The 113,929-nt window shown below is 72.2% G+C and carries 101 protein-coding genes, 2 pseudogenes and 1 riboswitch (2 of these 104 cut by a window edge); of the genes and pseudogenes, 31 read left to right on the top strand and 72 right to left on the bottom strand.

Translation table 11 applies throughout. The features are described from left to right. The 6 genes from QK442_RS13160 to QK442_RS13135 all read left to right on the top strand — a co-directional run. Positions 1-704 carry the end of an SCO5717 family growth-regulating ATPase gene (locus QK442_RS13160; RefSeq protein ID WP_282694086.1) on the top strand. The gene continues 2,215 nt to the left of window position 1, outside the view, so the window shows 704 of its 2,919 coding nt (coding positions 2,216-2,919); its start codon lies off the left edge, out of view; its stop codon occupies positions 702-704. Between the two features lie 208 nt (positions 705-912). Then, entirely contained in the window at positions 913-2,751 is a 1,839-nt protein-coding gene (locus QK442_RS13155) for an ABC transporter substrate-binding protein (RefSeq protein ID WP_282694123.1), read from the top strand. Positions 2,752-2,753: 2 nt separating this feature from the next. Next, entirely contained in the window at positions 2,754-3,815 is a 1,062-nt protein-coding gene (locus QK442_RS13150) for an ABC transporter permease (RefSeq protein WP_282694085.1), read from the top strand. Further along, on the top strand, positions 3,812-4,696 hold the full coding sequence (locus QK442_RS13145) for an ABC transporter permease (protein WP_282694084.1): 885 nt from the start codon (positions 3,812-3,814) through the stop codon (positions 4,694-4,696). The genes QK442_RS13150 and QK442_RS13145 overlap by 4 nt, the downstream gene beginning before the upstream one ends. Continuing rightward, entirely contained in the window at positions 4,693-5,661 is a 969-nt protein-coding gene (locus QK442_RS13140) for an ABC transporter ATP-binding protein (protein ID WP_282694083.1), read from the top strand. The genes QK442_RS13145 and QK442_RS13140 overlap by 4 nt, the downstream gene beginning before the upstream one ends. Next, positions 5,658-6,641, top strand: a complete 984-nt coding sequence (locus QK442_RS13135) for an ABC transporter ATP-binding protein (RefSeq protein ID WP_282694082.1) — start codon at positions 5,658-5,660, stop codon at positions 6,639-6,641. The genes QK442_RS13140 and QK442_RS13135 overlap by 4 nt, the downstream gene beginning before the upstream one ends. 61 nt (positions 6,642-6,702) lie before the next feature. On the opposite strand, the gene QK442_RS13130 is transcribed toward QK442_RS13135, so the two are convergent. Together QK442_RS13130 and QK442_RS13125 are read right to left on the bottom strand one after the other, a co-directional pair. Further along, positions 6,703-7,629: a hypothetical protein gene (locus QK442_RS13130; protein ID WP_282694081.1), complete on the bottom strand. Its 927-nt coding sequence runs from the start codon at positions 7,627-7,629 to the stop codon at positions 6,703-6,705. 81 nt (positions 7,630-7,710) lie between these two features. Then, positions 7,711-8,976 (bottom strand): type III polyketide synthase, encoded by a 1,266-nt coding sequence (locus tag QK442_RS13125; RefSeq protein WP_282694122.1) that lies wholly within the window; start codon positions 8,974-8,976, stop codon positions 7,711-7,713. Positions 8,977-9,080: 104 nt separating this feature from the next. On the opposite strand from QK442_RS13125, the gene QK442_RS13120 reads away from it, so the two are divergent. After that, positions 9,081-10,349: a cytochrome P450 gene (locus tag QK442_RS13120; RefSeq protein WP_282694080.1), complete on the top strand. Its 1,269-nt coding sequence runs from the start codon at positions 9,081-9,083 to the stop codon at positions 10,347-10,349. Between the two features lie 15 nt (positions 10,350-10,364). On the opposite strand, the gene QK442_RS13115 is transcribed toward QK442_RS13120, so the two are convergent. The 9 genes from QK442_RS13115 to rimP form a co-directional block, all read right to left on the bottom strand. Further along, on the bottom strand, positions 10,365-11,324 hold the full coding sequence (locus tag QK442_RS13115; protein ID WP_282694079.1) for a bifunctional riboflavin kinase/FAD synthetase: 960 nt from the start codon (positions 11,322-11,324) through the stop codon (positions 10,365-10,367). 50 nt (positions 11,325-11,374) lie between these two features. Then, positions 11,375-14,818 (bottom strand): serine protease, encoded by a 3,444-nt coding sequence (locus QK442_RS13110; RefSeq protein WP_349239650.1) that lies wholly within the window; start codon positions 14,816-14,818, stop codon positions 11,375-11,377. A gap of 166 nt (positions 14,819-14,984) precedes the next feature. Continuing rightward, positions 14,985-15,911, bottom strand: coding sequence for a tRNA pseudouridine(55) synthase TruB (gene truB, locus QK442_RS13105; protein ID WP_282694078.1), 927 nt, complete (start codon positions 15,909-15,911; stop codon positions 14,985-14,987). Continuing rightward, entirely contained in the window at positions 15,908-16,348 is a 441-nt protein-coding gene (gene rbfA / locus QK442_RS13100) for a 30S ribosome-binding factor RbfA (protein WP_282694077.1), read from the bottom strand. The genes truB and rbfA overlap by 4 nt, the downstream gene beginning before the upstream one ends. Positions 16,349-16,377: 29 nt before the next feature. Beyond that, positions 16,378-16,671, bottom strand: coding sequence for a DUF503 domain-containing protein (locus QK442_RS13095; protein WP_031008504.1), 294 nt, complete (start codon positions 16,669-16,671; stop codon positions 16,378-16,380). A gap of 139 nt (positions 16,672-16,810) precedes the next feature. Continuing rightward, positions 16,811-19,909, bottom strand: coding sequence for a translation initiation factor IF-2 (gene infB / locus QK442_RS13090; RefSeq protein WP_282694076.1), 3,099 nt, complete (start codon positions 19,907-19,909; stop codon positions 16,811-16,813). Positions 19,910-20,058: 149 nt separating this feature from the next. Beyond that, complete coding sequence (locus QK442_RS13085; protein ID WP_282694075.1) at positions 20,059-20,349, bottom strand: YlxR family protein; 291 nt, start codon at positions 20,347-20,349, stop codon at positions 20,059-20,061. 95 nt (positions 20,350-20,444) lie between these two features. Beyond that, on the bottom strand, positions 20,445-21,440 hold the full coding sequence (gene nusA / locus QK442_RS13080; RefSeq protein ID WP_282694074.1) for a transcription termination factor NusA: 996 nt from the start codon (positions 21,438-21,440) through the stop codon (positions 20,445-20,447). Between the two features lie 2 nt (positions 21,441-21,442). Further along, a complete protein-coding gene (gene rimP / locus QK442_RS13075) occupies positions 21,443-21,940 on the bottom strand; it encodes a ribosome maturation factor RimP (protein WP_282694073.1) in 498 nt (165 codons plus the stop codon). A 181-nt stretch (positions 21,941-22,121) separates the two neighbouring features. Between rimP and QK442_RS13070 the strand changes: the two genes are divergently transcribed. The 4 genes from QK442_RS13070 to QK442_RS13055 are packed head-to-tail and all read left to right on the top strand — an operon-like array spanning position 22,122 to position 24,960. After that, positions 22,122-22,667, top strand: a complete 546-nt coding sequence (locus QK442_RS13070; protein WP_282694072.1) for a hypothetical protein — start codon at positions 22,122-22,124, stop codon at positions 22,665-22,667. Next, entirely contained in the window at positions 22,664-23,083 is a 420-nt protein-coding gene (locus tag QK442_RS13065) for a ferritin-like domain-containing protein (protein WP_282694071.1), read from the top strand. The genes QK442_RS13070 and QK442_RS13065 overlap by 4 nt, the downstream gene beginning before the upstream one ends. A 31-nt stretch (positions 23,084-23,114) precedes the next feature. Next, entirely contained in the window at positions 23,115-24,014 is a 900-nt protein-coding gene (locus tag QK442_RS13060) for an aminoglycoside phosphotransferase family protein (protein ID WP_282694070.1), read from the top strand. Positions 24,015-24,072: 58 nt separating this feature from the next. Then, on the top strand, positions 24,073-24,960 hold the full coding sequence (locus QK442_RS13055) for a slipin family protein (protein WP_282694069.1): 888 nt from the start codon (positions 24,073-24,075) through the stop codon (positions 24,958-24,960). An 8-nt stretch (positions 24,961-24,968) separates the two neighbouring features. Here the strand turns inward: QK442_RS13055 and QK442_RS13050 are convergent, their stop codons facing one another. The 12 genes from QK442_RS13050 to QK442_RS12995 all read right to left on the bottom strand — a co-directional run bounded on the left by QK442_RS13050 (position 24,969) and on the right by QK442_RS12995 (position 42,137). Beyond that, the gene (locus QK442_RS13050) at positions 24,969-26,636 is read right to left on the bottom strand and encodes an FG-GAP-like repeat-containing protein (RefSeq protein WP_282694068.1); all 1,668 of its coding nucleotides are present in this window, start codon (positions 26,634-26,636) and stop codon (positions 24,969-24,971) included. Positions 26,637-26,739: 103 nt separating this feature from the next. Beyond that, positions 26,740-28,443: a proline--tRNA ligase gene (locus QK442_RS13045; RefSeq protein ID WP_282694067.1), complete on the bottom strand. Its 1,704-nt coding sequence runs from the start codon at positions 28,441-28,443 to the stop codon at positions 26,740-26,742. A 71-nt stretch (positions 28,444-28,514) separates the two neighbouring features. After that, on the bottom strand, positions 28,515-29,060 hold the full coding sequence (locus tag QK442_RS13040; protein WP_282694066.1) for a GNAT family N-acetyltransferase: 546 nt from the start codon (positions 29,058-29,060) through the stop codon (positions 28,515-28,517). 41 nt (positions 29,061-29,101) lie between these two features. Beyond that, a complete protein-coding gene (locus tag QK442_RS13035; protein WP_282694065.1) occupies positions 29,102-29,947 on the bottom strand; it encodes a GNAT family N-acetyltransferase in 846 nt (281 codons plus the stop codon). A gap of 127 nt (positions 29,948-30,074) precedes the next feature. Next, positions 30,075-31,232 carry a flavodoxin-dependent (E)-4-hydroxy-3-methylbut-2-enyl-diphosphate synthase gene (ispG, locus tag QK442_RS13030; protein ID WP_282694064.1) on the bottom strand — a complete coding sequence of 386 codons (1,158 nt, stop codon included), beginning with the start codon at positions 31,230-31,232 and terminating at the stop codon, positions 30,075-30,077. Positions 31,233-31,336: 104 nt separating this feature from the next. Beyond that, positions 31,337-32,644: a site-2 protease family protein gene (locus QK442_RS13025; RefSeq protein ID WP_282694063.1), complete on the bottom strand. Its 1,308-nt coding sequence runs from the start codon at positions 32,642-32,644 to the stop codon at positions 31,337-31,339. Then, positions 32,641-33,891: a 1-deoxy-D-xylulose-5-phosphate reductoisomerase gene (gene dxr / locus QK442_RS13020; RefSeq protein ID WP_282694062.1), complete on the bottom strand. Its 1,251-nt coding sequence runs from the start codon at positions 33,889-33,891 to the stop codon at positions 32,641-32,643. Before dxr ends, QK442_RS13025 begins: the two co-directional genes overlap by 4 nt. A gap of 34 nt (positions 33,892-33,925) precedes the next feature. Further along, complete coding sequence (aroA, locus tag QK442_RS13015; protein ID WP_282694061.1) at positions 33,926-35,161, bottom strand: 3-phosphoshikimate 1-carboxyvinyltransferase; 1,236 nt, start codon at positions 35,159-35,161, stop codon at positions 33,926-33,928. 153 nt (positions 35,162-35,314) lie between these two features. After that, the gene (locus QK442_RS13010) at positions 35,315-36,760 is read right to left on the bottom strand and encodes an aldehyde dehydrogenase family protein (RefSeq protein ID WP_282694060.1); all 1,446 of its coding nucleotides are present in this window, start codon (positions 36,758-36,760) and stop codon (positions 35,315-35,317) included. 186 nt (positions 36,761-36,946) lie between these two features. Continuing rightward, positions 36,947-37,921, bottom strand: a complete 975-nt coding sequence (locus QK442_RS13005; protein ID WP_282694059.1) for an EamA family transporter — start codon at positions 37,919-37,921, stop codon at positions 36,947-36,949. 173 nt (positions 37,922-38,094) lie between these two features. Next, the gene (locus tag QK442_RS13000) at positions 38,095-39,654 is read right to left on the bottom strand and encodes a PucR family transcriptional regulator (RefSeq protein WP_282694058.1); all 1,560 of its coding nucleotides are present in this window, start codon (positions 39,652-39,654) and stop codon (positions 38,095-38,097) included. A gap of 113 nt (positions 39,655-39,767) precedes the next feature. Next, positions 39,768-42,137 (bottom strand): ATP/GTP-binding protein, encoded by a 2,370-nt coding sequence (locus QK442_RS12995; protein WP_282694057.1) that lies wholly within the window; start codon positions 42,135-42,137, stop codon positions 39,768-39,770. Positions 42,138-42,391: 254 nt separating this feature from the next. On the opposite strand from QK442_RS12995, the gene gabT reads away from it, so the two are divergent. Beyond that, a complete protein-coding gene (gabT, locus tag QK442_RS12990; RefSeq protein ID WP_282694056.1) occupies positions 42,392-43,726 on the top strand; it encodes a 4-aminobutyrate--2-oxoglutarate transaminase in 1,335 nt (444 codons plus the stop codon). A 136-nt stretch (positions 43,727-43,862) separates the two neighbouring features. Further along, positions 43,863-44,597, top strand: coding sequence for a phosphatase PAP2 family protein (locus QK442_RS12985; RefSeq protein ID WP_282694055.1), 735 nt, complete (start codon positions 43,863-43,865; stop codon positions 44,595-44,597). Here the strand turns inward: QK442_RS12985 and QK442_RS12980 are convergent. The 8 genes from QK442_RS12980 to QK442_RS12945 all read right to left on the bottom strand — a co-directional run bounded on the left by QK442_RS12980 (position 44,563) and on the right by QK442_RS12945 (position 54,378). After that, complete coding sequence (locus QK442_RS12980) at positions 44,563-46,365, bottom strand: glycoside hydrolase family 18 protein (RefSeq protein ID WP_282694054.1); 1,803 nt, start codon at positions 46,363-46,365, stop codon at positions 44,563-44,565. The two genes, QK442_RS12985 and QK442_RS12980, sit on opposite strands and share 35 nt — an antisense overlap. A 109-nt stretch (positions 46,366-46,474) precedes the next feature. Then, positions 46,475-46,957, bottom strand: coding sequence for a hypothetical protein (locus QK442_RS12975; RefSeq protein ID WP_282694053.1), 483 nt, complete (start codon positions 46,955-46,957; stop codon positions 46,475-46,477). Positions 46,958-47,088: 131 nt separating this feature from the next. Further along, a complete protein-coding gene (locus QK442_RS12970) occupies positions 47,089-48,507 on the bottom strand; it encodes an FAD-dependent oxidoreductase (protein ID WP_282694052.1) in 1,419 nt (472 codons plus the stop codon). Between the two features lie 37 nt (positions 48,508-48,544). After that, the gene (locus tag QK442_RS12965; RefSeq protein WP_282694051.1) at positions 48,545-49,339 is read right to left on the bottom strand and encodes an ABC transporter permease; all 795 of its coding nucleotides are present in this window, start codon (positions 49,337-49,339) and stop codon (positions 48,545-48,547) included. After that, complete coding sequence (locus QK442_RS12960) at positions 49,339-50,268, bottom strand: ABC transporter permease (RefSeq protein WP_282694050.1); 930 nt, start codon at positions 50,266-50,268, stop codon at positions 49,339-49,341. The genes QK442_RS12965 and QK442_RS12960 overlap by 1 nt, the downstream gene beginning before the upstream one ends. A gap of 91 nt (positions 50,269-50,359) precedes the next feature. Next, a complete protein-coding gene (locus QK442_RS12955; RefSeq protein ID WP_282694049.1) occupies positions 50,360-51,526 on the bottom strand; it encodes an ABC transporter ATP-binding protein in 1,167 nt (388 codons plus the stop codon). A gap of 39 nt (positions 51,527-51,565) precedes the next feature. After that, the gene (locus tag QK442_RS12950; RefSeq protein WP_282694048.1) at positions 51,566-52,813 is read right to left on the bottom strand and encodes a spermidine/putrescine ABC transporter substrate-binding protein; all 1,248 of its coding nucleotides are present in this window, start codon (positions 52,811-52,813) and stop codon (positions 51,566-51,568) included. A 50-nt stretch (positions 52,814-52,863) separates the two neighbouring features. Then, positions 52,864-54,378 (bottom strand): gamma-aminobutyraldehyde dehydrogenase, encoded by a 1,515-nt coding sequence (locus QK442_RS12945; RefSeq protein ID WP_282694047.1) that lies wholly within the window; start codon positions 54,376-54,378, stop codon positions 52,864-52,866. Between the two features lie 175 nt (positions 54,379-54,553). On the opposite strand from QK442_RS12945, the gene QK442_RS12940 reads away from it, so the two are divergent. Then, positions 54,554-55,138: an NADAR family protein gene (locus QK442_RS12940; protein WP_282694046.1), complete on the top strand. Its 585-nt coding sequence runs from the start codon at positions 54,554-54,556 to the stop codon at positions 55,136-55,138. Here the strand turns inward: QK442_RS12940 and QK442_RS12935 are convergent. After that, the gene (locus QK442_RS12935) at positions 55,106-55,783 is read right to left on the bottom strand and encodes a DUF4190 domain-containing protein (protein ID WP_282694045.1); all 678 of its coding nucleotides are present in this window, start codon (positions 55,781-55,783) and stop codon (positions 55,106-55,108) included. The genes QK442_RS12940 and QK442_RS12935 overlap by 33 nt on opposite strands. 75 nt (positions 55,784-55,858) lie before the next feature. Between QK442_RS12935 and QK442_RS12930 the strand changes: the two genes are divergently transcribed. From QK442_RS12930 to QK442_RS12910, 5 genes are all read left to right on the top strand, one after another. Continuing rightward, on the top strand, positions 55,859-56,890 hold the full coding sequence (locus QK442_RS12930) for an adenosine deaminase (protein WP_282694044.1): 1,032 nt from the start codon (positions 55,859-55,861) through the stop codon (positions 56,888-56,890). Between the two features lie 21 nt (positions 56,891-56,911). After that, a complete protein-coding gene (locus QK442_RS12925; RefSeq protein WP_282694043.1) occupies positions 56,912-57,628 on the top strand; it encodes a glycerophosphodiester phosphodiesterase in 717 nt (238 codons plus the stop codon). Positions 57,629-57,726: 98 nt separating this feature from the next. Further along, the gene (locus tag QK442_RS12920; RefSeq protein WP_349239651.1) at positions 57,727-58,776 is read left to right on the top strand and encodes a sensor histidine kinase; all 1,050 of its coding nucleotides are present in this window, start codon (positions 57,727-57,729) and stop codon (positions 58,774-58,776) included. After that, positions 58,773-59,486 carry a response regulator transcription factor gene (locus QK442_RS12915; RefSeq protein WP_282694041.1) on the top strand — a complete coding sequence of 238 codons (714 nt, stop codon included), beginning with the start codon at positions 58,773-58,775 and terminating at the stop codon, positions 59,484-59,486. Before QK442_RS12920 ends, QK442_RS12915 begins: the two co-directional genes overlap by 4 nt. A 94-nt stretch (positions 59,487-59,580) precedes the next feature. Beyond that, positions 59,581-60,756, top strand: a complete 1,176-nt coding sequence (locus QK442_RS12910) for a serine hydrolase domain-containing protein (protein ID WP_282694040.1) — start codon at positions 59,581-59,583, stop codon at positions 60,754-60,756. Here QK442_RS12910 and QK442_RS12905 read toward each other — a convergent pair. Together QK442_RS12905 and QK442_RS12900 are read right to left on the bottom strand one after the other, a co-directional pair. Next, positions 60,722-61,267, bottom strand: coding sequence for a hypothetical protein (locus QK442_RS12905; protein WP_282694039.1), 546 nt, complete (start codon positions 61,265-61,267; stop codon positions 60,722-60,724). The genes QK442_RS12910 and QK442_RS12905 overlap by 35 nt on opposite strands. Before the next feature lie 122 nt (positions 61,268-61,389). Further along, entirely contained in the window at positions 61,390-62,826 is a 1,437-nt protein-coding gene (locus QK442_RS12900) for a gamma-aminobutyraldehyde dehydrogenase (RefSeq protein WP_282694038.1), read from the bottom strand. 190 nt (positions 62,827-63,016) lie between these two features. Between QK442_RS12900 and QK442_RS12895 the strand changes: the two genes are divergently transcribed. The 4 genes from QK442_RS12895 to QK442_RS12880 all read left to right on the top strand — a co-directional run bounded on the left by QK442_RS12895 (position 63,017) and on the right by QK442_RS12880 (position 66,957). Further along, positions 63,017-63,523 (top strand): Lrp/AsnC family transcriptional regulator, encoded by a 507-nt coding sequence (locus QK442_RS12895; RefSeq protein WP_282694037.1) that lies wholly within the window; start codon positions 63,017-63,019, stop codon positions 63,521-63,523. Next, positions 63,508-64,896 carry an aspartate aminotransferase family protein gene (locus QK442_RS12890; RefSeq protein WP_282694036.1) on the top strand — a complete coding sequence of 463 codons (1,389 nt, stop codon included), beginning with the start codon at positions 63,508-63,510 and terminating at the stop codon, positions 64,894-64,896. Before QK442_RS12895 ends, QK442_RS12890 begins: the two co-directional genes overlap by 16 nt. A gap of 205 nt (positions 64,897-65,101) precedes the next feature. Then, positions 65,102-65,830, top strand: coding sequence for an ATP-binding cassette domain-containing protein (locus tag QK442_RS12885; RefSeq protein WP_282694035.1), 729 nt, complete (start codon positions 65,102-65,104; stop codon positions 65,828-65,830). Further along, positions 65,812-66,957, top strand: coding sequence for a hypothetical protein (locus QK442_RS12880; RefSeq protein WP_282694034.1), 1,146 nt, complete (start codon positions 65,812-65,814; stop codon positions 66,955-66,957). The genes QK442_RS12885 and QK442_RS12880 overlap by 19 nt, the downstream gene beginning before the upstream one ends. Before the next feature lie 26 nt (positions 66,958-66,983). Here QK442_RS12880 and QK442_RS12875 read toward each other — a convergent pair whose 3' ends face one another. The 9 genes from QK442_RS12875 to rpsB all read right to left on the bottom strand — a co-directional run bounded on the left by QK442_RS12875 (position 66,984) and on the right by rpsB (position 76,847). Next, positions 66,984-68,006: an ABC transporter ATP-binding protein gene (locus QK442_RS12875; RefSeq protein WP_282694033.1), complete on the bottom strand. Its 1,023-nt coding sequence runs from the start codon at positions 68,004-68,006 to the stop codon at positions 66,984-66,986. Then, a complete protein-coding gene (locus QK442_RS12870; RefSeq protein ID WP_282694032.1) occupies positions 68,006-69,619 on the bottom strand; it encodes an iron ABC transporter permease in 1,614 nt (537 codons plus the stop codon). Before QK442_RS12870 ends, QK442_RS12875 begins: the two co-directional genes overlap by 1 nt. 110 nt (positions 69,620-69,729) lie before the next feature. Beyond that, the gene (locus QK442_RS12865; RefSeq protein ID WP_282694031.1) at positions 69,730-70,836 is read right to left on the bottom strand and encodes a thiamine ABC transporter substrate-binding protein; all 1,107 of its coding nucleotides are present in this window, start codon (positions 70,834-70,836) and stop codon (positions 69,730-69,732) included. 80 nt (positions 70,837-70,916) lie between these two features. Next, positions 70,917-71,027, bottom strand: a riboswitch (TPP riboswitch). Positions 71,028-71,046: 19 nt separating this feature from the next. Next, positions 71,047-72,159, bottom strand: a complete 1,113-nt coding sequence (gene rlmN / locus QK442_RS12860; protein WP_282694030.1) for a 23S rRNA (adenine(2503)-C(2))-methyltransferase RlmN — start codon at positions 72,157-72,159, stop codon at positions 71,047-71,049. Positions 72,160-72,340: 181 nt separating this feature from the next. Then, a complete protein-coding gene (locus QK442_RS12855) occupies positions 72,341-73,450 on the bottom strand; it encodes a phosphatidate cytidylyltransferase (protein ID WP_282694029.1) in 1,110 nt (369 codons plus the stop codon). Next, on the bottom strand, positions 73,450-74,007 hold the full coding sequence (gene frr / locus QK442_RS12850) for a ribosome recycling factor (RefSeq protein WP_282694028.1): 558 nt from the start codon (positions 74,005-74,007) through the stop codon (positions 73,450-73,452). Before frr ends, QK442_RS12855 begins: the two co-directional genes overlap by 1 nt. Before the next feature lie 101 nt (positions 74,008-74,108). After that, positions 74,109-74,873, bottom strand: a complete 765-nt coding sequence (pyrH, locus tag QK442_RS12845; RefSeq protein WP_282694027.1) for a UMP kinase — start codon at positions 74,871-74,873, stop codon at positions 74,109-74,111. 165 nt (positions 74,874-75,038) lie between these two features. Beyond that, entirely contained in the window at positions 75,039-75,875 is an 837-nt protein-coding gene (tsf, locus tag QK442_RS12840) for a translation elongation factor Ts (protein WP_282694026.1), read from the bottom strand. Positions 75,876-75,986: 111 nt separating this feature from the next. Next, the gene (rpsB, locus tag QK442_RS12835) at positions 75,987-76,847 is read right to left on the bottom strand and encodes a 30S ribosomal protein S2 (protein WP_282694025.1); all 861 of its coding nucleotides are present in this window, start codon (positions 76,845-76,847) and stop codon (positions 75,987-75,989) included. Positions 76,848-77,104: 257 nt separating this feature from the next. Between rpsB and QK442_RS12830 the strand changes: the two genes are divergently transcribed. Further along, positions 77,105-77,551: a M23 family metallopeptidase gene (locus QK442_RS12830; RefSeq protein ID WP_282694024.1), complete on the top strand. Its 447-nt coding sequence runs from the start codon at positions 77,105-77,107 to the stop codon at positions 77,549-77,551. A gap of 64 nt (positions 77,552-77,615) precedes the next feature. Here the strand turns inward: QK442_RS12830 and QK442_RS12825 are convergent, their stop codons facing one another. From QK442_RS12825 to QK442_RS12810, 4 genes and pseudogenes are all read right to left on the bottom strand, one after another. After that, positions 77,616-78,182 (bottom strand): helix-turn-helix domain-containing protein, encoded by a 567-nt coding sequence (locus QK442_RS12825; protein WP_282694121.1) that lies wholly within the window; start codon positions 78,180-78,182, stop codon positions 77,616-77,618. Between the two features lie 53 nt (positions 78,183-78,235). Further along, positions 78,236-79,072, bottom strand: a complete 837-nt coding sequence (whiG, locus tag QK442_RS12820; RefSeq protein WP_282694023.1) for an RNA polymerase sigma factor WhiG — start codon at positions 79,070-79,072, stop codon at positions 78,236-78,238. A 239-nt stretch (positions 79,073-79,311) separates the two neighbouring features. Further along, positions 79,312-80,472 carry a DNA-processing protein DprA gene (gene dprA, locus QK442_RS12815; protein ID WP_282694022.1) on the bottom strand — a complete coding sequence of 387 codons (1,161 nt, stop codon included), beginning with the start codon at positions 80,470-80,472 and terminating at the stop codon, positions 79,312-79,314. Then, positions 80,469-81,116 (bottom strand): annotated as a pseudogene (locus QK442_RS12810) (ATP-binding protein); the annotation flags it as partial. The gene dprA and the pseudogene QK442_RS12810, both read right to left, overlap by 4 nt. Positions 81,117-81,193: 77 nt before the next feature. Here QK442_RS12810 and QK442_RS12805 point away from each other — a divergent pair. The 4 genes from QK442_RS12805 (at position 81,194) to QK442_RS12790 (ending at position 86,111) form a co-directional block, all read left to right on the top strand. Then, the gene (locus QK442_RS12805) at positions 81,194-82,849 is read left to right on the top strand and encodes a recombinase family protein (RefSeq protein WP_282694021.1); all 1,656 of its coding nucleotides are present in this window, start codon (positions 81,194-81,196) and stop codon (positions 82,847-82,849) included. Positions 82,850-83,094: 245 nt separating this feature from the next. Then, complete coding sequence (locus tag QK442_RS12800) at positions 83,095-84,054, top strand: AAA family ATPase (RefSeq protein WP_282694020.1); 960 nt, start codon at positions 83,095-83,097, stop codon at positions 84,052-84,054. Between the two features lie 773 nt (positions 84,055-84,827). Further along, a complete protein-coding gene (locus QK442_RS12795; protein ID WP_282694019.1) occupies positions 84,828-85,100 on the top strand; it encodes a hypothetical protein in 273 nt (90 codons plus the stop codon). Positions 85,101-85,277: 177 nt separating this feature from the next. Beyond that, positions 85,278-86,111, top strand: a complete 834-nt coding sequence (locus QK442_RS12790; RefSeq protein WP_282694018.1) for a recombinase family protein — start codon at positions 85,278-85,280, stop codon at positions 86,109-86,111. 371 nt (positions 86,112-86,482) lie between these two features. On the opposite strand, the gene QK442_RS12785 is transcribed toward QK442_RS12790, so the two are convergent. From QK442_RS12785 to QK442_RS12770, 4 genes are all read right to left on the bottom strand, one after another. After that, positions 86,483-87,028, bottom strand: a complete 546-nt coding sequence (locus QK442_RS12785; protein WP_282694017.1) for an HAD domain-containing protein — start codon at positions 87,026-87,028, stop codon at positions 86,483-86,485. 26 nt (positions 87,029-87,054) lie between these two features. After that, positions 87,055-87,648, bottom strand: a complete 594-nt coding sequence (locus tag QK442_RS12780) for a class I SAM-dependent methyltransferase (RefSeq protein ID WP_282694016.1) — start codon at positions 87,646-87,648, stop codon at positions 87,055-87,057. Between the two features lie 76 nt (positions 87,649-87,724). Beyond that, entirely contained in the window at positions 87,725-88,618 is an 894-nt protein-coding gene (locus QK442_RS12775; RefSeq protein WP_282694120.1) for a phosphotransferase, read from the bottom strand. 116 nt (positions 88,619-88,734) lie between these two features. Beyond that, on the bottom strand, positions 88,735-89,481 hold the full coding sequence (locus QK442_RS12770) for a hypothetical protein (RefSeq protein ID WP_282694015.1): 747 nt from the start codon (positions 89,479-89,481) through the stop codon (positions 88,735-88,737). A 192-nt stretch (positions 89,482-89,673) separates the two neighbouring features. Between QK442_RS12770 and QK442_RS12765 the strand changes: the two genes are divergently transcribed. After that, positions 89,674-91,017, top strand: a complete 1,344-nt coding sequence (locus tag QK442_RS12765; RefSeq protein ID WP_282694014.1) for a tetratricopeptide repeat protein — start codon at positions 89,674-89,676, stop codon at positions 91,015-91,017. A gap of 303 nt (positions 91,018-91,320) precedes the next feature. Here the strand turns inward: QK442_RS12765 and QK442_RS12760 are convergent. From QK442_RS12760 to QK442_RS12695, 14 genes and pseudogenes are all read right to left on the bottom strand, one after another. Then, positions 91,321-92,301 (bottom strand): annotated as a pseudogene (locus QK442_RS12760) (ATP-binding protein); the annotation flags it as partial. Beyond that, complete coding sequence (locus tag QK442_RS12755; protein ID WP_282694013.1) at positions 92,301-92,666, bottom strand: YraN family protein; 366 nt, start codon at positions 92,664-92,666, stop codon at positions 92,301-92,303. The pseudogene QK442_RS12760 and the gene QK442_RS12755, both read right to left, overlap by 1 nt. 159 nt (positions 92,667-92,825) lie before the next feature. Continuing rightward, positions 92,826-93,134: a DUF2469 domain-containing protein gene (locus QK442_RS12750; protein WP_005311352.1), complete on the bottom strand. Its 309-nt coding sequence runs from the start codon at positions 93,132-93,134 to the stop codon at positions 92,826-92,828. A gap of 55 nt (positions 93,135-93,189) precedes the next feature. Continuing rightward, positions 93,190-93,783 (bottom strand): NUDIX hydrolase, encoded by a 594-nt coding sequence (locus QK442_RS12745; protein WP_282694119.1) that lies wholly within the window; start codon positions 93,781-93,783, stop codon positions 93,190-93,192. 35 nt (positions 93,784-93,818) lie between these two features. Further along, complete coding sequence (lepB, locus tag QK442_RS12740; RefSeq protein ID WP_282694012.1) at positions 93,819-94,574, bottom strand: signal peptidase I; 756 nt, start codon at positions 94,572-94,574, stop codon at positions 93,819-93,821. Between the two features lie 53 nt (positions 94,575-94,627). Further along, positions 94,628-95,596 (bottom strand): signal peptidase I, encoded by a 969-nt coding sequence (gene lepB, locus QK442_RS12735; RefSeq protein WP_282694011.1) that lies wholly within the window; start codon positions 95,594-95,596, stop codon positions 94,628-94,630. After that, complete coding sequence (gene lepB, locus QK442_RS12730; RefSeq protein WP_282694010.1) at positions 95,532-96,542, bottom strand: signal peptidase I; 1,011 nt, start codon at positions 96,540-96,542, stop codon at positions 95,532-95,534. Before lepB (QK442_RS12730) ends, lepB (QK442_RS12735) begins: the two co-directional genes overlap by 65 nt. Next, on the bottom strand, positions 96,535-97,479 hold the full coding sequence (gene lepB, locus QK442_RS12725; protein WP_282694009.1) for a signal peptidase I: 945 nt from the start codon (positions 97,477-97,479) through the stop codon (positions 96,535-96,537). Before lepB (QK442_RS12725) ends, lepB (QK442_RS12730) begins: the two co-directional genes overlap by 8 nt. Before the next feature lie 69 nt (positions 97,480-97,548). Continuing rightward, positions 97,549-97,899: a 50S ribosomal protein L19 gene (rplS, locus tag QK442_RS12720; protein ID WP_030496989.1), complete on the bottom strand. Its 351-nt coding sequence runs from the start codon at positions 97,897-97,899 to the stop codon at positions 97,549-97,551. Between the two features lie 128 nt (positions 97,900-98,027). Next, on the bottom strand, positions 98,028-98,849 hold the full coding sequence (gene trmD, locus QK442_RS12715) for a tRNA (guanosine(37)-N1)-methyltransferase TrmD (RefSeq protein WP_282694008.1): 822 nt from the start codon (positions 98,847-98,849) through the stop codon (positions 98,028-98,030). Beyond that, positions 98,846-99,415: a ribosome maturation factor RimM gene (rimM, locus tag QK442_RS12710; RefSeq protein WP_282694007.1), complete on the bottom strand. Its 570-nt coding sequence runs from the start codon at positions 99,413-99,415 to the stop codon at positions 98,846-98,848. The genes trmD and rimM overlap by 4 nt, the downstream gene beginning before the upstream one ends. 77 nt (positions 99,416-99,492) lie before the next feature. Then, the gene (locus QK442_RS12705; protein ID WP_005311361.1) at positions 99,493-99,732 is read right to left on the bottom strand and encodes an RNA-binding protein; all 240 of its coding nucleotides are present in this window, start codon (positions 99,730-99,732) and stop codon (positions 99,493-99,495) included. A gap of 2 nt (positions 99,733-99,734) precedes the next feature. Further along, positions 99,735-100,172 (bottom strand): 30S ribosomal protein S16, encoded by a 438-nt coding sequence (rpsP, locus tag QK442_RS12700; RefSeq protein ID WP_282694006.1) that lies wholly within the window; start codon positions 100,170-100,172, stop codon positions 99,735-99,737. A 154-nt stretch (positions 100,173-100,326) separates the two neighbouring features. Further along, on the bottom strand, positions 100,327-100,920 hold the full coding sequence (locus QK442_RS12695) for a hypothetical protein (RefSeq protein ID WP_282694005.1): 594 nt from the start codon (positions 100,918-100,920) through the stop codon (positions 100,327-100,329). Positions 100,921-101,289: 369 nt separating this feature from the next. Here QK442_RS12695 and QK442_RS12690 point away from each other — a divergent pair, with 369 nt between their 5' ends. Beyond that, positions 101,290-102,015: a methyltransferase type 11 gene (locus QK442_RS12690; protein ID WP_282694004.1), complete on the top strand. Its 726-nt coding sequence runs from the start codon at positions 101,290-101,292 to the stop codon at positions 102,013-102,015. A gap of 31 nt (positions 102,016-102,046) precedes the next feature. On the opposite strand, the gene ftsH is transcribed toward QK442_RS12690, so the two are convergent. From ftsH to QK442_RS12660, 6 genes are all read right to left on the bottom strand, one after another. Continuing rightward, a complete protein-coding gene (ftsH, locus tag QK442_RS12685; RefSeq protein ID WP_282694003.1) occupies positions 102,047-104,005 on the bottom strand; it encodes an ATP-dependent zinc metalloprotease FtsH in 1,959 nt (652 codons plus the stop codon). A 174-nt stretch (positions 104,006-104,179) separates the two neighbouring features. Further along, the gene (gene ffh, locus QK442_RS12680; RefSeq protein ID WP_282694002.1) at positions 104,180-105,733 is read right to left on the bottom strand and encodes a signal recognition particle protein; all 1,554 of its coding nucleotides are present in this window, start codon (positions 105,731-105,733) and stop codon (positions 104,180-104,182) included. 118 nt (positions 105,734-105,851) lie between these two features. Beyond that, the gene (locus QK442_RS12675; protein ID WP_282694118.1) at positions 105,852-108,278 is read right to left on the bottom strand and encodes a [protein-PII] uridylyltransferase; all 2,427 of its coding nucleotides are present in this window, start codon (positions 108,276-108,278) and stop codon (positions 105,852-105,854) included. A gap of 141 nt (positions 108,279-108,419) precedes the next feature. Then, entirely contained in the window at positions 108,420-108,758 is a 339-nt protein-coding gene (locus QK442_RS12670) for a P-II family nitrogen regulator (RefSeq protein ID WP_015036464.1), read from the bottom strand. Next, positions 108,755-110,101 carry an ammonium transporter gene (locus tag QK442_RS12665; protein WP_282694001.1) on the bottom strand — a complete coding sequence of 449 codons (1,347 nt, stop codon included), beginning with the start codon at positions 110,099-110,101 and terminating at the stop codon, positions 108,755-108,757. The genes QK442_RS12670 and QK442_RS12665 overlap by 4 nt, the downstream gene beginning before the upstream one ends. Positions 110,102-110,458: 357 nt before the next feature. Continuing rightward, positions 110,459-111,934 (bottom strand): hypothetical protein, encoded by a 1,476-nt coding sequence (locus tag QK442_RS12660; RefSeq protein WP_282694000.1) that lies wholly within the window; start codon positions 111,932-111,934, stop codon positions 110,459-110,461. 437 nt (positions 111,935-112,371) lie between these two features. Here QK442_RS12660 and QK442_RS12655 point away from each other — a divergent pair, with 437 nt between their 5' ends. Further along, positions 112,372-113,025 carry a bifunctional DNA primase/polymerase gene (locus tag QK442_RS12655; protein WP_282693999.1) on the top strand — a complete coding sequence of 218 codons (654 nt, stop codon included), beginning with the start codon at positions 112,372-112,374 and terminating at the stop codon, positions 113,023-113,025. Between the two features lie 60 nt (positions 113,026-113,085). Here QK442_RS12655 and ftsY read toward each other — a convergent pair whose 3' ends face one another. Then, on the bottom strand, positions 113,086-113,929 hold the 3' portion of the coding sequence (ftsY, locus tag QK442_RS12650) for a signal recognition particle-docking protein FtsY (RefSeq protein ID WP_282693998.1). 380 nt of this gene lie beyond the right edge of the window; only the last 844 of its 1,224 coding nucleotides appear in the window; its start codon lies off the right edge, out of view; it ends in the stop codon at positions 113,086-113,088.

The following is a 113,929-nucleotide window of genomic DNA, read 5'->3' as shown; positions in this document are numbered from 1 at the left end:
ACGGGTACGCGGATCTGGTGCAGCGCTCGATCACGGTCATCTCGGGGGTCCGCGAGACCGGCAAGATGATCAAGGTCGAGGACATCGTGCAGCACTTCAGGACGCGCTGCCGCGGGGTGATCGTGGTGCCCTTCGACGAACACCTGGCGGCCGGTGCCGAGGTGGACCTCGACATGATGCGGCCCAAGACCCGGGAGGCGTACTTCGACCTCTCGGCGATGGTGGCCGAGGACTTCGCGCGGGCGCAGCAGGCGCAGGGCCTGTGGACCGGCGACGGCCAGGGCGGCATGCCGCCGCACATGGCCCCGCCGATGCCGGGCCAGTACGCCCCCGGCCAGCCCGCGCCCGGACAGCCCGTGCCAGGACAGCCGATGCCGGGACAGCCGTACGGCGCTCCGCCCGCGCCGGGCCAGCCGTACCCCGGCCAGCCGCCGGTGCCCGGCCAGTACGCCCCCGGTCAGCCGGCGCCCGGTCAGCCGTACCCGCCGCAGGCCCAGCCCCAGCCGTACCCCGGTCAGCCCGGACAGCCCGGTCAGCCGTACGGGCAGCAGCCCTACCCCCCGGCCGCGCCTTCCGACCAGCCGGGTCAGCCCGCGCAGCCGTACGGGGCTCCGCCCGCGCCGGGCCAGCCGTTCGGGCAGCCGCTGCCTCCGCAGACCCCGCCGCAGGCTCCCCCGCAGGCGCCGCCAGCCCCTCAGCAGTAGGGCGTCACAGGAGTAGACCAATGGGGCTCCGTACCGGTTCACCGGTACGGAGCCTTTTGGCATTCCCGCAGCACACACGGGGTTTGAGGGATCGTTGACGACGGCAGATCACCGCTGGTACATCTTCGCTCCACCCGACGTCAGCCCGTCCGCCCGAGATCCACGACTCCACGACAGCTCGACCGACGCGAGGTCACGTCCCATGGTCATGGTCACGAAGGTCCCGCCCCGCCCCCGCTTCCACACACGCGCCCGTCTCCTGCTCGCCACCGCCCTCACCGCCGCCTCGCTCGCGGCCCTCCCCGCCGCCCCGGCCGCCGCCGAGGACGAGAAGTCCGGCGGTACGACGCTCACGGTGGCCGTCTCGCAGAGCATCGACTCGCTGAGCCCGTTCCTGGCCCAGCGGCTCACCTCCACCAGCATCCACCGGCTGGCGTACGAGTACCTCACCAACTACGACCCGAAGGACGCGCGGACGGTCCCGGCCTTCGCGACCGAGTGGTCCTCCTCGCCGGACAAGCTGACGTGGACGTACAAGATCCGCGAGGACTCCACCTGGTCGGACGGGAAGCCGGCCACCGCCGAGGACGCGGCCTGGACCTTCACCAAGATGATGACCGACCCGGACGCGGCCACCGCCAACGGCAGCTTCACGGCCAACTTCGCCGAGGTCACCGCGCCCGACCCGCGCACTCTCGTCATCCGGCTGAAGAAGCCGCAGGCGACGATGACGGCCCTCGACGTGCCGATCGTGCCGAAGCACGTGTGGGAGAAGGTCGGCGACCTCTCGAAGTTCAACAACGACCAGCAGTTCCCGATCGTCGGCAACGGCCCGTTCGTCATCACCGACTTCAAGGTCGACCAGTACATCAGGCTGAAGCCGAACAAGACCTTCTGGCGGGGCGCCCCCAAGTTCGACGAGCTGGTCTTCAAGTACTACAAGGACGGCGACGCGGCCGTCGCCGCCCTCCAGAAGGGCGAGGTGTCCTTCGTACCCAATCTGACGCCCGCTCAGGCGACGGCGCTGAAGACGCAGAAGGACATCAAGGTCAACGACGCCCCCGGGCGCCGCTTCTACGCGCTCGCCACCAACCCGGGCGCCCGCTCCCGGGACGGGAAGACCTTCGGCAACGGGCATCCGGCCCTCCTCGACCCGGACGTGCGCAAGGCGCTCTTCCTCGCCGTCGACCGCGCCACCCTCGTCGACAAGGTCTTCCAGGGGCACGCCGTCGAGGGCGAGGGGTACATCCCGCCCCGCTTCGGCTCGTACTTCTGGAAGCCGGGGCCCGACCAGAAGCGGGCGTACGACCCGATCAACGCGGAGAAGCTGCTCTTCGCCGCCGGCTACAAGAAGAACGGCGAGGGCAAGCGGCTCGGGAAGGACGGCAAGCCGCTCTCCTTCCGCATCCTCTGCCACGCCACCGACCCCAACGACAAGGCGGTCGGCAAGTACCTCCAGGAGTGGTGGGGGAAGCTCGGCATCGGCCTGACCGTCGAGTGCCTGGACAGCGTCTCCGACCCGTGGGCCAAGGGCGACTACGACCTCGCCTTCGACGGCTGGTCGGTCAACCCCGACCCCGACTACGTGCTCTCCATCCACACCTGCGGCACCCTCCCGGCCACCCCGAAGGACACCGGCGCCACCGACAACTTCATCTGCGACGAGGAGTTCGACGCGCTCTACGCGCGGCAGGCGGTGGAGTACGACACCGCCAAGCGGGCGGATCTGGTCAAGCGGATGCAGTCCCGGTTGTACGAGACGGGGTACATGAACGTCATGGCCTATCCGAACGCCCTGGAGGCGTACCGCACCGACCACATCGCGTCGATCACCACCATGCCCGAGGCCGCCGGCAACCTGTGGGGGCAGGACGGCTACTGGAGCTGGTGGTCGGCCGTGCCCGCCGGGTCAGCGGCCGGTTCCGGGGGCGGCTCCGGCCCCTCGGCCGGGGTGGTGATCGGGGTCGGCGCCGCCGTGGTCGTCGTCGCCGGCGGGCTCGTCCTCTTCCGGATGCGGCGGCGTGCCACCGCCGACGACCGCGAGTAGCGATGACGACGGCAAGCACCCCCGCCGGCGTGGCGCGGGCCGAGGAGGCCCGCGCCACGGACGGCGCGCCCCGCACCGGCGTCGGCTCCGGCTACCTCCGCCACGCGGCGGGGAAACTGGGCGGCGCGCTCGTCTCCCTCTTCGCCGTCCTGGTCACCAGCTTCTTCCTCTTCCGGATCATCCCCGGCGACCCGGTGAAGGCGATGACCCACGGCGTGCCCACCTCGGCCGAGCAACTGGCCACCCTGCGGCGCCAGTTCGGCCTCGACCTGCCGCTGTGGCAGCAGTTCGCCGACTACTGCGCCAAGGCACTCACCGGTGACCTCGGCACCTCCTTCCAGTTCCGCGCCCCGGTCGGCGAGCTGATCGCGGCCAAGCTGCCGGCGACGCTGCTGCTCACCGGGGTCGCCGTGGTGCTCTACTCGGCCCTCGGGCTGTGGCTGGGCACCCGCTCGGCATGGCGGCACGGCGGGCTCGGCGACCGGGTGAACACAGGGATCGCGCTGACCCTGTGGTCTGTGCCGTCGTTCTGGCTCGGGCTGCTGCTGATCATCGTCTTCTCGGTGGGCATGGGCCCGATCCCCGGGCTCTTCCCGACCGGCGGCATGGAGTCGGGGACGGGCGAGACCGGCTTCGCGTACGTCCTCGACGTCGCCCACCACCTCGTCCTGCCGGTCCTGACGCTGGTCGCGGTCGGCTACGCGCAGACCCTGCTCGTGATGCGGTCCTCGCTCCTCGACGAGATGGGCGGCGACTACCTGACGACCGCGCGGGCGAAGGGGCTCAGGGACGACGAGGTGCGGCGCCGGCACGCGGTGCCCAACGCGCTGCTGCCGACCGTGACCATGGTCTTCATCAACCTGGGCCATGTGGCGGCCGGTTCGATCCTGGTGGAGACGGTCTTCTCCTGGCCGGGGCTCGGCGGCCTCTTCTACCAGGCGCTCAGCGTGCCCGATCTCCCGCTCGTCCAGGGCCTGTTCGTCGTCTTCGCCGGAGCGATGATCCTCATGAACCTCCTCGCCGACCTGCTCTATCCGCTGCTCGACCCCCGGGTGGGCCGATGACCTCTCTCGCATGGGAGCGCCGCAGGGGCTCGGCGGCGCGCTTCTGGAAGGCGTACCGGACCCACCGGGCGGGTCTCTACGGCCTCGCCGGACTGGCCCTGATCGCGCTGCTCGCGCTCCTCGCCCCGCTGCTCGTCGGCGCCGACGTGCAGTCGGTGACGAACGCGCCCGGTACGGCCCTGGAGGCGCCGAGCGCGGAATTCCCGCTCGGCACCGATCAGTTCGGGCGCCCGCTGCTCGGTCTGCTGGTCTGGGGCGCCCGGATCTCGCTGCTCGTGGGGCTGCTCGCGGCGGGCCTCTCCGTCGCCATCGGCACCCTCGTCGGCATCCTCGCCGGACATTACGGCGGCTGGCTCTCCACGGTCGTCATGCGGGTCACCGACTGGTTCCTGGTGATGCCGGCGCTTGTCCTGGCGATCGTGCTCGCGACGGTGATGTCCCGGTCGGTGTGGACGGTGGTGCTCGCCATCGGCGTCACCTCCTGGCCGACGACCGCCCGCCTCGTGCGGGCGCAGACGATCGCCGTCGAGTCCCGCCCGTACATCGAGCGGGCCACCGCGCTCGGCGGCGGCCACGGGCACGTCATGGCCCGGCACGTGCTGCCGAACGTGATGCCGCTGGTGCTCGCGCAGACCACGCTCGGCATCTCCACCGCGATCCTCACCGAGGCCACCCTCGCCTTCCTGGGGCTCGGCGACCCGGCCGTGGTGTCCTGGGGCGGGATGCTCCAGGACGCCCGCGAGGCGGGCGCGGTCTCCTCCGGGCACTGGTGGTACCTGGCCCCGCCGGGGATCGCGATCGCGCTGGTCGCGCTCGCCTTCACGCTCTGCGGGCGGGCCGTCGAATCCGTGCTCAACCCGAGGCTGGGGGTGGGGCGTTGAGCCTCCTGGAGATCAGGGACCTGCGGGTCGTGTACGGCTCCGGGGCCGGGGCGGTGCCCGCCGTGCGCGGGGTCGGCCTCACCCTGGAGGCCGGGCAGAAGCTGGGGGTGGCGGGCGAGTCCGGCTGCGGCAAGTCGACGCTGGCGCTCGCCCTGCTGCGGCTGCTGCCGCCGACCGCCCGCCTGGAAGGGGAGATCCTCCTCGACGGGGAGGACGTCCTCGCCATGAAGTGGGGGCGGCTGCGGGCGGTCCGCTGGGCGGGCGCCTCGATCGTCTTCCAGGGCGCGATGCACTCGCTGAACGCGGTGCGCCGGATCGGCGACCAGGTCGCCGAACCGCTCCTCGTCCACCGGCGGGCCACCCCGGCGGAGGCCAGGAAGCGGGCCGCCGCCCTCCTCGAACAGGTCGGCCTCCCGGCCTCCCGGGCCGCCGGCTACCCGCACGAGCTGTCCGGCGGGCAGCGGCAGCGCGTGATGATCGCGATGGCGCTCGCCTGCGAGCCGCGCCTGATCGTCGCCGACGAGCCGACCACCGCGCTCGACGTGATGATCCAGGCGCAGATCCTGCGGCTGATCGAGCGGCTGGTCGCCGAGGAGTCCATCGGCCTGATGATGATCAGCCACGACCTGGCGGTCCTCGCCGACACCTGCGACCGGCTCGCCGTCATGTACGCGGGCCGGATCGTCGAGGAGGGCCCGGCCGCCGAGGTCTACAAGTGGGCTGCTCACCCCTACGGACGAGCACTGTCCTCGGCGTTCCCCCGGATCGGGGACCCGGCCTCGCGGCGGGCGCCGCGCGGCCTGCCGGGCGACCCGCCGGACCCGGCGGCGCTGCCGGACGGCTGCGCCTTCCACCCGCGCTGTCCGGTGGCGGTGGCGGCGTGCGCCGAGGACGACCAGGAACTGCGGGCGGCGGGCGCGGGGCGCCGGGCCGCCTGCCTCCACGTGGGGACGGAACGCGGATGACCCTGCTCACTGCCGAAGGCGTGCACGTGACCTTCCCGGGACGGCGGGGCGCGCCGCCCGCCCGGGCGGTCGACGGGGTGGACCTGGAGATCGGGGCGGGCGAGATCGTGGCCCTGGTCGGCGAGTCCGGCTGCGGTAAGACGACCCTGGCGCGGACCCTCCTCGGCCTGGTCAGGCCGGCGGCCGGCACGGTCTCCTTCGCCGGGGAGCCGCTCGCGTACACCTCCCGGGCGCTGAGGGCCTACCGGCGGCGCGCCCAGCTCGTCCTCCAGGACCCGAGCGGCTCCCTCAACCCCCGGCACACCGTGTACGAGGCGGTCGCCGAGGGGCTGCGGATCCACGGCATCCACCGCGACGGGGACGCCGAGCGGGCGGCGGTCGCCGGGGCGCTCTCCCGGGCCGGCCTGCGGCCGCCCGAGCGGTTCTTCCTGCGCTATCCGCACGAGCTGTCCGGCGGGCAGCGGCAGCGGGTGGTGATCGCGGGGGCGCTCGTCCTGGAGCCCGAACTCATCGTCGCGGACGAGCCGGTGGCCTCCCTGGACGCGTCGGTACGCGGCGAGATCCTGGCGCTGCTGCTCCGGCTGCGCGACGAACTCGGGCTCTCCGCCCTGGTGGTGACGCACGATCTGGGCCTGGCCTGGAACATCGCGGACCGGGTGGCGGTGATGTACCTGGGCCGGGTGGTGGAGACGGGCCCGGTCGAGTCGGTGCTGACCGCGCCCCGGCATCCGTACACCCGGGCGCTGCTGTCGGTGCTCCCGGAGTCGGAGACGCCCCCGGTGGTGCTGAGCGGCGAGCCGCCGGACCCGGCCCGCATCCCGGCCGGCTGCCGCTTCCACGCCCGCTGCCACGTCCTGGCCTCCGGCGAGGCGGCCCCGGTCGCCGACCACTGCCGTACGCGGCCCCTGCCGGTGCTCCGGGCGGGCGGCGGGGAGCGCGGGGTGGCCTGCCACTGGGCGAACGCGGGGGCCTCCCCCTGAACCACCGCCCGGCGACCCTGGGGAGTGGCGGGTCGCCGGGCGGTGGTTCAGGGGGTGCGGATCAGGCGTCCGGCTGCTCCGCCTCCGGCGCCTCCGCGGCGGGCTGCTTCGGCTTGGACGGCGCGAGCGCGGACTGGTCGGGGGCCGACTGCTCCGGGGCGGGCGGCTTCTGCGCGGCCTCCGGCAGGATCTCGCAGGCGCTGATCGAGGTCCGCGTCGAGACCGACTTCACCGTGCAGGTGTCCTTGCCGACGCCCGCGTCGACCGAGCCCCAGTGCGGGCCGACGGTGAGGACCGCGCCGTCGGGGCCGCTGATCGTGTCGTCGCCGGGGCCCGCCTGGATGAGGCCGCCGGACTCGGGGCCGAGGGCGGCGGCCTCGATGGTGTCGTTCTCGCTGCCGCCGAGCACCCGGCCGGAGAAGTCGATGGTGCCGACCTTGATGATGTCGGCGCCGTCGTTGCCGGTGACGATCCCGCCGCCCCGGTTGTACGTGCCGGGCGCGCCGGTCACCGAGCCGGTGGTGATCTTGTCGTCGCCGTCGTCGCCGTGCACGACGGCCCCGTGCGCGGCGCCGTCGCCGGAGACCACGCCCACCTTGATGACGTCGTTGCCGCGGTTGCCGCGGACCATGCTGGAGGCGTTCTGCGGCACCAGGTGCTTGGTGCGGATGACGTCGTGGCCGTCGCCGCCCAGCACGGCCGAGTCGATGACGAGCCCGCGCACCTCGATCATGTCGTTGCCGTCGCCGCCCCAGACGGTGACGTTCTCCAGGTCGCTGTCGCAGAAGATGTGGTCGTCGCCGGAGGTGCCACTGACGAGGGCGCCCGGCGGGGCGGCGACGTCGTTGACCCAGCACTGGTGCATCGGCACCCGGGCGGCGGCCTGGGCGGGCGTCCCGGTGAACGAGGCGGCGGCCGTTCCGGCGAGCAGCGCGGCGAGCGCGGCGGGGCCGCGGAGGCGGCGTCGGGAGGGCGGTGTGACGGACATGCGACTCTCCTTGGCGGGTGTGGGGGGTGCCCGCCCGGGGCGAAGACGAAGCCGGGCGGGGGAGGCGGAGGGGGCGGGCCGTCAGGCCCGGCTGCCGGCGTGCCGGAAGCGCGGCGAGTAGCCGACGATCCGGCGGGCGCTCAGCTGCGGTTCGGCGGGACGGGCGGCGGTGGTCCAGCGGCCCAGGCACATCTCGGCGGTGATGCCGGGGCCGAAGCCGGCGAGGATGCCGCGGGCGCCCTCCGGCCGCCCGCCCTCGTCGAAGAGCCGCCGGACCGCGTCGAGGACGACGGCGCTGGCGATGTTCCCGTACTCCGTGAGGGTGGCCCGGCTGAACCGGAAGGCCTCCGGCGGTACTTCGAGGAAGAGGCTGAGGTCGTCGAGGATCCGCGGCCCGCCCGCGTGGATGATGTAGAAGTCGAGGTTCCCGGCGTCCCAGCCGTGCGCCCCCGCGATCTCGCGGAGCGCGGGGGCCAGCGGCTCCATCGTGGTGGGCACCCGCTTGTCGAGCAGGAAGTGGAAGCCGGTGGAGCGGACGCTGTAGGCGATCCAGTCCTCGGTGTCGGGCACCAGGTGGGAGTCGTTGCGCTCCAGGGAGATGCCGCTGCCGCCCCGGCCGCGGACCACGGCGGCGGCGACCGCGTCGCCGAAGAGGCCGTTGGAGAGCAGCGAGCCGACGCCGAGGTCGGTCGGCTGGTAGCAGAGCGAGCAGAACTCGCAGGCCACGATGAGGACGTTGGCGTCCGGGTAGGCGGTGCAGAAGTCCTGCGCCCGGTTGATCGCGGCCCCGCCTGCGGCGCAGCCGAGCTGGGCGATGGGCAGTTGCCGGGTGTGGCGGGGGAAGCCCATCGTGTTGATCATCCAGGCGGTGAGCGAGGGCATCATGAAGCCCGTGCACGACACGTAGACGATCATGTCGATGTCGGAGGGGCGCAGGCCCGCGTTGCCCAGGGCCTCCTCGACGACGGCGGGCACCCGGGCCTTGGCCTCGGCCTCGTACAGCTCGTTGCGTTCCTGGAAGCCCGGATGCGCCAGGGTCTTCTCGATGGGCTGCACGATGTGCCGTTTGGCGACACCGGTGTTGCCGATCAGCCTTAGCGCCAGGGGGAGTTGGGGGTGGTCGGCGTGGCGGGCACGGGCGAGGTCGAGGGTCTCCTCCATCGTGATCACGTGCTCCGGCACGGCCACCGCGGGTTTGCACAAGGTCACCACGGCACTCGCTCCTTCTTCTTCTCGGCCGGCCGCTTCTTCTCGGCCGGCCTTCTTCTCGGGCGGCCTTCCTCGGTCGGCGAACTGCGGCCCACACTCACCCCGTGGTCCCGAGCCCGCAACCGCGAGCGCGCCCAGACCGTCACGGAGGGTGAGCGCGGGGCGGTGTGGGGCTCGGCCGTACGAGGGGCTGTGCGGCGCTCGGCGTGTCGCGTCCGCCCGCCGCCGGGAAGAGCCACCGCATGACCTCCGAACCGCTGACGTCCGGGCCCCCCGCGTCCGGCTCCGCGTCCGGCCCCGAGCCGTCCGCGTCCGCCGCGCCCCCGGTCCGCACCTGGGCCGTCGACGACCTGCCCGCCCTCGACTTCGACCCGCTCCTGTCCGAGCTGCTCGCCAAGGAGCCGGTCTCCCGGGTCCGGCTGCCGTACGCCGCCGAGAACGAGGCGTGGCTGGTCACCCGTTACGCCGACGTACGGGCCGTCACCTCCGATCCCCGGTTCAGCCGAACGGCCCTCCTCGACCGGCAGGTCACCACGATGACCGGCCACATGGTGGCCTCCAAGGCGGCCCTGAACTACGCCGACCCGCCGTACCACACCCGGCTGCGCAAGGCGGTGACCAAGACCTTCACCGGCCGTGGCACCCAGCGGCTGCGGCCCCTCGCGCAGGCGGCCTGCGACCGGTTCCTCGACGCCATGGAGGAGGCCGGGAAGCCCGCCGACCTGATGCGGCACCTGCACGGTCCGCTGCCGATGTCGGTCGTCTGCGACCTGCTCGGCATCCCCGACGAGGACCGGGCCGAACTGGCCTCCTGGCCGGACCTGATCCTCTCCTCGGGCCCCGGCCCGGAGAACAGCCGCGCCGCGAAGGCCCAGATCCACGGCTATGTCACCCGGCTGCTCGACCAGCGCCGCCAAGAGCCCCGGGAGGACCTGGCCGGGGAGCTCGCCGAGTCGCTCGCGGAGGGCCGGATCAGCGCCGACGAGGCGGTCTCGCTCGCCATGGCGATCCTGATCAGCGGCGCCCACGCGGTCCGCAACAACAGCGCCAACATGGTGTACGTGCTGCTCACACGCCCCGACCTGATGGCCCGGCTGCGGGCGGAAGCCGAGCTGCTGCCGCAGGCCGTGGACGAGCTGCTGCGCTGGATCCCGCACCGCAACGGCGTCGGGCTCCCCCGGATCGCGACCGAGGACGTCGAGATCGGCGGGGTGACGATCCGGGCGGGCGAGGCGGTGTACGCCTCCTACCTGGCGGCCAACCGGGACCCGGAGGTCTTCCCCGACCCGCACGCCCTCGACTTCGACCGCACCGGCACCGGGCACGTCTCCTTCGGCCACGGCCCGCACCACTGCATGGGCGCGATGCTGACCCGGATGGAGTCCGAGGTGATGCTCTCCACGCTCCTCGCCCGCTACCCGGAGCTGCGGCTCGCGGGCCGGCCCGAGGACGTGCCCTTCCAGTCCAAGGGCCTGATCCGCGGCCCGAGGGAGCTGTACGTCACCTGGTGACGGTCACGGGGAGGGTCACTCCGCCGCGGCGTCGTACTCCGCCGTCAGGGCACGGCACTTGACGACGTCGTCGGCCATCGCCACCAGCAGGTCGTCGAGGGTGTCGAACTTGAGCATGCCGCGCACGTAGGCGAGGAAGTCGACGGTGACGTGGAGCCCGTACAGGTCGAGGCCCTCGCGGTCGATCGCGTACGCCTCCACCGTCCGCTCCGTGCCGTCGAACTGCGGGTTGGTGCCGACGGAGATCGCCGCCGGCATCCGCTCGCCGTTCGCCGTCAGCCAGCCGGCGTAGACGCCGTCGGCGGGGATCGCGGTGTGCGGCAGGGTCTCCACGTTGGCCGTGGGGAAGCCCAGTTCGCGGCCGCGCTGCGCGCCGCGCACGACGATGCCCTCCACCCGGTGCGGGCGTCCGAGGATCTCGGCGGCGCCGGTCACGTCGCCCTCGGCGACCAGCCGGCGGGTGAGCGTGGAGGAGAACGGCTGCCCGCCGCCGGCCGTGCCGCTCACGTACAGGTCGACCACCTCGACCTCGTAGTCGTAGGTGGCGCCCAGCTCGGCGAGGAAGGCCACGGTGCCCGCGGCGCGGTGCCCGAAGCGGAAGTTGGGGCCCTCGATGACGGCCTTGGCGTGCAGCTTGTCGACGAGCACCTTGACGATGAAGTCGGCCGGCGACAGCTGCGAGAACTCGGCGGTGAACGGCAGCACCAGGACCGCGTCCACGCCGAGACCGGCCATCAGTTCGGCGCGCCGGTGGTGCGGGGCGAGCAGCGGCGGGTGGCTGCCGGGGCGCACCACCTCGGAGGGGTGCGGGTCGAAGGTCACCACGACGGCGGGGACCCCCAGTTCGCGGGCGCGCTCGACGGCCCGCCCGATGATCAGCTGGTGTCCGCGGTGCACCCCGTCGTAGGAGCCGATGGTGACGACGCTGCGCCCCCAGTCCTGGGGAATGTCCTCCAAGCCACGCCAGCGCTGCACTGTGACCGCTCCTCGTCCGCCCGTTCGCCCTGTACACCCATTACGCAGGTCTAAGACTGCCATGCCCGTGCCCGTCGGTCCGCATCGGCATGGGCGGTGCCGGGTGTGCGCGGCGCGGGCACGGTCCGGGCGAGCAGCGCGGCGAAGGCCGGGTGGTCGGCGGCGAGCGCGGCGAGCAGCCGGTCGCGGTGGGCCGCGCCGCCCGGCTCGCGGGCGTGGAGGACGGCGGTACGGGCCAGCAGGGCGCGGGTCCGGCAGACCGGCCGGCGGACGGCCCCCTCGGCGGCGGCGGTCAGCAGCGCGTCCGCCATCGCGTGGCCCTCCGGCCCGGCCTCGTGGGTCTCGTGATCGAGGAGTACGTCGAGGAGTTCGGCCCGCAGATGGCGGGAGGCGCCGGTGCCGGGGGCGGCGAGGACGGGGGCGAGGGCGCACCGGACGGCGGCGGGCCGCCCCCGGATCAACCCGACGACCAGCGGGAAGAGCACGGCTCGGGCGGTCGGCCCCTCCTCGAACCGCAGGTCGGCGTAGGCGGCGGCGTGCCCGGCCCCCTCGGGGTGGCGGGTCACGTACTCCTGGACGAGGGCGGCGATCCGGCGGGTGAGGGCGGGCGTGTCGACGACGGCGAGGGCCCGCAGGACGCCGCCCGGGTCCCTGCCCTCCTCAAGCCGCTCCCGGAGGGCGCCGAGGACGGCGTCGGGATGGTCGGGCAGCGCCTCGACGAGCGCGTCGGCCGGCACCCGGGGGTCGGTGAGGGCTCGGGACAGGTACAGGGCCCGCACGTGCGGGTCGCGGACGAGGATCCCGAGGGCGGCCCCGTGCAGCCGGTGGTCGCCGGGGCGGGCGAGCAGCGCGGTCGCCGCGTACCGCAGCAGCCCGCGGTCCCGGCCGTCCGGGCGGCGGGCGGCGAGGAGGCTGCCGTACAGGGCGGCGGCCAGCCGCCGTGCGGGCCGCCCGTCGTCGTGCGCCCACCGGTCCACGGCCCGGCAGAGCGCCGCCGGCTCGTCGTCGACGAGCGCCCCGAGCAGCCCTTCGGCGAGCGGGTGCGCGGTGGCGGCCAGGGCCTCGCACAGGTCGTCGACGGCGGGTTGCCGGTGGGCGTGGAGCAGCTCCTGGGCGGTGGTGGCGACGGTGGCGTACGGCCGCGAGGGCAGCGCCCGTCCGTCCGTGAACCACCGGCAGAGCAGCGGCTGGGTCTCCCGGGGCCGGGCGACGAGCAGTTCCGTGACGATGTCGAGGAACCGCGCCGGACCCGGACCCGGACCCGGACCCGGATCCGGGCCGGGGCGGGGCGGGTCGGCGGTGACCAGGCGGCGCAGGAGGTCGAGGCGCTCGTCCTCGCCGAGGGCCAGTCTCCGCCACCACTCCGGACCGAAGGCGTCGAAGACCCCCGCCCGCGCGGCGCCCTCCCCCATCCGGTCGGCGAGCCGCCGCAGCACGGACAGGTACGGACGCGGGTCGCCGACCCCGGCGAGCGTCCGCGCCAGCAGCCCGCTCGCCCACCACACGGCGTCCTCGGGGTCCTCGTCCCCGACCCCCGCCAGGGCGTCGACGAGCCTGCTCAGCCGGGGCGCCAGGGCCGAGGGCCCGCCCTCCCGGTGTGCCAGCAGCAGGGCTTGGAGGACGGGCCCGACGCGATGCCGGGGCACGGGCAGCTGCGCGGGTGCCGGGACCTCGGCGGCGGGCTCCGGATCCGGATCCGGCGGGCGGGCGGCGTCCCGGGCCGAGAGCCGTTCCGGGTCGTCCCCGGCCCGGCGGTGGACGAGGGTGTCGAGGGCCGTGTCCAGGTCGAGGTGGGCGGCCTGGAGCCAGTCGGCGACCTCCTCGTGGGCGAAGCGGTAGCCGTCACCGGCCGGAACGAGCAGGCCCTCGGTGAGGACGGCCGGGGCCCAGCCCTCCCGCCAGGGGAACAGCTCCTCGAAGGAGGCGCGGTCGAGGAGCCCGTGGCCGGGGCCCAGGCAGCGCCGGGCGGCCTCGTGGACCTGGCCGGTGACGCGGGCGGCGAGCCGCCGGACGGCGGACCCGGCGGGCAGGGGGCGGGTGTCCGCGGCGATCCGGACGGCGATCCGCAGGCACATCAGGTCCAGGTGGGCGGTGAAGATCTCGGCGCGGTCGGGGCGTCCCGGCACCTCGCCGGGGAGCGCGGCCCGCACCTCGGCGAGCAGCCGCAGGGCGAGCGGGTGCCGGGCGTCCGCCTCGGCGAGGTCGTCGTCGCCGAGCCCGTACCCGCGGCGTACGGCTCCGGCCTCGGCGTCGGTGAGGTCGCCGAGCGGCAGGACGGCGGGGGCGGCGCTCCACAGGGCGGCGGCCTGCTCCCCGTACTCGGGGCGGCAGGCGAGCACGAGGCGGGCGCCGTGGGCGCGCAGCCAGCGTTCGGTGGCGCGGGTCCAGTCGGGGAGCCGGTGGGCGAGGAGCGGGGGCATCTCCTCGGGGCCGTCGAGGACGACGAGGAGCGGCCGCCCGGCCGCCCGTGCGAGACCGGCGGCGTGCTCGGGGGTGACGGTGTCGCCGGGGGCCCCGGAGGCGGCGGCGATCCGCGCGGCCTGCCGCAGGGCCCGTCCGAGGGCCTCGGCGACCGAGCCGTCGCCGTCCCGCAGGTCGGCGCCCCGCAGTCGGACGGTCGGCGCGGGCGCGGCTCCCCCGGCCCGCTCCTCGCAGACCGCGCCGAGCAGGGTGGTGCGTCCGCTGCCGGGCTCGCCGACCACGGCGAGCACGGGAACGGCGTCGGGGTCGGGGGCGGCGTCGTCCGGGGCGGCGAAGCGGATCAGGGCGCGGGTGGCGGCCGGGCGGGCGACGGGGGCGGGCCAGGGGGACGGGTCGCGGACGGGGAGGGCCGTGGGGGCGGTGAGTTCGAGGAGGGCGGCGAGGTTGAGGTCGGGGCCGTACGCGGGGACCGTGGCGGCGTTGCGGCGCAGGAGGGCGCCGAGGGGGCCGTCGGGGCGGACCGGGACGGCGTGTCCCGCTGCGCGCGGGTCGCCCTGGAGGGCGGTGCCGAGGACGCCGAGGACGGTGCCGGTGACGCTGTCGAGGACGGGCCCGCCGGCGGCCGGGCCGCCGAGCCGCAGCGCCTCGGCGCCCTCGGTGCCGATGGCGAGTTCGAGGGCGTCGGCGAGGGCGTGGTGGCCGCCGGCGGCGGTGTACGTGACGGCGGCGGGCCCGAGGACGCGGGCCTCGCGCCAGCCGTGCGCGGCGATCCTGACGTAGGTGCCGGGTTCGACGGCCGGGCGGGTCGCGAGCGGCAGGGGGTGCACGCCGAGGCCCTCGGTGCGGATCGTCGCGAGACCGTGGGCGGGGAAGGGCGTGACGGCGTCGGGCCCGGCGAGCCAGGTCCGCTCGCCGGGGGCGCGCAGCACGACGTGCGTGAGCCCGTCGACGGCCTCGTGGCTGGTGACGAGGGTGCCCTCGTGGTCGGCGAGGAATCCGGTGCCGCGCGGCCGGCCCGCCAGATCGCAGATCCGTACCAGCCCCACCGGCTCCGCCAGGTCCCCGCGTCCCATGGTGGGGAGGGTAGGGCGGCGGCGCTCCCCCGACGGCGCCCTCGGACGAACACGCCCCCTTCCGCTCCCCCGGTTCACTCCGAGCGCTTCCCCGATGGGGTGAAAAACGCCGGAAGGCGGGTGCGCAGGGCGCGCACCCGCCTTCCGATGTGCAGGGGAGCTCGGCTCAGCCGAAGACCGCCAGGCTCTTCGCCTTGCCCCGCTGGTCCTCCACCAGGGCGAGCAGCTTCCCGTCCGGCCCGAAGACCGCGACCGGCCCCGCGGGGTACTCCGGCATCTCCAGGCGCACCCCGTTGAGCAGCAGCCGCGCCCGCCGCGCGTCGACGTCCCAGCGCGGGAACGCCGCAGCCGCGGCCTCGGCGACCGGCATCACGGTCAGCTCCTCCTGGAGCTGGTCGAGGGTCCGGGCGCTGTCCAGCTTGTACGGGCCGACCCGGGTGCGCCGCAGCGCGGTGAGGTGGCCGCCGACGCCGAGTCCGGCGCCGAGGTCCCGGGCCAGCGCCCGGATGTACGTACCGGAGGAGCAGACCACGGAGACGACCAGGTCGATGACGGGCGTGCCTCCCCCAAGGCCTTCGGCCAGGGGGGACCCCCAGGCGGTCTCCTCGCGCACGTCGTACACCCGGAAGGAGGAGACGGTGACCGGCCGGGCCGGGATCTCGAACTCCTCGCCGCCGCGCACGCGCGCGTAGGACCGCTTTCCGTCGATCTTGATCGCGGAGACCTTCGACGGGACCTGCATGATGTCCCCGGTCAGTTCCGCGACCCCCGCGTCGATCTGCTCGCGGGTGACCTTCGACGCGTCGACCGACGCCGTGATCTCGCCCTCGGCGTCGTCGGTGATCGTGGTCTGGCCCAGGCGGATGGTGCCCAGGTACTCCTTCTCCGTCAGCGCGAGGTGACCGAGGAGCTTGGTGGCCCGCTCCACGCCGAGGACGAGGACGCCCGTGGCCATGGGGTCGAGCGTGCCGGCGTGGCCGACGCGGCGGGTCTTCGCGATCCCCCGCATCTTGGCCACGACGTCGTGCGAGGTGAAGCCCGACGGCTTGTCGACGACGACAAGCCCGTCGGGCGTCCGGTTCGTGTCACTCATTCGGCGGTGTCGTCCTCGCCCTGCTTCTTGTAGGGGTCGGCCTCGCCCGCGAAGGTGGCGCCGGAGGACGCCTGCCGCACCTGCGCGTCGGAGGCGCGCGCCTTGTCGAGGAGGTCCTCGATCGTCCGGGCGTTCTCCGGGAGGGCGTCGGCCACGAAGGACAGGGTCGGGGTGAACTTGGTCCCGGCCGCCCGGCCGACGGCCGAACGGAGGACGCCCTTGGCGCTCTCCAGGCCGGCCGCGGCGCTCGCCCGGTCCTCGTCGTCGCCGTAGACCGTGTAGAAGACCGTGGCCTCCCGCAGGTCGCCGGTGACGCGGGTGTCCGTGATGGTCACGTGCGTGCCCAGGCGCGGGTCCTTGATGCCGCGCTGCAGCTTCTCGGCGACCACCTCCCGGATGAGGTCCGCCAGCTTCTTCGCCCGCGCGTTGTCGGCCACTGGTCCGTCTCCTTCTTTGCCTTGCTCATTCAGTCTTCATCAGTGTGGAGCCTCCGGCGCACCGAGAGCAGCTCCACCTCGGGCCGCGCGGCCACCAGCCGCTCGCAGCGATCGAGGACGCCGTTCAGGTGTCCCAGGTCCCCCGACACCATCGCGACGCCGATCTCGGCCCGCCGGTGGAGGTTCTGGCCGCTCACCTCCGCCACGCTCACCGAGAACTTCCGCTGGAGCTCGGCGACGATCGGCTTCACGAGGGAGCGTTTCTCCTTGAGCGAGTGGACGTCGCCGAGGAGCAGGTCGAAGGACAGGGTCCCCACATACATGTGTGTCCGGATGTCCCGCCGGTTCGGGGTCAGTGGCCCCGCCAACCGCTGGACGGGGACACCGAAACCGTACACGGAACGGCCGGGGCCGATCGACGGAAATAATCCCCGCCGACCGGCCCCGGCACTTCACCGTGCGTTACGAGCGCGGCTTCTCGCGCATCTCGTACGTCGCGATGACGTCGTCGACCTTGATGTCGTTGAAGTTTCCGAGGTTGATACCACCCTCGAAGCCCTCGCGGATCTCGGTGACGTCGTCCTTGAAGCGACGCAGACCCTCGATGTTGAGGTTCTCCGCGACGACCTTGCCGTCGCGGATGAGGCGCGCCTTGGTGTTGCGCTTGACCTCGCCGGAGCGGATGAGGACACCCGCGATGTTGCCGAGCTTGGAGGAGCGGAAGACCTCGCGGATCTCCGCCGTGCCGAGCTCGACCTCTTCGTACTCCGGCTTGAGCATGCCCTTGAGGGCCGCCTCGATCTCCTCGATCGCCTGGTAGATGACCGAGTAGTACCGGACGTCCACGCCCTCGCGCTCGGCCATCTGCTGCGCACGCCCGGCGGCGCGCACGTTGAAGCCGATCACGATGGCGTCGGAGCCCATCGCCAGGTCGATGTCCGACTCGGTGACGGCACCCACGCCGCGGTGCAGGACGCGGATGTCGACCTCCTCGCCGACGTCCAGCTGGAGCAGGGAGGACTCAAGGGCCTCGACGGAACCAGAGGCGTCACCCTTGATGATCAGGTTCAGCTGCTGGATCTCGCCGGCCTTGAGCACCTTGTCCAGGTCCTCGAGGGAGACGCGGCGGACGCGCTTGGCGAAGGCCGCGTTCCGCTCGCGGGCGGCACGCTTCTCGGCGATCTGGCGGGCGGTGCGGTCCTCGTCGACGACGAGGAAGTTGTCACCGGCACCCGGGACGTTGGTGAGACCCAGGACGAGGACGGGGGTCGACGGGGTCGCCTCCTCCACGTTGTTGCCCTTGTCGTCGAGCATGGCCCGGACGCGGCCGTACGCGTCGCCGGCGACGATGGTGTCGCCGATGCGCAGCGTTCCGCGCTGGACCAGGACCGTCGAGACGGCACCGCGACCGCGGTCGAGGTGCGACTCGATGGCGATGCCCTGCGCGTCCTGGTCCGGGTTGGCCCGGAGGTCCAGGGCGGCGTCGGCGGTCAGGACGACGGCCTCAAGGAGCTTGTCGATGTTCAGGCCCTGCTTGGCGGAGATGTCGACGAACATCGTGTCGCCGCCGTACTCCTCCGCGACCAGGCCGAACTCGGTCAGCTGACCGCGGACCTTGACCGGGTCCGCGCCCTCGACGTCGATCTTGTTGACCGCGACCACGATCGGGACCTCGGCCGCCTTGGCGTGGTTGAGCGCCTCGATCGTCTGGGGCATCACACCGTCGTTGGCCGCCACCACGAGGATCGCGATGTCGGTCGACTTCGCACCACGGGCACGCATGGCGGTGAACGCCTCGTGACCCGGGGTGTCGATGAAGGTGATCTTGCGCTCTTCGTCGTTGACCTCGGTCGCGACCTGGTAGGCACCGATGTGCTGGGTGATGCCACCGGCCTCGCCCGCGACCACGTTGGTCTTGCGGATGGCGTCGAGGAGACGGGTCTTTCCGTGGTCGACGTGACCCATGACGGTCACGACCGGCGGACGGGCGACCAGGGCCTCTTCGCCGCCCTCGTTCTCACCGAACTCGAGGTCGAAGGACTCGAGCAGCTCACGGTCCTCCTCCTCGGGGGAGACGATCTGAACCGTGTAGTTCATCTCGTCGCCGAGGAGCTGCAGCGTCTCGTCGGAGACGGACTGCGTGGCCGTGACCATCTCGCCGAGGTTCATCATGACCGCGACGAGCGACGCCGGGTTGGCGCCGATCTTCTCCGCGAAGTCGGTGAGGGACGCACCGCGCGACAGGCGAATGGTGTCGCCGTTGCCGCGAGGCAGCATCACGCCGCCCACGGACGGGGCCTGCATGGCCTCGTACTCCTGGCGCCTCTGCCGCTTCGACTTGCGACCGCGACGCGCGGGACCGCCGGGACGGCCGAAGGCGCCCTGCGTGCCACCACGGCCACCCGGACCGCCGGGACGACCGCCGAAGCCGCCGGGACGACCGCCGAAGCCGCCGCCGCCACCGGGACCACCCGGACGACCGCCGCCGCCACCACCGGGACCGCCGGGACGGCCGGCGAAGCCGCCGCCACCGCCGCCGGGACCGGCCGGACGACCGGCGAAGCCGGGACGACCGCCACCGCCGCCGCCGGGACGACCGCCGGGGCCACCCGGGCCACGGCCGCCGGGGCCCGGACGCGGGCCGGCAGCGGGACGCTGCGGCATCATGCCCGGGTTCGGACGGTTACCGCCGGGCGCGCCGCCGGGGCGGGGAGCCTGCGGACGGGGCATGCCACCGGGGGTCGGCCGCGGGGCGCCGCCCTGGGGACGGGGAGCACCACCGGGACCGCCCTGCGGGCGCGGGGCGCCCGGAGCGCCACCGGGGCCACCGGGACGCGGGGCACCGCCACCGGGACGGGGCGCCTGCGGGCGCGCCATGCCGGTGGAGCCGCCGGAGGTGAAGGGGTTGTTGCCCGGACGCGGGCCGGCCGGACGCGGAGCGCCCGGACGCGGGGCCTGCTGGCCGGGGCGGGGCGCCTGCTGACCCGGGCGCGGCGCGGCCTGGCCCGGACGGGCACCGGTCGGACGCGGGCCGGGGGCGGCACCACCGGGGCGCGGACCGGCGGCCGGGGCCGACGGAGGCGCGGTGAACTCCGGGTTGGTCGGAGCCGCAGGCGGCCGTGCGGCGCCAGCCGCTCCAGTGGAGCCGGTGCCTGCACCGGAGGGCGCCGGCTTGGGCGCGGGAGCCGCGGGCTTCGGACCCGGGGTCGGACGCGGGCCGGGGGCCGGCGTCGCGGGCTTCTCGGCCGCCGCGGGCTTGGGCGCCGGGGTGGGCGCGCCAGGCTTCGGGGCAGCGGGACGGGCGGCAGCGGGCGCCGAAGGCGCCGGTGCGGCCGGCTTGGGGGCGGGCGCCGCCTTGCGGGGCGCGCCGGGCTTGGCAGCGGTCTTGCCGGCGGAACCGCCGGAACCCTGCAAAGCGTCAGTCAACTTGCGCACGACCGGCGCCTCGATCGTCGAGGACGCCGAACGGACGAATTCACCGAGTTCCTGGAGCTTGGCCATGACGACCTTGCTCTCCACACCGAACTCCTTGGCGAGTTCGTATACCCGGACCTTAGCCACTTCGCTCCTTTGAGGTCCGGTTACCGCCGGACCGTCGCTACTTCATGGGCGTACTCATCGCGTACTCATCGAGTGCTCATCGCAATCTCGACCTACTTCCGACTCGCGAGGTACCTGACCGCACGGTGTTTCCGTGCCGTACTTCCTGTTCACTGCGGTGCCGCCTGGGCGGCCTGCTCGACGTGTTCCCGGAGTGCCGCCGTGTCGAGCGGCCCCGGGACCCTGAAGGCCCTCGGGAACGCCCGGCGGCGGACCGCCAGGTCGAGACAGTGCAAGGCGGGGTGCACGTACGCACCCCGGCCGGGCAGCGTACCGCGATGATCGGGAACGCACTCGTCCTTGTTCACCACGATCCGCAGCAGATCGCTCTGGGCCGCTCGCTCCCGGCATCCCACACAGGTTCGCTCAGGGCACGCGCGGGCATGCGTCCGGCCAGACACAGTTAAGTCTACCTCCCCGTACCGACCTCACCCGTTTGGGGCAAAAATCGAACAGCTGTTGGCCAAAAACGATCTCCGGCTTGCGGCGGGGCCGCTCAGGCCTCCTCGGCCGGGGCCTCGGTGTCCGAGCGGATGTCGATCCGCCAGCCGGTGAGCCGCGCGGCGAGGCGGGCGTTCTGCCCCTCCTTGCCGATGGCCAGGGAGAGCTGGTAGTCGGGGACCGTCACCCGGGCGGACCGGGCGGCGGCGTCGACGACCTCGACCTTGGACACGCGGGCCGGGGAGAGCGCGTTCGCCACCATCTCGGCCGGGTCGTCCGACCAGTCGACGATGTCGATCTTCTCGCCGAGCAGCTCCGCCATCACGTTCCGGACCCGGCTGCCCATGGGGCCGATGCAGGCGCCCTTGGCGTTCAGGCCCGAACGGGTGGAACGGACCGCGATCTTGGTGCGGTGACCGGCCTCGCGGGCGATCGCCGCGATCTCCACCGAACCGTCGGCGATCTCCGGCACCTCCAGGGCGAAGAGCTTCTTCACCAGATTGGGGTGGGTGCGCGAAAGGGTGACGGACGGACCGCGGACGCCCTTGGCCACACGGACCACGTACGTGCGCAGCCGCAGACCGTGCGTGTACTCCTCGCCCGGCACCTGCTCCTGCACCGGCAGGATGGCCTCCAGCTTGTCGTCCAGCTTGACCAGGACGTTCTTCGGGTCCTTGCCCTGCTGCACCACACCGGCGACGACATCGCCCTCGCGGCGGGCGTACTCGCCGAAGGTGACGTCGTTCTCGGCGTCGCGCAGACGCTGCTGGATGACCTGGCGGGCGGTGCTCGCCGCGATGCGGCCGAAGTCCGACGGGGTGTCGTCGAACTCCTTGGGCTCCTGCCCCTCCTCCAGGTCGGCCGGGTCCTCCTCGGCCCACACCGTCACGTGCCCGGTGTGCCGGTCCAGCTCCACGCGCGCGTGGCGGCGGGCGGACGGCGTGCGGTGGTACGCGATGAGGAGGGCCGACTCGATCGCCTCGACCAGCATCTCGAAGGAGATTTCCTTCTCCTGTGCCAAGCCCTTCAGGAGCTTCACGTCGATGTCCACGGCTACGCCTCCTCTTCCTTCTTGTCCTTGCGGTTGAACTCGATCTCGACACGCGCCTTGGCGATCTCGGCGAACTCCACCCGGCGGGCGGTGGCCTTGCGGCCCTTCACGCCCGGAACCTCCGTGTCGAGGCCGTCCTCGTCCACGGCCAGGATGCGGGTGATCAGCTCGCCGCCCTCGACGAGCTGGAGCTTCACCAGCCGGCCGGTGGCCCGTACGTAGTGGCGGCGCTCGGTCAGCGGACGGTCGGCGCCCGGGGAGCTGACCTCCAGGACGTACTCGCCGTCGCCCATGGCGTCGGTCTCGTCCAGCTTCGCGGAGATCGCGCGGCTCAGCTCGGCGCAGGCGTCCAGTTCGACGCCCTCGTCCGAGTCGACGACGATCCTCAGCAGCCCGCGGCGGCCGGCCCGGGACACCTCGATCTCCTCCAGATCCAGGTTCTCCGCGCGGACGAGCGGCTCAATGAGTCCGCGCAGCCTGTCGCTCTGGGTGGTGCTCATCCGGGTGACTCCTCGGCCGCGTGTGCTGTTGTGGGTGCGTCGCTTCTCATCGCGTGTCGGATCAAGGGTATCCGGTCCCGGAGGGTGTTGCCGTCCACCTCGGGAGCCCCCACGGGTACGCTCGCCTGCGGTGATCTTCGACGGGCGGCCGGGAGGGGTCCGGAATGCTGAGGGAGAGAGCGTGACGACGACGGGCAGACGCGCCCTGCTCCTGGCGGGGGCCTCGGCCGCCGCGGCGGCCCTGACCGGGTGCACCTCCGGCGAGCCGGAACCGCGCCGCCCGAGCGCCGCGGAGGAGGCGGCGGCCCGTGAGGCCGAACGGGTGGCCCGCGCCGAGGCGGCCCTCCGCCGCCGCGCGGTGGCCGCCTCGCGGACCCTGCTGGAACGTTACGACGCCGCCCTCGCCGCCCATCCCGCGCTCCACGCCCGCGTGGCCCCCCTCCGCGCCTCCGCCGCGGCCCATGTGAAGGCCCTCGGCGAGGGGGACCGCCCGTCACCCTCCCCCAGTACGGCGACACCGGCCACGGCCACCACGGCCCCCGCGCCGGCGGTCCCGGCCGACCCGAAGGCCGCCCTGCGGGCGCTGGCCGCCGCCGCGCGGACCGCGTCCGACGCGCACACCGCCGAGCTGCTCGCGGCCCCGCCCGAGTACGCCCGGCTGCTCGCCTCCGTGGCCGCCGCCGGCGCCGGCCACGCCTACCTCCTCACCGAAGGGGCCCGCGCATGAGCGCCCTCCAGGCCGCGCAGGCCGCTCTCGCCGCCGAGCACGCCGCGGTGTACGGCTACGGGGTCGTCGGCGGCCGGGTCGCCGAGGAGCGCCGGGCCGAGGCGACCGCCGCGTACGAGGCGCACCGGGCCCGCCGGGACGCGCTGCGCCGCACCGTCCGGGACCTCGGCGGCACGCCGGCCGCCGCAGCCGCCGCGTACGAGCTGCCCTTCCGGGTCGCCGACCCGGCCGGCGCGGTGCGGCTCGCGGCGTTCCTGGAGGACCGGGTGGCGGGGGTCTACTCCGATCTGGTGCGGGCCGCCGACGGCCCGCTGCGCCGCGAGGCCGCGGCCGCGCTCGGGGAGGCGGCGGTCCGCGCGGTGCGGTGGCGCGGCGGCGACGTAACCTTTCCTGGGCTCGCCGAGCGGGCGTCCTGAGCCCCGCACCGAACGAAGGAACAGCTCACGCATGGGTTTCGAACCGCCTCGGCGACTGGCGACAGCGCTCCGCGAGAGGCACGGGGACGCCGCCGCGGACGACTGGCTCGGGCGGCTGCCCGGCCTCGCCGAGCGGGTGCCCGGGGAGGCCGGTCTGACCGTCGAGCGGGTCGTGGCCCCCGGCGGGCGCGACAGCCTGGTGCTGCTCGTCCACGACGAAGCCGGCGAGCCCGCCGCGCTGAAACTCGCGCCGCCGTTCACCCGGCCGGACCTGGAGCGGGAGGCGCTCGCGCACTGGAACGGCTGGGGCGCGGTCCGGCTCCTCGGCCAGGCCCCGGAAGGCTCCCTCGTCCTCGAACGGCTGCACCCGGAGGTGTCCCTCCGCTCGCTGCCCGAGGCCAAGGCGCTGCTCGAAGCGGCCGGGACCGTACGGAAGCTGTGGGTGGAGCCGCCCGCCGGGCACGGCTTCGAGACGGTGGCGGCCCGGACCGCCCGGCAGGCGGAGGCGATGGAGCCCCACCGCGCCGACGCCGTCGCCGGGGACCTGACCGCGGCGGCCCTCGCGGCCCGCGAGGAGCTGCTCGCCGCCCCGGCCGAGGAGCTGCTGCTGCACGGCGACTTCCGGCAGGGCAAGGTGCTCGCCGGCGACCGGGCGCCCTGGCTGGCCGTGGGCCCCGACCCGCTGGTCGGCGAGCGGGCCTACGACCTCGCGCGGCTGGTACGGGAACGGGTCGAGGACCTGGTCGCCTCCTCCGCGGGCGCCCCCGCGGCCCGGCGCCGCGTCCACAAGCTCGCCGACTCGCTCGACGTGGACCGGGAGCGGCTGCGCGGCTGGACGCTCTTCCGGACCGTCGAGTCCGGCGCCCGGGCGCTGGCGGCGGGCCGGCGGCAGGAGGCCGAATGGCTGCTGGAGTTCGCCGCCTGGCTGTGAGTGCGGGCCCCACTGGAAGGGGAATACCCTTTTTGTAACCCTTTCTCAGGGGGTCGTGATGATCGAGGACATCCTCCTGGCAGCCGCGGGAGCGGCCGCGGCGCTCGCCGTCTACCTGAGCGCGGCGGCGCGGGTGGTCAAGCAGTACGAGCGGGGCGTCGTCTTCCGCTTCGGCCGGCTGCGGGGGGAGGTGCGGTCGCCCGGCTTCACCATGATCGTCCCCGTGGTCGACCGGCTCCACAAGGTGAACATGCAGATCGTCACGATGCCGGTGCCCGCGCAGGAGGGCATCACCCGGGACAACGTGACGGTACGGGTCGACGCGGTCGTCTACTTCAAGGTGGTGGACGCGGCGGAGGCGCTGGTACGGGTCGAGGACTACAAGTTCGCGGTCTCGCAGATGGCGCAGACCTCGCTGCGGTCGATCATCGGCAAGAGCGACCTCGACGACCTGCTGTCCAACCGCGAGAAGCTCAACCAGGGCCTGGAGCTGATGCTGGACTCCCCCGCGATCGGCTGGGGCGTGCAGATCGACCGCGTCGAGATCAAGGACGTCTCCCTCCCGGAGACCATGAAACGCTCGATGGCCCGCCAGGCGGAGGCGGACCGGGAGCGGCGGGCGCGCCTGATCAACGCGGACGCGGAGCTCCAGGCGTCGAAGAAGCTCGCGGAGGCGGCGCACCAGATGGCGGAGGCGCCGTCGGCGCTCCAACTCCGGCTGCTCCAGACGGTGATGGCGGTGGCGGCGGAGAAGAACTCCACCCTGGTCCTCCCGATCCCGGTGGAGCTCCTCCGCTTCCTGGAACGCGCGACCCCGGAGCCGGGGGCGTCCCCGCAGCCCCCGCAGCCCGTAGCGGCCCCAGAGCCGCCGCCCCCGCCCATGCCCCCCATCGAGGACTTCACGGGCCCCTCGGTGGACCCGGCGCCGCGCGACCAGGCGGCCTGACCGGCGGGTCAGCGCAGCGACAGGATCGAGCCCCAGCCGCCCACGCCGATCGTCACGGGCGTGCCGAAGCCGGTGCCCGTCGCGTTGCCCGGGAGGAACCGCAGGTCGCCGGTGCCGGTCCCACCGGGCGCGACGGTGAGCAGGAGGTCGGCGCGGCCGTCGCCGTCGGCGTCCCCGACGGTGCCGGACAACGGGTACGCGGCCGTGCCGGCGGTGCCGATGGCGGTGGGCGCGGGGAGCGCCGCGGCTCCGGCGGACAGGAACTGCCGGAACTGTCCGTCGGCGGCGCGGGCCCACAGGTCGGCGCGGCCGTCGCCGTTCACGTCACCGGGTGCGAGGATCTCCGGCTGCGCGGCGGGCGCCCATTCCGTACCGCCCAGGACGACGGCGTTCCTCGGCAGGGCCGGGTTGACACCGACACTGCCCCGGTGCAGGTAGAGGCCGTTGACGCTGCGGCCCACCAGGTCGGGCTGCCCGTCGCCGTCGACGTCGCCCACGGCGAGGACGCCGGCGTTCTTCCAGCCGGTGGGCCGTGCGCCCATCGGGATGCGCTCGCCGAGGCGGCCGTCACCGGTGTTGGGGTAGACCCAGAGGTTGTCGCCGATGCGGGCGACGACGTCCTCGCGGCCGTCGCCGGTCCAGTCGCCGCGGTGGCTGACTTCGGCGGCGCTCCAGCCGCCGTTGCCGATGACCCGGTAGGAGGCGAAGCGGCCGTTGCCGAGTCCCGGGTACAGACGCAGCGTGCCGTCCTCGTGGGCCGCCAGCAGGTCGCGTACGCCGTCACCGGTGAGGTCCCCGTCGACCGGCGCGGGGCGGTTCCGGAACGACGCCGCCGAGCGGACGAGGAGGTGGTCCTTCACCTTGGTGAGGCCGGTCTCCACGGTCTCGCTCCGCAGGTCGCGGAAGTCCTGCCGGGTGAAGAAGGTGTAGTCGAACTTCGATACGTATTCCGTCTTGTCGCCGTTGACGAGTGTGGGCGCGCCGGACCGGCACGTGGTGTCGCCGCATCCGGCCCCGATGAGGGACAGGGTGCCCGGCCGTCCCGCGTACACCGGGTCCATGTTCGAGTAGTCGGGGCGGGCGTTGAAGTCTCCGGCGAGGATCACCGGCAGACCGTTCGCCCAGTCGTCGATTCGCTCCAACAGCGCCGGGGTGTCGTTCTGTGTCTCCTCGTCCTGCTTCAGATGGGTGCCGCAGGCGAGGACGACGCGCCCTTCCACGGGCGCCTTGGCGCAGACCACCGAACGCGGCTCGGTGACGTCGGCGGTGACCACGGCCGACATCCCGGCGACCTGGCTCTGCGGGCCCTTGACCAGCAGCGCCTGGCCGAAGGTCTGGTCCGCGCCCCACTGGGAACAGCCCGGGGCGGTCCGGTTGCTTCCCCACACTCCCGCGTAGCCGGGCAGCAGCTTCCGCAGCTCGTCGTACTGGCCCTTGCACATCTCCTGGAGCATCACCACGTCGCTGTCCCAGTCGGTGATGTGCCCCACGACGCCGTTGGCCCAGGCGCCGAGGCTCAGCTCGCTCCGGCAGACCGCGGCATCCGCGCCGCAGACGTTGTACGTGATCGTCCGCACCGGCGGGGTGCCCGCCGGTGCCTCGGCGGAGACGGCCTCCGTGGTCGGTGCCCCCGCGACCAGTCCGGCCGCCAGGGCCCCCGCGGCGGCCCAGCCCACCAGTCTTCTTCCTCTACGCACGTGCCCCACCCTCACTCGAAGATCAAACAGACGAGTGAGCGTAGGGCACGTGGACGGAGGAAGCGGTGGGAGAGGCCGGGTATCAGGCGGTGAGGGCCGCCAGGGCTTCCTCGACCGTCATCTCCTCGCGCTCGCCCGTGCGGCGGTCCTTCAGTTCGACGACGCCTTCGGCGGCTCGGCGGCCGGCGACGAGGATCTTCGGGACGCCGATGAGCTCCGCGTCGGTGAACTTGACGCCGGGGGAGACGCCGGCGCGGTCGTCGACGAGGACGCGGAGGCCCGCGGCGGCGAGCTTGTCGGAGACCTCCAGGGCCAGCTCGGTCTGGAGGGCCTTGCCGGCGGCGACGACGTGGACGTCGGCGGGGGCGACCTCGGCCGGCCAGCACAGGCCCTTGTCGTCGGCGGTCTGCTCGGCGAGGGCGGCGACGGCGCGGGAGACGCCGATGCCGTACGAGCCCATGGTCACGCGGACCGGCTTGCCGTTCTGGCCGAGGACGTCGAGCTTCAGGGCGTCCGCGTACTTGCGGCCGAGCTGGAAGATGTGGCCGATCTCGATCGCGCGGTCCAGCTTGAGGCCGGTGCCGCAGGCGGGGCAGGGGTCGCCGTCCTGGACGACGACCACGTCGACGTACTCGCTCACCTCGAAGTCGCGGCCCGCGACGACGTTCTTCGCGTGCATGCCCTCCTTGTTGGCGCCGGTGATCCAGGCGGTGCCGGGGGCCACGCGCGGGTCGGCGAGGTAGGTGACCTTCTCCAGGCCCTGCGGGCCGACGTAGCCGCGGACGAGGTCGGGACGCTGCGCGAAGTCCTCCTCCGTCACCAGCTCGACCGTGGCCGTCGGGCCGAAGTGCGCCTCGACCTTGTCCATGTCGACCTCGCGGTCGCCGGGGACGCCGATGGCGACGATCTCGCCGTCGACCTTCACGAGGAGGTTCTTCAGGGTGGCGGAGGCCGGCACGCCGAGGGAGGCGGCGAGGGTCTCGATCGTCGGGGTGTCGGGGGTGGGGATCTCCTCGGCGGCCGGGACGGCCGAGCCGTCGACCGGCTTCACCGTCTGGTACACCGCTTCGGTGTTCGCCGCGAAGTCGCAGTTCGGGCAGTCGGCGAAGGTGTCCTCGCCGGCCTCGGCCGGGGCGAGGAACTCCTCGGACTTGGAGCCGCCCATGGCGCCGGCGGTGGCGGCGCAGATGCGGTAGTCGAGGCCGAGGCGCTCGAAGATCCGCTGGTAGGCCTGGCGGTGCAGGGCGTAGGAGTGGGCGAGGCCCTCGTCCTCGGTGTCGAAGGAGTACGAGTCCTTCATGAGGAACTCGCGGCCGCGCAGGATGCCGGCGCGGGGGCGGGCCTCGTCCCGGAACTTGGTCTGGATCTGGTAGAGGATGACCGGCAGGTCCTTGTAGGACGAGCACTGGTCCTTCACCAGGAGGGTGAAGATCTCCTCGTGGGTGGGGCCGAGGAGGTAGTCGCCGCCCTTGCGGTCCTGGAGGCGGAAGAGCTCGGCGCCGTACTCGTCCCAGCGGCCGGTGGCCTCGTAGGGCTCGCGGGGCAGCAGGGCGGGGAGGGAGACCTCCTGGGCGCCGACGGCGTCCATCTCCTCGCGGACGATCCGCTCGACGTTGGAGAGGACCTTCTTGCCCAGCGGCAGCCAGCTCCAGATGCCGGCGGCGGTGCGGCGGACGTAGCCGGCGCGGACGAGGAGCTTGTGGCTGAGGACCTCGGCGTCGGCCGGGTCGTCGCGCAGCGTCTTCGCCATCAACTGGGACATGCGCTGGACCGGTGCGTTGGCCATGGTTCTCGTACTCCTGCCGGGACTGACGTTGATGGCCCCGAGGTTATCCGGGCCTCCCCGCCCGCGAGAAATCAGTTCCGGCGCGGGAGCGGCAGCGGGGCGCCCATGACGGCGTACGGGCGGGCCGCGCTCGGGAAGTGGACCTGGCGGGCGAGGTCGGTGTACCCGAGGGAGCGGTAGAGGCCGCGGGCCGGGGACTCGGTGTCGATCGCGGAGAGGATGGAGCGCTTCTCGTCGGCGGTGTCGGTGATGGTGGTGATGAGGCCGCGGCCGAGGCCCCGGCCCTGGAAGGCGGGGTGGACGTGGAGTTCGGTGATGACGAAGGAGTCGTCGAGCCAGTCGGCGGTGCCGGTGGCGCGCAGGTACGGCTCCACCACGGTGGACCACCAGTGGGTGCGGTCGTTGGGCATCCCGTACACGAAGCCGGCGAGCCGCCCGTCGGGGGTGAGGGCCCCGTAGGCGCGGGCGCCGGGGCACATCAGGTGTCGCAGCACGATGTGGCGGCGTACGGCGACCTCCTCGGCGTCGAGGCCGAAGGCGACCGCCTGCACGGCGAGCGCCTCGTCGACCCGGGCGGCGAGGTCGACCGGTCCGATCACGGTGTGTGCGTCGTCCATGCGGCGCACCCTACAAGCGGCTCCCGGTTCAGAACAGCGCGTCAGAACAGCACGCTCATGAAGGCGCCGGTCTCGCGGAAGCCGACGCGGCGGTACGCGGCGCGGGCGGGGGTGTTGTAGTCGTTGACGTACAGGCTGACCACGGGGGCGACGTCGGCGAGGGCGTACTGGACGACGGCGGCCATGCCGGTCTCGGAGAGGCCCTTCCCCCGGTGCTCGGGGGCGACCCAGACGCCCTGGATCTGGCAGGCCTGGCGGGTGGCGGCGCCGATCTCGGCCTTGAAGACGACCCTGCCGTCCTCGATGCGGGCGAAGGAGCGTCCGGCGGCGACGAGTTCGGCGACGCGCGCCTGGTAGAGGAGGCCCCCGTCGCCGGCCAGCGGGGAGACGCCGACCTCCTCGGTGAACATGGCGACGCAGGCGGGCATGATCACGTCCATCTCGTCCTTGCGGACCCGGCGGACGAGGGGGTCGGGGGCGACGGTGGCGGAGGGCTCCTCTGTGACCATGAGGGGCTGGTGGGCGCGGACGTCGCGGGCGGGGCCCCAGGAGGGTTCGAGGAGGTTCCAGAGCTCGGCGGTGGGCTCTGCGGGGCCGACGATCGAGGAGCAGCGGCGGCCGATCCGGCGGGCCCGGTCGGCGAAGGCGCGGACGGCCTCGGGGGTGGCGCAGATGGGCACGAGGTTGGCGCCGGAGTAGCAGAGCGAGGTGAGCCGGCCCTCGGTGTACCAGCCCCACATCTCGCCGCCCAGACGCCAGGGGTCGAGTCCGGCGATCCGGACGCGGGCGGTCACGAAGGCGTTCTCGACGGGGGCGCTCTCCAGGACGGCGAGAGCGGCGCCGAGGTCGGCGGGTTCGAGCACCCGGGTGGTGGTCTGTGTCAACACGAGGGGCCTCACCGTGCGGGTTCTGCTGGTCCTGGCACTGTACCCCTCCCGTCTGCGCGAAGCGTCCCGTGTACGCGGAACCCCTCCGTCCCGGGGGACGGAGGGGTTCCGGGGGTGCGGGTCCGGGTCAGCCGGCGACGGCGACGGTCGGTTCGCCGCTGGTGACGCCGTCCTTCTCCATCTGCTCGGCGATCTTCAGCGCCTCCTCGATGAGGGTCTCGACGATCTTCGACTCGGGGACGGTCTTGATGACCTCGCCCTTGACGAAGATCTGGCCCTTGCCGTTGCCGGAGGCGACGCCGAGGTCGGCCTCGCGGGCCTCGCCGGGGCCGTTGACGACGCAGCCCATGACGGCGACGCGGAGCGGGACGGTCATGCCGTCGAGGCCGGCGGTGACCTCCTCGGCGAGCTTGTAGACGTCGACCTGGGCCCGGCCGCAGGACGGGCAGGAGACGATCTCCAGGCGGCGCTGGCGGAGGTTGAGCGACTCCAGGATCTGGATGCCGACCTTGATCTCCTCGGCCGGCGGGGCGGAGAGGGAGACGCGGATGGTGTCGCCGATGCCCTGGGAGAGGAGGGCGCCGAAGGCGACGGCCGACTTGATGGTGCCCTGGAAGGCGGGGCCGGCCTCGGTGACGCCGAGGTGCAGCGGGTAGTCGCACTGGGCGGCGAGCTGGCGGTAGGCCTCGACCATGACGACCGGGTCGTTGTGCTTGACCGAGATCTTGATGTCGCGGAAGTCGTGCTCCTCGAAGAGGGACGCCTCCCAGAGGGCGGACTCGACGAGCGCCTCGGGGGTGGCCTTGCCGTACTTCTTCAGGAGGCGGGCGTCGAGCGAGCCGGCGTTGACGCCGATGCGGATCGGGGTGCCCGCGTCCTTCGCGGCCTTGGCGATCTCCTTGACCTGGTCGTCGAACTTCTTGATGTTGCCCGGGTTGACGCGGACCGCGGCGCAGCCGGCGTCGATCGCGGCGAAGACGTACTTCGGCTGGAAGTGGATGTCGGCGATCACCGGGATCGAGGACTTCCGGGCGATGGTGGCGAGCGCGTCGGCGTCGTCCTGGGTGGGGCAGGCCACGCGGACGATCTGGCAGCCGGAGGCGGTCAGCTCGGCGATCTGCTGGAGCGTGGCGCCGATGTCGGACGTACGGGTCGTCGTCATCGACTGCACCGAGACGGGTGCGTCACCGCCGACGGCCACGCTGCCGACCTGGATCTGCCGGCTCCTGCGGCGCTCGGCGAGCCGGGTCGGGACGGTGGGGATACCGAGAGAAATCGCGGTCATCTGTAGTGCAACCTCAAAGGTCGTGCGTCGGCGGGCTCAGGCTTCCGAGGTTACCGCCCCGGGGGCGGGGGGCCGGACACGGCGGCGTCCGACCCCCCTGGGAGCTACGTCAGCTTCACCGGGTTGACGATGTCGGCGGCGAGGACGAGCAGCGTGAAACAGACGAAGACGCCGGCGACCACGTAGGCGGCGGGCATCAGCCGGGCCACGTCGAAGGGGCCGGGGTCGGGGCGCTTGAAGATCCGGGCCGTGTGGCGGCGGACGGACTCCCACAGGGCGCCCGCGATGTGGCCGCCGTCGAGCGGCAGCAGCGGGAGCATGTTGAAGAGGAACAGCGAGACGTTGAAGTACACCAGCAGGTTCATGAACATGACCAGGATGCGCTCCGGCGGGAGGTCCAGGTTCATGAGCTCGCCGGTGATGCGGGCGGCGCCGACGACGCCGACGGGCGAGTCCTCGGCGCGCTCGCCGTCGCCGAAGGTGGCGTCCCACAGGCCGGGGATCTTCCCGGGGAGGGCGATCACCGAGTGGAGGCCGTTCTCCAGGAGGTCGCCCATGCGCTCGGTGGTCTCGCCGAAGGTGAGGGGCGCGACCTCCGTCTTGGAGGCGAAGCCGAGGTAGCCGGCGTCGACGTAGGCGAGCGGGCGGGCGATCTGGCCGTCCGCGTCCTTCTTCGCGACCTTGTTGGCGACCAGCGTCGGGTGCAGGTCGAGGCGCTGCCCGTCCCGCTCGACGGTGACCGTGGCGGGGCCGATGGTGTCCCTGATGTGGTTCGACAGGGTGTCCCAGTCGGAGACGGGGGCGCCGTTGAAGGCGACGATCCTGTCGCCCTCGCGCAGCCCCGCCTCGTACGCCGGGGAGACCGGGTCGCCCGGGGCGCAGGCATCCCGCTTCTCGCTCTGCTTGATGACGCACTTCTGGACGCCCGCGACCTTCGTCGTCTGGCCCTCCATGCCGAGGGTCATCAGCGAGCCGTAGAACAGGCCGAGGGCGAGGACCAGGTTCATGAAGGGTCCGGCGAACATGACGATGACGCGCTTCCACGGCTTGCGCGTGTAGAAGAGCCGGGTCTCGTCGCCGGGCTTGAGCTCCTCGTACGAGGCCTCGCGGGCGTCCTCGATCATGGAGCGCCAGGGCGAGGTGGAGCGGGCCTCGATCCGGCCGTCCTGGCCGGGCGGGAACATGCCGATCATGCGGATGTAGCCGCCGGCCGGGATGGCCTTGATGCCGTACTCGGTCTCGCCGCGCTTCTTCGACCACAGGGTGGGGCCGAAGCCGACCATGTACTGCGGCACGCGGATGCCGAAGAGCTTGGCCGTGGAGAGGTGGCCCAGTTCGTGCCAGGCGATGGAGACGAGCAGCCCCAGCGCGAACAGGACGATCCCCAGGATCGTCAGGAGCACTTCCGTCATGCGCGCGCCTCCGCGGTTGCCTTCGCTGCGAGCTCTCGGGCCCGGGCCCGGGCCCAGGTCTCCGCTTCCAGGACGTCCGGCACCGTCAGGGAGGTTCCCCCGGTGGGCCGTCCGTGTTCGGTGACGACCGCCGTGACGGTGTCCATGATGCCGTTGAAGGGGAGCCGCCCGTCGAGGAACGCGGCCACGCACTCCTCGTTGGCGGCGTTGAAGACGGCGGGGGCGGTGCCGCCGAGCTCGCCGACGTGCCGGGCCAGGTTCACCGACGGGAAGGCCTCGTCGTCGAGTGGGAAGAACTCCCAGGTGGAGGCGGTGGACCAGTCGAAGGCGGGGGCCGCGTCGGGGACCCGCTCGGGCCAGCCGATGCCGATGGCGATGGGGCCGCGCATGTCCGGCGGGGTGGCCTGGGCGAGGGTGGAGCCGTCGGTGAACTCGACCATCGAGTGGACGTAGGACTGGGGGTGGACGACGACCTCGATGCGGTCGAAGGGGATGTCGTAGAGAAGGTGCGCCTCGATGACCTCCAGGCCCTTGTTCACGAGGGTGGCGCTGTTGACCGTGATGACCGGCCCCATCGCCCAGGTCGGGTGGGCCAGCGCGTCCTCTCGGGTCACGTCTTCGAGCTCCGCCCGGGTACGGCCGCGGAAGGGGCCGCCGGAGGCGGTGACGACCAGTTTGCGGACGTCGGCGCGGGTGCCGGCGGCGAGCGCCTGGAAGAGGGCGGCGTGTTCGGAGTCGACCGGGATGATCTGGCCGGGCTTCGCGAGCGCCTTGACCAGCGGGCCGCCGACGATCAGCGACTCCTTGTTGGCGAGGGCGAGGGTGCGGCCGGCCTCCAGGGCGGCGAGGGTCGGCGCGAGGCCGATGGAGCCGGTGATGCCGTTGAGGACGGTGTGGCACGGGGAGGCGGCGAGCTCGGTGGCCGCGTCGGGGCCGGCCAGGATCTCCGGCAGCGGCTCGGAACCGTACAGCGCCTTCAGGGCCGTACGCAGCTCCTCCACCGTCTCCTCGCGCGCGACGGCGACCCGGGCGACCCGGAGCCGGTGGGCCTGCTCGGCGAGGAGGCCCACCCGGCCGCCGGAGGCGGCCAGGGCGGTGACCCGGAAGCGGTCGGGGTTGCGCAGCACCAGGTCGATGGCCTGGGTGCCGATGGATCCCGTCGAACCGAGGACGACGACGTCCCGGCGTCCTTCGCTGGTGTCGAAGGCGATGTGCGGGTCGGCGAGAGGAGAGGGGCGGTCGCTCATGCCCCCCATTCTTGCCGCAAACACCGAGCGCTCTTCACGGGGTCCGGGCGAACGCGCCGAACACCCGGTGGAAGTCCGGGAAGGTCTTCTTCACGCAGCCGGGGTCGTCGAAGGTGATGCCGGGGGTGCGCAGGGCGGTGACGGCGAAGGACATGACGATCCGGTGGTCGCCGTGGGTGGCGATCTCCACGGGCCCCGCGGGGGTGCCGGGGTGGATCTCGATCCAGTCGGGTCCCGTGGTGACGGTGACGCCGAGGCGGCGCAGGTTCTCGGCGCAGGCGTCGAGCCGGTCGCACTCCTTGACCCGGGTGTTGGCGACGTCCTCGATGCGGACCGGCCCGTCGGCGAAGGGCGCGATCGCGGCGAGGGTCGGCATGGTGTCGGAGATGTCCCGCATGTTGACGGTGAGTCCGCGCAGGGCGCCGGTGGAGCGGACGGTGGTCGCGTCCGCGGTGACCTCGACGTCGGCGCCCATGCGGCGCAGCACGTCGACGAAGGCGAGGTCGCCCTGGAGGGCGCCGGTGCCGAGGCCGGGGACGGTGACCTCGCGGCCGGGCTGGAGGGCGGCCGCGGCGAAGAAGTAGCTCGCCGTGGAGGCGTCGGGCTCGATCCGGTAGAGCCCCGCCTTGTAGCCGGTGGGGGCGACCTTGTACGTACGCCCCTCCCGGCGTACGTCGGCGCCGAAGGCCCGCATCATCGCGAGGGTGATCTCCACGTACGGCTCCGAGACCAGGTCCGTCACCGTGATGTCGAGACCCTCGGCGGTGAGCGGCCCCAGCATGAGCAGGGCCGTCAGGTACTGGGAGGACTGCCCGGCGTCCAGGGTGAGCGCGCCGCCCTTGACGCCCGCCGCGTGCACGGCGAGCGGGTGGTGGCCCTCCTTCTCCCCGTGCCGCAGGTCCACGCCGAGCTCGCGCAGGGCGGTGGTGAGCGGGCCGAGCGGGCGGCGGCGCATCTGCGCGGAGGCGTCGAAGCGGAAGGTGCCGTGCCCGGCGGCGGCGAGGGCGGGCAGGAAGCGGGCGGTGGTGGCGCCGTCGCGGCAGTACACCTCTGCCCCGTCGGTCCCCGGCCCGGCGGGGCGGCCCTCGATGTGCCAGGCGCCGGGCTCCTGCCGTACGGCGTACCCGAGGGCCCCGAGCCCCTCGGCGAAGCCCTCGGTGTCGTCGGAGACGAGCGGGCGCAGCAGGGTGGTGGTGCCCTCCGCGGCGGCGGCGAGGAAGAGCGCGCGGGCGGTCACGGACTTGGAGCCGGGGATGTCGATGACGGTCACGCCGGTCATCCTGCCCCACGGGGCGGGGAGGCCGTCGGCGCGTTCCGGTCCGTGGACGGGTGGGGAAGCGGACGCACGAGAGGCGGCCCGAGCCCCCGCACAGTGGGCTCGGACCGCCTGGTCTCGTGGACGGATCCTTGGGAGACGGATCCCTCAGAGGGCGAGGCCGGTGAGGACCATGACGCGCTCGTAGGTGTAGTCGTCCATGGCGTACGCGACGCCCTCGCGGCCGACGCCGGAGCGCTTGGCACCGCCGTACGGCATCTGGTCGGCGCGGTACGAGGGGACGTCGCCGACGATCACGCCGCCGACCTCCAGGGCGCGGTGGGCGCGGAAGGCGGTCTGCAGGTCGTGGGTGAAGACGCCGGTCTGGAGGCCGAAGTCGGAGTCGTTGACGGCGGCGAAGGCGGCGGCCTCGCCGTCGGCCTTGGCGACGGTCAGGACCGGGCCGAAGACCTCGGCGCGGGCCAGGGTGACGTCGGCCGGGAGGTCGGTGAGGACGGTCGGGGCGTAGGTGGCGCCCTCGCGCTTGCCGCCCGCGAGGAGCTTGGCGCCGGCGGCGACGGCCTCGTCCACCCAGGACTCGACGCGCTTGGCGGCGTTCTCGTCGACGAGCGGGCCGACGTCGGTGGCGTCGTCCGCCGGGTCGCCGGTGACCTGGGCCTCGACGGCCGCGACGATCTTCGGGAGCAGGCGGTCGTAGACGGAGGCGTCGGCGATCACGCGCTGCACGGAGATGCAGGACTGGCCGCCCTGGTAGTTGGAGAAGGTCGCGATGCGGGTCGCGGCCCAGTCCAGGTCGGCCTCGGAGGACCAGTCGGCGAGGACGACGGCGGCGGCGTTGCCGCCGAGCTCCAGGGTGACGTGCTTGTGCGGCACGGACTCCTTGATGGCGTAGCCGACCTTGTCGGAGCCGGTGAAGGAGATGACGGGGAGGCGCTCGTCCTGGACGAGGGCGGGCATCCGGTCGTTCGGCACGGGCAGGACCGACCAGGAGCCGGCCGGCAGGTCGGTCTCGGCCAGGATCTCGCCCAGGATGAGGGAGGAGATCGGGGTGGCCGGGGCCGGCTTGAGGATGATCGGGGCGCCGACGGCGATGGCCGGGGCGACCTTGTGGGCGCTGAGGTTCAGCGGGAAGTTGAACGGCGCGATGCCGAGGACGACGCCCTTGGGGATGCGGCGGACGAGCGCGAGGCGGCCCACGCCGCCGGCCTCGGTGTCCAGGCGCTGGGCCTCGCCGGCGTTCCAGCGGCGGGCCTCCTCGGCGGCGAAACGGAAGACGGAGACGGCGCGGCCGACCTCGCCGCGGGCCCACTTGACGGGCTTGCCGTTCTCGGCGGAGATGACCTGGGCGATCTCCTCGGTGCGCTCGGCGAGCCGCTTCGACACGTGGTCGAGGGCGGCGGCGCGGACGTGCGCCGGGGTGGCGGCGAACTCGTCGACGACCGCGTGGGCGGCGGCGACGGCCTCCTCGACCTGGGCCTCGGTGGGCACGGCGACCTTGCCGACCAGACGTCCGTCGTACGAGTTCGTGACGTCGAAGGTGGTGTCGCCGGTGGCCTCGCGGCCGGCGACCCAGAAGGCGTGGGTGGTCGTCATTGCGTGTCCCGGCCCTTTCCGTTTCGGGGTTGGCGAGCGGTTGCTCTCCTGACACGTTAGGGCCGGGGACACGGGCTGGCGTTTGTCCGTGTTGGAGTGGTGGGGCGGCGGGTCTGTCCGCTTTGGCCTGCCGGAGGCGGCCGGGAGGGCGTACCGCCGGTGCTTCCGAGGGGCGGGAGGCGCCCGTCACCCCCTGCGTTCGGTGGAGACGATGAGGCAGACGGCCGCCACGACGACCGCGCCGCCGAGGAGGATCGGCCAGGTCAGGGCCTCGCCGAGGATCAGGGTGCCGAGGAGGACGGCGACGACCGGGTTGACGTAGGCGTAGGTGGCGACGAGCGAGACCGGGGCGGACTGGAGGAGCCAGGCGTACGCGGTGAAGGCGACCAGCGAACCGAAGACGACCAGGTAGCCGAGGGCCAGCCAGGAGCCGCCGGAGACGGCGGCCGGGTCGAAGCCGCGCCGCTCGCCGCGGAGGAGGCCGACGACGATCCCGCCGAGACCGCCGGCCAGCATCTCGTACACGCTCGCGGTGAAGGGGTTGGCGGGCAGGGGGAGGCGGGCGGAGGAGACCGTGCCGACCGACCAGAGCAGGGCGGCGAGGACGACGAGGAGGACGCCGCCGATGCCGATCTCGCCGCTGAGGCCCGGCAGGATGAGGACGGCGAGCCCGGCGAGACCGAGGAGGACGCCGCCGTACGCGCCGAGGCCGGGGCGCTCGCCTGCGGCGGTGCGCAGCAGGACGACCCAGACGGGGACGACGGCGATGAGGAGGGCGGCGAGGCCGGAGGGGACGGTGGTCTCGGCGAGGTTGACGAGGCCGTTGCCGCCGAGGATGAGGAGGAGGCCGACGAGCGCGGCGGACCCGAGCTGCCGCCGGTCCGCCTTGAGGGCCGCGGGCCCGTACCGCCAGGCGACGATCGCGGCGAGGAGCAGTCCGGCGACGATGAAGCGGGAGCCGGAGGCCAGGAAGGGCGGGACGGTCTCGACGACGATCCGGATGCCGAGGTAGGTGGAGCCCCAGACGACGTAGACGATGCCGAGGGCGGCCCAGACGGCGCCGGTGAGACGGCGGGCCGGGGCGGGGGCGGGAGCCGCGCTCGCGGGCGGGCCCGGGGGAAGGGGATCGGCGGGGAGGGGATCGGCGGCAGGGCTTGTCATGATCAGGAGAATATTGACTGGACGCACCCCTGACCAGCGATTATGCCCGATTTCGGGCAGGATCGGCTCTCGGCAAGACGTCCGGCGAGCTCCCAAGGGATCCCGGCGGGGCTCCCGGCGGGGCTCCCGGCGGGGCTCCCGGCGGGGCTCCCGGCGGGGCTCCCGGCGGAGGGCTACCCCTCCCCCTCCCCCGTCGCCTTGAGGGCCAGCCACAGCTCCATCCGCACATCGGGGTCGTCCAGCGAGCGGCCGAGGATCTCCTCGACGCGCCGCATCCGGTAGCGCAGGGTGTGCCGGTGGACGCCGAGGTCGGCCGCGGCGGCGTCCCACTGGCCGTGCCGGGAGAGCCAGGCCCGCAGGGAGGCGACCAGGTCGCCGCGGCCGGTGGCGTCGTGTTCGCGCAGCGCCCTCAGGAGGCCGTCGGCGAAGGCGCGGACGGCGTCGTCGGCGAGCAGCGGCAGGACGGAACCGGCCGCCAGGTCCTCGTGCTCGACGAGGGCGCGGCCCCGCCGGCGGGCCACCGAGAGGGCCTGCTCGGCCTGCTTGTACGCGGCTGCCGCGGTGGCGGGTCCCGCGGAGGCGGAGAGCCCGACGACGACACCGGCGTCGTCGGCCTCGCGCTCGGCGTACCCGGCGCAGGCGGCGACGACCGCGCCGCCGTCGCCGGCGAGGACGACGAGCCGGCGGTCGCCCTCGGGGACGGTGAGCACGGCCTCGCCGGCGCGGGCGGCGGCGGCCTCCAGGGCCTCGGCGAGCACGGGCAGCGGAGGTTCGCCGGGGCTCTTCTCGCCGCCGGCGGCGGGCTCGGCGACGAGGAGCCGGAAGGGGGCGTCGAGGAGGCCGCCGTAGACGTCGCCGGCGACGGTACGGGCGTGCTCGGACTGTCCGGCGAGCATCATGCGCACCACGGCGGCGCCGAGCCGGTGTTCGGCGGCCTGGAGGGAGCGGGAGCGTTCGGTGGTGAGGGTGAGCAGGGCGATCGCGGAGTGGACGGCGTACCGCTCGGCGGTGCCGAGGGGCGCGCCGGTGCCGACGGCGAGGGCGCCGCGGACCCGGCGGCCGGTCCCGAGGGACTGGAGCTCGACCCGGTCGTCGGTGCCGCCGACCACGGCGCTGGCGGGGGCGGGCCGCTCGCGCAGCCGCTCCACGTCCGGGGTGAGGCGGGCGGCGCGGCGGGCCGCCCAGTCGGGCGAGACGGTGACGACGGCCCCGGAGGCGTCGTAGAGGGCGGCCCAGCCGTCGACGTGCGCGGCGAGCCGGGCGACGACGGCGTCCGGTCCCTCGGCGAGCGCGGCCCTGGTGAGCTCGCGCTGCGCCTCGAAGCCCGCGGTCACGGCCCGGTACTGGTCGGCCGCGATCGCCGCCGACACGGCCTTGCTGATGGCGAGGAACGGCGTGCGGCGCGGCACTTCGAGCAGCGGCAGGTGCTCGGCGCGGGCGGCGTCGAGGAGGGCGTCCGGGATGTCGTCGTAGTTCACCCCGACGGCGAACCCGAGCCCCACCACCCCGGCGCCGAGCAGCCGCCGCACGTACCGCCGCATCGCCTCGCCGTCCTCGGCGTCGAGCGTGAGGCCGGTGGTGAGCAGCAGCTCCCCGCCCTCCATGTACGGCACGGGATCGGCCAGCTCGCTGACGTGCGCCCAGCGGACGGGCGTGTCGAGACGGTCCTCGCCGGCCCGGACGACGAGCCGGAGCGAGGAGTGCTGGACGAGCGAGGCGAGGGTGGGCGGCATCGGGAACCGGCGGACCTTTGGGCGGGGCCGAGCACCGGAAGCCGGGCCCGGCGGCGGAACGCCGCTGGGGAGGGCGGCGCACCCGATTGTGCCAGGGCCGGGGGTGGGGCGCTTCAGCCGCGCAGGTCGACCAGGACCGGGGGCATGTTCTCCCCGTGGACGGTCGTCAGGGAGACGACGGCGTGTCCGGGCGGGACGGAGTGCGCGAGTTCGGAGGCGGACCAGCGCTCGCGCTCGACCTTCCGCAGGGTGACGGCGTCGGTGGTGACCGCCTTGCCGGTGATCCTCTTGCGCAGGGCGTGGATGGCCCGGGTCATCGGCTGGTTGGCGAAGACCGTGTGGTGGGCGACCTCCTCGGTCTCCACCCATTCGGTGCCCCACGCCTCCGCGAAGCCGCGGCCGTCCCAGGTGGTGATGCCGGAGAGGGCGGCGCGGCAGCCGACGGCCGCGAGCAGCGGGCCGTGCAGCGGTTCGGGCACGTCGCCGAGGGTCCGCAGGCCGAGGACGACGCCGGCCTCACGGGTGCGGAGCCGCTGGAGGGCGCGGACGGTGCCACTGGTGAGCGCGCCGGTGGCGTCGTCGAGGACGAGGCCGACGAAGTGGCTCCGGCGTCCGCCGGCCCGGGCGGCGGCCAGGAACTGGGCGAGGACGAGCCGGGCGAGGAGCTGGGCCGCCTCCTCGTGTCCGTGGTCGGGGAGCTGGACGCGGACGCGGAGCGGGTGGTGGACGACGGTGTTCAGGGAGAAGGGCTGGGCTCCGCCCGTGCCGGCGCCGAAGAAGTCCGCGAAGGCGGGGCGGTCGAGGAGGGCGAGCCGGTCGGCGAGGAGCGGCCCGGGGTCGGCGGGTCCTCCCGCCTGGCGGATCCGGCCCTCCAGTTCGCGCCGCATGGCGGCGGCGGCGGGCAGCCGGTCGAGCAGGGCGGTCAGCGGTCCGGCGTCCGCCTCCAGGAGCTCGCGGAGCACCGGGACCGGCGGGAAGGTGCCGTGGACGGCCCGGTAGGGGCCGAGGAGCTGGGCGAGGACGGTGGCGGCGCGGCGCGGGTCGAGCGACTCGGCGTCCCCGGCGAGGCCCTCGGCGAGGAGGGCGGCGGCCTCGTCCGGGCCGGTGAGACCGCCGTAGAGGTCGAGGTCGTAGGGGGAGGTGGGGTCGCCGAGCCGGACCACCACGTCGTACGCGGTGTCGGGGCCGTACGGGGCGGTGGGGCCGCCCACGGCGACGACCGCGCAGGTGCCGGTGAGGGCCTGGAGGGTGAGGGCCTCGGCGGCCGCCGCGGTGAGCCCCGTCCCGGCCGGGCCGACGACGAGCAGCGAGGTGCCGAGCGCGGCGGGGTCGAGCGCGACGCCGGCGCCGCGGTAGGCGGCCGGGTTGCGTTCGGCGGCCACGGCCCGTCCGATCCGGACCTGGCCGAGGAGCAGGTCGTGGGTGGCGAGCCGGCGCGGGAGGTCGCGGTCTCCGGAAGGGTGCGCCCAGGCGGCGGCGCCGTGCCGCAGGACCGTGTCGACGAACCCGGCGAGGCGTCCCGCGTCGTCCCGGCTCCGCTCCCAGTGCCCGTGGATCCGGGCGCAGTCGACCTCGTTCATCCGCCCGGCCGACAGTTCGGCGGAGAGCAGGTCGGCGACCTGGGTCTGCCCCAGGGCGCGCGGCCCGGGCCAGGTGGACCGGGGGGCGGGGGCGTCGGGGGCCGGGGCGGGGCGCCGGGAGCGCAGCAGGCCGCGGAGGAAGCCGCGCCAGTCGCCGAGGCGGGCGAAGGGCCACAGCACTCCGGCGGTGATGAGGAGGGTGAGGAGGTAGAGGGGGACGGGCGTGACGATGCCGTAGCCGCCGCCGAGGAGGACGAGGAGGGAGAAGAAGGGGGAGGCGACGGGCAGCGGGTCCCAGTCGACGAAGGGGAACCACTCGGGCCAGACGAAGGTGAGGGTGACGAGCCCGGCGCCGGCGGTGAGCGCCGCCCGGGCGGGCGGCCCGTAGGGCGCCAGGAGGTGGCGTACGACGGTGCCCCAGGCCCCGAGCCGGGCGACCGCGAAGACGATCGCCCCGAAGACGACCCCGCTGTAGACGATGTGCGCCTCGGTGCCGTGCCAGTCGCGGGCTGTGGTGGTCCCGGCGTACCACCACTCCTCGGGGGTGAGCACCTTCAGCGGGACCCACAGGTAGGGGACCCCTCCGCGGCGCCAGACGGACCACAGGATCAGGCCGATGACGACGGGGATGACGAGCCCGGCCACGGTGACAGGGGCGAGCCGGTTCGTCTCCCGGGGCGGGGCCGGCGGGACGTGCCGGAGGCGCCAGATGCCGGGGGCGGTCTCGGGCCGGGGGGCGTCCAGCCAGTCGGCGACGGCGTTCCGCGTCCCGGGGGCACCGGCGGGCCGCGGGGGGACGGCCGCCGGCGCGGAAGGCGGTACGGGCGGTACGGGCGGACCCGCCGGGTGCGGGACCGCCGCCCCCCTCGTGTCGCGTGACTCGTACGTGCCGTCGGTCTCCATGAACCCCTGCCCCCTGACCAGCCAGGTCGCCGCGTCTGTGCCAGCGTCAATCTAGTGGGCGCAGGGCTTCACGGGAGGGTTTCGGAGACGGGTCCGGGGGTGCGGCGGGGAAAGTCGGCCATCGGGGTGGTCTGTCCACGGCGTCCAATGACACGCCGCCAACACTCCCGATCGGCGCATGCCCGGAGCCCTTTCCCCCGCCTAGCCTGCGGAGGAAACCCGCAAGAGCGTCCAGAACACCCCAGGAGCCCCGCATGAACGCTGTCCCGCAGGAGCGGCGCGTCGTCACCGCCATCCCCGGCCCGAAGTCGCAGGAGCTTCAGGCCCGCCGTCTCGACACGGTCGCCGGCGGTGTGGGCTCCGTGCTGCCCGTCTTCACCAGGCGTGCGGGCGGCGGCATCATCGAGGACGTCGACGGGAACCTGCTGATCGACTTCGGTTCCGGCATCGCCGTGACCTCCGTGGGCGCCTCCGCCGAGGCCGTCGTGCGCCGTGCCTCCGCGCAGCTGCAGGACTTCACCCACACCTGCTTCATGGTGACGCCGTACGAGGGCTACGTGGAGGTCTGCGAGGCGCTGGCCGAGCTGACCCCGGGCGACCACGCCAAGAAGTCGGCGCTGTTCAACTCGGGCGCCGAGGCCGTCGAGAACGCGGTGAAGATCGCCCGTTCGTACACCAAGCGCCAGGCCGTCGTCGTCTTCGACCACGGCTACCACGGCCGTACCAACCTCACCATGGGCATGACGGCGAAGAACATGCCGTACAAGCAGGGCTTCGGCCCGTTCGCGCCCGAGGTCTACCGCGTGCCGGTCGCCTACGGCTACCGCTGGCCCACCGGCGCCGAGAACTGCGGCCCCGAGGCCGCCGCCCAGGCGATCGACAACATCACCAAGCAGATCGGCGCCGAGAACGTCGCCGCGATCGTCATCGAGCCGGTGCTCGGCGAGGGCGGCTTCATCGAGCCGGCCAAGGGCTTCCTGCCGGCGATCGTGAAGTTCGCCAACGACAACGGCATCGTCTTCGTCGCCGACGAGATCCAGGCCGGCTTCTGCCGCACCGGCCAGTGGTTCGCCTGCGAGGACGAGGGCATCGTCCCGGACCTCATCACCACCGCCAAGGGCATCGCGGGCGGTCTGCCGCTCGCCGCCGTCACCGGCCGCGCCGAGATCATGGACTCCGTCCACGGCGGCGGCCTGGGCGGCACCTACGGCGGCAACCCGGTGGCCTGCGCCGGTGCGCTCGGCGCCATCGAGACGATGAAGGAGCTGGACCTCAACGGGAAGGCCAAGCGCATCGAGGAGGTCATGAAGGGCCGCCTCACCGGGATGCAGGAGAAGTTCCCGGTCATCGGCGACATCCGCGGCCGCGGCGCCATGATCGCCATCGAGCTGGTGAAGGACCCGGAGACGAAGGAGCCGGCCCCGGAGGCCGCCGCCGCGCTCGCCAAGTACTGCCACAACGAGGGCGTTCTCGTCCTCACCTGCGGCACCTACGGCAACGTGCTGCGCTTCCTGCCGCCGCTGGTCATCGGCGAGGACCTGCTGAACGAGGGTCTGGACGTCATCGAGAGCGCCCTCGCCGCCCTCTGAGCCGGGCTTCCGAGCCGGGCCTCTGAGTGGGGCCTCTGGCCCGGACGTACGCGGTGTGAAGACTCTGTGGGGGGCCGATGGCGGGATGCGTGTCCTGCTGTCGGTCCCCCGTTCCGTGCCGTACGGTCTTCCCCAGATGAGAGAAACACCCAGGGCGGAGCCTCCCCAGCCCCGCCCGCACCGTGCCGACGCGCACACCGCCGGGGCCTCGTGCTCCGGGACTCCTCACCGATCGGATGGCCGCCCGCCCCACACCCCCCGGGGCGCGCGGCAGCCCGATCCCCTCGGCCGCCCTGGAACCACCCCCCCTGTTCCAGGGCGGCCGGCTCTCTTCTCGGCGCTCGTCGCCCTCGCCGTCGTGACCTGGCAGGTGCTCGTCCACGGCCCTCTGGCCAGGCTCGACGAGCGGGTGTCCCGCTCCCTGGTGGACACCGTCCCCCGGCGGCTGAGCGAACTCGCCTCCGACCTCGGCGATCTGGGCGTCGCCCTGCCCGTGCTCGCCGCCGCCATGGCGTACGCGGTGTGGCGCGGCCGCCGCGCCGACGCCCTCTTCGCAGGCCTCGCGATGGCCTCCGTACCCCTTCTCGTCATCCCCCTGAAGGAGTGGACGGCCCGCCCCGGCCCCCTCGAACCCTGGGCCCACGGCTACTACCCGTCCGGCCACACGGCCACCGCCCTTGTGGCCTACTTCGGTGCTGCCTACCTGGTGTCGAGACGCCTCGTCCCCGTCGCCGCCGTGCTGACGGCGGTGACGGGGACGGGGCTCGTCCTGCGGGGCTTCCACTGGCCGCTGGACGTGCTGGCCAGTCTCTGCCTCGGCTTCCTGGTCCTGGGCGTCAGTTCCAGGGGTACGCGTCGAAGTTCCGGCTGAACTCCCAGTGGTTGAAGCGGTCCCAGTTGATCGACCATGTCATCAGGCCGCGCAGGGAGGACCAGGTGCCGTGGGTCTGGTAGGTGCCGCAGTTCTGCTTCTTCGTGAGGCAGTCCAGGGCCTTGTTCACCTCGGCGGGGGCGGTGTGGCCGTTGCCCGCCTGGGTGGAGGCGGGGAGGCCGATGGCGACCTGGTCGGGGCGGAGGCCCGGGAAGAAGCGGTCCGTGTCGCCGGCGACCGGGAAGCCGGTGAGCAGCATGTCGGTCATGGCGATGTGGAAGTCGGCGCCGCCCATGGAGTGGTACTGGTTGTCCAGGCCCATGACGGGGCCGGAGTTGTAGTCCTGGACGTGGAGCAGGGTGAGGTCGTCGCGCAGGGCGTGGATGACCGGGAGGTACGCGCCGGCGCGCGGGTCCTGGCCGCCCCAGGGGCCGGAGCCGTAGAACTGGTAGCCGAGCTGGACGAAGAAGGTCTCCGGGGCCATCGTCAGGACGAACTCCGGGCCGTACCTGGCCTTGAGGGTCCTGACCGCCTGGACGAGGTGGACGATCACCGGTGACGTCGGGTTGCGGAAGTCGGTGTCGCCGGTCTGGAGCGAGAGCGAGTGGCCCTCGAAGTCGATGTCGAGGCCGTCGAGTCCGTAGGTGTCGATGATCTTCGAGACGGAGGAGACGAAGGCGTCGCGGGCGGCGGTGGTGGCGAGCTGGACCTGCCCGTTCTGGCCGCCGATGGAGATGAGGACCTTCTTGCCCGCGGCCTGCTTGGCCTTGATCGCGGCCTTGAAGTCGGCCTCGGACTCGACGTTCGGGCACTCGGCGACCGGGCAGAGCCGGAAGCGGATGTCGCCCGAGGTCACCGAAGTGGGTTCGCCGAAGGCGAGGTTGATGACGTCCCAGGAGTCCGGCACGTCGGCCATGCGGGTGTAGCCGGAGCCGTTGGCGAAGCTCGCGTGGAGGTAGCCGACGAGGGCGCGGGCGGGCAGTCCGCCGCCTCCCCCGCCGCCTCCGGAGGTCGTGGTGGCGGTGACGGCCGCGGACTTCGCGGACTCGCCCGCGCTGTTGGCCGCCGAGACCTGGAAACTGTAGGCGGTGCTCGGGGTCAGGCCGGTCGCGGTGTACGAGGTGCCGGTCGTGGTGCCGAGCAGAGCGCCCGCCTTGTAGACCTTGTACGAGGTGGCTCCCGCGACCGCGGGCCAGCTGAGCGGCACCGAGGTGGAGGTCGGGGTGCCCGCGGTGAGGCCCGTCGGGGCGGCGGGTGCCTGCACGGGGTCGCCGCCGGGGCCGTACAGCGAGAGGTCGTCGGCCTGGTAGGCGGGCGTGCCGTACCAGCCGTGGGTGTAGACCGTGACCGAGGTGGTCGAGGCGCCGGTGGTGAAGCTGGTGCTCAGCTTCTGCCAGTCCGGGGCCGACTGGGTCCAGGTGGAGACGTCGGTGGTGCCGGTGCCGGTCGCGCCCAGGTAGACGTAGCTGCCGCGGACCCAGCCGCTGAGCGTGTACGTCGAGCCGGGTTTCACCGTGATGGTCTGGGAGCACCTGGCGTTGTCACTGCCGGCCGGGGTCGCCTGGAGCGCCTTCGTCCCGCTGCGGACGGGGGAGGTGACGACGGCGCCGCTGCCCGCCGTGCAGCTCCAGCCGTCCAGGCCGGCCTCGAAGCCGCCGTTGCGCGCGAGTTCGGAGTCGGCGGCCTGGGCGGCCGGGGTGAGGGCGGCGAGCCCGCCGACGGCGAGCGCGCCCGACAGGAGCAGGGTGAGAGGTCTGGTGCGGTCCACGGCTGCCTCCGGGGGTGGGGGGTCGGAGTGGAGCGCACCACAGCATGGTCCAGACCAATCGGGTGGTCAAGACCTCTGCACGGGAAGGGACTTGGGCACCGAGAGGGGCTCAGGAGGCGGTTCCCCCTCTCCGCCCCTCGCGGGGTGGTCCGCCCGCGGCCTCGTGCATGGCCCGTTCGAGCAGCGAGGGGTCGGTGAGGGTGCCCGAGCCGTCCGGCACCACCAGCCAGCGCACTCCCCCGGTCGCCCGGCCCGGGTGCGGGACGGCGACCCAGCTGCCGGGGCCGGCGCCGCGCACTCCGGTACCGAGCCAGCGGGCGGCGGTGCCGGGCGGGACGAAGAAGCCGACGCGGGCGTCGCCGAGGTCGGCGAGGACGGGGCCCGGCCGGTCGACCAGGCGGGCGAGGACGTCGAGGGCGGCGTGGCCGAGCCCGCCCGGCAGGACCAGTACGTCCCAGTGCCGGCCCGCGGGCAGCAGGGCGACCCCGTGCGGGTTGCGCTCCCACTCCCAACGGCAGGCGTCGGGATCCGGTGCGGCCGCGGCCAGCCACTCCACCGCGGCCTTGACGCCGGAGGCCCCCGTAGATGTCATCGTGCGAACTCCTCTCCGTGAGGGCGCGCGGAGGTGCGCGTCCACACGGAGAGAGCGCGGGGGTTCCCCGCTCTTACGCGGGTTCCCTCCTTCGCAATGTGTGACCTGGGTCACATTCGACGGGAAGGGGGTCAGCTGTCGAAGCCGAGGCCCAGCTTGTCCATCGTCTTCAGCCAGAGGTTCCGCCGCCCGCCGTTGGCGTCGGCGCGGGCCAGCGACCACTTGGTGATCCCGATGCCGGCCCAGGCGATCGGCTCCGGCGGGAACGGCAGCGGCTTGGAGCGGACCATGGCCAGCTCGGTGCGCTCGGTGCGCTCTCCGGAGAGGAGGTCGAGCATCACGTCGGCGCCGAAGCGGGTGGCGCCGACGCCGAGGCCGGTGTAGCCCGCCGCGTACGCCACCCTGCCGTGGTGGGCGGTGCCGAAGAAGGCGGAGAAGCGCGAGCAGGTGTCGATCGCGCCGCCCCAGGCGTGGCTGAAGCGGACCCCCTCCAGCTGCGGGAAGCAGGTGAAGAAGTGCTCGGCCAGCTTGAGGTAGGTCTCCGGGCGGTGGTCCATCTCCGCCTGCACCTTGCCGCCGAAGCGGTAGACGGCGTCGTAGCCGCCCCACAGGATGCGGTGGTCGGCAGTGATGCGGAAGTAGTGGAACTGGTTGGCGGAGTCGCCGAGGCCCTGCCGGTTCCTCCAGCCGACGGAGGCGAGCTGCTCCTCGCTCAGCGGCTCGGTGACCAGCGCGTAGTCGTACACCGGGACGGTGTAGTGGCGCAGCCGCTTCACCAGCGAAGGGAAGACGTTGGTGCCGAGGGCGACGCGGCGGGCGGCGACCCGGCCGTAGGGGGTGCGGACGGCCATGCCGGAGCCGGCCGGGACCAGGTCGAGGCCGGGGGTGTTCTCGTAGATCCGGACGCCCAGGTCCTGGCAGGCGCGCTTGAGGCCCCAGGCGAGCTTCGCCGGGTGGAGCATGGCGACGCCGTCCCGGTCCCACAGGCCGCCGAGGAAGGTCGGCGAGTTCACCTCGGCGCGGACGGCGTCCCCGTCGAGGAGGGTCAGGCCCCCGGCGAGGCCGAGCCGCTCGGCCTCCTCGTACCAGTCGTGGAGCTCCTCCAGCTGGTACGGCTCGGTGGCGACGTCGATCTCGCCGGTGCGCTCGAACTCGCAGTCCAGGGAGTAGCGGGCGACGGCCTCCTCGATGGCGTCGAGGTTGGCCGCGCCGAGCCGTTCCAGCTTCGGCAGCTCGCCCGGCCAGCGGGCGAGGCCGTTGCCGAAGCCGTGGGTGAGGGAGGCGGCGCAGAAGCCGCCGTTGCGGCCCGAGGCGGCCCAGCCCACCTCGCGGCCTTCGATGAGCACGACGTCCTGGGAGGGGTCGCGCTCCTTGGCGAGGAGCGCGGTCCACAGTCCGCTGTAGCCGCCGCCGACGACGAGGAGGTCGCACTTCTCGGTGTCGGTGAGGGCGGGCAGGGCGCCGGGCTTTCCGGGGTCTTCCAGCCAGAAGGGGACGGGCTGGGCGTCGGAGAGAGATTGTGCAGCGAGACGCATGGCGACTGGGGCCATGGTTTCCAACTCCTTCGGTGCCTGGGCTTCCTGCGGCTCAGGCCGTTGCTGTTTTCTTGCGCCGGTTCGTGATGATCTGCCCGGTCACGACGATCAGTACCGCGAGGATGAACATGGCGGTGCCGATCACGTTGATCTGAACGGGGGTTCCGCGCTGCGCCGAGCCCCAGACGAACATGGGGAAGGTGACGGTGGAGCCCGCGTTGAAGTTGGTGATGATGAAGTCGTCGAACGAGAGTGCGAAGGCGAGCAGGGCGCCGGCGGCGATGCCGGGCGCGGCGATCGGCAGGGTGACGCGCAGGAAGGTCTGCGCGGGCCCGGCGTAGAGGTCGCGCGCGGCCTCCTCCAGACGCGGGTCCATGGACATGACCCGGGCCTTGACCGCCGTCACGACGAACGACAGACAGAACATGATGTGGGCGATCAGGACCGTCCAGAAGCCCAGCTCGATCCCCATGTTGAGGAAGAGGGTGAGCAGCGAGGCGGCCATGACGACCTCGGGCATCGCCATCGGCAGGAAGATCAGCGAGTTGATCGCGCCGCGCGCCCGGAAGCGGTAGCGGACGAGCGCGAAGGCGATCATCGTGCCGAGGACGACCGCGCCGAGCGTCGCCCAGGCGGCGAGCTGGAGCGAGAGCGTCAGCGACGCGCACATGTCGGCGACGCCGCAGGGGTCCTTCCAGGCGTCCAGGGAGAACCGCTGCCAGGAGTAGTTGAAGCGCCCGTTCGGCTTGTTGAACGAGAACGCCATGACCACGAGGTTCGGCAGGATCATGTACGCGAGCGTCAGCGCGCCCGCGATGACGACGAGGTTCTTGCGCAGCCAGGTCATCAGACGAGGTCCTCCGTTCCCGCCTTGCGGATGTAGACGGTGACCATGAACAGCACGATCGCCATGAGGATGAAGGACAGGGCGGCGGCCGTCGGGTAGTCGAGGACGCGGAGGAACTGCGACTGGATGACGTTGCCGATCATCTTGGTGTCGGTCGAGCCGAGCAGTTCCGCGTTGACGTAGTCGCCGCTCGCCGGGATGAAGGTGAGCAGGGTGCCGGAGACGACGCCGGGCATCGACAGCGGGAAGGTCACCTTGCGGAAGGTGGTCGCCGGGGAGGCGTACAGGTCCTGCGCGGCCTCGTGCAGCCGGCCGTCGATCCGCTCCAGGGAGGTGTAGAGGGGCAGGATCATGAACGGCAGGAAGTTGTACGTGAGACCGCAGACGACCGCCATCGGGGTGGCGAGCACCCGCTCCCCCTCGGTCCAGCCGAGCCAGCTGGTCACGTCGAGGACGTGCAGCGCGTTGAGCACGTCCACCACGAGGCTGTCGTCGGCCAGGATCGTCTTCCACGCCAGGGTCCTGATGAGGAAGCTGGTGAAGAAGGGCGCGATCACGAGGACGAGCAGCAGGTTGCGCCAGCGGCCCGCCTTGAAGGCGATGAGGTACGCGAGCGGGTAGCCGAGCAGCAGGCAGAGCAGGGTCGCGGTGCCCGCGTACAGCAGGGAGCGCAGCAGCTGCGGCCAGTACTCGGTGAAGGCGTCGAGGTAGGTCCTGAAGTGCCAGGTGACCTGGAAGCCCTCTTCGAGGGAGCCGGTCTGGACCGAGGTGGAGGCCTGGTAGACGAGCGGCAGGGCGAAGAAGACGAGCAGCCAGAGGATGCCGGGGAGCAGCAGCCAGTAGGGCACCAGCCGCTTGCGGGCGGAGGGCTTGCGCAGGACCGGTTCCTCGACCGGTCCCGGCGTCTCCTTCGTCAGGGTGGCGGTCATGCGCGGCCTCCTTCGTTCGCTTCTCCGCCCGCGAGGCGCAGAGGTGCGGGCATCGTCGTCGGCTGCGGGCCGGAGGCCTCACGTGCGTCGCTCACAGCGAGTCCTCCACCGTCTCCACGCCCGCGACGCCCGTCGTCCCTGCAAGCATGGACTGGTCGGCGTCGAGCCCGAAGGTGTGAGCGGGGTTCCAGTGCAGGACGACCTCGGCGCCGGGGCGGAGTCGCGCGTCGCGCTCGATGTTCTGCTCGTAGACCTGGAGTTCGGCCCCGGCCGGCGAGTTCACCACGTACTGGGTGGAGACGCCGATGAAGGAGGATTCGACGATCCGGCCGGTGACCCGGTTGCGGCCGTCGGCGATCGAGCCCGCGTCGTCGGCGTGCGCGAGCGAGATCTTCTCCGGGCGGACGCCGACGAGGAGCTTGCCGCCCTTACGGACCGCGTCGGTGCAGCGGTCGCCGGGCACCCGCAGCTTGCCGCCGCCGGCCGTGACGAGCACGTCGGTGCCGGTCTCCACGACCTCGGCCTCGATGAGGTTGGAGGTGCCGAGGAAGTTGGCGACGAAGGTGGTCTTCGGGTTCTCGTACAGGTCGGCGGGGGCGCCGAGCTGCTCGACCCGGCCGCCGTTCATGACCGCGACCTGGTCGGCCATGGTCATGGCCTCCTCCTGGTCGTGGGTGACGTGCACGAAGGTGATGCCGACCTCGGTCTGGATCCGCTTGAGCTCCAGCTGCATCTGGCGGCGCAGCTTGAGGTCGAGGGCGCCGAGCGGCTCGTCGAGGAGGAGCACCTGCGGGTGGTTGATGAGGGCGCGGGCGACGGCGACGCGCTGCTGCTGGCCGCCGGAGAGCTGGTGCGGCTTGTGGCGGGCCTTGTCGCCGAGCTGGACGAGCTCCAGCATCTCGTCGACCTGCGCCTTCACCGACTTGATGCCGCGGCGGCGCAGGCCGAAGGCGATGTTCTCGGAGACGTCCATGTGCGGGAAGAGCGCGTAGGACTGGAAGACGGTGTTGACCGGCCGCTTGTAGGGCGGCAGGGCGGTGACGTCCTGGTCGCCGAGGAAGACGGTGCCGGTGGAGGGGTCCTCCAGGCCGGCGATCATGCGCAGGGTGGTGGTCTTGCCGCAGCCGGAGGCGCCGAGCAGGGCGAAGAAGGAGCCCTGCGGCACGGTGAGGTCGAGCGGGTGGACGGCGGTGAAGGAGCCGTAGGTCTTGCTGATGCCGGTGAGTCGGACGTCGCCGCCGGTGGTGTTGTCAGTCATGGATCGCTGTCCCGGATCTACGTGTGGGTGGACGACGGCTCAGGCGCCGATGAGCTTGGCGAACTTCTCCTCGTACGCCGTCTCTTCCTCGCTGGTCAGCGAGCGGAAGGCGCGGGACTTCGCGGCCATGGCCTTGTCCGGGAGGATGAGGGTGTTGTCCGCGAGCTCGGGGTCGATCTCGGCGAGCTCGTCCTTCACCCCGTCGACGGGGCACACGTAGTTGATGTACGCGGCGAGCTGGGCGGCCACCGGGAGCTCGTAGTAGTAGTCGATGAGCTTCTCGGCGTTGGCCTTGTGCCGGGCGTTGGCCGGGACCAGCAGGTTGTCCGTGGAGGTGATGTACCCGGCGGCCGGGATCGTGTACTGGATGTCCGGGTTGTCGGCCTGGAGCTGGATGATGTCACCGGCCCAGGCGAGACAGGCGGCGATGTCGCCCTTGTCCAGGTCGGAGGTGTAGTCGTTGCCGGTGAAGCGGCGGATCTGCTTCCGGTCGACGGCCTTCTGGAGGCGGCCGAGCGCCGCGTCGAAATCGGCGTCGGTGAACGTGCCCGGGTCCTTGCCCATGTCGAGCAGGGTCATGCCGACGGTGTCGCGCATCTCGGTGAGGAAGCCGACCCGGCCCTTGAGGGCGGGGTCGTCGAGGAGCTGGGAGACCGAGTCGACCTTCTTCCCGCCGGTCGCCTTCTTGTTGTAGGCGATGACGGTGGAGATGCCGGTCCAGGGGTACGAGTAGGACCGGCCCGGGTCCCAGTCGGGGCGGCGGAACTGGGGGGAGAGGTTCGCGTAGGCGTGGGGGAGGTTCGCCGGGTCGAGCTTCTGCGCCCAGCCGAGCCGGATGATGCGGGCGGCGAGCCAGTCGGTGACGCAGATCAGGTCGCGGCCGGTGTCCTGGCCGGCCGCGAGCTGCGGCTTGATCTTGCCGAAGAACTCGACGTTGTCGTTGATGTCCTCGGTGTACTTGACCTTGATCCCGGTGCGCTTGGAGAACGCCTCCAGGGTGGGGCGGGACTTCTCGTCCTCGCTGACGTCCATGTACTCGGTCCAGTTGGAGAAGTTGAGGGTCTTCTCCTTCTCCGAGAAGTCGGTGGACGCCGGTCCCTGGCCCTCCCGTTTGGCCGGCGGGATGCCGCAGGCGGTGAGGCCGGCCAGGCCGCCGACCGTGAGCGCGCCCACGCCGCCGGCCCGCAACAGCGAGCGGCGGCTGAGGGCACCACGGCCGCTCGTCATGCTGCGCCGGATCGCCGCAAGCTGCGCGGCGGACAGGCGGTCGGGCTCGTACTGCTCCATGCGCTGTGCCCTTTCGGGATGGTTGCGCCGCTGGTCGGGCGGCTACTTTGCTATCGGTCCCCGAAGATCGTGCGGTGCCAGTCCTTGGCCGCCACCGCCGTGTTGTCGAACATCACGTGCTTGACCTGCGTGTACTCCTCGAAGGAGTAGGCCGACATGTCCTTTCCGTAGCCGGACGCCTTGTATCCGCCGTGCGGCATCTCGCTGATGATCGGGATGTGGTCGTTGACCCAGACGCATCCGGCCTTGATCTCGCGGGTGGCCCTGTTCGCCCGGTAGACGTCGCGGCTCCAGGCGGAGGCGGCGAGGCCGTACGGGGTGTCGTTGGCGAGCCGGATGCCCTCGTCGTCGCCGTCGAAGGGCAGGACCACCAGGACCGGTCCGAAGATCTCCGACTGCACGACCTCGCTGTCCTGCGCGGCGCCGGTGATCAGGGTGGGACGGTAGTATGCGCCGTTCTTGAGCTCTCCACCAGGGGCTTCGCCTCCGGTGACCACGGTCGCGTAGCCGCGGGCCCGCTCGACGAAGCCGGCGACGCGGTCGCGCTGGACGTGCGAGACCAGCGGGCCGAGATCGGTCGCGGGGTCGGCGGGGTCGCCGAGCCGGACGGTCTCCATGAGGGCGGCCACCCGGGCGACGAAGGCGTCGAAGAGCGGGCGCTGGACGTACGCGCGCGTGGCGGCGGTGCAGTCCTGGCCGGTGTTGATGAGGGAGGCGGCGACGGCGCCGTGCGCGGCGGCCTCCGGGTCGGCGTCGTCGAAGACGACGAAGGGGGCCTTGCCGCCGAGCTCCAGGTGGAGCCGCTTCACGGTGGCGGTGGCGACCTCGGCGACCCGCTTGCCGACGGGGGTGGAGCCGGTGAAGGAGGTCATGGCGACGTCCGGGTGGCCGACCAGGTGCTCGCCGGCCTCCCGGCCCGTGCCGGTGACCACGTTGATCACGCCGTCGGGGATGCCCGCCTCCGTGGCCGCCTGGGCGAACATCAGGGAGGTGAGCGGGGTGAGCTCGGCCGGCTTCAGGACGATCGTGTTGCCGGCGGCGATCGCCGGGAGGATCTTCCAGGCGGCCATCTGGAGGGGGTAGTTCCAGGGCGCGATGGAGCCGACCACGCCGATCGGCTCGCGCCGGACGTACGAGGTGTGGTCGGCGGAGTACTCGGCGGCGGACTGGCCCTGGAGGTGGCGGGCCGCGCCGGCGAAGAAGGCGGTGTTGTCGATGGTGCCGGGCACGTCGAACTCGGTGGTGAGCCGGATCGGCTTGCCGCACTGGAGGGACTCGACCCGGGCGAAGTCCTCGGCCTGCTCGGCGAGGACCGCGGCGAAGCGGTGCAGGGCGTCGGAGCGCTCGCCGGGGGTGGTGGCCGCCCAGCCGGGGAAGGCGGCCTTGGCGGCGGCCACGGCGGCGTCGACGTCCGCGGTGGAGGCGAGTTCGTAGGTGAGGACGCTCTCGCCGGTGGCGGGGTCGACGACGCTGTGCGTCGTGCCCGAGGTGCCGGCGCGGAGCCGTCCGCCGATGTACTGCGCGCCGTCCGCGAAGCGGTCCGTCACCTGGAAGCGGTTGCCCATGACGCTCTCCGTTGTCCCAGCTCGAATTGAGTGCCGATCCTGACAGAGGTACCCGGTTCGAACAAGGGATTCCGTTGTTGCCTTTTGGTTACTCGACGGAATCGGTCGACCAAGTGTCGAGGGTGCGGGAAAATCTCCGTACGGAGTGTCGGTCGCGCGTGCCAGACTCGCGTGCATGATGACGGTCGAAGCGCTGACACAGCAGGTCAGCAGGGGTGCGAAGGTGAAGTGGCTGCACTTCTGGGGGCATCGGCCGGCCCCCGGCGGACGGCTCTCGGCGAGCTGTCTGAGCCAGTGGTGGCCCTCACCCTTCGTGGTCGACGGCGTGCGGTACGCGACGGCCGAGCACTGGATGATGGCCGAGAAGGCGCGCCTCTTCGGTGACGCGGATGCGGAGGAAGCGGCGCTCGCCGCCCCCTCCCCCGCGCAGGCGAAGAACGCGGGGCGGCTGGTCCGCGGCTTCGACGAGACCGTGTGGGCGCGGGAGCGCGCCGGGATCGTGGTGGCCGGCAGCGTCCACAAGTTCGCCTCGGACGAGGGGCTGCGGGGCTATCTGCTCGGCACGGGCGGCCGTGTGCTCGTGGAGGCCAGCCCGGTGGACCGGATCTGGGGCATCGGCCTCGCCGCCCAGGACCCCGGCGCCCACGACCCGGCCCGCTGGCGCGGGCTCAACCTGCTGGGCTTCGCGCTGATGGAGGCCCGGGAGCGGCTGCGTGCGGACGCCGGCTCAGCGGTGGCCGTCGACGACGAGGACCGTTGAGGTCCGCGTCCCCCGCTCCTCCTCCATGTACTCGTCGACACTCACGAAGACCGCGACGAGGAAGGCGATGAAGGCCGCCCCGAAGACCATGGAGACGATGCCGAGGACGATGCCCGCGGTGGCGGCCCCGCCGTTGCTGGCCTCGCCGCGGCCGACGCGCTTGCGGCCGATGATGCCGAAGATCAGGGCCAGGACGCCGAGGATGATCGCCGGGATGCCGTAGAACCAGAAGATGCAGGTGCCGACGATACCGAGCACCATGCCGGCCGTTCCCATGCCGTTGTTCTGGCCGGGCAGCGGCCCGTACGGCACGGGGTGGGCGGGCGGGTAGCCGTACGCGGGGCCCACGGGGCCCGCTGCCGGGTAGCCGTACGAGGGCGGGGGCGTCGGCGCCCCGTAGGCGGACGGCCCGCCGGGCGCGACGGGGGGCGGCGGAAGCTCTCCGCCGGTCGGTGCTCCACCGGCCGGGCCCCCGGGGGGCATCTCTCCGGTGGGTATGGAGGCGACCGTCTGCTGGTCGTGGACCGGCCGGTCCGCGGCGGGCCGCTTGCCCAGGTCCACCCTGTCCTCCCCGCGCCCCGGCGGCGGGGCCCACGGGTCGGTGGTCTCCCCGTTCTGCGGGCGCGGCTCTGCGTTGTCGGACATTCTGGGCTCCCCTCCGTGGTCACGTCATGCTACGGCGTCCGGGCCGCTCTCCCCCGACCGGCCTACGATGACCCGATGACCGATCTCCACCCCTTCATCGCGGGCCTGCCCAAGGCCGAGCTGCACGTCCACCACGTGGGCTCGGCCTCTCCCCGGATCGTCTCCGAGCTGGCCGCCCGGCATCCGGACTCCAAGGTCCCCACGGACCCGGAGGCGCTGGCCGACTACTTCACCTTCACCGACTTCGCGCACTTCATCGACGTGTACCTGTCCGTCGTCGACCTGGTGCGCACCCCCGAGGACGTCCGGCTGCTGACCTTCGAGGTCGCCCGGGACATGGCCCGGCAGAACATCCGCTACGCCGAGCTGACCATCACCCCGTACTCCTCCACCCGCCGCGGCATCGACGAGCGGGCCTTCATGGCGGCGATCGAGGACGCCCGCAAGGCGGCGGAGGCCGAGTTCGGCACCGTGCTGCGCTGGTGCTTCGACATCCCCGGCGAGGCCGGTCTGGAGGCCGCGGAGGAGACCGCGCGGCTCGCCGTCACCGACGGCATCCGCCCCGAGGGCCTGGTCTCCTTCGGGCTCGGCGGCCCGGAGATCGGGGTGCCGCGCCCGCAGTTCAAGCCGTACTTCGACCGGGCCAGGGCGGCCGGGCTGCGCTCGGTGCCGCACGCCGGCGAGACCACGGGACCGCAGACGGTCTGGGACGCGATCCGCGATCTGGGCGCCGAGCGCATCGGCCACGGCACCAGCTCCGTGCAGGACCCGGAGCTGCTCGCGTACCTGGCCGAGCACCGGATCGCCCTGGAGGTCTGCCCGACCTCCAACATCGCGACCCGCGCGGTGGCCGCCCTCGACGAGCACCCGATCCGGCGGATGGCGGAGGCCGGGGTCCTGGTGACGGTCAACAGCGACGACCCGCCGATGTTCGGCACCGACCTGAACACCGAGTACGCGGTCGCCGCCCGGCTCCTCGGCCTCGACGAGCGCGGCCTCGCCGCCCTCGCGAAGAACGCGGTGGAGGCGTCCTTCCTCGACCCGGCCGGCAAGGAGCGGCTGGCCGCCGAGATCGACACGTACACGGAGGGCTGGCTGGCGCGCTGAGGCCCGGCGAAGAATGGGCCCATGCGAACCGTCACCGTCGTAGGCCACCGCGGCGACCCGTACCGCGTCCGTGAGAACACCCTCCCCTCGATCGGCTCCGCCTTCGAGCGGGGCGCGGACGCGGTCGAGGTCGACGTCCGGCTGACGAAGGACGGGGTGCCCGTCCTGCTGCACGACGACACCCTGAAGCGGCTGTGGGGCCACGACCGTCCGCTCTCCTCCCTCACGCACGAGGAGCTGCGCGAGCTGACGTACGGCGGGGTCCCGACGCTCCGCGACGCGCTGCTCGCCGCCGGGCCGCGCCGCCTGATGCTCGACCTCCCCGGCGGGAACGAGGCCTCGGTCCGCCGGATCGTCGGCGCGGTCCGCGAGGCCGGCGCCGGGGAGCGCGTCTACTACTGCGCGGGCTCGGTCGCGATGCTCCAGGTCCGGGCCGCCGACCCGCACGCCGAGATCGCCCTCACCTGGACCTCCCTGGCCCCGCCCCGCCCGGTCCTGCTCGACGCGGTCCGCCCCAAGTGGCTCAACTACCGCTTCGGCCTGGTCGGTCGGCCCCTGGTGGAACGGGTGCACCGGGACGGCCTGCTCGTCTCGGCCTGGACCCCGGACACCCGCAGGACCATGCGCAGGCTGATCGCCGACGGCGTCGACTCGATCACCACCAACCGCGTCGACGTCCTCGCCGCCGTCCTGGGGCGGGCCCCCGAGGTCCCCTCCTCCCTCCGCGGCGCGTCGTGACGCGGATACGGGGTCTTGAGCAGGCCCGCGAGTGGGGCGCCGCGCATCCGGCGGCGGTGGACGCCGGGCTGGCGCTGCTGGTGCAGGCGGCGGTCACGATGCCCTTCGTGGTGCCGCGCCCGCCGGAGCTGGCGCCGGCGACCTGGTCGGCGTACGGCCTGACGACGCTGACGGTGCTGCCGCTGGTGTGGCGGAGGCGCGCGCCGATGACGGTGCTGCTCGCGGTGCTCGCCGCGAGCGCGCTGTACACGCTGGCGCTGGAGGGACCCGGGCAGCCGCTGCCGTACCAGGGGCTGGTGTGCGTGTACACGATCGCGGTGCTCTCCCCGGCCCGGCAGCGGGCGGTGGCGGCGGCGCTGCTGCTGGCCGCGGTGCCGGTGTCGGTGTGGCTCAACACCCGCTCGGCCCGCGAACTCACCTTCTCCCTCTTCGTGTTCGGGGCGGCCTATGCCTTCGGGCGGCTCACCGACGCCCGGCAGCGGGCGCACCGGGTGGAGGCGGAGCGGGCGGCCGCGCGTGAACGGGCCCGGATCGCGCGGGAGATGCACGACATCCTGTCGCACGCGGTGAGCCTGATGATCGTGCAGGCGGAGGCCGGCCCTGTGGCGGTGCGGAAGGCGCCGGAGCGGGCGGAGGCCGCGTTCGAGGCGATCTCCGCGACCGGGCGGGACGCCATGGGCCAACTGCGACGGATGCTGGGCGTGTTGCGGGAGGATGACGCCGGCGGGGGGCGGTCGCCTCAGCCGGACCTGGACGGGCTTCCGGCGCTGCTCGACCGGGTGCGGGCCGGCGGTCTCGACGTGCGGTACGAGACCGCCGGCCCGGTGGCGGGGGTGCCCGCCCCGCTCGCGGCGACCGTGTACCGGATCGTGCAGGAGGCCCTGACCAACACGGTCCGGCACGCCCGGGCCCGTACCGCCACGGTCCGCCTCGGCCGGACCGGCGGACTGCTGACCGTGCTGGTCCGCGACGACGGGCGCGGCCCGGCGTCCCCGGCCGCGAAGCCGGGCGGCCACGGTCTGGTCGGGATACGGGAGCGGGCGGCCGCGCACGGCGGCACGGCGGCCGTGGGCCCCGGCCCGGGCGGCACCGGTTTCGAGGTGCGGGTGGAGCTGCCCGTACCCTCCTCCGCGGAGGTGGGAGTGTGACGATCCGTGTGGTGGTGGCCGACGACCAGGAGCTGGTCCGCAGCGGCTTCGCGCTGATCCTCGACGTCCAGGAGGACATCGAGGTGGTCGCCGAGGTGGCGGACGGGGCCCAGGCGGTGGAGGCGGTGCGGCGTCACCGGCCGGACGTGGCGCTCCTCGACATCCGGATGCCCCGGATGGACGGCATCGAGGCGTGCCGGGCGATCAGCGCGGAGAGCGGCTGCCGGACGGTGATCCTGACGACCTTCGACTCGGACGCGTACGTGTACGAGGCGCTGCACGCGGGCGCGAGCGGCTTCCTCCTGAAGGACGTGCGCCGGGACGACCTGGTGCACGCGGTCCGGGTGGTGGCGGCGGGCGACTCGCTGCTCGCGCCCTCGGTGGCGCGGCGCCTCGTGGAGCAGTACACGGCGGGCGGTCCGAGCCGGGCGGCGGCGCCGGACCCCCGGCTCGACGTGCTCACGGGACGGGAGCGGGAGACCCTGCTGCTGCTCGCGCGGGGCCTGTCGAACGCGGAGATCGCGGCGGAGCTGGTGGTCAGCGAGCACACGGTGAAGACCCATGTGGGCAACGTGCTGGCGAAGCTGGGGCTGCGGGACCGGATCCAGGCGGTGATCTGCGCCTACGAGACGGGTCTGGTGGCGCCGGGCCCTCCCCCGCCGGGGGGATTCCCGGCCCCCGGCCCCTCCCCCGCACCGGCGAGGGGCTGACCGGCGAGGACCGCCGGTGCGGGCGATCCGCCGGGCGGGGGCGGCGGGGGAGGCTGAGGGCGTCAAGAAGAGCCCGCAGCCGAGGAGTCCGACCATGAGGACCACGAAGAGGACCACCCGCACCCTGCTCGCCGCCGCCCTGGTCCTGGGCGTCGCCGCGGGCACCACCGCCTTCTCCCCCGCCCCCGCCGTCGCCTTCGCGGAGGCGGTCCCGGCGGCCGGTCCCGACCTGTCGGCGGTGATCGCGGGGCTGCCGCGCGCCGACGCGACGGCCGCGCTGGTCCGGATCGGCGGCACCGAGGGGGCCTGGGAGGGCAGCGCGGGGGTGCACGACCTGGAGACGGGGGCTCCGGCCGATCCGACGGCCCGTTTCCGGGCCGGTTCGGTGACGAAGGTCTTCACGGCGGCGACCGTGCTCCAGCTCGCCGCCGAGGGCCGGATCGACCTGGACCGCACGGCCCGCTCGTACCTCCCGGAGCTGATCCCGGGCCGGTACGCGACGGTGACGGTCCGCCAGCTGCTGAACCACACGCACGGCATCCCGGCGGCGGGCATGCCGGGCGGGACCGTGGAGGAGTGGTACGAGAACCGCTTCGCGGTGCACGAGCCGGAGGAGATGGTCCGGCGGGCGACCGCGAAGCCGCGCGAGTTCCGCCCCGGCACCCGCCAGCACTACCTGAACATCGGCTACACGATCGCCGGACTGATCGTGGAGCGGGTGACGGGCGACTCGTACGAGAAGCAGGTGGAGCGCCGGATCCTGCGGCCGCTCGGTCTGCGGGACACGTACTCCCCCGGCAGGGAGGCCGCTATCCGGGGCCCGTACAACCACGGCTACCAGCTGATGCGGCTGGAGGACGGGACGACCGGGTTGCGGGACGTCTCGGTGTGGGGGACCACGGACGGCTGGGCGGCCGGTGACCTGATCTCGACCACGGCGGACCTGGAGCGGTTCACCCGGGCGCTGTTCGCGGGACGGGTGGTGTGTGGTCCGCTCCTGGAGGAGATGTTCACCCTGCCGAAGGTCGCCGACTTCGGGTCCGGCGATCCGGCGGCCTACTCCGTCGGCCTGTCGATGAAGCGGCTGGGCGGGCGCGAGGTGTGGGGCAAGACCGGCGGCCGGTGGGGCTACAACACGGCCATCGCCTCGACCCGCCACGGGGAGCGGACCCTGGTCTACAGCGTCAACGCGACGGACGCGAAGGGCCAGTCCATGAACCGTACGGCCCTGGAGCTCATGCTGGCGACGTACGGGCTGCCGTCGGAGTGACCTCCCGGGCCCCCTCAAGGCGCTTGATCAGGCGCCGGACGTGGAGGAGGGGCAGGATGCCGAAGACCCCGAAGGACATGTCGATCACCGACCACCAGAAGGGGATGTCCCGGATCGGTCCGCAGATCAGGGCGAGGGGGATGACGCCGGCGCAGGCGATCATGCCGAACTCGACGACCCAGATGTTGCGGACCGGGTCGCGGTAGGGGCCGTAGAAGGCGACGGCGATGACCAGGTGGGCGAAGGCGAGCCAGTCGGTGCCGTAGAGGAGGTACGGGGCCTCCGCGCCGGCCGTCTCCAGTCCGCCGGCCACGCGGTGGATCCACTCGGCGAGGCCGGGCAGCGCGTCGGCGACGGGGGCGGCCCAGCCGGTCAGGGCGGAGTCGAGCCAGCGGAGTTCGGTGACGAGCGGGAAGGCGGTGGCCCCGCTCAGGACGAGGCAGACGACGAAGAAGATCAGCCAGGCGCGGATGCGCGCGAGAAGGGCTCCGGGCCCGTTCGTGTCGCTCATGGCGGTAGCGTACGCCCACTCTGAACGCGTTCAAAAGCCGGGTCTGAACACGTTCGGAAAAAGCGGCCCCGGCACCTCGACGGATCGAGGTGCCGGGGCCGTGGGCGCTACCGGGGCGGGGCTCAGCCCAGCGAGGTCATCACGTGCTTGACGCGCGTGTAGTCCTCGAAGCCGTACGCGGAGAGGTCCTTGCCGTAGCCGGACTTCTTGAAGCCGCCGTGCGGCATCTCGGCGACCAGCGGGATGTGGGTGTTGATCCACACGCAGCCGAAGTCGAGCACCTTGGACATGCGCATCGCGCGCGCGTGGTCCTTGGTCCAGACGGAGGAGGCGAGGGCGTACTCGACGCCGTTGGCGTACTCGACGGCCTGGGCCTCGTCGGTGAAGGACTGGACGGTGATGACGGGGCCGAAGACCTCGTTCTGGACGATCTCGTCGTCCTGCTTGAGGCCGGAGACGACGGTCGGGGCGTAGAAGTAGCCCTTGTCGCCGACCTGGTGGCCGCCGGCCTCGACCTTGGCGTGGGCCGGGAGGCGGTCGATGAAGCCGGAGACCTGCTTCAGCTGGTTGGCGTTGTTGAGCGGGCCGTAGAGCACGTCCTCGTCGTCCGGCCGGCCCGTCTTCGTCTCGGCGGCGGCCTTGGCGAGGGCGGCGACGAACTCGTCGTGGATGGACTCGTGGACGAGCACGCGGGTGGCGGCGGTGCAGTCCTGGCCGGCGTTGAAGAAGCCGGCGACGGAGATGTCCTCGACTGCCTTCTCGATGTCGGTGTCCTCGAAGACCACGACGGGGGCCTTGCCGCCCAGCTCCAGGTGGACGCGCTTGACGTCCTTGGCCGCCGACTCGGCGACCTGCATGCCGGCCCGGACGGAACCGGTGATGGAGGCCATCGCCGGGGTCGGGTGCTCGACCATCGCGCGGCCGGTCTCGCGGTCGCCGCAGATGACGTTGAAGACGCCCTTGGGGACGATGGAGCCGATGATCTCGGCCATCAGGACCGTGGAGGCCGGGGTGGTGTCCGAGGGCTTGAGGACGACCGTGTTGCCCGCGGCGAGGGCCGGGGCGAACTTCCACACGGCCATCATCATCGGGTAGTTCCACGGCGCGACCTGGGCGCAGACGCCCACGGGCTCGCGGCGGATGATGGAGGTCATGCCCTCCATGTACTCGCCGGCCGAGCGGCCTTCGAGCAGCCGGGCGGCACCCGCGAAGAAGCGGATCTGGTCCACCATCGGCGGGATCTCCTCGCTCGCGGTGAGGGCGACCGGCTTGCCGGTGTTCTCGACCTCGGCGGCGATGAGCTCCTCGGCGCGCTCCTCGAAGGCGTCGGCGATCTTGAGGAGCACCTTCTGACGCTCGGACGGCGTGGTGTCGCGCCAGGCGGGGAAGGCGGCCGCGGCGGCCTCCATGGCGGCGTCGACGTCGGCCTGCCCGGAGAGCGGGGAGGTGGCGTACACCTCGCCGGTGGCCGGGTTGATCACGTCGATGGTGCGGCCGTCGGCCGCGTCGCGGAACTCCCCGTCGATGTAGTTGCGCAGCCGGCGCAGCTCGGTGGTCACTTGCCACCCCTCCTGTCACGTTCTGTCTTCGCACGACCTTGTGCGGCGTCCCGGTGGATGAGACACCCCAGCCTACTTGTTCGGACGACGCTTTCAACAGGCCCGACCCCCCTCGACTTCGGATTCAGTGAGATCGGAGGCCTTCAACAACGAATTACATCGCTCCGGGGTTGCGCGACGGCGCATCTCGATGCACAGTGAGGACGTGGCCAGTCGAAGCACAGACTCCAGAACCGGAACCGGTTCGTCCCCGACGATCGACGCCGTCTCCCTGGCGATCATCGAGCAGCTCCAGGAGGACGGGCGCCGCCCCTACGCCGCCATCGGCAAGGCCGTCGGCCTCTCCGAGGCGGCCGTGCGGCAGCGCGTCCAGAAGCTCCTCGACCAGGGCGTCATGCAGATCGTCGCCGTCACCGACCCGCTCACCGTGGGCCTGCGACGGCAGGCGATGGTCGGCATCAACGTCGAGGGTGACCTGGATCCGGTCGCGGAAGCGCTGACCGACATGCCCGAGTGCGAGTACGTGGTGATGACCGCGGGCTCCTTCGACCTGATGGTGGAGATCGTCTGCGAGGACGACGACCACCTTCTGGACGTGATCAACAAGCGGATCCGCACGCTCCCCGGCGTGCGCTCCACCGAGAGCTTCGTCTACCTGAAGCTCAAGAAGCAGACCTACATGTGGGGAACCCGATAGCCGTGAGCCAGGACCGAAGCGACCTCTCAAAGTCCGCCTACGACCACCTGTGGATGCACTTCACCCGCATGTCGTCGTACGAGAACAGCCCCGTCCCCACCATCGTCCGCGGTGAGGGCACCTACATCTACGACGACAAGGGCCGCAGGTACCTCGACGGCCTCGCCGGTCTCTTCGTGGTGCAGGCCGGCCACGGCCGCACCGAGCTCGCCGAGACCGCCATGAAGCAGGCCCAGGAGCTGGCCTTCTTCCCCGTGTGGTCGTACGCCCACCCCAAGGCCGTCGAGCTGGCCGAGCGCCTCGCCCACGAGGCCCCGGGCGACCTCAACAAGGTCTTCTTCACCACCGGCGGCGGTGAGGCGGTCGAGACCGCCTGGAAGCTCGCCAAGCAGTACTTCAAGCTGACCGGCAAGCCGACCAAGTACAAGGTCATCTCCCGCGCGGTCGCCTACCACGGCACCCCGCAGGGCGCCCTGTCCATCACCGGCCTGCCGGGTCTCAAGGCCCCCTTCGAGCCGCTGGTACCGGGCGCCCACAAGGTCCCGAACACCAACATCTACCGCGCGCCGCTCTTCGGCGACGACCCGGAGGCCTTCGGCCGCTGGGCCGCCGACCAGATCGAGCAGCAGATCCTCTTCGAGGGCCCCGACACCGTAGCCGCCGTCTTCCTGGAGCCGGTGCAGAACGCCGGCGGCTGCTTCCCGCCGCCGCCCGGGTACTTCCAGCGGGTCCGCGAGATCTGCGACAAGTACGACGTGCTGCTCGTCTCCGACGAGGTCATCTGCGCCTTCGGCCGCCTCGGCACCACCTTCGCCTGCGACAAGTTCGGCTACGTGCCGGACATGATCACCTGCGCGAAGGGCATGACCTCGGGCTACTCCCCGATCGGCGCCTGCATCGTCTCGGACCGCCTGGCCGAGCCGTTCTACAAGGGCGACAACACCTTCCTGCACGGCTACACCTTCGGCGGCCACCCGGTCTCCGCGGCCGTGGGCCTCGCCAACCTCGACCTCTTCGAGAAGGAGAAGCTCAACCAGCACGTGCTCGACAACGAGGGCAACTTCCTGTCGACGCTGCAGAAGCTGCACGACCTGCCGATCGTCGGCGACGTCCGCGGCAACGGCTTCTTCTACGGCATCGAGCTGGTGAAGGACAAGGCCACCAAGGAGTCCTTCAACGAGGAGGAGACCGAGCGCGTCCTGTACGGCTTCCTCTCCAAGGCGCTCTTCGACAACGGCCTGTACTGCCGTGCCGACGACCGCGGCGACCCGGTCATCCAGCTGGCTCCGCCGCTGATCTCGGACCAGTCCACGTTCGACGAGATCGAGCAGATCCTCCGCGCCACCCTCACCGAGGCGTGGACGAAGCTCTGACCGTTCCCGCAGGACCTCACGCCGCCCTCACGGCGTGACCCCGGCCCGGGCATGCCGCCATCCGAGTGGATGGCGGCGGCCCGGGCCGCGTGCTGTCCGTACGAACGGATCCGAATACTTACGGTGCCCAGTGACCGACAGGCCCGCCCCTCGTTCCCCCGGACGGGGGAACGCAAGAATCGGATCCGACATCGAGGTGTACGCGATGGCCCCACCGGACAACGACGTGCTCTGGGCGCGTTCCCTGCACTGCTCCCTGGGCGGCACCCAGGCCCTCAGCGGCGTGTCCCTCGGCGTCCGCGAGGGCGAGATCCTGGCGGTGACCGGCCCCCGGGGCAGCGGCAAGACCACCCTCCTGCGCTGCCTCTCCGGCGAACTCCTCGCCCAGCGGGGCGAGGTCTGGTTCAACAGCTCCCCCGTCCACACCCTTCCCCCCGCCCGGCGCGAACGGCTCCGCCGCGAACGCTTCGGCTGGATCGGCCCCGACGCGGACCTCGTCCCCGAACTCACCGCCTGGGAGAACACCGCCCTCCCGCTGCTGCTGCGGGGCGTCCCCCGCCGGGCCGCGAGGACCGCCGCCGCCGAGTGGCTGGACCGCCTCGACATCGGCGCCTGCGCCCGCACCCGCCCGCACGGCCTCACCCGCTCGCAGCGCCAGCGCACCGCCATCGCCCGCGCGCTCGCCACCGGCCCTTCGGTCCTCTTCGCCGACGAGCCCACCGCCGCCCTGCACCGGGCCGACGGCGCGCAGGTGCTCCGCACCCTCACCGCCGCCGCCCGCTCGCACGGCATCACCGTGCTCCTCGCCACCCACGACGGCGAGGTGGCGGCGCTCGCCGACCGCACGGTCACCCTGCTCGACGGTCGCCGGGCCGGCAGCGTGCCGCCCGTCCCGGGGGCGGAGGGCGTCGCCGCGTGCTCGCTCTCCGTCTAGTCCGCGGCTCCCGTCCGCTCGTGCAGCTGCGGCGGCTCCTCGTCGCCGCGGCCGCCGCCGGCGTGGGCTTCCTGCTGCTGTGCGTCCTCGGCCACGCCGTCGGCCACCCCGAACACTCCTCCGCCTCCGCGCTCCGGCTGCTCTGGTGCGTGCTGCCGATCGCCGCCACCGTCCAGTTCGCCGTCGCCGTCGCCCGTACCGACCCGGCCACCCGGCCCCGTCCCGGGCTCTCCTCGATCGGTCTCGGCCCGGCCCGGCTCACCGCCATCGCCGCCGCCTCGACCGCCGTCGCCTGCACCCTCGGCTCCCTGGTCGCCCTCCTCCTCTTCCTGCACCTGCGCGGCGACCTCACCGGCCTGCCCTTCGACGGGGCCGCCGCCGGGCCGCTCGCCGCCGGGCAGCCGCTGCCGCTGGCCGCCGCCCTCACCCTGCTCGCGATCGTGCCGGTCGCCGGCGCCGCCGCCGCGGGCCTCGCCCTGCGCCCCCGCACCGGCACCCCCGCCCCCGAGGGCGCCGCCCGGCCCGTGCCCACCGGCCTCCCGTGGGGCGTGGCGCTCGTCGCCGTCGGCCTCGCCGTGGAGACGTACGCGAGCCGCGGCGGCGGCGAGGGCGTCGCCCTGCCCGGCCGCTTCGACGGCTCCCCCGCCGGTGTCCTCGCCGGCTGGGTGCTCACCGCGATCGGCCTCGCCCTCGCCGGCCCCGGCCTCACCCACCTGTGCGGGCGGCTCCTCCAGGCCGTCCGCCCCGGAGCCGTACGCCTCCTCGCCGGGCGTGTCCTCATGGACGAGGCCGGCCGCATCGGCCGCCCCCTCGGCGTGGTCTGCGCGGTGCTCTCCGGCACCCTCGCCGCCGCCACCCTGTACGGGGCGGGGGACGGCACCGCCTTCGGACCGCTCACCGCCCTCGGCGCCGGCGTCGTCCTGGCCTGCACCACGGCGAGCCTGCTGACCGCCGCCCTGGAGTCCCGCCAGTGCCGGACCCACACCGCCGAGGCCCTGGCCAGGATCGGCGCCCCGCCGACCGTGCTGCGCACCGCCGCCCTGCTGCGGGCGGGGGCGCTGCTCGCCGTCTTCGCCCCGCTCACCTGGCTGATCGGCGCACTCGCGGCCCTGCCGCTGACCGCCTGACGACCCCGGAGAAGCAAGGGGACTCGTCAGTCCCCTTCGAGCACCACGACCTCCTCCGCCCGGAAGGCCACCGGCATCTCCGCGCCCTCCTCGGGCATCCGCCCCAGCGGGAACTCCGCCTCCAGCGGCGGCCCGTCCGCCGGGCGGAGGACGACCGACACGTGGTGGCCCCGGAAGGTGCGGGACTCGACCCGGCAGGGCAGGCCCTCGCCGGGGGCCGCCGGCCGGACACCGGCGGGTCGGACGAGGAGTTTCCGTTCGCCCTGCGGGGAGCCCTCCGGGACCGGGATCCTGCCCCACACGGTCCGGGCCGCCGTCCCGGACACCGTCGCCGCCACCACGTTCCCGAAGCCGAGGAAGCGGGCCGTGAACTCCGAGTCCGGCCGCTGCCACACCTCCGCCGGTGTGCCCGACCGCACGATCCGCCCGTCCCGCATGACCACCACCCGGTCCGCGAGCGCGAAGGCCTCCCCCTGGTCGTGGGTGACGGCGAGGACCGTCGTCCCGAGCCGCCCGAAGAGCGCCCGCAGCTCCACCACGAGCCGCTCCCGCAGCCCCCGGTCCAGCTGGCCCAGCGGCTCGTCCAGCATCAGCAGCCGCGGCCGGGGCGCCAGCGCCCGGGCCAGCGCCACCCGCTGCTGCTCGCCGCCCGACAGCGCGGCGACCGCCCGCCGTCCGGCGCCCGGCAGCCCGACCAGGTCGAGCAGCTCCTCGACCCGCGCGGCCCGCTCGTCCTTCGGCACACCGTGCATCCGCGGCCCGAAGGCCACGTTCCCCGCCACGTCCTTCTGCGGGAACAGCTGGTGGTCCTGGAACATCAGCCCCACCCCGCGCCGGTGCACCGGCACCCCCGCCTGGTCGGCGCCGGCGAGCAGCACCCGCCCCGCGTCGAGGGCCTGGAGCCCGGCGACCGTCCGCAGCAGCGTCGACTTGCCGGACCCGCTCGGCCCGAGCACGCACACGATCTCGTGCTCGGCGACCTCCAGGTCCACCGCGTCGAGGACCGCCCGCGCCCCGAACCGTACCGTCGCTCCCTCAAGGGTCAGCATCAGAACTCCCCGGTGGTCCGGTCGGTCCGCAGCCGTTCGAGCAGCAGCAGGGAGACCGCGCACACCACCATCAGAATCGTCGACAGGGCCATCGCCTGTCCGTAGTTGAGCTCCCCGGGCCGGCCGAGCAGCCGGGCCACCGCCACCGGCAGGGTCGGGTGGTCGGGCCGGGCGATGAAGACGGTCGCGCCGAACTCGCCGAGCGAGACCGCGAAGGCGAACCCGGCCGCGATCAGCAGCGCCCGCCGCACCAGCGGCAGGTCCACCTCCCGCCACACCCGCCACGGCGACGCCCCGAGCACCGCCGCCGCCTCCCGCAGCCGCCGGTCCACCGCCCGCAGCACCGGCAGCATCGTCCGTACGACGAAGGGCACGCCGACCAGCGCCTGCGCGAGCGGCACCAGGATCCAGCTGGCCCGCAGGTCCAGCGGCGGCTCGTCGAGGGTGATGAGGAACCCGAAGCCGACGGTCACCGCCGACACCCCGAGCGGCAGCATGAGCAGCGCGTCGAAGCCCCGTACGAGGCGCCCGGCGCGTCTCGTGAGCGCCGCCGCCGCGAGGCCGCCGATCAGCACCGCGATGCCGGTGGCGGCGACCGCGTACCGCAGTGAGTTCCCGACCGCCTCCAGCGGCGGGACGAGGAAGGTGCCGGCCTCGTCGAGCGTGCCGAGCGCCCGGTAGTAGCGAAGCCCGTACCCCTCCGGCGTGGCGAAGGAGCGTTCCACCAGCACGCCGAGCGGCAGCAGGATCAGTACCGCCACCGACAGCAGCACCCCGCCGAGCAGCGCCCGCTGCCCGGCACCGCGCGGTCGCCGGGCGGTCTGCTCCGGGGCCACGAGCCGCAGCGCCGTCTCCCGCCTCCGTACCGTCCTGACGTGCACGGCGAGGACCGTGCCGACCGCCACGAACTGCACCATCGTCAGCACGGCGGCCGTCCGCAGGTCGAGGAGGCGGGCCGTCTGCCGGTAGATCTCCGCCTCCAGCGTCGTGTACGCGCCCCCGCCGAGGATCTGCACGACGCCGAAGGAGGTGAAGGTGAAGAGGAAGACCATCAGCGCGGCCGCCGACACCGCCGGCACGAGCGCGGGCAGCGTCACCGTCCGCCACGCCGTCCACCGGGAGGCGCCGAGCACCCGGGCGGCCTCCTCCTGGCGCGGGTCGAGCTGGGCCCACAGGCCGCCGACGGTCCGCACGACGACCGCGTAGTTGAAGAAGACGTGCGCGAGGAGGATCGCCCACACGCTCGCGTCGAGCCGCAGCCCCCACAGCTCGTCGGTGAACCCGCCCCGGCCCACCAGGGCCAGGAACGCGGTGCCGACGAGGACCGTGGGCAGCACGAACGGCACGGTGACGACGGCCCGCAGCGCCCGCTTCCCCGGGAAGTCGAAGCGGGCGAAGACGTACGCCCCCGGCAGCGCCACCAGCAGTGTGAGCCCCGTGGAGGCGGCCGCCTGCCACACGGTGAAGCCGAGCACGTCGAGGATCTCGGGCCGGGAGAGGGTCTCCCCGACCCGGCCCGGGTCCCAGGACCCGTCGGGCCGCAGCCCCCGGTCGACGATCGACGCGACGGGCCAGGCGAAGAAGACCGCGAAGAACGCGACCGGCAGGGCCATGAGGCCCAGCCGCGCCGCACTCCCCCGGAGGTCGCGCCTCGCCCGGGGGCCACGCCCCGGCCGGGGGTCGTGGCCCGTCCGGGGACCGTGGCCCGTCCGGGGATCACGCCTCACTTGAGGAGCGACGACCACTGCTGGATCCACGCCTCGCGCTTCTCGGCGATCTTCTCCGGCGCCATCGTCTCCGGCTCTTCGACGACCACGCCGTGCTTCGTGAACAGCTCCGGCAGGGTCGCGTCCGTCGCCACCGGGTTGACGAACATCTGGAGCGGCATGTCGTCCTGGAACTTCTTCGAGATCAGGAAGTCGATCAGCGCCTTGCCGCCCTCGGGGTTCTTCGCCCCGTCGAGCAGGCCCGCGAACTCGATCTGCCGGAAGCAGGTGCCGGTGGACACCCCGGTGGGCGCCTCCTTCGGCTGCGGATCGGCGTACAGCACCTCGACCGGCGGGCTGGAGGCGTAGGAGACGACCAGCGGGCGGTCGCCCTTGGCCTCCTTGCCGCCGGCCGAGCCGGAGAACTCCTGGTTGTAGGCGAGCTCCCAGCTGTCGACGGTCTTCACGCCGTTGGCCTTCAGCTTCGACCAGTAGTCCTGCCACCCGTCGTCGCCGTACTTCGCGACGGTGCCGAGGAGGAAGCCGAGGCCCGGGGAGGACCGCTCGGGGTTCTCGACGACGAGCAGGTCCTTGTACGCGGGCTTCGCCAGGTCGTCGAAGGTCTGCGGAGGGGCCAGCTTCCTGTCGGCGAAGTACTTCTTGTCGTAGTTGACGCAGATGTCGCCGGTGTCGACGGGCGTGACCCGCCGCTCCTTGTCGAGCTTGAAGGTGTCCGGGATCCGGCCCAGGCCCTTCGCCTCGTACGGCACGAAGATGCCGTTGTCGAGGGCGCGGGAGAGCAGGGTGTTGTCGACGCCGAAGAAGACGTCGCCCTGCGGGGAGCCCTTGGTCAGGATCTCCTTGTTGACGGCCTCGCCCGCGTCGCCGGCCTTCAGCACCTTCACGGTGAAACCGGTCTCCTCGGTGAACTCCGCCAGCACCTCCTTGGAGGCGTTGAAGGAGTCGTGGCTCACGAGGGTCACGGTCTTCGGCGCGGGCCGGTCGGTCTTGCCGGCCGCGTCCCGGGCGTCGTCGGTGCCGCAGGCGGCGAGGGTGGTGACGCCGAGCGCCGCGGCGAGCGCGGCGGCGGCCATCTTCTTGACGCTCACTGAGGTGGTGCTCACTGAGATTCCTCCTGGGTGTGACCAGGAAGAGACGCGGCCCTGCCCACGGCCGGAGACCGGACGCGGGCAGGGCGCAACAGCTTGAGTTACGACCGAACTTCCTACCCAGAATGACCTGGGCGAGGTTCAGAGGGTCTGCGGTCTGACGGTCACCGCACTCTCAGCGCTGTGGCGCTCCCCTGTCGGAATATGCAGATGTACGGGGTCAGACTACCGTTCGGCCGCCGCGAGCTGTCCACAGGCGCCGTCGATCTCCTGTCCGCGGGTGTCGCGGACGGTCACCGGCACCCCGTGGGCGGCGATGGCCTCGACGAACGCCTTCTCGTCCTCGGGCCGGGAGGCGGTCCACTTGGAGCCGGGCGTCGGGTTCAGCGGGATCAGGTTGACGTGCACCCGCCTGCCCTTGAGCAGCCGGCCGAGGAGGTCGCCGCGCCACGCCTGGTCGTTGATGTCGCGGATGAGGGCGTACTCGATGGAGACCCGGCGCCCGGACTTCTCGGCGTACTCCCAGGCCGCGTCGAGGACCTCCCGCACCTTCCAGCGCGTGTTCACCGGCACGAGGGTGTCCCGCAGCTCGTCGTCCGGGGCGTGCAGGGAGACCGCGAGCCGGCACTTGAAGCCCTCGTCGGCGAAGCGCAGCATCGCGGGGACGAGCCCGACCGTGGAGACGGTGATGCCGCGCTGGGACAGGCCGAGGCCGTCGGGCTCGGGGTCGGTCAGCCGGCGGATGGCGCCGACGACCCGCTTGTAGTTGGCGAGCGGCTCGCCCATCCCCATGAAGACGATGTTGCTCAGACGGGCGGGGCCTCCGGGGACCTCGCCGTCGCGCAGGGCGCGCATGCCGTCGACGATCTGGTGCACGATCTCGGCGGTCGACAGGTTCCGGTCGAGCCCGGCCTGCCCGGTCGCGCAGAACGGGCAGTTCATGCCGCAGCCGGCCTGCGAGGAGATGCACATCGTCACCCGGTCCGGGTAGCGCATGAGCACCGACTCCACGAGCGTGCCGTCGTGCAGCCGCCACAGCGTCTTACGGGTGGTGTCGTCGTCGCACGAGATGTGCCGCACCACCGACATCAGGTCGGGCAGCAGCTCCCCGGCCAGCTTCTCCCGCGAGGCGGCCGGGATGTCCGTCCACTCGGCGGGGTCGTGCGCGTACCGCGCGAAGTAGTGCGTGGACAGCTGCTTGGCGCGGAACGGCTTCTCGCCGATCGCCGCGACGGCTTCCTTCCGCTCGGCGGGCGAGAGGTCGGCGAGGTGCCGCGGCGGCTTCTTGGCCCCGCGCGGGGCGACGAAAGTGAGTTCTCCGGGCAGCGGACGAGCCACGACGGCGTCTCTCCTCAAACAGGCACGAGGTCGGACGTCCCGCGACGGCGGGGAGCACGGCAGGGCGGTGCCGGAGCGACCTCACTGGACCGTCCCCGCGGCGGCGAGGACGGCGGAAGGGCCCGGGATCCACCTCCCGAGCCCTTCCAGAGTACCCGCTGCGCGTCAACCCGTTCCGACGTCAACCCGTTCCGACGAACAGCGCGAGGAGCAGCCACACCACCGGCGCCGTCGGCAGCAGGGAGTCCAGCCGGTCCATGATGCCGCCGTGGCCGGGGAGGAGCGTCCCCATGTCCTTGATGCCGAGGTCCCGCTTGATCATCGACTCGCCGAGGTCGCCGAGCGTCGCGCTCGCCGCCACCGCCAGGCCCAGGAGGAGGCCCTGCCACCAGGTGCCGTCGTCGATGAGGAACTCCATGCACAGCGCACCGGCCGCCATCGCGAAGGCCACCGCGCCGAACAGTCCCTCGCGGGTCTTGCCGGGGCTGATCCGGGGGGCCAGCTTGTGCTTGCCGAACCGCCAGCCGACCGCGTACGCCCCGGTGTCGCTGACCACCGTGAGCAGCAGGAAGGTCAGCACCCGCCACGGCCCGTCGTCGGCGGTCAGCAGCAGCGCCACGAAGGTCGCGAGGAACGGCACGTAGAACGCGGCGAAGACGCCCGCCGTGACGTCCTTGAGGTACCCCTCGGGGGGTTCCGTCATCCGCCAGACGAGCACCGCGAGCACTGTCAGGGCCATCGCGACCCAGGCACCCTCGGGGCCGCGCACGTACCCGGCGACGACCATCGCCGCGCCGCCGACGGCGAGCGGCACCAGGGGCGCCTTGATCGCCTTGCGCTCCTGGAGCCGGGAGGTCAGCTCCCACAGACCGACGACGACGGCGACCGCTATCACGCCGACGAACGCCGGCTTCCAGATGAACAGCGACGCGACGATCACGGCCCCGAGCCCGACGCCGACCCCTATGGCCGCGCCCAGGTCCCGGCCCGCGCTCTTCTTCTGCCGCGGCGCGGGGGCCGCGGACGGCGGAGGAGGCGGGGTGGGGCTGGGCATGGGCTCCTGCGGGTGCTCGTGCGGCGTCTCGTCACGGAACAGGGGGCCGCTCGGCCGAGCGGCCCCCCGTCCGTGTCCGTCCTGGAATCCGCCGGCGGGTACGTCGGGCACGATGGGCATGGGCCGAGTCTGCGCCGCCCGGTGCCGATCGTGGGCGGGACCCGCCGGGGCAGGCCCCTGGTCGGGTCCGCCGAGACCGGAACCGGCCGCCGGCGCCCCCCAGGATGAGTCGTTCATCAGACCTCGAGGAGCTCGGCTTCCTTGTGCTTCAGCAGCTCGTCCACCTGCGCGACGTACTTCGCGGTGGTGTCGTCGAGCTCCTTCTCCGCACGGCGGCCCTCGTCCTCACCGACCTCGCCGTCCTTGACGAACTTGTCGATGGTCTCCTTGGCCTTGCGGCGCACGGAGCGGATCGAGATCTTGGAGTCCTCGGCCTTGCCCTTGGCGACCTTGATGTACTCCCGGCGGCGCTCCTCGGTCAGCTCCGGGAAGGTCACACGGATGATGTTGCCGTCGTTGCTCGGGTTGACGCCGAGGTCCGAGTCGCGGATGGCCTGCTCGATGTTGCGCAGCGCGCTCTTGTCGAACGGGGTCACCACGGCCATGCGCGGCTCCGGCACCGAGAACGAGGCCAGCTGGTTGATGGGGGTGAGGGCGCCGTAGTAGTCGGCCACGATCTTGTTGAACATCGCCGGGTGCGCACGGCCGGTGCGGATCGCGGCGAAGTCCTCCTTGGCGACCACGACGGCCTTCTCCATCTTCTCCTCGGCCTCGAGGAGGGTCTCTTCGATCACCACTTGCTCCTGCGTGTCGTCGCGTTGTGTCCTGCACGGTGTACGACCGGCAGGGCTGTCGTCCAGCCCCGTGCGGGGCGGTTCCCGGTTGGGGTCGGGCCTCAGGCCCGGGTGCCCTGGTCGCTCACGAGTGTGCCGATCTTCTCACCCGTCACGGCGCGCGCGATATTGCCCTCGGCGAGCAGTTCGAAGACGAGGATCGGGAGCTTGTTGTCGCGGCACAGGGTGATGGCGGTGGCATCGGCGACCTTGAGGTCGCGGGCGATGACCTCGCCGTACTCCAGCGCGTCGAACTTGACCGCCGCGGGGTTGGTCTTCGGGTCGGAGTCGTAGACGCCGTCCACGCCGTTCTTGCCCATGAGCAGGGCCTGGGCGTCGATCTCCAGGGCCCGCTGGGCGGCGGTGGTGTCGGTCGAGAAGTACGGCATGCCCATACCGGCGCCGAAGATGACCACGCGGCCCTTCTCCAGGTGGCGCACGGCGCGCAGCGGGATGTACGGCTCGGCGACCTGGCCCATGGTGATGGCGGTCTGCACGCGGGAGTCGATGCCCTCCTTCTCCAGGAAGTCCTGGAGGGCGAGGCAGTTCATCACGGTGCCGAGCATGCCCATGTAGTCGGAGCGGGCCCGGTCCATGCCGCGCTGCTGGAGCTCGGCGCCGCGGAAGAAGTTGCCACCGCCGATCACGATCGCGATCTGGGCGCCGTCTCGGACGACGGCCGCGATCTCACGCGCGATGGCGTGCACGACGTCGGGGTCGACACCGAGACCGGTACCGCCGGAGAAGGCTTCTCCGGACAGTTTGAGCATGTAGCGGCCGGGCTTGTTGCCGCTGTTGTCGTCGCCCTGTGCGGCGCCCTGATTCATGGAGATCTCCTCGTGCACATACGAAGAAGGCCATTGCCTGGGTCCTCGATGGGTATCCCGTTCGGCAATGGCCTCCTCGTCACATCTGCGGTCGTCCCGCGCGGGGCGGGGCGACTGTCTCAGACCCTACCCGGGTCCGGTGTCCGTCGCGTGGGGCGGACGGACTCAGATGCCGACCTTGATGCGGGTGAAGCGCTTCAGGGTGACACCGGCCTCGTCCAGAACCTTCTGGACGGTCTTCTTGTTGTCCAGGGCGTACGGCTGGCCGAGCAGCGTGGCGTCCTTGAAGAAGCCGTTGACGCGACCCTCGACGATCTTGGCGATCGCGGCCTCGGGCTTGCCCTCGGCGCGGGTGGTCTCCTCGGCGATGCGGCGCTCGGACTCGACGACCTCGGCCGGGACGTCGTCCTTGTCCAGGTACTTCGGCGCGAAGGCGGCGATGTGCTGGGCGATGCCCTTGGCGACCTCGGCGTTCTCCTTGTCGAACTCGACGAGGACACCGATCTGCGGCGGGAGGTCCGGCATCGTGCGGTGCATGTACGCGGAGACGTAACCGTCGGCGTAGGCGGCGAAGCGGTCGAGGACGATCTTCTCGCCGAGGTTGGCGTTGGCCTCGTCCACGAAGGCCTGCACGGTCTTGCCGACCTCGATCTCGGAGGCGAGCAGGGCCTCGATGTCGGCCGGCTTGGTGGCGGCGACGTGGGCGGCGAGGGCGTCGGCGACGGCGAGGAACTTGTCACCCTTGGCGACGAAGTCCGTCTCGCACTTCAGCTCGACGAGGACGCCGGAGGTGTTGTCGTCGGCGATGAGGGAGACCACGGCGCCGTTCTCGGCGGAGCGGCCCTCACGCTTGGCGACACCCTTCTGGCCCTTGATGCGCAGGGCCTCGACGGCCTTGTCGACGTCGCCGTCGGCCTCTTCGAGGGCCTTCTTGCAGTCCATCATGCCGGCGCCGGTGAGCTCACGGAGCTTCTTGACGTCAGCGGCGGTGTAGTTCGCCATGAGTCTGTTTCTCTCTCGAAGTCAGAAAGATCTACGAAGATCTGCGGCGGGACGGCGGGGGCTTTCCGGGCCCCCGCCGTCACCTCCGAGGTGTTCCGGGGTGCGGAAGCGTCAGGCCTGCTCGGCCGGGGCCTCGGCCTCGGCCTCGGCGGCCTTCTCGGTCTCGGCCGGGGCCTCGGCGGCCTCGTCCTTCTTCTCGCCCTCGAGCAGGTCGCGCTCCCACTCGGCGAGCGGCTCGCCGGCGGCCTTCTCGCCCGGCTTCGAGTCACCGGTCGCGGCACCGGAACGGGCGATGAGGCCCTCGGCGACGGCGTCGGCGATCACACGGGTGAGCAGGGTGACGGAACGGATCGCGTCGTCGTTGCCCGGGATCTTGTAGTCGACCTCGTCGGGGTCGCAGTTGGTGTCGAGGATCGCGACGACCGGGATGTTGAGCTTGCGAGCCTCGCCGACGGCGATGTGCTCCTTCTTGGTGTCGACGATCCAGACGGCGCTCGGCACCTTCTGCATCTCGCGGATACCACCGAGGGTCTTCTCCAGCTTGGCCTTCTCGCGCGAGAGGACCAGGAGCTCCTTCTTGGTGAGACCCGAGGCCGCGACGTCCTCGAAGTCGATCTGCTCGAGCTCCTTGAGGCGCTGCAGACGCTTGTAGACGGTCGAGAAGTTGGTGAGCATGCCGCCCAGCCAGCGCTGGTTCACGTAGGGCATGCCGACACGCGTCGCCTGCTCGGCGATGGCCTCCTGGGCCTGCTTCTTCGTACCGACGAACATGACGGAGCCGCCGTGGGCCACCGTCTCCTTGACGAACTCGTAGGCGCGGTCGATGTACGACAGCGACTGGAGCAGGTCGATGATGTAGATGCCGTTGCGCTCGGTGAAGATGAAGCGCTTCATCTTCGGGTTCCAGCGACGGGTCTGGTGACCGAAGTGGACGCCGCTCTCCAGCAGCTCCCGCATCGTGACGACGGCCATGGCCGTATCTCCTTGGGTTTCTCGGTTGTTTTCCTGACGCCCCGGCGCGCCGTGCCGCGAAGGACCGAAAGGCGCTGCCACCACGCTCTGTGAGACAGGTGGCGGGGCGTGCGAAGTCGACCCGGTGACCCGGGTCGCCATAGGAAGTGTACGGGACCCCGGGAGCGCCGGGTGACGGCACGGTCCACAGGCAGCCACTTGTCCACAGAAAACCGCCGCCCCCGTCACAGCCGCCTCCCCCGGGCCAAGCTCTCCCCATGCACACGACGACACTCCTCCTCGCCCTGGCCCTCTGCTGGCCCCTCGCCCCACCCGCCCCCGACGTGGTACGCCCCTGGCAACCCCCCGCGACCCCCTACGCCCCCGGCCACCGGGGCGTCGACCTGGCCGCCCCCGAAGGCACCACCGTCCACGCCCCCACCGCCGGCACCGTCACCTTCGCCGGCCCCGTAGGAGGCCGCGGCGTCCTCACCCTCACCCTCCCCCACACCGGCACACCCCCACTCCGCACCACCTTCACCCCCGTGACCCCCCTGGTCCGCCCCGGCACCCACGTCACGGCGGGCACCCCCCTGGCCCGCGTCGCGCCAGGCACCCACTGCCCCCGCTCCTGCCTCCACTGGGGCCTGCTCCGGGGCAGGGAGTACCTCGACCCACTGATCCTGCTGCGGGGAGGCCGGTCACGCCTGCTGCCACTGCATTGACGAACTGAGAGGGGGAGGGAGGGGCGGGAGGGGAGGGGGTGGGGGGAGGGGGGAGGGCCCCGGGTCAGGGAGTGGGGCCGGTGACGCCGTGGAGGGCCATGGTGACGGCCGCTTCGGCGATGCGGTCGGGGTGTTCCGCGGCGCCGAGTTCGATGCGGCGGACGGCGGCGTCGACGACGCCCTGGAGGAGCATGGCGGCGAGGCGGGGTTCGGGGGTGCCGAGGGCGGCGAGGGCTTCGACGACCATGGCGACGAGGCCGCCGTGGGCGGCGCGGATCTTCTCGCGGGCGCCGTCGTCGAGCTCGCCGGCGGAGATGGCGACGACGGCCCGGTGGCGGCGGTCGCCGACGAGGTCCAGCTGCTTGCGGACGTAGGCGGCGACCTTGGCCTCGGGGGTGTCGGCGGCGGCCATGGCGGTCTCGACCTCGGCGGCCCAGACGGGGAAGTCGACCGCGCACAGTTCCTCGACGACGGCGGCGCGGGAGCGGAAGTACTCGTAGACCGACGAGCGGGCGAGGCCGGTGCGCTCGGCGAGCGCGGGGAAGGTCAGCGCCTCCGTCCCGCCCTCGGACAGCAGGGAACGCGCGGCGTCCAGCAGGGCGCCGCGCTGCATGGTCCGGTGCTCGGCCACCGAGGCCGCTCGAATCCTGGGCACGGCTCCACTGTACGACCGGCGGGGCGGCGTCAGCGGCCCACGTCGGCCAGTTTGGCGCGGAGCTGGAGGACGGACTTGGTGTGGATCTGGCTGACGCGGCTCTCGGTGACGCCGAGGACGTGGCCGATCTCGGCGAGGGTCAGGCCCTCGTAGTAGTAGAGCGTGACGACGGTCTTCTCCCGCTCGGGGAGGGTGTTGATGGCGCGGGCGAGCAGCCGTCTCAGCTCGCGGTCCTCGGCGACCTCGACGGGGTTGTCGGCGGCCGTGTCCTCCAGGGTGTCCATGAGGGAGAGCCGGTCGCCGCCCTCGCCGCCGACGTGCAGGAGCTCTTCGAGGGCGACGACGTTGGCCAGGGACAACTGACTGAAGACGGCGTGCAGTTCCTCCAGCGGGATGCCGAGTTCGGCGGCGACCTCGCTCTCGCTGGGGGTGCGGCGGAGCTGGGCTTCGAGGGTGGCGTAGGCGCGCTCGACGTTGCGGGCCTTCTGGCGCACGGAGCGGGGGATCCAGTCGAGGGCACGCAGTTCGTCGATCATCGCGCCGCGGATGCGGGTGATGGCGTAGGTCTCGAACTTGATGGCGCGTTCGACGTCGAACTTCTCGATGGCGTCGATGAGGCCGAACACCCCGGAGGAGACGAAGTCCGCCTGTTCGACGTTGGACGGCAGGCCGACGCTGACGCGTCCGGCGACGTACTTGACGAGGGGCGAGTAGTGCAGGATCAGCTGCTCCCGCAGGCGTTCGTCGCCGGTGGCCTTGTAGGAGCGCCACAGCTCTTCGAGTGAGGTCGGCGCGGGCGGCCGCACGGTGCCCCGGGCTGCTGGGGGCACCGCAGCGCGGTCAGACCCGGAGGTGTGCTGGGGCATGCGTTGCCTTGAGCCGTTCTGCTGTCGGGTGTGTCGGTCTGGGTGTCCTGTGGGGAATCCTGGTGAGCGTAGCGTGAGTGTGGTGTCGCGGTGAGCGAACGGGAGCGGATCGCGCCGGTCCGGGTGGGCGTGGTCGGCCACATCTTCGAACCGGGGTCGTGGCGCGCGGCGGCCCCGCGGGTGCGGCCGAGAGAACTCGGTTGCTCATCGGCTTCACCTTTTCACCCGAATGCGCCAGGTCAAGTACCGCCTCGCCGCGCGTTCGACACCGGCTTGCCGCTGTTCGTCAACCTCCATCCGTCGCCGTCCCGTTCGGCGTGACCGAGGGCGTGGAGTTCGTACAGCCGGGCGAGGGCCTCGTCGGGGGTGGTCCCGGCACGGCGGGCGATCTCGTCGGTGGGGGCGGGCGGGTGGGCGGGGAGGGCTTCGAGGACGCGGGCGGTGTCGGGGTGGAGGAGGTCCCGGGGCAGCACGGGGCCGCGTCGGGCGGGGGCGAGGTCGCCGATGGCACCGATGAGTTCGATGATCTCGTCGGCGTCGGTGACGAGGGTGGCGCCGCCCCGCAGGAGTTCGTGGACTCCCGCGGAGAGGGCGCTGGTGACGGGGCCGGGGACGCCCATGGTGTGGCGGCCGAGGCGGGTGGCGGCGCGGGCGGTGACGAGGGAGCCGCTGCGGTGCTGGGCTTCGACGACGACGGTGCCGCGAGTGAGGGCGGCGATGACGCGGTTGCGGAGGATGAAGCGGCTGGGGGTGGGGTGGCTGCCGGGTGGGAGTTCGCCGATGAGGAGCCCTTGGCGGGCGATGCGGTCGAGGAGTCCGCCGTGGCCGCGGGGGTAGGGGGTGTCGACGCCGCTGGCGAGGACGGCGGCGGTGGCTCCGCCGGCGGCGAGGGCTCCGCGGTGGGCGGCGCCGTCGATGCCGTAGGCGGCGCCGGAGACGACGACCCAGCCGTGCCGGCTGAGTCCGGTGGCGAGGTCGGCGGCGATGTGGGCGCCGTACGGGGTGCAGGCGCGGGCGCCGACGACGGCGACGGAGCGGAGGGCCCAGGTGCGCAGCGGGGCGGGGCCCCGGGTCCAGAGGCCGACGGGCCGGGTGTCGCCGAGGTCGTCGAGCTGGCGGGGCCAGTCGGGGTCGCCGGGGATGAGGAAGCGTCCGCCGAGTCGGGTGATGTGGTCGAGATCGGCTTCGGGGTCGATGGTGCGGGCCCGGTGGCGCCAGCCGGCGAGGCGGCGGGGACCGGTGCCGGGCAGCGGGGGCTCGCGGGGGTCGCGCAGGAGGGTGAGGAGCCCGGTGGCTCCGTGGGCGCGCAGCGCGTGCCCAGCCTGTTCGTCACCGGGTTCGACGATGCGGGTGAGGGCGGCGCGGGCGAGCCGTTCGGCGTCCGGGGGGTGAGGGGTCATGCGAGGTCTCCGGTGGTGAGGGGGACGCCTCGGGTGATGCCGGTGCGCAGTTCCAGGGCGTGGGCGATGTCGTCGTGGTCGGGGCGGTCGTGTCCGGCGAGGTCGGCGATGGTCCAGGCGACGCGGAGGACGCGGTCGAGGCCGCGGGCGGTGAGGAGGCCGCGTTCGATGTCGCGTTCGGCGTGGGCGAGGGCGCCGGGGGCGGCGAGGTGGCGGGTGCGGAGTTCGTGGCCGGGGATCTCGCTGTTGAGGGTCCAGGGGGTGCCGGTGAGGCGGGCGGTGGCGCGGGCGCGGGCTTCGCGGACGCGGTCGGCGACGGCGGCGGTGGGTTCGCCGCGGCCGCCTTGGCCGAGGAGGTCGGCGCGGGTGACGGGTTCGGCTTCGACGCGGAGGTCGACGCGGTCGAGGAGGGGGCCGGAGAGGCGGGCCTGGTAGCGGCGGATGACGGAGGGCGGGCATTCGCAGCCGGCGCCGTGGAGGGTGTGGCGGCCGCAGGGGCAGGGGTTGGCGGCGAGGGCGAGGAGGAAGCGGGCGGGGAGGCGGACGACGCCGGCGGTGCGGGCGATGACGACGTGCCCGGATTCGAGGGGCTGGCGGAGGGCGTCGAGTGATTTCGTCGAGAACTCGGGGGCTTCATCCAGGTAGCGAGTTTGACACCGGCATAATCAAGAGGCTGCCTCCCCATGCGCAGCACGGGGACAGAGGAAAGAGAGCAACACGAGTGAAGCGGGTTCTTGGTGTCCTGCGCCTGTCCAGGGCGAGCGACGAAAGCACGGCCATCGTGCGCCAGCGCGCAGAGATACAGAAGTGGGCCGACGACAGGGGGTACGTCATCGTCGGATGGGCCGAGGATGACGGCGTGTCCGGTGGCATCGAACCTTGGAAGCGTCCCGGGCTCGGCGAGTGGTTGCCGTCGACTATCGGCAGGGACGTAAGCGACATCGAGCACCGGCTTGCATGGGAAGCGTCTCGCGCGTCCGACTTCGACGTGATCGCAGCGTGGAAGTTGGACCGCCTCTCTCGCCGCGTCTTGCACGTCCACACCCTCGCGGAGTGGTGCGAGAAGCACGGCAAGCAGGTTGCCAGTACAGCGGATCGCTTTGACCTCAGCGACCCCATGGGAAGGGTCTTCTTCAGCCTGATCGCTTCGTTCGCCGAGGGTGAGCTTGAAGCGATCAAGGCCCGCGCCAAGTCCTCCTATACGCACCTCATGACCGAGGGGCGCTGGCGCGGTGGCTTCGTTCCCTACGGCTACCGGCCGGAGAAGCAGGAGACCGGCGACGGCTGGCGTCTCGTGCTCGACGACGTGGGAACGAATACCGCCAGCACTCTCCGCGAAATCGTCCGCCGCATCATCGACGGCGAGAGCGCGAACAGCGTATGCCGATGGTTGAACGAGGACAGGACCAAGACTCCTCCCCCGCTCGACGCTCAGCGCATCCGGGCTGGCAAGGCACCGAAGGGGGCACTCTGGCGGGTGGGCAACCTGATCAAGATGCTCCGCTCTCACACGTTGCTTGGACAAGTCGAGATGACGGAAGAGATCACCTTGCCTGACGGTCGCAAGGAGAAGCGCACCCGCCTTGTCCGCGACAAGGAAACCGGGCTCCCTCTCCAGAGGGCAGAGCCGCTGATCTCCAAGGAGGACTGGGACCTCGTGAACAAGAAGCTCAAGGAGAACAGCAACGGGAAGGCAGGCAACCGTTACGGCGGGTCCCCGCTACTCCGGGTGGCGTTCTGTACCTGCGGCCAGCCGCTCTACCGGTACAAGGGGCGCAGCCACCAGTACTACCGCTGTGCCATGCGCGCGATAGCTGGGCAGAACTGTGAGCAGAACCAGTCCATCAGCGCCCCGGAGCTTGAGCGTGTCGTGGAGGACACGTTCCTGCGCAGCGTCGGGAAACTTGAGATCGTCCGGAAGGTGTTCCGCCCCGGAGTCGACTACACCAACGACATCGCGGAAGTCACGGAGCGCTTGAAGGAACTGCGGGAGGACCGCTCGGCAGGGCTCTACTCCGGGGAGGCGGGAGCGAAGGAGTACCGCGCCGAGTACGCCCGGCTGGAGAACAAGCGGCAAGCGCTCCAGGCGCAACCGACGCGACCGGATGGCTGGGAGGAGTACCCGACCGGGGAGACGTACCGCGAACGGTGGGCCACGCTGGCCACGGCTGAGCAGCGCAGCAAGGAACTGCGAGAGGCCGGGGTCAAGGTGATCGTGCACACGCAGAAACTCCCGCCGATGACGGCCGTGCAGCTCATGTCCCCCGAGGGACACGAGGGCATGTGGCAGACGCCGATCGGAAGGGTCCAGATCCTCATACCGATGGACTTCAAAAAGCGCATCCGAAACATGACAGCGATACACAGCGAGAGCTAGAGCACATGGGCCCCCCACTGTGGGGGCCCTCCTCGTTTTGTATGCTGCTCTGCCAGGTCGCCGCCGTCGCCCCCGACTGCACGAGACCGAGTTCGAGGCCAAGCCTCGGGCGCTCCTGTGAAGAGACCGCCTCATCCGTGGCCGGTCCACCCCCGCGAAGAAAGGGAGGCACATGCGCCCGCCATCCGGCGGGGGTCATCGGCGCACGCTGCGCCACACAGGGAGCATGGAGGTAGGCAACTCTCTTGGGTGCCATCAAGGACATGGGGCGACAGCTCCACCAGATCGAGCGTGTCCCGTACGAGGATGCGTTCCTCATCGGTGATCTCCTCACCACCCGGACCACCATCCTGTCCGGGGAACCGAAGGCCGGTAAGACTCTGCTCAGCGCGGGCATGGGCGCAGCCCTGCTCAACGGGGAGCCGACGTTCCTCGGGCAACCCGTACACCGGAAGCTGGATCACGTCGTGTTCGGCTTGACCGACGATGGCGCACCGGAGGAGATGAAGGAGCGCCTGCACGGGGCCGTGCCGGACGATGCGGTGACCATCTTCCCCGTCGAGGACCCCGGAGACTCCGGCTACTGGGCGGGCATCGCTGTGGACCTGGCAGAGATGCGGCCGGGCCTGTTCGTGCTGGACAACCTGATCGGCGCACTCGCCCCCGGCGAGGACATCGCCTCGTCTGTCACGGCACAGCGGATCATGCGCAGTCTCCGGCCGATCAGTGAGGCGGGCATCCCGACTCTGGTGGTCACCCACACCCCCAAGGGGACAGGGGAAGGGATGAGCGTCTCGTCCTCCCCGATCGGGGGACGTGCCATCGCTGCCGGTGCCCGAGGGCTGATCGTGCTGCGCAACTCAGGGAAGTACGGACGGCGCATCCAGACTGCGAGCAACCGGGCCAGGGAAGACCTGGACATCGCCGTCACCGTGCGCCGTGCCGGCAAGCACAGCGAGGTACCCGTCTGGGAGCGGGCAGAGCCTGCCCTCAAGCTCGTCAGCCTGCCGAAGGCCAAGGCATGGGATGAAGACCTCATCGCACGGATCGTCAAGGAACAGCCGGAGGAGACGACGTACAAGGCGCTGGCTGTGCGGTACGCGCCCGAGGTCGGAAGGAAGTGGGAGACCGTACGGCCCAAGCTCAGTGACGCCCTGGCCCACGTTGACGGGCGCTGGGTCAGGAAGTCCGCCGAGACGGCCTGAACCGTGGTGGTGGTGATGCTGCCCCCTTGTAGGAGTGTCACCACCACCAACTACCTCGCTCCGCTCGGCAAGCCTCGCTCCTCCTCTACTTACGTAAGTACGTCAGCCCTCTGATACTGGCGGCCTACGGCCGACCAGCACGCAGAGCACTGGAGAACTGCGAAGCCGGGAGCCTGTCAGCGGCGAAGAGGTACGAGGAGGGGCGGCCTCCGGCCGCACAGCAGGAAGCCCACTTCAACAGGGCGGCCCCAGAGGGGCCGACAGAAGGAAGCCACGTCCGTACTTACGTCATCAGCAAGGGAAGCGGGGCGCTGTGCGCCCCAGCCGCAAGGGCAAAGGCGAAGAGGTAGGGGGAGGCGCGGCCTCCGGCCGCACATCAGGAAGCCCGCTTCGGTAGAGCGGCCCCGCAGGGGCCGACAGGAGCAAGACCGGGAAGCCACAGGTGGGGCGCTACGCGCCCCCCAGAGCGCCGAGCACTACGGCAAGGGCAAGGAGAAGGGGGCCGCTCATGCGGCCACAGAGCAAGGCTGCTCACGCAAGCCCCGAAAGGCTTCACTCTTGTGCAGTCCCGGCCGCAGGCCGGCACCCGACGCAGCGCTTCTACCTGCTATTTCTTCGCCGTTGCCTACCTTCGCCGCTGCCCTGACGAGGTCTGAAACCGTGGCAGGATCTGAGCTGCTAAGACATGGCGGTCGACGAGGGCCCCCTTCGGGGGTCATACCCCACCCCCTTCGCCCTTCGCATCCCATCGCCGTCGCCCTACGATGCGCGCCATGATCAAGATGTCTTGGACGCTGATAGGTGAGCACGCAGACGAGTGGACTGGAGCCGACACCCAAGAGGGTGCGGCAGTACTGGAAGCCAGACTCAGGACCGTGGTCGAGGACAGCGACATGACCGCCGAGACGGCGCAGCACTGGCAGGCCACGTTCCTCGCCCCCATGGTCGAGGCCGTACGCACTGAGGGACAGGCGGCCGTCTCGCGAGGCGAGGCATGGAGCAAGGCAGCCGGTCCGATGCTCGTGTCTGTGTCGACCACTGCCTGACCCAAGACCGAGTGATGAAGGGCAACCCGAGGCCGTCCCGTAAACCTTCGTTATCGGGACGGTTTGGCTTCACTCAGGGCGTGTCCGTTTCACCCCCGCTTGACAGTCCCGTAACCCGTCTCGAAACATCACCCTTCCGACTAGCTTTCGGGACACGTTTATGAGACTGTCTCGTTCATGACCACGAACACCCCGGCCGATCAGGTCGAGAGTCACGCCTGCCCGAAGTGCGATGCCCCTGCCGGTAGCCCCTGCCGTACGACTACGGGCAAGGTCGCGGCGAACTACCACACGGGCCGCTTCGCCCTGGTGCCCGCGCTCAAAGCGGAACTGACCGTGAAGACTCCGGCCGACCGCAACCCCGGCAAGGCATGGACGGCAGGCGCTCCCGTCACACAGGTGTCTGACGCGACACCGGGCGCAGCGATCCGACTGGGCTACGCAAGGTGCAGCACTGTTGGGCAGGAACTCCAGTCTCAGTTGGACATGCTCGCCCGTGCCGACTGCACCCGTGTGTTCTCGGAGAAGATCAGCACCCGTGTGAAGGAGCGGCCGGAGCTTGAAAAGGCGCTCACGCTGGCACGGGAAATCAAGGCAGCCGCACCGAATCAGCCGGTCATCCTGACCGTGGTCGAGATGAAGCGGCTTGCCCGCAGTGCAGCAGAGCTGATGACTCTGTCGTCCACCCTTCAGGCGGACGGCATCCAACTGGAACTCCTGTCCGGTCCCCTCCAGGGTGTGTACGACCCGAACGGGGCGGGTGCCATCGTGTTCGCCGTGCTCGCCGTCAGTGCCGAGGTGGAGCGGGAAGGCATCCGGGAGAAGACGTTGGAGGGGCTGGACGCTGCGGCCCGCAAGGGCAACGTCGGTGGGCGTCCGTCCGTCGTGGATGACGACAAGCTAGCCGTGGCCCGTGCCAGGTACGCCAAGGGAGAGAGCGTCACGTCCATCGCTAAGGCGCTGGGAATCGGTCGAGCCACGCTGTACCGCCACCTGGGAGAGAGCGCCTGAGACAAGCGCACACGGACTCACAGACAGGCCCCCGGCATCACGTCGGGGGCCTCTGTCATGCGGGGGTCTGTGCTGCCGTCTGAGAGGCTCGGCCACCTCTGAGCCGGCGTGCCCCCAGCACGGGCGAGAGGGGCCAGCACAGGGGCGCACGGCAGGCCGGGGCCCCGTCCCGAGCACAGCAGGTCAGGCAGGGGCAGGCTCGGAGTCCGGAACGGTTTCCGCGGGGGTCGCCCTGTGATCGGCGACAGCCGGACGCTCATGGAATGTCAGGCCGAGCGTGGCGAAGCCGAGCACGTGGAGCACGGCCCAACTTGCCGTAAGGACCGTGCCCAGCCGGTCGCGGTCCGGTGGGGCCGCATGTCGTGCGGACATCAAGCCGCCTCCCTTGTGGACACGAGGGCGGTGGCCCACTCCAGAGCGGTCGCGATGTGCTCGGGCTGGATGCCCTCGTGCGGGTCGGGCTCGATGAGCAGGGTCGGGTTTCCGAACGTGGTCCGGTCGGCCGCCCACTGGTGGTCGAGGCGGGTGAAGTCGTCGTCGATCCACACGGCCGGAGCCGTAGCGAGCCAGTCCGCGACGTGGTTGCGCTTCCACAGGTAGCCGTCGGGGTGACTGGTCTTGATCGGCAGGTTGGGCAGTTCGATGTGCTCGAAGTCCGGCAGGCCCATCAGCGGGGCGATGACGCGGCGGGCATCGGCTCGCCAGCTCGTGCACCACACGGGCCGGACCAGGCCGGTGCCGATGGCGTCGGTGATGAGCTTGCCGTGGTCCGGGTTGAGCCAGACATCGAACGGCTTGGCCACGTCGTCAGTGGTGACCGTGTGGCGGGGGTGGGTAGCCGGGGTGGCGCCGTCCGGTCCGGGGAACGGGATGAAGACGCCGTCGATGTCTAACAGCAGGAACGGGGGTTGGTGCATCGGTGCCTCCCGGGTTCGGTCGGGTGTCAGGGCTTCCGTGCGGTGATGAGCAAGGTGGTCGGCCAGCGAGCGTCAGCCGGGGCGAACAGGTTGTGCACTCCGGTGATCAGCAGTCCGGCGCGGTTGACCGCCCGCACCCAAGCGGCCGGGTCGATGTCCCATCGGTCGACCGTGGCGGCGGTTCCGTCCGGCAGCGTCACGCGGTCATGGGTGCGGGGACTGGGCGGGATGGTGCCGGTGCGCTGCGGGTGCGGGACGGAGAAGGCAAGCACTCCCTTGCGTCCGAGGCGACGGGAGCACGCACCAAGCAGCCTGGACGGTTCGGCCAAGCCGATCGCTCCGAAGACCGAGACGATGGCGTGGAGCGGTTCACTCTCACGGCTGAGGTAGCCCAGCGCGCGGGAGTGGACGAACTCGGTTCCGTGGTGTCCGTAGTGGGCGTAGGCCCGTTGGACCTGTCCTTTCGAGCGGTCCACTCCGGTGACCTTTGCGCCGATGCTGGTCAGGTGGGCGGCGTTGTGGCCGGGCCCGCATCCCAGTTCCACCACGCGTCGCCCTGCCAGGTCCTCGCCGAGGATCTCAGCGCCAGGACCGATGCCGGGGCGCTGTGTCCACTCCATCCGAGCGGGCGGTTCGAGGGGGCGTAGCGGGCCCTCTGCCAGGCGCTGGGCAGCGTGAGCGTCCCAAGCGTCCACGTCACGCCTCCAGCAGCCTGACGGCCGCGAGGAGGTGCTTGCGGACGACCTTGATGTAGACCGGGTCATCCTCGGGGTTGTTGATCCAGCGGAGCGCCTGCTCCATGAACCACTCACTCGCCCACACCCGATGCCAGCCCAGCGCCCACCGTTCGGCAGGCAGGCCGCCGCGCTCGGCAAGCGCGTCCTTGTCACCGCCAGCGTTCACGTACGTCTCGATGAAGGCGCGCAGCCTCGCCGGGTCCGGGTCGCCAGTGGTGCCGTGCCAGGACGCCAGGTCGAGGAGGCCAGGGCCGGTGAACGCACGGGCGAAGTCGAGCAAGCGCCAGCCGTCCTCGCCGATGTGGAGGCTGGTCGGGTGGAACTCGGAGTGCACCCAGCCGTACGGGGCCAGCTCAGCACCGGTCGCCCGCTTCTCCGCCGACGCCGCGAGGGAGCCGAGCGCAAACGACAGCTCGGCGGTGTCCTCGTTCCAGCGGCCGGCGTCACGCAGGCGGCGCAGGTGGCCGAGCGCCAGCTCGGGCAGGGCGGCAAGTGCGTCCTCGTCCATCTCCCGGAGCGACGGGGCGACGGGTGCTTGGTGCAGGGCGACAGCGGCCACGATGCCATCCATGTCCTGTGCCTCGCGGACCTCTTCGCCCAGGTCCTCGATGACCATGCCAAGGGTTCCGTCTCGGACGATGGAGCCGATGACCTCCGGCACGGGGATGCCGGACAGGCGGGCGGCTCGAAGGATCTCGTCCTCGGTGGCGAACGGTTCGACGGCGTACTTGTAGATCGCGGTGCGCATGTGCGGGGGGAAGCGCAAGCGCTCGACACCCGACATGTCCCACACCCGCATCTCTTCACGGGTGGGGATCGGCTGGCCGGTGCGGGCGCAGATGTCGGCGAGGATGGCGGCGGTGAGCTTGCTGTCCACGGGGGCGGTTCCGTTCCTTCGGGGGGTGGGTCAGGGGCCAGGCCCGGGGCGACAGCGCGCTTGCCACCCCGGGCCGGGGATCAACGCTGGGATCAGGCGGCGGTCACCCGGTAGGAGTTGACCTGCTCGATCCACTCGGCCTTCATCTCGGCCAGCTCCTTGCCGAACGTGGCCATCGACGCGCCGTAGGGGGCGACGACGCCGCCGGACTGGTCGGGCTTGGACTGGCAGCCGTGGACCAGCCGCCCGCCGAGCGCGGCGTGAGCCTTGATGCCCTCGATCCGGCGGTGCTCGTTGAACCACCCGCCGTGGTAGACCTCGTCCAGCATCTGGCCGTCCTCGTCGGAGAGGTCGAAGACCACCCCGGTCGCGGAGGGGAAGAACCAGCACGGGCCCACGTTGGAGATGTGGCCGTCGAGCTCGACCTTGTTCAGGGCCATGAAGGTGGCCGCCTCGCGGAGCATCTTCAGGTGCTCGGCGGTGACACCCGGCAGGCCGAGCGTGGCGAGGTGCTCGTCCCGGAACAGGTACGAGTACACCTGGTAGGCGATGGCCAGCACCTCGCCCGCGTCGTTGGTCGAGCGGCCGTGCGCCTTCACGAACTCCAGCGCCATCTGTTCGACGGTGGCGGTCTCGGTCTCGTCCGCGTTCAGCAGGCCGTCCGTCACGGTCTGCCAGTCGATGACGAGCCAGGTGTTCGCCTCGAACCGGAAGAAGTACTCGGCCGGGTCGAGGGTGATCTTGTTGCCGTCCACGGTGATACCGGGCAGGCGGTTCCAGCGCGGGTCGAACGCCTCGGGCAGCTCGACCGTGATCGTCGCGGTGTCGACGGTGGTCACCTGTGTCTCCGTTCCGGGCGGGGCGCAGCTTCGCTACGCCTGTCGGCTTGGGTGACCGCGCGGGGCGGAAGGGTCCTGCTCATCGCCCCGTGCGGCACGACACTGAGTCAACAGGTGTGCGCTCGCCGTGAATATGGAAGGAGCCTGGCGGTACCTTGAAACCCTTGAAACCTGGCCCAGGGGGGCGGCCTCATGGCAGCACGCGCACGCACTCCGAACCACAAGCTCGCCGCTCTGTACGCCGAGACCTGCTGGAACCTTGGCGAGTTCGCACGTGCGGTCAACCGGGTCGGAACCGAGACCGGTCGTCGGTTGAAGTACGACGAGTCCGCCGTATCCCACTGGTTATCCGGCACGCGTCCCATGGCCAAGTTCCGACCGGTCGTGCTGGAAGCCCTCGCCCGCAAGCTCGGCAGGCGGATCACTGCGTTCGAAGCTGGCTTTGCCGATCAGCCCGACATCGAGCCCGAGGCGACGGATACCGTTGCTGGACTGATCGATCTCGGGAGCATGGACATGGACCCATCTCGGAGGGGAGTACTCGCAGGGGGCCTGTACTCGGTCGCCCTGACGATCCCTGGCTGGCCCGACGTACTCTCACGCTTCGAACGGATCAAGACCAACCCGCACACCCGGATCGGCATGGCCGAGGTCGAGTCCGTCATAGCCATGACCGAGCGGATCAGCGAACTGGATGACCAGTTCGGCGGGCGTACCGCCCGGCCCATGGCCGCCGCGTTCATGGTGAACAACATCGCCCCGTACCTCCAAGCCACGGCCAGCGAATCCGTACGCAAGGCCATGCTGTCGGCCGCTGCCGATCACCTCTACCTGACCGGGTACATGGCCGTTGACGAGCGACTGGACATGCTCGGCCAGAGCTACTACACGAAGGCTTTGGAGCTGGCCGGCGCAGCCGGGGACCACCTCACCTACTGCACCACGCTGCGCGGCATGAGTGTCCAAGCGGTCGAGCTTGGGCATGGCGCAGCGGCCTTGCGCTACGCCAACGCAGCGTCGGCCGCCTCTCCCGAGGCCGGACCGAGGATGCGGGCGTTCCTCGCCGGACAGCAGGCACACGCCGCCGCGCAGACCGGCGACCGGCGCACGGCATGGGCGATGCTCCGTGAAGCAGAGGTGGCCATGGAGAAGGCGGAAGCCAAGGCAAAGGCCCACGGTTCCTACGACCCCGCGTCCCTGAGCTACCACGTCTCGCAGGTCAGCTACGAGCTAGGCGACCGCGAGGGAGCCATCCGCGCTCTTGAGCAGTCCGAGAAGGTCAGGCCCACCGTGTACCGGCGCGCCAGGGTCCGGCACCGCTCGATGATGGCCGAGTGGAAGCTAGAGGCTGGTCGGCTGGAGGAAGCCGTCCAGACCTGGCACATGGCTCTCGACGACTTCCCCCACGTCCAGTCCGGCCGTGCCGACGACCGCTTCCGCGCGATGCTTTCCGCCCTCCGCCCGCACGCGCGAAACCCCCACGTCCGCGAGCTGACCGAACGCGCCCGCCCCCTGGCTACCGCGCGCCGGATCTGATCGGCCGATTCGAGCTAGGGGTTCAGGTCTCGGGATCGGCAGTACTCCCAAGCCGATCTGCGGTCCTGCGCCCCAGGTGCACGATCCGATGTGTCCTGCGCCGTTACCCCAAACGCCTCCCTCTCGACTGCCAAGGTGCTGCGCGGCCCTGGGTGGGCCTCTGCGGGCCGATCTTCCTTGCGGGCACGGGTATCGCATAGCGCCCGCTGGAAGGCCGCCACGCGACCTCTGGCGTGATCCCTGGTAGCACCCTGTTTATCCTCCGATGGGGTACTGTCCACTCCGGTGTCAAACCCCCTCCTGCGCCTCGTCCAGGAAGAGGACGCCTCGGTGGGCGAGGGAGACGGCGCCGGGCCTGGGGATGCCGTTTCCGCCGCCGACGAGGGACTGCATGGTGGCGGAGTGGTGGGGCGCGCAGTAGGGGGCGCGGCGGACGAGGGGTTCGCCGGGCGGGAGGATCCCTGCGACGGAGTGGACGGCGGTGACTTCGAGGGATTCCTGTCGGGTGAGGGGCGGCAGGATGCCGGGGAGCCGTTCGGCGAGCATGGTCTTTCCGGCGCCGGGTGGTCCGCTGAGGAGCAGGTGGTGGCCGCCGGCGGCGGCGATCTCCAGGGCGCGGCGGGCGGTGTGCTGTCCGGCGACGTCGGCGAGGTCGGGGCCTTCGCCGGGGGCGGGGGCGAGTCCGGTGCCGAGGCCCGCGCCGGGGACGAGGAGTCCGGCGAGCATGGCGTCGGGGCGGCCTTCTTCGACGGGTTCCTCGTCGGGGACGGGTTCGTCGGCGAGGACGGCGATGAGCTGGCGGAGGGTGCGGACGCCGAGGACGGAGACGCCGGGGACGAGGGAGGCCTCTCCGGCGGTCTGTTCGGGGACGACGACCTGGTGGTAGCCGGCGTCGGCGGCGGCGAGGACGGCGGGGAGGATGCCGCGGACGGGTCGGACGCGTCCGTCGAGGCCGAGTTCGCCGATGAGGACGAGGTCGGCGATGGAGCGGGGGTCGATGCGTTCGGCGGCGCCGAGGACGGCGGCCGCCACGGCGAGATCGAAACCCGATCCGCTCTTGGGGACGGAGGCCGGGCTGAGGCCGACGGTGAGTTTCTTCTGGGGCCATTCGGCGCCGGAGTTGACGACGGCGGCGCGGACGCGGTCGCGGCTTTCGCTGAGGCTCTTGTCGGGGAGGCCGACGAGAGTGAAGGCGGCGACGCCGGGTTCGAGGTCGGCCTGGACCTCGACGACGACGCCTTCGACGCCGACGAGGGCGACGGAGCAGGTGCGGGCGAACCCCATCAGGCCACCCCCTGGGCGTGGGTGAGGACGGGGGCGCCGCGGTGGGGCAGGACGATGCCGATGAGGTCGATGCGGACGCCGCCGGGGGGTGGCGGGGTGCCGGTGCGGTCGAGCCAGCAGTGGGCGAGGTGCTGGAGCCGCGCGGTCTTCTCGGGGGTGACGGCGGCCATGGGGTGCTCGAAGCGGCCGACGCGTCGGGTCTTGACCTCGCAGATGACGAGGGTGTCGCCGTCGCGGGCGACGATGTCGATCTCTCCTTCGCGGCCGCAGCGCCAGTTGCGGGCGAGGATGTGCAGGCCGGCCCGGGTGAGCCGGCGGGCCGCCAGCTCTTCTCCGTACCGTCCGAGTGCTCGGGTCGCGTTCATCGGGACCACCTCCGTCACCGACTGTGACGGAAGGGGTCCTGATCGTGTGCGGGGCTGTGGACGAGCGAGCGGTCCCGGGGAACCGCCTCACTCACACGGGTGAACGGAGTCCGAGTGGACGGAGTGCGGTCGAACGGAGTGCGGTCGAACGGAGCGGCGTCAGCTGCCGGGCAGTTCGAGGTCGCTCTTGTTGAGCTCCTCGATGTTGACGTCCTTGAAGGTGAGGACGCGGACCTGCTTGACGAACCGGGCCGGCCTGTACATGTCCCAGACCCAGGCGTCGGCCATGCTGACCTCGAAGAAGACCTCGCCCTGGACCGAGTGGACCTGCATCTCGTAGTCGTTGGTGAGGTAGAAGCGCCGTTCGGTCTCGATCACGTATTTGAACAGCCCGACGACGTCGCGGTACTCCCGGTAGAGCTTCAGCTCCATCTCGGTCTCGTACTTCTCGAGGTCCTCGGCGCTCATGGCATGTTCCCCTTCAGCCGTGCGTCCCCCTATTGTGCGCCAGTCGTGCGTGCCCTCAGACGATTTCCGGGGCGAGAACGACGGGCGTGCTCGGGGGTCCCTCGTCGAGCAGCGTGCGCAGCAGCTCGGCGAGCCTGATGGGGTACACGGTCTCATGGGCCGCCGACAGTTCGGCGGAAGTCCACCATCTCAGGCCGGAGAGGCTGCGGGTCTCCAGCTCGGTGAGGGCCTGGGGGCCGGGTGCGGGGCCGGTGCGGCGGGTGCGGGCGAGGTAGTACCACTCGTCCTGGTCCCAGCGGCGTCCGGCGAAGGGGAAGGAGCAGTGGCGCCGCCACAGGACGGGGCCGAGTACGGCGTCGGTGATGCCGGTCTCCTCGGCGAGTTCGCGCAGGGCGGCCTGTTCGGGGGTCTCGTCGCCCTCCAGGCCGCCGCCGGGGGTGAACCACCAGGTGTCGGCGGGGTCGTCCGGTTCGTGGCCGTGCAGGAGGAGGACCCGGTCGTCGGGGTCGAGCAGGATCACCCGGGCGACCTGCCGCACCTCTCCCCCGACCCCGGCCCCGGCCGCGCCGCCGGAAGCGGAGCCCGTACCGCCAGGAGCGGAGCCCGTACCGTCGTCCGTGGCCGCGCCCACCCCCGTACCGCCACCCATGGCCGCGCCCTCGCCCGCCCCCGTACCGTCCCTCATCACGCCCCCACCTTCTCTCGCGTGGCCTTCCTCCGCCCGCCGAGGCGCTGGGCCAGGGGTCCGTACGCGGCGCCGGCGAGGATCAGGACGGCGCCGGCCGCGACGGCGGTCAGCAGGGGGGTCACGGGGCCGGGCGAGGAGACGCCGCCGGGGAGGGCGGCGAAACCGGCCGGGCGTTCCACGAGGCCGCCGGTGACGGGCCAGACGACGGAGTCGACGCGGGCGACGACGGCGGAGCGGGGCACCGAGCCCTGGGCGGCGTCCTCCAGGTGGGTGCGGGAGTCGAGGGAGGAGGTCCGGTCGTCGCCGAGGAGGAAGAGGCTGTCCTCGGGGACGGTGGCGGTGAAGTCCTCGCCGGAGGCGCGGACGGTGCCGTCAGGTCCGGGCCGCAGATACGGTTCGTCGATCGGGGTGCCGTTGACGGTGAGGCGGCCGCCGTCGCCGCAGCAGGCGACGGTGTCTCCGCCGACGGCGACGACGCGCTTGACCATGGCCGAGCCGCCCCACAGCGGGTCCTCGAAGACGACGACGTCGCCGCGCTTCACGTCCGCGCCGTCGACGCGCTGGGCGAGGACTTTCGCGCCGATCTCCAGGGTGGGGGCCATGGAGCCGGTGGGGACGCTGTACGGCCGGTACAGCAGGGCTCCCCCGGCGAAGCCGCCGAGGAAGAGCAGACAGCCGACGGCCACGGCCAGCCCGGACAGCACGCTGCCGAGCCGGCCGTGGCCGTCACGGTTCTTGGTCGTTCCGCTCATGGGCACCCCAGAGGTCTGTCGACGGTCTGGGACGGCACCCTACCCGCGGAAACCTACTCGGCGGTATGGCGTGCGGCCCGCTTCCCGCGCCGCCACAGCACCAGGGGGAGCGCTCCGGCGAGGCCGAGCGCCGCCGGGGCCGCCGCCGGGAGGGCCGCCGCGGCCTGGTCGAGGCCCGGCTGGTCGAAGGTGTCCGGGATCGGCAGCGTCGCCCAGCGGGTGACGGGCCAGGCGACCACGACGGCGCGGCCCACGACCTGGTCGTTGGCGATGGTGCCGCCGCCGGGCAGCTCCTGGTGGAAGCGGGAGTCGAGCGAGTTCTGCCGGTTGTCGCCCATGACCCAGATGCGGTCCTGGGGGACCTTGATCGGGCCGAAGGAGTCCTGGCAGGGCACGGAGCCGGGGTAGAGGTAGGAGGTCTCGTCGAGCTCCTTGCCGTTGACGACGACCTTGCCGCCCTCCTTGCAGGAGACGGTGTCGCCACCGATGGCGATGACCCGCTTGATGAGGTCCTTCTCCTCGGCGGACGGCATGAGGCCGATGAAGCTGAGGAACTTCTGGAACGCGTTGGGCTTGGGCGTCTCCGCGGTCTCCAGCCAGCCGCCCGGGTCGTGGAAGACGACGACCTCGCCGCGTTCGGGCTCGGAGCCGAACCAGGGGGTCAGTTTGTCGACGAGGACCCGGTCGCCCTTCTGCAGGGTGTTCATCATCGATTCCGACGGAATCGAGAACGCCTGGACCAGGAAGGTCTTGATCAGCAGCGCGAGGATCAGCGCGATGCCGATGAGCAGCGGCAGTTCCTTCCAGAAGGAACGCTGCTTCTTCGGCTGCGCGCCGGTGTCGTCACCCCCGTCGCTTCCGTCGCTTCCGTCTCCCCCGCCGACCCCGCCGGTCCCGCCCGGTCCGTCGCCGGACGACGAGGTCCCGCCGCCGCTGCTGTGCTCTTCCGTCACGTTCTCACCTCTGGCCCCGTCGGCCCTGTCCTCGGGCCCTTCGTGTCCGGAACGTGCGCCGACGGCCACTTCCCCCACATCCACTCCTCGTTCGATGCAACTGCCCGTCCCGGAACAGGGACAGGCCCGCCACTCCCATAACGAGCAGGAGTTCCGCAGGGGTCGGCGGCCAGGGCGATCCGTTCACGTTCCGCGAGGACACACTATGCGACGGACCGAGTGCGGTCCCGGTGCTCGCCCGTGCGTCCGGCACGGCGGCGAACGTCTCCCGCTCCTCCAGGCCGCTCCAGTGTCCGAGCGGCCAGGCGATCACCACGGCGCGGCCCACGACCTGTTCCTCGGAGATGGTGCCCCGGCCCGGTTCGTCCAGGTGGTAGCGCGAGTCGGCCGAGTCGGAGCGGTGGTCGCCGAGGACGAAGATCCGCCCTTCGGGGACCTTCACCTCGAAGGGGATCGTGGACGGCTTGTCGCCCGGGTTGAGGTACGGCTCCTCCAGCGGGACGCCGTTGACGGTGATCCGGCCGTCCTTGTCGCAGCAGCGGACGGTGTCGCCGCCGACGGCGATCACCCGCTTGATGAGGTCCCGTTCGTCCGCGGAGGGCATCAGGCCGATGAAGGTCAGCGCCTGCTTGAGCTGCTTCACCCCGATCGGGTCCTCGGCGGCGGGGGCGGTCTCCTGGTGGAGCCAGCCGCCGGGGTCCTCGAAGACCACGACGTCGCCGCGCTGCGGCTTCGAGCCGAACCACGGGGTGAGCTTGTCGACCAGCACCCGGTCGTCGATCCGGATGGTCTGTTCCATGGAGCCGGAGGGGATGACGAAGGCCTGGACGAGGAAGGTCTTGAGGACGAGCGCGATCAGCACCGCGACGCCGACGAGGATGGGGATCTCGCGGAGCGCGGAGCGCTGTCGGCGCCGCTTGACCTTGCGGGCCAGCCTGCGGCGCTCGGCGCGGCCGGGCGGCGGCGCCTGCGGCTCGCCCGGTGCGGTGCCGGGCCGGCGGCCACGGCTACCCATGCCCGCTCCCGTGGCTGCTCCCGTGCCCGCTCCCCTGCGCGTTCCCCGGCGGTACGGAGTCGTACGCGTCGGTCTCCGGCACGGTGGCCCAGCGGCCGAAGGGCCAGACGATCCAGTCGGCGCGGCCGACGACCTTGTCGACGGGGACCATGCCGCCGCCGGGGCTGCCCAGGTGGTCGCGGGAGTCGCTGGACTGGCTGCGGTGGTCGCCCATCACCCAGAGGGTGCCCGGGGGGACGACGATGTCGAAGGGCACGTCGGAGGGCCGGTCGCCGAGGGTGAGGTACGGCTCCTCGACGCGGGTGCCGTTGACGGTGATCCGGCCCTTGGCGTCGCAGCAGACGACCCGGTCTCCGCCGACGCCGACGACCCGCTTCACGAAGTCGGTCTCGTCGGGGGCGGCGAGCCCGAGGGCGGCCGCGGCGTCGTGCAGCAGGCCGGTGACGGGGTTGCCCTCCGGCTCCTCCCGGACGAAGGATCCGGTGCCGTCGAAGACGACGACGTCACCGCGGCGCGGCTCGCTGCCGAAACGGTACGCCAGTTGATTGACGAGGATCCGGTCCCCCACGTGGAGGGTGGGCTCCATGGAGCCGCTGGGGATCAGGAAGGGCTGGGCGACGAAGTGGCTGACGAGCAACAGGAAGACCACGCAGGCGACGCCGACGAGACCCGTCCGGCGCCAGGAGGGACCCCGCCCGGAGGCGTCGTCCGCAGAGTCGGATGCGGAGCCGGACGCGGCGTCGGCATCGGCATCGGCCGGAGCGTCATCCGCGGAGTCGGAGGCAGAGCCGGATGCGGCGTCGGCCGGGGCGTGCTCCGGGGCTTCGGCCGCCCCGGAAACGCGCACGGAGCGCGACCCGTCGTCCGTGGCGGGATCCGGTGAGGGATCCGCCGGGGACGAGGGGTCGCGCTCCGTGTGCTGTGCTTCGGTGTCCATCGGGGGGTGAGCCTATCCGGCCCGCCTGTACGAAGGGCGTGAAGCGTCGCGCGAGCGGTGAGCCGGAGCTCAGTTGTCGCGCTTCTCCTTGATCTTGGCGGCCTTGCCGCGCAGCTCACGGAGGTAGTAGAGCTTGGCGCGACGGACGTCACCGCGGGTCACGAGCTCGATCTTCTCGAAGATCGGGCTGTTCACCGGGAAGGTGCGCTCGACGCCGACGGAGAACGAGACCTTGCGGACGGTGAAGGTCTCGGAGACGCCGGAGCCCTGGCGGCGGATGACGACGCCCTTGAACTGCTGGATACGGGAGCGGTTGCCCTCGATGACGCGCACGTGGACGTTCACGGTGTCGCCGGGACGGAAGGCGGGCAGGTCGGAGCGGAGGGAAGCCGCGTTCACCTGGTCGAGCAGGGAGGCCATGTGAGGTCTCTTTCCTCGCCGATGCCACAGGTCATCAGCGGTGATGTACGAATCAGAGGATCGCCGTCCGGTCGATGGCGGGCGGCTCCCCCTGTGGCAGGGGCGCGCGCCGGACGGACGGCAGTCGCCTATTCTTCCACGCCCTCGACCCTGCGCCAAAATCGGCCGCCGGGCTCCGGGGCCCAGCCGAGGATCGAGAGGGTCTCGCGGTCCTTCTTGTCGAAGGCGGCCGGATCGGTGCGCTCGATGAGGTCGGGCCGGTTGAGGGCGGTGCGGCGGAAGGCCTCGTCACGCCGCCAGCGGGCGATCTTGCCGTGGTGGCCGCTGAGCAGGACCTCGGGGATGCCGCGGCCGCGCCACTCGGGGGGCTTGGTGTAGACGGGGCCTTCGAGGAGGTTGGCCATGGCGCCGGGGGCGAAGGAGTCGTCCCGGTGGGACTCCGCGTTGCCGAGGACGCCGGGGAGGAGGCGGGCGACGGCCTCGGTGATCACCAGGACGGCGGCCTCGCCGCCGGCGAGCACGTAGTCGCCGATGGAGACCTCGTAGACCGGCATCCGGGTCGCGTACTCGTCGATGACCCGGCGGTCGATGCCCTCGTAGCGGGCGGGGGTGAAGATCAGCCAGGGCCGCTCGGAGAGTTCGACGGCGAGTTCCTGGGTGAAGGGGCGGCCGCTGGGGGTGGGGACGACGAGGACGGGGCCGTGGGCGCCGCCCTCGTAGCCGTCGGCGAGGGTCTGGTCGAGGGCGTCGCCCCAGGGCTCGGTCTTCATGACCATGCCGGGGCCGCCGCCGTACGGGGTGTCGTCGACGGTGTTGTGCCGGTCGTACGTCCACTGCCGCAGGTCGTGGACGTGGACGTCGAGCCGGCCGCGGGCGCGGGCCTTGCCAACGAGGGAGACGTTCAGAGGTTCGAGGTACTCGGGGAAGATCGTGACGACGTCGAGCCTCATGCGTCGTCACCCTGCTCCGCACCCTGCTCCGCGTCGCGGGCGGAGGCGATCTCGGCGCGGTCGTCGATGAGGCCGGGCGGCGGGGTGATGACGGCCCGCTGGTTCTCCAGGTCGACCTCGGTGACGATCTCGCCGACGAAGGGGATCATCAGCTCGGTGCCGTCGGGGCGCTCCGCGATGAGGAGGTCCTGGGAGGGCAGGTGCGAGATCTCGGTGATCACGCCGATCTCGGTGCCGTCGGCGAGGACCACGTCGAGGTCGACGAGCTGGTGGTCGTAGTACTCGTCCTCCTCCTCGGGGAGCTCGTCGGGGTCGATCTCGGCGATGAGGAGGGTGTTGCGCAGTGCCTCGGCGGCGTTGCGGTCGCGGACGCCCTCGAAGCGCAGCAGCAGCCGGCCGCTGTGCACGCGGCCGGACTCGATGGTCAGCGGCCCGGCGGAGGCCGGGTCGGTGAGCAGGACGGCGCCGGGGCCGAGCCGCAGCTCGGGCTCGTCGGTACGCACCTCCACGGTGACGTCGCCCTTGATGCCGTGGGCGCGGCCGATCCGCGCGACTACCAACTGCACTGATGAACTCTCCTGTCGTACGGCAACGGGCCGGGGTGGGCGGTCTGCCCTCCCCGGCCCGTGCCGGTGTCAAACTTTCAGCGGACCTGGTCCACGTCGACGAGGTCGACGCGGATGCCACGGCCGCCGATGGCGCCCACGACGGTACGCAGCGCACGCGCGGTGCGGCCGTTGCGGCCGATCACCTTGCCGAGGTCGTCGGGGTGGACCCGGACCTCGAGAACGCGGCCGCGGCGCAGGTTGCGCGAGGCGACCTGCACGTCGTCGGGGTTGTCGACGATGCCCTTCACGAGGTGCTCGAGAGCCTCCTCGAGCATGATCAGGCCTCGGTGGACTCGGCGGCCTCGGCCTCGGCCTCGTCCGCCTTCGCCTTCTTGGCCTTCGGGGTGATGGCCTCGCCCTTGTCGTCAGCGCCCTCGAGGGCCTTGGCGAACTCGTCGAAGGAGGCGCGCTTGGCTTCCTTGGTCGCCGGGGCGAGCAGCGGCTTCTCCGGGGCGGGAAGGCCCTTGTGCTTCTGCCAGTCGCCGGTGAGCTTCAGGATGGCGAGGACGGGCTCGGTCGGCTGGGCGCCGACGGAGAGCCAGTACTGCGCACGCTCGGAGTCGACCTCGATACGCGACGGGTTGTACGTCGGGTGGTAGAGGCCGATCTCCTCGATCGCGCGGCCGTCACGACGGGTGCGCGAGTCGGCGACGACGATGCGGTAGTGCGGCTGGCGGATCTTGCCGAGGCGCTTGAGCTTGATCTTGACTGCCACTGGAGTGGTGTCTCCTGGTCTTGACGTGGTTGGGCACTTGAGATGCCACGTGGGGTTGCGGTACTCGGGTGCCCGATGGACGCGTCAGCCGGAGGAGAGAGGGGTCCTGTGCGGCTGTCGAGTACAGCTGTCCATTGTGCCACACGCCGTGGGGTCAGCTTGCGGCGCCCACCGTCTCCGGGATGCGGAAGGGCTTGCCGCAGCCGCCGCAGACGATCGGGGCCTGGGCGAGCACCGAGGGCACCACGCGCACGTTGCGCCCGCAGTCGCAGACGGCCTTGACGCGTACGCCCCCGCCCGAGGAGCCGTGCCGGGCGGCCGGTCCGCGGAAGGAGCGCTTGGTGTCGGCGGCCGTGGCGACCGTGTGGGCCTTGAGGGCGCGCTGGAGCCGCTCGATGGTGGACCGGTACCGCCGCTTCGCCTCGGGGTTGAGCGTGACCAGGGAGAAGCCGCTGCTGGGGTGCGGCTCCTCGGGATGGTCGAGGCCCATCTCCTCGGCGATCGCGAGGAATCTGCGGTTGTGGTAGCGGCCGGCGCGGGAGGTGTCGCGGACACCCCGGGCGGCGGCGATGCCGTGGACTGCCTCATGGAGCAGTCGCTCGAAGGAGAGTTCGGCGCCGCAGGCGGACGAGGACTCTCCGATCAGGGACTCGGGCGCGGCGAGGTCCGGCAGCTCGGGGTGGTACCGCTGAATGTCGGCCCACGCCTGTGCCAGCTCTGCGGCGAGAACAGGTGGTGTCGTGCTCACGTCGGGTACAACGAGCCGGATCCCTTCCGGGTTCCATTACGGGGCAACTCAAATATTTTGCACGTACCCGTCAGTCGGTATTCAGCCGTCAGGAGCTGGTGCACAGCGGCGCATACGCCCCGGCGCATACGCCCCGGCGGGTGACCGCGCGGCACGCGCGCCGGGACGGTGTAAGGGCGGTGCGGGAGGGGACATTACCGGGCCGGTGCCCGAGTTCGGGCACCGGCCCCTTCCTCCGGCCGTCGGCGGTCTCCCGGAAGCGGCCCGAAATCGCCGGGAGTCGTCCGGCCCGAGCACTGGACGGCGGGCGGGAAGCGCAGTTCCCTGGCTACGGGGGGCTGTCGTCCGGCACGGAATGGGGCCTGATCCATGACACCTACGCTCGTCCCGCACCACCCCGCGCGCGACTGGGCCGAAATCCAGGAGCGGATGCTCGTCCCGCTCTACGAGACCGTCTACGAACGCCTCGGCGTGGGCCCCGGCACCCGCCTCCTCGGCCTGGACTGCGGCACCGGCCTGGCCCTGCTGATGGCGGCGGCCCGCGGCGCCTCGGTCACCGGCGCGGAACGGGACCACGCGCGCGTGGAACTGGCCAGAACCCGCCTCCCCGAGAGCGTGACGGTCACCTCCGGAGTGCCAGGGGACGGCCCGTACGACGTGATCACCGCCTTCCACGCCGCCGACCGCACCGCCTTCGCCCCGGCCGACCTCACCCGGGCAGCGCAACCGGGCACGGCGGTCGTGCTGGCCGGCTGGGGGCCGCCGGAGCGGTGCGCGACGGAGCCCCTGCTGCGGCTCGCGGACCGGCTCGCCGACCGGCGCCCCTCCCCCCGTACCGACTTCGGCGCCCTCGCGACCCGGGCCGGACTGCGACCGGTGGGCTCGGGGCGGGTGGCCTGCCCCTTCGGGTACGCGGACGAGGGCAGCGCGGTGCGCGGGCTGCTCTCCACCGGCGTCTTCGACGAGGCGGTGCGGGTCACCGACCCCTCGCAGGTGGAGAAGGAGATCGAGGAGGCGCTGGCCCCGTACCGGCGCACCGACGGCACGGTGTGGATGCCGAACGTCTTCCGGTACGTGGTGGCGCGGATGCCGTAGGGGTACGGAGCGGGCCGGCGGCCGGGCAGACTCAGGCCAACCGCTCCGGGTCGGGGCCGATGCCCCGCTCCGGGGTGGCCGGATCCGGGCGTTCGATGCCGGCCGCTCGGTAGGCCGCGTCCTCCTCCAGGGTCTCGTTCGCCAGCAGCGCGGTGGACAGGGCGTCCAGCTTGTCGCGGTGCTCGCGCAGGAGGCGTACGGCTTCCTCGAAGCACTCGTCGACGATCCGGCGCATCTCGGCGTCGACGGCGTCGAGAGTCGCGGGGGCGGCGGAGAGCCCGTACGCCTGCTGGGCGTCGCTCGGGATCGCGGTGAGCCGGCCGACGGCCTCGCTCATGCCCCAGCGGCCGACCATGCCCCGGGCGATGTTGGTGACCTGTTCCAGGTCGTTCTCGGCGCCGGTGGTGATGACGCCGAAGACGACCCGTTCGGCCGCCATGCCGCCGAGGGCTCCGATGATCCGGCCGCGCAGGTACTCCTCGGTGTAGGCGTACTTGTCGGCGTCCGGGGTGGAGAGGGTGACGCCGAGGGCCCGGCCGCGCGGCACGATGGTGATCTTGCGGACGGGGTCGGCGCCGGGCTGGAGCATGCCGAGGAGGGCGTGTCCGCTCTCGTGGTAGGCGGTGCGGCGGCGTTCCTCCTCGGGCATGACGAGCGGGCGTTCGGCGCCGAGCTGGACCTTCTCCAGGGCGTCGGAGAGGTCGGACTGGGTGACGGCCCTCTGGTCTCGTTTGACGGCGAGGAGGGCGGCCTCGTTGGCGAGGTTGGCGAGTTCGGCGCCGGTCATGCCGGGGGTGGTGCGGGCGACCTGTTCGAGGTCGACGTCCTTGGCGAGCGGGATCTGCCGGGTGTGGATCCTGAGGATGGCCTCGCGGCCGCCGCGGTCGGGCGGGTTGACGTGGACGATCCGGTCGAAGCGGCCGGGACGGGTGAGGGCGGGGTCGAGGACGTCGGCGCGGTTGGTGGCGGCGAGCACGATGACGCCCTCGGAGCCGGTGAAGCCGTCCATCTCGGTGAGGATCTGGTTGAGGGTCTGTTCGCGTTCGTCGTGGCCGCCCATGCCGGAGCCGGCGCCGCGGGCCCGGCCGATGGTGTCGATCTCGTCGATGAAGATGATCGCGGGGGCGACCTTGCGGGCCTCGGCGAAGAGTTCGCGGACGCGGGACGCGCCGACGCCGACGATCATCTCGATGAACTCGGAGGCGGAGGCGGAGAAGAACGGGACTCCGGCCTCGCCGGCGACGGCCCGCGCGAGGAGCGTCTTGCCGGTGCCGGGCGGGCCCGCGAGGAGCACGCCGCGGGGCATCTTGGCGCCCATGTCGCGGTAGGCCTGCGGGTTCTTGAGGAAGTCGACGACGTCGTTGAGCTCGCCCTCCACCTCGTCGATGCCGGCGACGTCGGCGAAGGTGGTCCGCTTGCCGCCCTCCAGTTCCACGGGTTTCGGCGGCTGCTTGCGGCCGAGCATCCCGCCGGCGCCGCCCATGCCGGCGCTCATCCGGCGGGCGATGAACACCCACAGGAGGACGAGGAGCAGCATGGGGGCGAGCGCGATGAGCAGGTTGACGAGGAAGGAACGCTCCTGCACCACCGGTTCCGCGGTGACGGTGACGTTCTGCCGGGTGAGCTGGGCCCACAGGTCGTCGTCGGCGAAGGCGGGCCGCTGGGTCTGGAACTTGGTGTAGTCGCCGTCGCCGTCGGGGACCGGCCGCTTCTCCTTCAGCTGGCCCTGGATGGCGTCGCCCTTGGAGTAGATCTTGGTGACGTTCCCCGCGGTGACCTGCTTGTTGAACTCGGTGTACGAGATCGTCGGCCCGTCGCCGTCGTTGAAGAAGGAGAGCACGACGTTGGCGATCAGGTAGACGGCGAGCGCGGTGAGGATGAGGCTGCCCCAGCCTCCGGGCATCTTCCGCTTCGGCGGCGGGGGCGGCGGCGCCCCTTCCGAGCGCCAGGGCTGGTCGGTCCGGTCGCGCGGCGGTACGGGGTTGGCCACGTCGCTCTCCTCGGGGCGGCAGTGGCCCCAGTATCGGAGCGCGGGACGGTGGCGGCATTCCGGGTGGGCCGGGCGGACGAGCAGCGGGCGGGGAGCGTACGAGAAGGGGCCCGGGGCGGTTTCGCAGTACCGAGAAGTACCGAAACCGCCCCGGGCCCCCGGGAACGACGGGTGTCAGCCCATGAACTTCTTGAACTCGTCCGGCAGCTCGAAGTCCTTCGGGCCCTGGCCGGCGCCCGGCAGTCCGAAGGCGCCGCCCTGCTGGGCCTGCTCCCGCTTGAGCTGGGCGGCCTGCTCCTCGGCCTTCCGCTTCATCGGGTTGCCGCTCTTGCGCTTGCCCTTGGCCTGCTTGACCTGCTTCTTCTGCCGGCCGGGGCCGCCGCCCATGCCCGGGATGCCGGGCATGCCGGGCAGGCCGCCGCCCTGGGCCATGCGGGACATCATCTTGCGGGCCTCGAAGAACCGCTCGACCAGGCCCTTGACGGCGCTGACCTCGACGCCGGAGCCCTTGGCGATACGGGCGCGGCGGGAGCCGTTGATGATGGTCGGGTCCTGGCGCTCGGCCGGGGTCATCGACTTGATGATGGCGGCGGTGCGGTCGACGTCGCGCTCGTCGATGTTGTTGATCTGCTCCTTCATCTGGCCCATGCCGGGCAGCATGCCGAGGAGCTTGCTGATGGAGCCCATCTTGCGGACCTGCTCCATCTGGGCGAGGAAGTCGTCCAGGGTGAAGTCCTGGCCCTTCTTCGACGCGAGCTTCGAGGCCATCTTGGCGGCCTCTTCCTCGTCGAAGGTCTGCTGGGCCTTCTCGATGAGCGAGAGCATGTCGCCCATGCCGAGGATGCGGGACGCCATGCGGTCCGGGTGGAACGCGTCGAAGTCGTCCAGCTTCTCGCCGTTGGAGGCGAACATGATCTGCTTGCCGGTGACGTGCGCGATGGAGAGCGCGGCACCACCGCGGGCGTCGCCGTCGAGCTTGGAGAGGACGACGCCGTCGAAGCCGACGCCGTCGCGGAAGGCCTCGGCGGTGTTGACCGCGTCCTGGCCGATCATGGCGTCGACGACGAAGAGGATCTCGTCGGGCGAGGTCGCGTCACGGATGTCCGCGGCCTGCTGCATCAGCTCCTGGTCGATGCCGAGGCGGCCGGCGGTGTCGACGATGACGACGTCGTAGAGCTTGGTGCGCGCGTGCTCGATCGAGTCCTTGGCGACCTGGACCGGGTCGCCGACGCCGTTGCCCGGCTGCGGGCCGTAGAAGGCGACGCCGGCGCGGTCGGCGACGACCGAGAGCTGGTTGACGGCGTTGGGGCGCTGGAGGTCGCAGGCGACGAGCAGCGGCGAGTGGCCCTGGCCCTTGAGCCAGAGGCCGAGCTTTCCGGCGAGGGTGGTCTTACCGGCACCCTGGAGACCGGCGAGCATGATCACGGTGGGGCCGGACTTGGCGAACCGCAGGCGGCGGGTCTCGCCGCCGAGGATGGCGATCAGCTCGTCGTTGACGATCTTGATGACCTGCTGGGCCGGGTTGAGCGCCTGGGAGACCTCGGAGCCGAGGGCGCGCTCCTTGACCTGCTTGATGAAGGAGCGGACGACCGGAAGGGCCACATCCGCTTCGAGCAGGGCGATCCGGATCTCGCGTGCGGTGGCGTCGATGTCCGCCTCGGACAGACGGCCCTTGCCGCGGAGGTTCTTGAAGGTCGCTGCAAGGCGGTCGGAGAGGGTATCGAACACGGCGGTCGCGGATCCTCAGGTGTCGTGGGCGGTCGGGTTGCCCTCCAGGGTATCGGGCCGTTCGGGGAGTGTGGCCCCGCCCGCCCGATCCGGGTACGAGGGCGGGGCCTGGCGCCCCTCATCCCAGCGCCTCCTCCAGCGCCCGTGCCAGGTCGATCGCCTCCTCGTCCGGCAGGAGGGAGCCGTCGGGGCGGGTCACGTAGAGGGTGTCGACGGCGTTGGCGCCCAGCGTCGAGACGTGGGCGCTGCGGACGCGTACCGCCGCGCCCTCCAGGGCGTGGCCGATGCGGTGGAGCAGGCCCGGGGCGTCCTGGGCGCGGACCTCCAGGACGGTGGCGAGGCGGGACTCGGCGGGGGCGACGGTGACGCGGGGCGGCGGGGCGGCGACGCCTCGGCGGCGCGGGTAGGCGGCCTCGCGTTCGGCGAGGCGGGCGGGGATGTCGAGGGAGCCGTCGAGGGCGCGCAGCAGGTCGGCGCGGAGCCGGTGCTCCTGGGGCAGGGAGCCGTACTCGGCGGCGACCCGCCAGTCCAGGACGAGGACGGAGCCGGTGCCGAGTTCGGTGGGGAGGTCCACGGCGCGGAGGTCGGCGGCGCGGACGGTGAGGCGGTGGAGGGCGAGGACGCCGGCGACGGCGGGCAGGACGCCGGGCTGGTCGGGCAGGGCGATGACGAGTTCGACGCCGACGGGCTCGGGCTCGTCCGACTCCGGCACGGGCTGGGTGTGGAGGGCGAGGACGGGTTCGCCGGTGCGCAGGGCCTCGACGGCGAGCCGTTCCTGTTCGGCGCTGGGCGCGGCGGCCTCGGGGTCGGGCAGGGGCTCGCCCGCGAGGAGGCCGGTGACGCGTTTGACGAGGTCGGCGACGAGGGAGGCGCGCCAGGCGGACCAGGCGGCGGGTCCGGTGGCGAGGGCGTCGGCCTCGGTGAGGGCGTGGAGGAGTTCGAGGGTGCCGACGGTGCCGACGGCGGTGGCGACGGCTTCGACGGTGGCGGGGTCGTCGAGGTCGCGGCGGGTGGCGGTGTCGACGAGGAGGAGGTGGTGGCGGACGACGGTGGCGACGGTGGCGGTGTCGGTGCGGTCGAAGCCGACGCGGGCGGCGAGGTCGCGGGCGATGGTCTCGCCGGCGGTGGAGTGGTCCCCGGGCCAGCCCTTGCCGATGTCGTGGAGGAGGGCGGCGACGAGGAGGAGGTCGGGGCGGCCGACGCGGCGGGTGAGGGAGGCGGCGCGGACGGCGGTCTCGACGAGGTGGCGGTCGACGGTCCAGGTGTGGACGGGGTTGCGCTGGGGGCGGTGGCGGACGCGTTCCCAGTCGGGAAGGAGGCGGGTGACGAGCCCTTCGGCCTCCAGGGCCTCCCAGACGGAGACGGCGGGGGCGCCGGCGCCGAGGAGGGTGACGAGGGCCTCGCGGGCCTCGGCGGGCCAGGGCACGGGCAGCGGCGGCGCGGTGGCGGCGAGGTGGCGTACGGCGTGCGGGGAGAGCGGCAGGCCGTGCTGGGCGGCCGCGGCGGCGGCGCGGAGCGGGAGGACGGGGTCGCGGTCCGGCCTCGCGGAGCGGGCGAGGACGGCCTCGCCGTCCATCTCGACGACGCCTTCGGCGAGCGGGGTGCGTTCCACGGGCTGTTTGCCGGCACCGGTGCGGCCGCCGAGGAGGGTACGGAGCCGGGGGCGGGCGGAGCGGGCCTTGAGGACGCGGCCGACCTCGCGCCAGGTGACGTCGGAGGCGTACGTGACGGTGCCGGCGGCCTCGTACACCTCGCGCAGCAGGGTGTCGGCGTCGAGGAGGCCGAGTTCCTTGGCGACGGCGTCCTGTTCCTGGAGGGCGAGGCGGTCGGTGGCGCGGCCGGTGGCGAGGTGGAGGGCGTCGCGGGTGTCGAGGAGGCGGCGGCGGGCGGTGTCGAGGCCGTGGCGGGGGGCGTCGGCGAGCCAGGAGGCGGCGACGGCGCGCAGGGCCTGGGCGTCGCGGAGGCCGCCGCGGGCCTCCTTGAGGTCGGGTTCGAGGAGGAAGCGGAGTTCGCCGGAGCGTTCGGCGCGGTCGCGGCAGAGTTCGGCGAGTTCGGGGAGGCGGCGGACGGCCTGGTTGCGCCAGTCGGCGAGGACGGTGGAGCGCAGGGCGGCGGCGAGGCCGGTGTCGCCGGCGAGGGGGCGGGCGTCGAGGAGGCCGAGCTGGACCTTGAGGTCGTCGGCGGCGGTGGCGCGGGCCTGGGCGGGGGTGCGGACCGAGTGGTCGAGGGCGAGGCCGAGGTCCCAGACGGGGTACCAGAGGCGGTCGGCGAGGGCGGCGACGGCGGCCTTGTCGGCGGTGCCGTCGTGGAGCAGGAGGAGGTCGAGGTCGCTGCGGGGGGAGAGTTCGCCGCGGCCGTAGCCGCCGACGGCGACGAGGGCGGTGCCGCGCGGGGGCGCGGCGGCGGCGAAGAGGCCGGCGAGCCAGTCGTCGGTGAGGCGGGCGAGGGCGGTGCGGCGCTCCGGCCCGGTCCGCGCCTTCTCCTGGAGAAGGCGCAGCCGGGCCGCGGCGTAGCCTCCCCCGAGCTCTCGGCTTCGCTCGAGCAGGGGGGACCCCCACGGTTCCTGGTCTTCGGTCGCGTGCTGCGGTTCGAGGCTGGTCACCGGGGGGCTCCTCACGTGTGTGCCTACAAGGCGTCCGGGTGCTTGCAAGGCGTCCGGAGCGCTCTTACAGGGCGTCGGGGGTGCTTACAGGGCGTCCGGGCCGCGTTCGCCCGTGCGGACGCGGACGGCGGTCTCGACCGGGACGCTCCACACCTTTCCGTCACCGATCTTGCCGGTGCGGGCGGCCTTCACGACGACGTCGATGAGCTGTTCGGCGTCCTCGTCCTCGACCAGGACCTCGATGCGGATCTTGGGGACGAGGTCGACGGTGTACTCGGCGCCGCGGTAGACCTCGGTGTGGCCGCGCTGGCGTCCGTATCCGCTGGCCTCGGTGACGGTGAGGCCGTGGACCCCGAAGGCCTGGAGGGCCTCCTTGATCTCGTCGAGCCGGTGCGGCTTCACGACCGCGGTGATGAGCTTCATGCGTCCACCTTCTTGTTCTCCGTGGCAACCGGGGCGGGGGCGGCGGTGGTGCGCCCGGAGGCGCCGCCGCCGGCTCCGCTGAAGTCGTAGGCGGTCTCGGCGTGCTCGACCTGGTCGATGCCGGAGACCTCGTCGTCCTCGCTGACCCGCATGCCCATGGTCTTGTCGATGATCAGGGCGAGGATCGCGGAGACGACCAGAGAGTAGGCGAGGACGGCGAGGACGCCGACGGCCTGCTTGCCGAGCTGCTCCAGGCCGCCGCCGTAGAAGAGGCCCTTGGCGTCGGACTGGACGCCGCCGGTGGCGAAGAAGCCGACGAGGAGGGAGCCGATGATGCCGCCGACGAGGTGGACGCCGACGACGTCGAGGGAGTCGTCGTAGCCGAACTTGTACTTGAGGCCGACGGCCATGGCGCAGACGAGGCCGGCGATGGCGCCGATGGCGATGGCGCCGAGCGGGGAGCAGGAGCCGCCGGCGGGGGTGATGGCGACGAGGCCCGCGACGGCGCCGGAGGCGGCGCCGAGGGTGGTGAAGGAGCCGTGGCGGATCTTCTCGTAGGCGAGCCAGGCGAGCATGGCGGCGGCGGTGGCGACCTGGGTGTTGACGAACATGACGGCGCCGACGCCGTCGTCGTTGCCGAGCCAGGAGCCGGCGTTGAAGCCGAACCAGCCGAACCAGAGGAGGGCGGCGCCGAGCATCACGAGGGGGAGGCTGTGCGGGCGCATCGGGTCCTTCTTGAAGCCGACGCGCTTGCCGATGACGAGGATGACGCCGAGGGCCGCGGCGCCGGCGTTGATGTGGACGGCGGTGCCGCCGGCGAAGTCGATGACGCCCATCTCGAAGAGCCAGCCGCCGCTGCCCCAGACCCAGTGGGCGACGGGGAAGTAGACGATCGTGACCCAGAGGGCGATGAAGAGGGCCCAGGCGGTGAACTTGACGCGGTCGGCGAGGGCGCCGCTGATCAGGGCCGGGGTGATGATCGCGAACATCAGCTGGAAGACGGCGAAGACGAACACCGGGATGGTGTAGCCGTCCCACAGCTGGTCGACGCCGATGCCGCTGAGGCCGAGGTACTCGGACGACCAGCCGAAGAGGGAGGCGTTGTCGGTGCCGAAGGCGATGCTGAAGCCGTAGAGCACCCACAGGACCGTGACGATCCCGAGGCTGATGAAGCTCATCATCAGCATGTTGAGGGTGGACTTGACGCGGACCATGCCTCCGTAGAAGAAGGCGAGGCCAGGGGTCATCAGCATGACCATGGCGGAGCAGATGAGCATGAACCCGGTGTTGGCGGCGGACAGCGCGGGGGCGTCTGCTGCCAGGGTCGTGATGGCTGGTGCCATCGGCGTCTCCTCGTCGTCGGTGCGGCCTGTGCGGGGCGGGGCCGGCGGTGAGCGGCGGCCTGAGGGGTGGCCGGTTATGGCCGAGAGATTCGCGCAGCGCGGTTTCCGACGATGCCGCTCGATGTTTCGGGGCAGTGACGAAGGGCGGGGGTGTGTTACGCGGCCGTGAACGGCGGGGTCACGGAAAGGTGACGGGCGTACGCTCCGGGCCGGCGGCGGGCGGGTGCGGCGGGCCGGGACGCGAACCGGCCGCGCCGGCGTCCGTGTGTCCTGTGCGGCGGGGGAGCCGGTTCGGGCAGTACGGGACGGGCGGCGCGGCCGGAGTGGGGCGGGCTCGCGGGAGCCGGGCGGGGCGGGTCAGACGGCCTCGGCGGACTCGGGCAGGAGCTGGGTGAGCCGGTCGGTGAGGTCGACGACCTCGGCGACGTCGCCGAAGTCGCGGGCGGCGGTGTCGACGGTCTTGCGGAGCCGGTTGTTGACCCGCTCGGAGCGGATGGAGCGGGCGACGGTGAGGGCCTTCTCGGCGAGGACGACGGACTGCTCGGGTTCGCGCTTGAGCAGGTGGACGGTGGCCATGCCGATGAGGTTGAGGGCGTAGGACCGCTGGTGGTCGGGGTCCTTCCCGAAGAGTTCGACGGCCCGCTCCATGACGGGTTCGGCCAGGGAGGCGTAGGTCGGGGAGCGGCCGGCGACGTAGGCGAGGTCGCGGTAGGAGTGGGAGTTCTCGCCGTTGAGTTCGGCCTCGGTGAAGAAGCGGATCCAGTCGGGCTCGGGCTCGCCTTCGAGACCGGCGTCGGCGAAGGTGTCCTCGGCCATCCGGACGGCCCGCTTGCACTTGGAGGGCTGGCCCATGTTGGCGTAGGCGCGGGCCTCCATCGCATACAGCATGGCCTGGGTGCGGGAGGTGGCGCAGTCGCGGCTGCCGTACTGGGCGAGGTGGATGAGTTCGAGGGCGTCGTCGGGGCGGCCGAGGTGGATCATCTGCCGGCTCATGGAGGAGAGGATGTACGAGCCGAGCGGCTTGTCCCCGGCCTCCTTGGCGGCGTGCAGGGCGAGGACGAAGTACTTCTGGGCGGTGGGCTGGAGGCCCACGTCGTAGCTCATCCACCCGGCGAGTTCGGCGAGTTCGGCGGCGACGGTGAACAGGCGTCTGGAGGTGGCGGCCGGCTGGGGCTCCTGGAGGAGGTCGGTGACCTCGTGGAGCTGGCCGACGACGGCCTTGCGGCGCAGTCCGCCGCCGCACTGGGCGTCCCACTTGCGGAACATGGCGGTGGTGGATTCGAGGAGGTCGAGTTCGATCTCGGAGAGCCGGTGGGGGCGGCGGCCGTCGGGGGCGGGGTCGGCGGGGGCCGGTTCGGCGGCGGGGGTGGGGACCAGCCAGCGCTGCATGGGTTCGATGAGGGCGGGTCCCGCGGCGAGTTGGAGCGAGGAGCCGAGGAAGCCGCGCCGGGCGAGCATGAGGTCGCTGCGGGAGAAGTCGCTGAGCAGCGAGACGGTCTGCGGTCCGGCCCAGGGCAGGTCGACTCCGGAGACGGAGGGGGTCTGGTGGGCGGTGCGCAGTCCGAGGTCCTCGACGGCGACGACGGAGCCGAAGCGCTCGGAGAAGAGCTCGGAGAGGATTCTCGGGATGGGTTCGCGGGGCTGTTCGCCGTCGAGCCAGCGGCGCACCCGGGAGGTGTCGGTGGAGATGTGGTGGGCGCCCATCTGGCGTGCCCTGCGGTTCACTTGGCGGGCGAGTTCGCCCTTGGACCAGCCGCTGCGCACGAACCACGAGCCGAGGCGCTCGTTGGGGCGCTTGCCGGCAGTCGTACCGTCTGTGCCGTTGCCGCCCACTGGAACGCCCCCATCCACCTGATCGCCTGTCGTGCGAACCCCTATCAGAATGCCGTGTCCCGCCGCGCCCCGCTGGGGGTTCCGACTCCTTCGAACGGGAAACCGGGTTGCCTCCGGCATACCCACCCGTGCACGCGCCTCCGTGGTTCGGACACCGAAAGTAATCCTACGATCACCCCTCCCGTGAGGGCGTTTCAAGAAACGCCACCATTCGCCACCCCTTCGAATGAACCCGCCGGGCGCTGCGCACGATTCACTTGACATGTGACGGACCGGCGTCAGCGGACGGGAGCACGAAGAGGCGCGCGCTCCCGTGCGCGCCACCCCTTTCACGCCCGTACGCCACCCTGCGCGACGAAAGCCGGGTGCGGCGTCACGGTCCGTGACGAGGTGTTTCCGGTCGTAACCACCGGCGCGTCCGACCCGTTGGAGGGGGCATGGGCTTCACGATCGGCGGCATCCGTGAGATGCGGTCCGGCTCACGGCGCCGCGCACGCACCGGCGAGTGCACGGCGGTGGCCGAGTACACCGGACTCTGGGGCTGGGACGTCCAGCCCGGCGCGCGGGCCGTCTCCGGCCAGTGCTCCTGCGGCGACCGGGCCTGTACGGCTCCCGGCGCGCACCCCCTCTCCTTCGCGCCGCCCGTTCCGGCGGGCGCGGGGCTCGACGACGCGGCCAGGGCCTGGTCGGAGTACCCCGGCGCGGCGCTCCTCCTGCCGGTGGGCCGTGCCTTCGACGTGATCGAGGTGGCCGAGGCGGCGGGCCGGCGGGCGCTGGTCCGGATGGAGCGGATGGGGCTGCCGCTGGGGCCGGTGTGCGCGACACCGACCGGGCGGGCGCAGTTCTTCGTGGCGCCGGGCGCCGCGGAGGAACTGCCGCGGCTGCTGTACCGGATGGGCTGGGACGACGCGGACCTGGACCTGCACTGCCTGGGTCCCGGGGCGTATGTCACCGCTCCCCCGTCGAACCTGGGCGGGTTCGGTCCGGTGCGCTGGCTGCGGCCGCCGACCCTGGACACGGCGGGCGCGCCGCCGCAGGCCCGGCTACTGCTCGGCACGCTGGCGTACATGTGCCACCGGACGCACGCGTAGGCGTACGACGAAGGGCCCCGCTCCTCAGGGAGCGGGGCCCTTTCCCGTACGGCGGGGTCGTCAGTCGCCGATGAGGGCGTCGACGAAGGCGGCCGGCTCGAAGGGGGCCAGGTCGTCCGGGCCCTCGCCGAGGCCGACGAGCTTGACCGGGACGCCCAGCTCGCGCTGGACGGCGACGACGATGCCGCCCTTGGCGGTGCCGTCGAGCTTGGTCAGGACGATGCCGGTGATGTCCACGACCTCGGCGAAGACGCGGGCCTGGATGAGGCCGTTCTGGCCGGTGGTGGCGTCGAGGACGAGGAGGATCTCGTCGAGCGGGCCGTGCTTCTCGACGACGCGCTTGACCTTGCCGAGCTCGTCCATGAGGCCGGTCTTGGTGTGGAGGCGGCCGGCGGTGTCGATGAGGACGACGTCGGCCTTCTCGGCGATGCCCTCCTTGACCGCGTCGTACGCGATCGAGGCCGGGTCGCCGGCCTCGGGGCCGCGGATGGTGCGGGCACCGACCCGCTCGCCCCAGGTCTGGAGCTGGTCGGCGGCGGCGGCGCGGAAGGTGTCGGCGGCGCCGAGGACGACGGACTTGCCGTCGGCGACCAGGACGCGGGCGAGCTTGCCGGTGGTGGTGGTCTTGCCGGTGCCGTTGACGCCGACGACCATGACGACGCCGGGGACGTCCTCGGGGCTCTCGGTGTGCACGGTGCGGTCGTAGTCGCCGAGGAGGGTGATCAGCTCCTCGCGGAGCAGGCCGCGCAGCTCCTCGGGGGTGCGGGTGCCGAGCACCTTGACGCGCTCGCGCAGCCGCTCGACGAGCTCCTGGGTGGGGGCGACGCCGACGTCGGCGGTGAGGAGGGTCTCCTCGATCTCCTCCCAGGTGTCCTCGTCGAGGTGCTCGCGGGAGAGCAGGGTC

This window comes from Streptomyces sp. CC208A (assembly GCF_030010625.1).
In the GTDB taxonomy this organism is placed as follows: Bacteria; Actinomycetota; Actinomycetes; order Streptomycetales; family Streptomycetaceae; genus Streptomyces.
This window is presented reverse-complemented; position numbering and strand designations above follow the sequence as displayed.

What these genes read in the sequence shown, in the direction of transcription:
- QK442_RS13155 (WP_282694123.1), top strand. Translation starts at nt 913, where the DNA reads ATGGTCACGAAGGTCCCGCCCCGCCCCCGCTTCCACACACGCGCCCGT.
- QK442_RS13150 (WP_282694085.1), top strand. Translation starts at nt 2,754, where the DNA reads ATGACGACGGCAAGCACCCCCGCCGGCGTGGCGCGGGCCGAGGAGGCC.
- QK442_RS13145 (WP_282694084.1), top strand. Translation starts at nt 3,812, where the DNA reads ATGACCTCTCTCGCATGGGAGCGCCGCAGGGGCTCGGCGGCGCGCTTC.
- QK442_RS13135 (WP_282694082.1), top strand. Translation starts at nt 5,658, where the DNA reads ATGACCCTGCTCACTGCCGAAGGCGTGCACGTGACCTTCCCGGGACGG.
- QK442_RS13130 (WP_282694081.1), bottom strand. Translation starts at nt 7,629, where the DNA reads ATGTCCGTCACACCGCCCTCCCGACGCCGCCTCCGCGGCCCCGCCGCG.
- QK442_RS13120 (WP_282694080.1), top strand. Translation starts at nt 9,081, where the DNA reads ATGACCTCCGAACCGCTGACGTCCGGGCCCCCCGCGTCCGGCTCCGCG.
- QK442_RS13110 (WP_349239650.1), bottom strand. Translation starts at nt 14,818, where the DNA reads ATGGGACGCGGGGACCTGGCGGAGCCGGTGGGGCTGGTACGGATCTGC.
- truB (WP_282694078.1), bottom strand. Translation starts at nt 15,911, where the DNA reads ATGAGTGACACGAACCGGACGCCCGACGGGCTTGTCGTCGTCGACAAG.
- QK442_RS13095 (WP_031008504.1), bottom strand. Translation starts at nt 16,671, where the DNA reads ATGTATGTGGGGACCCTGTCCTTCGACCTGCTCCTCGGCGACGTCCAC.
- rimP (WP_282694073.1), bottom strand. Translation starts at nt 21,940, where the DNA reads ATGAGCACCACCCAGAGCGACAGGCTGCGCGGACTCATTGAGCCGCTC.
- QK442_RS13065 (WP_282694071.1), top strand. Translation starts at nt 22,664, where the DNA reads ATGAGCGCCCTCCAGGCCGCGCAGGCCGCTCTCGCCGCCGAGCACGCC.
- QK442_RS13060 (WP_282694070.1), top strand. Translation starts at nt 23,115, where the DNA reads ATGGGTTTCGAACCGCCTCGGCGACTGGCGACAGCGCTCCGCGAGAGG.
- QK442_RS13055 (WP_282694069.1), top strand. Translation starts at nt 24,073, where the DNA reads ATGATCGAGGACATCCTCCTGGCAGCCGCGGGAGCGGCCGCGGCGCTC.
- QK442_RS13045 (WP_282694067.1), bottom strand. Translation starts at nt 28,443, where the DNA reads ATGGCCAACGCACCGGTCCAGCGCATGTCCCAGTTGATGGCGAAGACG.
- QK442_RS13040 (WP_282694066.1), bottom strand. Translation starts at nt 29,060, where the DNA reads ATGGACGACGCACACACCGTGATCGGACCGGTCGACCTCGCCGCCCGG.
- ispG (WP_282694064.1), bottom strand. Translation starts at nt 31,232, where the DNA reads ATGACCGCGATTTCTCTCGGTATCCCCACCGTCCCGACCCGGCTCGCC.
- QK442_RS13025 (WP_282694063.1), bottom strand. Translation starts at nt 32,644, where the DNA reads ATGACGGAAGTGCTCCTGACGATCCTGGGGATCGTCCTGTTCGCGCTG.
- dxr (WP_282694062.1), bottom strand. Translation starts at nt 33,891, where the DNA reads ATGAGCGACCGCCCCTCTCCTCTCGCCGACCCGCACATCGCCTTCGAC.
- QK442_RS13010 (WP_282694060.1), bottom strand. Translation starts at nt 36,760, where the DNA reads ATGACGACCACCCACGCCTTCTGGGTCGCCGGCCGCGAGGCCACCGGC.
- QK442_RS13005 (WP_282694059.1), bottom strand. Translation starts at nt 37,921, where the DNA reads ATGACAAGCCCTGCCGCCGATCCCCTCCCCGCCGATCCCCTTCCCCCG.
- QK442_RS13000 (WP_282694058.1), bottom strand. Translation starts at nt 39,654, where the DNA reads ATGCCGCCCACCCTCGCCTCGCTCGTCCAGCACTCCTCGCTCCGGCTC.
- QK442_RS12995 (WP_282694057.1), bottom strand. Translation starts at nt 42,137, where the DNA reads ATGGAGACCGACGGCACGTACGAGTCACGCGACACGAGGGGGGCGGCG.
- gabT (WP_282694056.1), top strand. Translation starts at nt 42,392, where the DNA reads ATGAACGCTGTCCCGCAGGAGCGGCGCGTCGTCACCGCCATCCCCGGC.
- QK442_RS12985 (WP_282694055.1), top strand. Translation starts at nt 43,863, where the DNA reads ATGAGAGAAACACCCAGGGCGGAGCCTCCCCAGCCCCGCCCGCACCGT.
- QK442_RS12975 (WP_282694053.1), bottom strand. Translation starts at nt 46,957, where the DNA reads ATGACATCTACGGGGGCCTCCGGCGTCAAGGCCGCGGTGGAGTGGCTG.
- QK442_RS12970 (WP_282694052.1), bottom strand. Translation starts at nt 48,507, where the DNA reads ATGGCCCCAGTCGCCATGCGTCTCGCTGCACAATCTCTCTCCGACGCC.
- QK442_RS12965 (WP_282694051.1), bottom strand. Translation starts at nt 49,339, where the DNA reads ATGACCTGGCTGCGCAAGAACCTCGTCGTCATCGCGGGCGCGCTGACG.
- QK442_RS12960 (WP_282694050.1), bottom strand. Translation starts at nt 50,268, where the DNA reads ATGACCGCCACCCTGACGAAGGAGACGCCGGGACCGGTCGAGGAACCG.
- QK442_RS12955 (WP_282694049.1), bottom strand. Translation starts at nt 51,526, where the DNA reads ATGACTGACAACACCACCGGCGGCGACGTCCGACTCACCGGCATCAGC.
- QK442_RS12950 (WP_282694048.1), bottom strand. Translation starts at nt 52,813, where the DNA reads ATGGAGCAGTACGAGCCCGACCGCCTGTCCGCCGCGCAGCTTGCGGCG.
- QK442_RS12945 (WP_282694047.1), bottom strand. Translation starts at nt 54,378, where the DNA reads ATGGGCAACCGCTTCCAGGTGACGGACCGCTTCGCGGACGGCGCGCAG.
- QK442_RS12940 (WP_282694046.1), top strand. Translation starts at nt 54,554, where the DNA reads ATGATGACGGTCGAAGCGCTGACACAGCAGGTCAGCAGGGGTGCGAAG.
- QK442_RS12935 (WP_282694045.1), bottom strand. Translation starts at nt 55,783, where the DNA reads ATGTCCGACAACGCAGAGCCGCGCCCGCAGAACGGGGAGACCACCGAC.
- QK442_RS12930 (WP_282694044.1), top strand. Translation starts at nt 55,859, where the DNA reads ATGACCGATCTCCACCCCTTCATCGCGGGCCTGCCCAAGGCCGAGCTG.
- QK442_RS12925 (WP_282694043.1), top strand. Translation starts at nt 56,912, where the DNA reads ATGCGAACCGTCACCGTCGTAGGCCACCGCGGCGACCCGTACCGCGTC.
- QK442_RS12920 (WP_349239651.1), top strand. Translation starts at nt 57,727, where the DNA reads ATGCCCTTCGTGGTGCCGCGCCCGCCGGAGCTGGCGCCGGCGACCTGG.
- QK442_RS12910 (WP_282694040.1), top strand. Translation starts at nt 59,581, where the DNA reads ATGAGGACCACGAAGAGGACCACCCGCACCCTGCTCGCCGCCGCCCTG.
- QK442_RS12905 (WP_282694039.1), bottom strand. Translation starts at nt 61,267, where the DNA reads ATGAGCGACACGAACGGGCCCGGAGCCCTTCTCGCGCGCATCCGCGCC.
- QK442_RS12895 (WP_282694037.1), top strand. Translation starts at nt 63,017, where the DNA reads ATGCACAGTGAGGACGTGGCCAGTCGAAGCACAGACTCCAGAACCGGA.
- QK442_RS12885 (WP_282694035.1), top strand. Translation starts at nt 65,102, where the DNA reads ATGGCCCCACCGGACAACGACGTGCTCTGGGCGCGTTCCCTGCACTGC.
- QK442_RS12875 (WP_282694033.1), bottom strand. Translation starts at nt 68,006, where the DNA reads ATGCTGACCCTTGAGGGAGCGACGGTACGGTTCGGGGCGCGGGCGGTC.
- QK442_RS12870 (WP_282694032.1), bottom strand. Translation starts at nt 69,619, where the DNA reads ATGGCCCTGCCGGTCGCGTTCTTCGCGGTCTTCTTCGCCTGGCCCGTC.
- QK442_RS12855 (WP_282694029.1), bottom strand. Translation starts at nt 73,450, where the DNA reads ATGAACGACTCATCCTGGGGGGCGCCGGCGGCCGGTTCCGGTCTCGGC.
- pyrH (WP_282694027.1), bottom strand. Translation starts at nt 74,873, where the DNA reads ATGAATCAGGGCGCCGCACAGGGCGACGACAACAGCGGCAACAAGCCC.
- tsf (WP_282694026.1), bottom strand. Translation starts at nt 75,875, where the DNA reads ATGGCGAACTACACCGCCGCTGACGTCAAGAAGCTCCGTGAGCTCACC.
- rpsB (WP_282694025.1), bottom strand. Translation starts at nt 76,847, where the DNA reads ATGGCCGTCGTCACGATGCGGGAGCTGCTGGAGAGCGGCGTCCACTTC.
- QK442_RS12830 (WP_282694024.1), top strand. Translation starts at nt 77,105, where the DNA reads ATGCACACGACGACACTCCTCCTCGCCCTGGCCCTCTGCTGGCCCCTC.
- whiG (WP_282694023.1), bottom strand. Translation starts at nt 79,072, where the DNA reads ATGCCCCAGCACACCTCCGGGTCTGACCGCGCTGCGGTGCCCCCAGCA.
- dprA (WP_282694022.1), bottom strand. Translation starts at nt 80,472, where the DNA reads ATGACCCCTCACCCCCCGGACGCCGAACGGCTCGCCCGCGCCGCCCTC.
- QK442_RS12795 (WP_282694019.1), top strand. Translation starts at nt 84,828, where the DNA reads ATGATCAAGATGTCTTGGACGCTGATAGGTGAGCACGCAGACGAGTGG.
- QK442_RS12790 (WP_282694018.1), top strand. Translation starts at nt 85,278, where the DNA reads ATGACCACGAACACCCCGGCCGATCAGGTCGAGAGTCACGCCTGCCCG.
- QK442_RS12785 (WP_282694017.1), bottom strand. Translation starts at nt 87,028, where the DNA reads ATGCACCAACCCCCGTTCCTGCTGTTAGACATCGACGGCGTCTTCATC.
- QK442_RS12780 (WP_282694016.1), bottom strand. Translation starts at nt 87,648, where the DNA reads ATGGAGTGGACACAGCGCCCCGGCATCGGTCCTGGCGCTGAGATCCTC.
- QK442_RS12765 (WP_282694014.1), top strand. Translation starts at nt 89,674, where the DNA reads ATGGCAGCACGCGCACGCACTCCGAACCACAAGCTCGCCGCTCTGTAC.
- QK442_RS12755 (WP_282694013.1), bottom strand. Translation starts at nt 92,666, where the DNA reads ATGAACGCGACCCGAGCACTCGGACGGTACGGAGAAGAGCTGGCGGCC.
- QK442_RS12750 (WP_005311352.1), bottom strand. Translation starts at nt 93,134, where the DNA reads ATGAGCGCCGAGGACCTCGAGAAGTACGAGACCGAGATGGAGCTGAAG.
- QK442_RS12745 (WP_282694119.1), bottom strand. Translation starts at nt 93,783, where the DNA reads ATGGGTGGCGGTACGGGGGTGGGCGCGGCCACGGACGACGGTACGGGC.
- lepB (WP_282694012.1), bottom strand. Translation starts at nt 94,574, where the DNA reads ATGAGCGGAACGACCAAGAACCGTGACGGCCACGGCCGGCTCGGCAGC.
- lepB (WP_282694010.1), bottom strand. Translation starts at nt 96,542, where the DNA reads ATGGGTAGCCGTGGCCGCCGGCCCGGCACCGCACCGGGCGAGCCGCAG.
- lepB (WP_282694009.1), bottom strand. Translation starts at nt 97,479, where the DNA reads ATGGACACCGAAGCACAGCACACGGAGCGCGACCCCTCGTCCCCGGCG.
- rplS (WP_030496989.1), bottom strand. Translation starts at nt 97,899, where the DNA reads ATGGCCTCCCTGCTCGACCAGGTGAACGCGGCTTCCCTCCGCTCCGAC.
- trmD (WP_282694008.1), bottom strand. Translation starts at nt 98,849, where the DNA reads ATGAGGCTCGACGTCGTCACGATCTTCCCCGAGTACCTCGAACCTCTG.
- QK442_RS12705 (WP_005311361.1), bottom strand. Translation starts at nt 99,732, where the DNA reads ATGCTCGAGGAGGCTCTCGAGCACCTCGTGAAGGGCATCGTCGACAAC.
- QK442_RS12690 (WP_282694004.1), top strand. Translation starts at nt 101,290, where the DNA reads ATGACACCTACGCTCGTCCCGCACCACCCCGCGCGCGACTGGGCCGAA.
- QK442_RS12670 (WP_015036464.1), bottom strand. Translation starts at nt 108,758, where the DNA reads ATGAAGCTCATCACCGCGGTCGTGAAGCCGCACCGGCTCGACGAGATC.
- QK442_RS12665 (WP_282694001.1), bottom strand. Translation starts at nt 110,101, where the DNA reads ATGGCACCAGCCATCACGACCCTGGCAGCAGACGCCCCCGCGCTGTCC.
- QK442_RS12655 (WP_282693999.1), top strand. Translation starts at nt 112,372, where the DNA reads ATGGGCTTCACGATCGGCGGCATCCGTGAGATGCGGTCCGGCTCACGG.